90 protein-coding genes (1 of these 90 running past the window's edge) are annotated in these 115,343 nt (G+C 41.3%); 52 read left to right on the forward strand and 38 right to left on the reverse strand.

Annotated elements, in window-relative coordinates; genetic code table 11:
• The coding region (locus M2408_RS12125; protein WP_259182134.1) for a hypothetical protein at positions 1-375 on the forward strand (375 nt) is incomplete at its 5' end.
• A gap of 57 nt (positions 376-432) precedes the next feature.
• The gene (locus M2408_RS12130) at positions 433-1,035 is read left to right on the forward strand and encodes a hypothetical protein (RefSeq protein ID WP_259182136.1); all 603 of its coding nucleotides are present in this window, start codon (positions 433-435) and stop codon (positions 1,033-1,035) included.
• Positions 1,036-1,136: 101 nt separating this feature from the next.
• Here M2408_RS12130 and M2408_RS12135 read toward each other — a convergent pair whose 3' ends face one another.
• The 6 genes from M2408_RS12135 to M2408_RS12160 form a co-directional block, all read right to left on the reverse strand.
• Positions 1,137-2,300 (reverse strand): DUF5623 domain-containing protein, encoded by a 1,164-nt coding sequence (locus tag M2408_RS12135; RefSeq protein ID WP_259182138.1) that lies wholly within the window; start codon positions 2,298-2,300, stop codon positions 1,137-1,139.
• A 228-nt stretch (positions 2,301-2,528) separates the two neighbouring features.
• Entirely contained in the window at positions 2,529-2,960 is a 432-nt protein-coding gene (locus M2408_RS12140) for a hypothetical protein (RefSeq protein ID WP_259182140.1), read from the reverse strand.
• Between the two features lie 72 nt (positions 2,961-3,032).
• Positions 3,033-3,965 (reverse strand): hypothetical protein, encoded by a 933-nt coding sequence (locus M2408_RS12145; protein ID WP_259182141.1) that lies wholly within the window; start codon positions 3,963-3,965, stop codon positions 3,033-3,035.
• Between the two features lie 5 nt (positions 3,966-3,970).
• Positions 3,971-4,633 (reverse strand): hypothetical protein, encoded by a 663-nt coding sequence (locus M2408_RS12150; protein ID WP_259182142.1) that lies wholly within the window; start codon positions 4,631-4,633, stop codon positions 3,971-3,973.
• Between the two features lie 74 nt (positions 4,634-4,707).
• Positions 4,708-5,403, reverse strand: a complete 696-nt coding sequence (locus tag M2408_RS12155; protein ID WP_259182144.1) for a hypothetical protein — start codon at positions 5,401-5,403, stop codon at positions 4,708-4,710.
• A 60-nt stretch (positions 5,404-5,463) separates the two neighbouring features.
• Positions 5,464-5,826, reverse strand: a complete 363-nt coding sequence (locus M2408_RS12160) for a hypothetical protein (protein ID WP_259182145.1) — start codon at positions 5,824-5,826, stop codon at positions 5,464-5,466.
• 597 nt (positions 5,827-6,423) lie between these two features.
• Between M2408_RS12160 and M2408_RS12165 the strand changes: the two genes are divergently transcribed.
• From M2408_RS12165 to M2408_RS12180, 4 genes are read left to right on the forward strand one after another with little or no spacing between them, the layout of a single operon-like run.
• Entirely contained in the window at positions 6,424-6,792 is a 369-nt protein-coding gene (locus tag M2408_RS12165; protein WP_259182146.1) for a hypothetical protein, read from the forward strand.
• A gap of 4 nt (positions 6,793-6,796) precedes the next feature.
• On the forward strand, positions 6,797-10,114 hold the full coding sequence (locus tag M2408_RS12170; protein ID WP_259182147.1) for a SusC/RagA family TonB-linked outer membrane protein: 3,318 nt from the start codon (positions 6,797-6,799) through the stop codon (positions 10,112-10,114).
• A gap of 10 nt (positions 10,115-10,124) precedes the next feature.
• Positions 10,125-11,474 carry a RagB/SusD family nutrient uptake outer membrane protein gene (locus tag M2408_RS12175; RefSeq protein ID WP_259182149.1) on the forward strand — a complete coding sequence of 450 codons (1,350 nt, stop codon included), beginning with the start codon at positions 10,125-10,127 and terminating at the stop codon, positions 11,472-11,474.
• 39 nt (positions 11,475-11,513) lie between these two features.
• Positions 11,514-12,785 (forward strand): TlpA disulfide reductase family protein, encoded by a 1,272-nt coding sequence (locus tag M2408_RS12180; RefSeq protein ID WP_259182150.1) that lies wholly within the window; start codon positions 11,514-11,516, stop codon positions 12,783-12,785.
• A gap of 55 nt (positions 12,786-12,840) precedes the next feature.
• Here the strand turns inward: M2408_RS12180 and M2408_RS12185 are convergent, their stop codons facing one another.
• Together M2408_RS12185 and M2408_RS12190 are read right to left on the reverse strand one after the other, a co-directional pair.
• Positions 12,841-13,059, reverse strand: coding sequence for a hypothetical protein (locus M2408_RS12185; protein ID WP_259182152.1), 219 nt, complete (start codon positions 13,057-13,059; stop codon positions 12,841-12,843).
• A gap of 268 nt (positions 13,060-13,327) precedes the next feature.
• Complete coding sequence (locus tag M2408_RS12190; RefSeq protein WP_259182154.1) at positions 13,328-13,942, reverse strand: hypothetical protein; 615 nt, start codon at positions 13,940-13,942, stop codon at positions 13,328-13,330.
• 495 nt (positions 13,943-14,437) lie between these two features.
• Between M2408_RS12190 and M2408_RS12195 the strand changes: the two genes are divergently transcribed.
• The 8 genes from M2408_RS12195 (at position 14,438) to M2408_RS12230 (ending at position 20,033) form a co-directional block, all read left to right on the forward strand.
• A complete protein-coding gene (locus M2408_RS12195) occupies positions 14,438-15,187 on the forward strand; it encodes a hypothetical protein (RefSeq protein ID WP_259182155.1) in 750 nt (249 codons plus the stop codon).
• 170 nt (positions 15,188-15,357) lie between these two features.
• Positions 15,358-16,410 (forward strand): hypothetical protein, encoded by a 1,053-nt coding sequence (locus M2408_RS12200; RefSeq protein ID WP_259182157.1) that lies wholly within the window; start codon positions 15,358-15,360, stop codon positions 16,408-16,410.
• Positions 16,411-16,518: 108 nt separating this feature from the next.
• On the forward strand, positions 16,519-16,860 hold the full coding sequence (locus M2408_RS12205) for a hypothetical protein (protein WP_120258755.1): 342 nt from the start codon (positions 16,519-16,521) through the stop codon (positions 16,858-16,860).
• A gap of 498 nt (positions 16,861-17,358) precedes the next feature.
• On the forward strand, positions 17,359-18,003 hold the full coding sequence (locus tag M2408_RS12210; RefSeq protein WP_259182161.1) for a DUF6266 family protein: 645 nt from the start codon (positions 17,359-17,361) through the stop codon (positions 18,001-18,003).
• Positions 18,004-18,092: 89 nt separating this feature from the next.
• Positions 18,093-18,647, forward strand: coding sequence for a DUF6266 family protein (locus tag M2408_RS12215; protein WP_259182162.1), 555 nt, complete (start codon positions 18,093-18,095; stop codon positions 18,645-18,647).
• Positions 18,648-18,683: 36 nt separating this feature from the next.
• A complete protein-coding gene (locus M2408_RS12220) occupies positions 18,684-19,070 on the forward strand; it encodes a hypothetical protein (protein ID WP_259182163.1) in 387 nt (128 codons plus the stop codon).
• Complete coding sequence (locus tag M2408_RS12225) at positions 18,989-19,579, forward strand: CHAP domain-containing protein (protein ID WP_259182164.1); 591 nt, start codon at positions 18,989-18,991, stop codon at positions 19,577-19,579. Before M2408_RS12220 ends, M2408_RS12225 begins: the two co-directional genes overlap by 82 nt.
• Positions 19,580-19,616: 37 nt before the next feature.
• Positions 19,617-20,033, forward strand: a complete 417-nt coding sequence (locus M2408_RS12230) for a hypothetical protein (protein ID WP_259182165.1) — start codon at positions 19,617-19,619, stop codon at positions 20,031-20,033.
• An 85-nt stretch (positions 20,034-20,118) separates the two neighbouring features.
• Here the strand turns inward: M2408_RS12230 and M2408_RS12235 are convergent, their stop codons facing one another.
• The 12 genes from M2408_RS12235 to M2408_RS12290 all read right to left on the reverse strand — a co-directional run bounded on the left by M2408_RS12235 (position 20,119) and on the right by M2408_RS12290 (position 38,056).
• Complete coding sequence (locus M2408_RS12235; protein ID WP_259182166.1) at positions 20,119-21,249, reverse strand: FecR family protein; 1,131 nt, start codon at positions 21,247-21,249, stop codon at positions 20,119-20,121.
• A gap of 11 nt (positions 21,250-21,260) precedes the next feature.
• The gene (locus M2408_RS12240; RefSeq protein ID WP_259182167.1) at positions 21,261-21,890 is read right to left on the reverse strand and encodes an RNA polymerase sigma-70 factor; all 630 of its coding nucleotides are present in this window, start codon (positions 21,888-21,890) and stop codon (positions 21,261-21,263) included.
• A 64-nt stretch (positions 21,891-21,954) separates the two neighbouring features.
• Positions 21,955-23,274, reverse strand: a complete 1,320-nt coding sequence (locus M2408_RS12245) for a MutS-related protein (RefSeq protein WP_259182168.1) — start codon at positions 23,272-23,274, stop codon at positions 21,955-21,957.
• Between the two features lie 8 nt (positions 23,275-23,282).
• Positions 23,283-24,602 carry a MutS-related protein gene (locus M2408_RS12250; RefSeq protein ID WP_259182170.1) on the reverse strand — a complete coding sequence of 440 codons (1,320 nt, stop codon included), beginning with the start codon at positions 24,600-24,602 and terminating at the stop codon, positions 23,283-23,285.
• A gap of 9 nt (positions 24,603-24,611) precedes the next feature.
• Positions 24,612-26,951, reverse strand: a complete 2,340-nt coding sequence (locus M2408_RS12255) for a Gldg family protein (RefSeq protein ID WP_259182171.1) — start codon at positions 26,949-26,951, stop codon at positions 24,612-24,614.
• Between the two features lie 119 nt (positions 26,952-27,070).
• Positions 27,071-27,991, reverse strand: coding sequence for an ABC transporter ATP-binding protein (locus M2408_RS12260; protein WP_310446865.1), 921 nt, complete (start codon positions 27,989-27,991; stop codon positions 27,071-27,073).
• Between the two features lie 23 nt (positions 27,992-28,014).
• Positions 28,015-28,851 carry a hypothetical protein gene (locus M2408_RS12265; protein WP_259182172.1) on the reverse strand — a complete coding sequence of 279 codons (837 nt, stop codon included), beginning with the start codon at positions 28,849-28,851 and terminating at the stop codon, positions 28,015-28,017.
• A gap of 5 nt (positions 28,852-28,856) precedes the next feature.
• Complete coding sequence (locus M2408_RS12270) at positions 28,857-30,275, reverse strand: RagB/SusD family nutrient uptake outer membrane protein (RefSeq protein ID WP_259182174.1); 1,419 nt, start codon at positions 30,273-30,275, stop codon at positions 28,857-28,859.
• A 10-nt stretch (positions 30,276-30,285) separates the two neighbouring features.
• Complete coding sequence (locus M2408_RS12275) at positions 30,286-33,873, reverse strand: SusC/RagA family TonB-linked outer membrane protein (protein ID WP_259182175.1); 3,588 nt, start codon at positions 33,871-33,873, stop codon at positions 30,286-30,288.
• A gap of 65 nt (positions 33,874-33,938) precedes the next feature.
• A complete protein-coding gene (locus M2408_RS12280) occupies positions 33,939-35,066 on the reverse strand; it encodes a TlpA disulfide reductase family protein (RefSeq protein ID WP_259182176.1) in 1,128 nt (375 codons plus the stop codon).
• Between the two features lie 5 nt (positions 35,067-35,071).
• Entirely contained in the window at positions 35,072-37,135 is a 2,064-nt protein-coding gene (locus tag M2408_RS12285; protein ID WP_259182180.1) for a S41 family peptidase, read from the reverse strand.
• 453 nt (positions 37,136-37,588) lie between these two features.
• Entirely contained in the window at positions 37,589-38,056 is a 468-nt protein-coding gene (locus tag M2408_RS12290) for an antitoxin YezG family protein (protein WP_259182182.1), read from the reverse strand.
• A gap of 405 nt (positions 38,057-38,461) precedes the next feature.
• Here M2408_RS12290 and M2408_RS12295 point away from each other — a divergent pair, with 405 nt between their 5' ends.
• Positions 38,462-42,496, forward strand: a complete 4,035-nt coding sequence (locus M2408_RS12295; protein ID WP_259182184.1) for a two-component regulator propeller domain-containing protein — start codon at positions 38,462-38,464, stop codon at positions 42,494-42,496.
• Between the two features lie 51 nt (positions 42,497-42,547).
• Here the strand turns inward: M2408_RS12295 and M2408_RS12300 are convergent, their stop codons facing one another.
• Together M2408_RS12300 and M2408_RS12305 are read right to left on the reverse strand one after the other, a co-directional pair.
• On the reverse strand, positions 42,548-43,432 hold the full coding sequence (locus M2408_RS12300; protein WP_259182185.1) for a polysaccharide lyase: 885 nt from the start codon (positions 43,430-43,432) through the stop codon (positions 42,548-42,550).
• A 19-nt stretch (positions 43,433-43,451) separates the two neighbouring features.
• On the reverse strand, positions 43,452-44,660 hold the full coding sequence (locus M2408_RS12305; RefSeq protein ID WP_259182186.1) for a glycoside hydrolase family 88 protein: 1,209 nt from the start codon (positions 44,658-44,660) through the stop codon (positions 43,452-43,454).
• Between the two features lie 346 nt (positions 44,661-45,006).
• Between M2408_RS12305 and M2408_RS12310 the strand changes: the two genes are divergently transcribed.
• The 5 genes from M2408_RS12310 to M2408_RS12330 all read left to right on the forward strand — a co-directional run bounded on the left by M2408_RS12310 (position 45,007) and on the right by M2408_RS12330 (position 55,474).
• Complete coding sequence (locus M2408_RS12310) at positions 45,007-48,165, forward strand: TonB-dependent receptor (protein ID WP_259182188.1); 3,159 nt, start codon at positions 45,007-45,009, stop codon at positions 48,163-48,165.
• 26 nt (positions 48,166-48,191) lie between these two features.
• Positions 48,192-50,072, forward strand: coding sequence for a RagB/SusD family nutrient uptake outer membrane protein (locus M2408_RS12315; protein WP_259182189.1), 1,881 nt, complete (start codon positions 48,192-48,194; stop codon positions 50,070-50,072).
• 195 nt (positions 50,073-50,267) lie between these two features.
• The gene (locus tag M2408_RS12320) at positions 50,268-51,626 is read left to right on the forward strand and encodes a sulfatase (protein ID WP_259182191.1); all 1,359 of its coding nucleotides are present in this window, start codon (positions 50,268-50,270) and stop codon (positions 51,624-51,626) included.
• A 22-nt stretch (positions 51,627-51,648) separates the two neighbouring features.
• Positions 51,649-54,327: a DUF4962 domain-containing protein gene (locus M2408_RS12325; protein WP_259182193.1), complete on the forward strand. Its 2,679-nt coding sequence runs from the start codon at positions 51,649-51,651 to the stop codon at positions 54,325-54,327.
• A gap of 130 nt (positions 54,328-54,457) precedes the next feature.
• Positions 54,458-55,474, forward strand: a complete 1,017-nt coding sequence (locus M2408_RS12330; RefSeq protein WP_259182195.1) for a LacI family DNA-binding transcriptional regulator — start codon at positions 54,458-54,460, stop codon at positions 55,472-55,474.
• Between the two features lie 103 nt (positions 55,475-55,577).
• Here the strand turns inward: M2408_RS12330 and hepC are convergent, their stop codons facing one another.
• The 4 genes from hepC to M2408_RS12350 all read right to left on the reverse strand — a co-directional run bounded on the left by hepC (position 55,578) and on the right by M2408_RS12350 (position 61,402).
• Positions 55,578-57,566 carry a heparin-sulfate lyase HepC gene (gene hepC, locus M2408_RS12335; protein WP_259182197.1) on the reverse strand — a complete coding sequence of 663 codons (1,989 nt, stop codon included), beginning with the start codon at positions 57,564-57,566 and terminating at the stop codon, positions 55,578-55,580.
• 521 nt (positions 57,567-58,087) lie between these two features.
• Positions 58,088-58,975: an alkaline phosphatase family protein gene (locus M2408_RS12340; RefSeq protein WP_259182199.1), complete on the reverse strand. Its 888-nt coding sequence runs from the start codon at positions 58,973-58,975 to the stop codon at positions 58,088-58,090.
• A 16-nt stretch (positions 58,976-58,991) separates the two neighbouring features.
• Positions 58,992-60,308 (reverse strand): MFS transporter, encoded by a 1,317-nt coding sequence (locus M2408_RS12345; protein ID WP_259182201.1) that lies wholly within the window; start codon positions 60,306-60,308, stop codon positions 58,992-58,994.
• Positions 60,308-61,402: a zinc-binding dehydrogenase gene (locus M2408_RS12350; RefSeq protein ID WP_259182203.1), complete on the reverse strand. Its 1,095-nt coding sequence runs from the start codon at positions 61,400-61,402 to the stop codon at positions 60,308-60,310. The genes M2408_RS12345 and M2408_RS12350 overlap by 1 nt, the downstream gene beginning before the upstream one ends.
• Before the next feature lie 223 nt (positions 61,403-61,625).
• On the opposite strand from M2408_RS12350, the gene M2408_RS12355 reads away from it, so the two are divergent.
• Positions 61,626-64,856: a sugar-binding domain-containing protein gene (locus tag M2408_RS12355; protein ID WP_259182206.1), complete on the forward strand. Its 3,231-nt coding sequence runs from the start codon at positions 61,626-61,628 to the stop codon at positions 64,854-64,856.
• A gap of 443 nt (positions 64,857-65,299) precedes the next feature.
• On the opposite strand, the gene M2408_RS12360 is transcribed toward M2408_RS12355, so the two are convergent.
• From M2408_RS12360 to M2408_RS12370, 3 genes are all read right to left on the reverse strand, one after another.
• Positions 65,300-66,931, reverse strand: a complete 1,632-nt coding sequence (locus M2408_RS12360; protein WP_259182208.1) for a hypothetical protein — start codon at positions 66,929-66,931, stop codon at positions 65,300-65,302.
• A gap of 141 nt (positions 66,932-67,072) precedes the next feature.
• Positions 67,073-67,246 carry a hypothetical protein gene (locus M2408_RS12365; protein WP_259182210.1) on the reverse strand — a complete coding sequence of 58 codons (174 nt, stop codon included), beginning with the start codon at positions 67,244-67,246 and terminating at the stop codon, positions 67,073-67,075.
• A gap of 532 nt (positions 67,247-67,778) precedes the next feature.
• Positions 67,779-68,246, reverse strand: coding sequence for a PA2169 family four-helix-bundle protein (locus tag M2408_RS12370; protein ID WP_259182211.1), 468 nt, complete (start codon positions 68,244-68,246; stop codon positions 67,779-67,781).
• A 262-nt stretch (positions 68,247-68,508) separates the two neighbouring features.
• On the opposite strand from M2408_RS12370, the gene M2408_RS12375 reads away from it, so the two are divergent.
• Entirely contained in the window at positions 68,509-68,961 is a 453-nt protein-coding gene (locus M2408_RS12375) for a hypothetical protein (RefSeq protein ID WP_259182213.1), read from the forward strand.
• Positions 68,962-69,087: 126 nt separating this feature from the next.
• On the forward strand, positions 69,088-70,017 hold the full coding sequence (locus tag M2408_RS12380) for a hypothetical protein (protein WP_259182215.1): 930 nt from the start codon (positions 69,088-69,090) through the stop codon (positions 70,015-70,017).
• Positions 70,018-70,343: 326 nt separating this feature from the next.
• On the opposite strand, the gene M2408_RS12385 is transcribed toward M2408_RS12380, so the two are convergent.
• Together M2408_RS12385 and M2408_RS12390 are read right to left on the reverse strand one after the other, a co-directional pair.
• Positions 70,344-71,507: an MFS transporter gene (locus M2408_RS12385; protein ID WP_259182216.1), complete on the reverse strand. Its 1,164-nt coding sequence runs from the start codon at positions 71,505-71,507 to the stop codon at positions 70,344-70,346.
• Between the two features lie 34 nt (positions 71,508-71,541).
• On the reverse strand, positions 71,542-72,780 hold the full coding sequence (locus tag M2408_RS12390; RefSeq protein WP_259182219.1) for a serine hydrolase: 1,239 nt from the start codon (positions 72,778-72,780) through the stop codon (positions 71,542-71,544).
• A gap of 96 nt (positions 72,781-72,876) precedes the next feature.
• Here M2408_RS12390 and M2408_RS12395 point away from each other — a divergent pair, with 96 nt between their 5' ends.
• The gene (locus M2408_RS12395; RefSeq protein ID WP_259182221.1) at positions 72,877-73,254 is read left to right on the forward strand and encodes a helix-turn-helix domain-containing protein; all 378 of its coding nucleotides are present in this window, start codon (positions 72,877-72,879) and stop codon (positions 73,252-73,254) included.
• 220 nt (positions 73,255-73,474) lie between these two features.
• Here the strand turns inward: M2408_RS12395 and M2408_RS12400 are convergent, their stop codons facing one another.
• Together M2408_RS12400 and M2408_RS12405 are read right to left on the reverse strand one after the other, a co-directional pair.
• Positions 73,475-74,173: a DUF4625 domain-containing protein gene (locus tag M2408_RS12400; RefSeq protein WP_259182222.1), complete on the reverse strand. Its 699-nt coding sequence runs from the start codon at positions 74,171-74,173 to the stop codon at positions 73,475-73,477.
• Between the two features lie 11 nt (positions 74,174-74,184).
• Positions 74,185-74,979 (reverse strand): ZIP family metal transporter, encoded by a 795-nt coding sequence (locus M2408_RS12405; protein WP_259182225.1) that lies wholly within the window; start codon positions 74,977-74,979, stop codon positions 74,185-74,187.
• A 127-nt stretch (positions 74,980-75,106) separates the two neighbouring features.
• Here M2408_RS12405 and M2408_RS12410 point away from each other — a divergent pair, with 127 nt between their 5' ends.
• The 3 genes from M2408_RS12410 to M2408_RS12420 are packed head-to-tail and all read left to right on the forward strand — an operon-like array spanning position 75,107 to position 80,784.
• A complete protein-coding gene (locus M2408_RS12410) occupies positions 75,107-77,938 on the forward strand; it encodes a TonB-dependent receptor (protein WP_259182227.1) in 2,832 nt (943 codons plus the stop codon).
• Between the two features lie 16 nt (positions 77,939-77,954).
• Entirely contained in the window at positions 77,955-79,193 is a 1,239-nt protein-coding gene (locus M2408_RS12415; protein WP_259182228.1) for a DUF4876 domain-containing protein, read from the forward strand.
• 34 nt (positions 79,194-79,227) lie between these two features.
• Positions 79,228-80,784, forward strand: coding sequence for a DUF6850 family outer membrane beta-barrel protein (locus M2408_RS12420; protein WP_259182230.1), 1,557 nt, complete (start codon positions 79,228-79,230; stop codon positions 80,782-80,784).
• A gap of 147 nt (positions 80,785-80,931) precedes the next feature.
• Here M2408_RS12420 and M2408_RS12425 read toward each other — a convergent pair whose 3' ends face one another.
• The 5 genes from M2408_RS12425 to M2408_RS12445 form a co-directional block, all read right to left on the reverse strand.
• A complete protein-coding gene (locus M2408_RS12425; RefSeq protein ID WP_259182231.1) occupies positions 80,932-82,140 on the reverse strand; it encodes an APC family permease in 1,209 nt (402 codons plus the stop codon).
• Positions 82,141-83,013, reverse strand: coding sequence for a hypothetical protein (locus M2408_RS12430; RefSeq protein ID WP_259182234.1), 873 nt, complete (start codon positions 83,011-83,013; stop codon positions 82,141-82,143). It abuts the gene before it with no gap.
• 242 nt (positions 83,014-83,255) lie between these two features.
• Complete coding sequence (locus M2408_RS12435; protein ID WP_259182236.1) at positions 83,256-83,507, reverse strand: hypothetical protein; 252 nt, start codon at positions 83,505-83,507, stop codon at positions 83,256-83,258.
• Positions 83,508-83,773: 266 nt separating this feature from the next.
• Positions 83,774-85,471, reverse strand: coding sequence for a hypothetical protein (locus M2408_RS12440; RefSeq protein ID WP_259182237.1), 1,698 nt, complete (start codon positions 85,469-85,471; stop codon positions 83,774-83,776).
• A gap of 16 nt (positions 85,472-85,487) precedes the next feature.
• A complete protein-coding gene (locus M2408_RS12445; RefSeq protein ID WP_259182240.1) occupies positions 85,488-85,676 on the reverse strand; it encodes a hypothetical protein in 189 nt (62 codons plus the stop codon).
• Between the two features lie 801 nt (positions 85,677-86,477).
• Here M2408_RS12445 and M2408_RS12450 point away from each other — a divergent pair.
• The 25 genes from M2408_RS12450 to M2408_RS12570 all read left to right on the forward strand — a co-directional run.
• The gene (locus M2408_RS12450) at positions 86,478-87,065 is read left to right on the forward strand and encodes an AraC family transcriptional regulator (RefSeq protein ID WP_259182242.1); all 588 of its coding nucleotides are present in this window, start codon (positions 86,478-86,480) and stop codon (positions 87,063-87,065) included.
• Positions 87,066-87,936: 871 nt separating this feature from the next.
• Positions 87,937-89,118: an OmpA family protein gene (locus tag M2408_RS12455; RefSeq protein ID WP_259182244.1), complete on the forward strand. Its 1,182-nt coding sequence runs from the start codon at positions 87,937-87,939 to the stop codon at positions 89,116-89,118.
• 93 nt (positions 89,119-89,211) lie between these two features.
• Entirely contained in the window at positions 89,212-89,718 is a 507-nt protein-coding gene (locus M2408_RS12460) for a thioredoxin family protein (RefSeq protein WP_259182246.1), read from the forward strand.
• Between the two features lie 50 nt (positions 89,719-89,768).
• On the forward strand, positions 89,769-90,917 hold the full coding sequence (locus M2408_RS12465) for an MraY family glycosyltransferase (protein ID WP_259182248.1): 1,149 nt from the start codon (positions 89,769-89,771) through the stop codon (positions 90,915-90,917).
• A gap of 14 nt (positions 90,918-90,931) precedes the next feature.
• Complete coding sequence (locus M2408_RS12470; RefSeq protein ID WP_310446874.1) at positions 90,932-91,909, forward strand: NAD-dependent epimerase/dehydratase family protein; 978 nt, start codon at positions 90,932-90,934, stop codon at positions 91,907-91,909.
• A gap of 10 nt (positions 91,910-91,919) precedes the next feature.
• A complete protein-coding gene (locus tag M2408_RS12475) occupies positions 91,920-92,804 on the forward strand; it encodes a polysaccharide pyruvyl transferase family protein (RefSeq protein WP_259182249.1) in 885 nt (294 codons plus the stop codon).
• A 10-nt stretch (positions 92,805-92,814) separates the two neighbouring features.
• Positions 92,815-94,278: a lipopolysaccharide biosynthesis protein gene (locus M2408_RS12480; RefSeq protein ID WP_259182251.1), complete on the forward strand. Its 1,464-nt coding sequence runs from the start codon at positions 92,815-92,817 to the stop codon at positions 94,276-94,278.
• Between the two features lie 13 nt (positions 94,279-94,291).
• Positions 94,292-95,224 (forward strand): capsular polysaccharide synthesis protein, encoded by a 933-nt coding sequence (locus M2408_RS12485; protein ID WP_259182252.1) that lies wholly within the window; start codon positions 94,292-94,294, stop codon positions 95,222-95,224.
• 7 nt (positions 95,225-95,231) lie between these two features.
• Positions 95,232-96,122: a beta-1,6-N-acetylglucosaminyltransferase gene (locus M2408_RS12490; RefSeq protein WP_259182254.1), complete on the forward strand. Its 891-nt coding sequence runs from the start codon at positions 95,232-95,234 to the stop codon at positions 96,120-96,122.
• A 1-nt stretch (position 96,123) separates the two neighbouring features.
• Positions 96,124-97,005: a GT-D fold domain-containing glycosyltransferase gene (locus M2408_RS12495; protein WP_259182255.1), complete on the forward strand. Its 882-nt coding sequence runs from the start codon at positions 96,124-96,126 to the stop codon at positions 97,003-97,005.
• 16 nt (positions 97,006-97,021) lie between these two features.
• On the forward strand, positions 97,022-98,020 hold the full coding sequence (locus M2408_RS12500) for a glycosyltransferase family 2 protein (protein WP_259182257.1): 999 nt from the start codon (positions 97,022-97,024) through the stop codon (positions 98,018-98,020).
• 10 nt (positions 98,021-98,030) lie between these two features.
• Positions 98,031-99,314, forward strand: coding sequence for a hypothetical protein (locus M2408_RS12505; protein ID WP_259182259.1), 1,284 nt, complete (start codon positions 98,031-98,033; stop codon positions 99,312-99,314).
• Positions 99,280-100,419, forward strand: coding sequence for a glycosyltransferase family 4 protein (locus M2408_RS12510; protein ID WP_259182260.1), 1,140 nt, complete (start codon positions 99,280-99,282; stop codon positions 100,417-100,419). The genes M2408_RS12505 and M2408_RS12510 overlap by 35 nt, the downstream gene beginning before the upstream one ends.
• Positions 100,374-101,519 carry a glycosyltransferase family 1 protein gene (locus M2408_RS12515; RefSeq protein WP_259182261.1) on the forward strand — a complete coding sequence of 382 codons (1,146 nt, stop codon included), beginning with the start codon at positions 100,374-100,376 and terminating at the stop codon, positions 101,517-101,519. The genes M2408_RS12510 and M2408_RS12515 overlap by 46 nt, the downstream gene beginning before the upstream one ends.
• 39 nt (positions 101,520-101,558) lie before the next feature.
• The gene (locus tag M2408_RS12520; protein WP_259182263.1) at positions 101,559-102,695 is read left to right on the forward strand and encodes a glycosyltransferase; all 1,137 of its coding nucleotides are present in this window, start codon (positions 101,559-101,561) and stop codon (positions 102,693-102,695) included.
• Position 102,696: 1 nt separating this feature from the next.
• On the forward strand, positions 102,697-103,785 hold the full coding sequence (locus M2408_RS12525; protein WP_259182265.1) for a nucleotidyltransferase family protein: 1,089 nt from the start codon (positions 102,697-102,699) through the stop codon (positions 103,783-103,785).
• 74 nt (positions 103,786-103,859) lie between these two features.
• Positions 103,860-104,654: a polysaccharide biosynthesis/export family protein gene (locus M2408_RS12530; RefSeq protein WP_259182266.1), complete on the forward strand. Its 795-nt coding sequence runs from the start codon at positions 103,860-103,862 to the stop codon at positions 104,652-104,654.
• 20 nt (positions 104,655-104,674) lie between these two features.
• Entirely contained in the window at positions 104,675-107,056 is a 2,382-nt protein-coding gene (locus M2408_RS12535; RefSeq protein WP_259182267.1) for a polysaccharide biosynthesis tyrosine autokinase, read from the forward strand.
• Between the two features lie 486 nt (positions 107,057-107,542).
• Complete coding sequence (locus M2408_RS12540) at positions 107,543-107,938, forward strand: hypothetical protein (RefSeq protein WP_259182269.1); 396 nt, start codon at positions 107,543-107,545, stop codon at positions 107,936-107,938.
• An 879-nt stretch (positions 107,939-108,817) separates the two neighbouring features.
• A complete protein-coding gene (locus M2408_RS12545) occupies positions 108,818-109,393 on the forward strand; it encodes an AraC family transcriptional regulator (protein ID WP_259182270.1) in 576 nt (191 codons plus the stop codon).
• A 775-nt stretch (positions 109,394-110,168) separates the two neighbouring features.
• The gene (locus tag M2408_RS12550; protein WP_259182271.1) at positions 110,169-110,363 is read left to right on the forward strand and encodes a hypothetical protein; all 195 of its coding nucleotides are present in this window, start codon (positions 110,169-110,171) and stop codon (positions 110,361-110,363) included.
• Between the two features lie 50 nt (positions 110,364-110,413).
• The gene (locus M2408_RS12555; protein ID WP_259182273.1) at positions 110,414-112,348 is read left to right on the forward strand and encodes a fimbrillin family protein; all 1,935 of its coding nucleotides are present in this window, start codon (positions 110,414-110,416) and stop codon (positions 112,346-112,348) included.
• Between the two features lie 341 nt (positions 112,349-112,689).
• Complete coding sequence (locus tag M2408_RS12560) at positions 112,690-113,316, forward strand: RNA polymerase sigma factor (RefSeq protein ID WP_259182274.1); 627 nt, start codon at positions 112,690-112,692, stop codon at positions 113,314-113,316.
• 129 nt (positions 113,317-113,445) lie between these two features.
• Entirely contained in the window at positions 113,446-114,627 is a 1,182-nt protein-coding gene (locus M2408_RS12565; protein ID WP_259182275.1) for a FecR family protein, read from the forward strand.
• A 253-nt stretch (positions 114,628-114,880) separates the two neighbouring features.
• Positions 114,881-115,343, forward strand: the beginning of a protein-coding gene (locus tag M2408_RS12570) for a SusC/RagA family TonB-linked outer membrane protein (protein WP_259182277.1). It continues 2,972 nt past the right edge of the window; 463 of the gene's 3,435 nt are visible here — the first part of the coding sequence; the start codon lies at positions 114,881-114,883; its stop codon lies beyond the right edge, outside the window.

Below are 115,343 nucleotides of genomic sequence, written 5' to 3' on the forward strand. Positions count from 1 at the left end.
CAAAATAATACTTTGTTTAAACTGGCCCGCAATTACCGATACAAGTGGACCTATATCGCCGATACAAGTGGCCCGTTATGCACCGATATATACAGTTGCGCTATATTTAAAGATTTAAATGGAAATCCTGTCGGAGTGGTTTTGACAGATAGGGAATTTGACTTTGGTAGTACTTTGCGGTTGCCTATCGAACAGTATTGGATAGCGAGGAAAATGAAAGCAAGTAGTCTCTCCAAGGTGCGGGTATTTGTATATAATACAATTGATCATTCTTACCAGGCTATCTCGTTTTCCGATGAAAGAATTCAATATGTATTGGAGCGCTCTAGTCAAGTTATAAATAGAGTAGAAGTTGAGTTACAAGAAATTGGATAGAGTTAATGTCGAGCTACTCAGGTACGAGGGGCTCGATATTAAAATTAGGGGATAGTTATGAGAAATATAGACGATCTAATCGACATTGGTAAAACACATACTTTTAAAAATAATTCGATAATAAAATCGCATGGCGTTTATACTAAAGCTTCTGACGATTTGCTGAGTTGGATTGCAGTAGTTGAGGATTTTATAAAAGTTAATTACGGAGAAGAAAGCGCTGCATTTAAATTATATAATAGTTTTGATCGTAGAAAATTAAATGGATACGAGCAAGATTCGTTTGATAAGCAGATTGCAATTTTGCTAGGAGCATTAAAAGCATGTAAAAATATATCTCCAGCGAAAACCAAGAATATTAAAGAAGATCACCAAATAATCCAACTTATCAAAAACGCGTATTTTTGGACGGCTCTAGGGATTGCCATTGGTAGCGCATTTACACTAGGTAATTATTTTGGAACTTCTAAATTCGATGTGGAGAAATCCACATTCTATAATCAAGTGGAACGACAAAAAACAATGATAAGTAAATTGGAAAAGGACTCCCTAATTGCAGATTCAACGATCAAAATGTTGAATAAACAGGTTTTAATTCTTAAAGATAGCTTGTTACTAGATAAAGGGCCTAAAATAGGTGAAGATACCTCTTTTAGGTAATTTTTTAAAAAAAAATCTAAGTAAAATATCAATGGCTACGTTTTATGTGGTAGCCATTGATAAATGTCGAGCGAAAAATGGATTTCAAATAACGTTTATGTTTATGAAAAACCCTTTGGAGCAATCAGACCAATATTTTTTTCGGTAATTGCTCTCGGCAATCTATTTAGTACTTTTGGATTCTTATCATCGACGCCCCAACTTTTCAGAACAGAAATACATAGCTCTAAAGATTTTTTGTTATTATAATAAGGCGCAGTCCTATCGTCGAAATACCAATCAAATGGATCCGAATTAATATCAGTTTCAGGTTCAATGCTCTTAACTTCTCCTGCTGTTGTGCGTTGCCAAATTGGAGTATAATCTCTGTTTATGAGCACTTCAGTTCCATCATCCAACTCACATATACCATAAGGTAGCCAAAGTCTGAATGGTCTGAATTCAGCAATGCTAGGTTGGACCTTCATCACACTCACTTCGTGACGGCCGGCTTCAAAAGGTCCCGCATCTGAATAACCAGTTACAATTTCAGTTCTATAACTATGGTGAAATACTATTCCAACCTTTTTATTGGTTTTAAAGCGTATAAATGTTCCAGCAGCGATATTTTTATCTCTGATAACAGGTACTTTAATGTTTTGGGGCCATTTAATTAAAGCATTCATGGCCATATCAAACATATGATGTAGTCCCTCCAAAGGTTTACAATCGTGATAAGAGTTGTCAATTACTCCTCGAGCTCTTCTTAATAACGTCCTAAGTTGTGAGCGTTGGCGCAAAGAAGGTATTGTATCAAAGTTATGAGTAAAGCTTCCAAAGTATATCTCATTAAATGTTGCAGTATCGAGTTCGTGTTCATTATATTCACCCCCGAGCCAGGTATCCATTTTGATGCGAATATTTCTTATAATATTATATGCCTTTTTGTAATATGTAAGTTCACCTTGTATTTCCTTTAAAAATCGACCGACTTTAATATGATTTTTTACAGACATTTTTCGATTCGGTCGTTGACCTAGGACTTTGCTGGTAAGTACATGGTGATAATTTAAAGTAGCTGGTGTTGCAATTTCAGGTGTGCGTACGTCAGGCTTTTCAGCCCTATCATCATTTTTTTTGATTAATTGTTTCCAATTGGGATGGCCTTTTTCTTTAGCAACTTTTTCTAAAGCCTCGAAATGGCGAATACCAGCAATTTTGCTAAGCTTTTTTGCTTGTCTTTTGAGAGATGCGACTGTATAGTCGTTTGATTTTGATTTATTCATATAAAATTCCTCCTCTCGATGATGATGCAACGTCATTCGTCTACCGTCTCCATTACGAGAATGCGAGATTTTATATAGTTTATATTAGAAAAACGGTGCCGAAACAGCTTCGCTAAAACGAATGGCGAGCTTCCGCTTAAAGCTCATTACGAATTTAAAAAATATATTTTGGATTATTATTGTCTATTGGATTATTTATTTAAGAATTATACGGTATCTAAATTAAGTTTATGAAAAAAGTGATAGCTGGTTAACTTTAATTCTCTTTAAATTATCAAATTCGACAGGGTTTGTTGAAATTAAATGAGCGAGATGACCTGTATAAGGACATACTATTTTGTATGATGATTGCACCAATAATCCTTTTTTTTCAAAAGTCCGTTTATAACGACATGCAGCTTCAATCGGAATACCTAATGCTTGGCAGTATGCTTTTTTTGTAGTTGTGAGATAGCGCAGTCCAAGGAAGAACAGTTCTTCTTCCTTTAACTCTTTTTTTAAGGAATCGATATCTTTTTTAGTATACCTTTCAATTACAGTAATAATGGTATTCATTAGAGTTTTTTTATTCAGGTGTTTTTTTGATAACAATCTATAAGAAAAAATTAAATCGTTCCTATTGTTATTTTGGCTAATCTTTTTTGTTTTTCTATTTATCATTGTGCTTTTGTTTAATTAAGCACAATATGGATGGTGATTGTTGGGATTCCAGCGGGGATTTTGGGGATTGGCTTACTTGTGCATCAGTTTATATATTGCTAATTCATCATCATTTTTAAAAGAGTTCATGCATTTCATTATCCTAAAAAGAGTCTGTTCTTTTTTTAATTCACCTTCACCTAATTCATCATAGATTAATTTGATACAGACGGCAACTTTTGTTTTAGTGTTGCGTTTTAAATTTATTGTTCCCTCAGGAAATGAAATATTTTTCTCTTGCACAAAGAAACTTGTCAATAGTGCTGAGATTTTATTGAAATCATCTTCTGATCTAAAAGCATGGTGCCAACCGTCCGTTCGAGACATGGTATTAAAAGAATCACTAATAATTTTATGTGTGTTTTTTTGAGCTTCTAGTATTTTAATAGAATCTTTTACCTGCCAACCTGGACTATGCTTATTGATTTCGTTCTTACTGTTTTTATAGGACTCTTTGAAGACGTCAAAATTTCCAAAATTAGAGTCAAATGGTTCGGGTTTATCCTCCGCTTTTTGATCTTCCTTTTTGTTATCTATAATGAATTGTAGGTCATTAATAATTGCGTCAATTGTTTTTAAAATAGAAGATGGAATACATAACTCATCTTCAAAATAAAAAATCGTTCGGCTTAAGCATTCAAAGAAATATTTTCTTTCTTCATATTCATCATGGAGATTTTTGTTTAGTGCAAAGGCAGATAAATAGTCTCGAACAAATATTCTATTGTCTGAATACAAAATTATTTTATGCAAAACAAAATAGAGTTTATTAAAAAAATCAAGTGTTTCAAAATCGTATTGACGATGTCCTAGTACAGGGCTGGGCAATAACGATTCGTATATATCAAGATTAATTTCGTTATCTAAGTACCATGAAATGTCTCGAACATTCATCGTATGGACTGCTGTCAATTTTATAATTCCAGGTGACTTAGGTGTATATTTAATATACCATGATACTTCCATAAAAATTAATTATTCTGAAGTCCAGATTTATATTTTAAAAGAGTTTCATTGCAATATATTCCAAGACTTCTGAATGAGTTACTATATTCATATCTGTTAAATGTATCAGTATAATTAATATCGCTTCCCCCTAGAACCCTTTGTTCAATCTTTGTAATAAAGCCAACAGATTGGAGTCTCATAATAGTATTCAAAGGTATTTCACCTAAATATCCGTTTCTCATATAAGTAGGTAAAGGGGCCGATATAAGTAAATCATTTATAAAAATTATCTCGACTGCATCTATAATTTCTAATAATTGGTCTTTGGATAGTTTTTCTTCAATATAAGCTTTAAATAGGTTCCCAATTAATTCAGCCTTTATTTCACTGTTTAATTGATTGAGAACAATCAAGAGTTTTTCTGAGAGCACCTTGTTGTCTTTCATTAGAAATTTATTCTTTAATTCCTCTTCAATATCTTCTAATCCTGACAAGAATTTACCAATCTTTTTTAAAAGAAAATAATCACTGATTTTTTTTGAAACACCATATAGTTTAAATACAGATCCTATTATCGGAATATCTTTTATTGATTCATTATCAATAACGTTATCTAATTCCAGTTCAAGAATGTCTGTTATAAGTCCTTTAAGATTTTCATCTTTAATTATGTCTAGCAATTTCATCTTTATCTATTATGTTTATTTTATAAAACACTCATTCCAAAAGGACGATTCGAAATTGTAATTTTTGTTCAGATTTATCTAATATCCTTTTCTATCCCATGTCCTTGTATTTCAATTAGCTCTGTTAGATCTGGTGTAAATGAATTATCCTGGATATCCTTGAAATTCTTTAAGACAAATGCGCCTAAACGATCGTAGATTTTGCTTAATTTTTTTTCTATCTCTTTTATAATCTCAATAATCATTTCTTTTAGCGAATTGTTGAAGATTTTTAAATTATTTACATATATAAGATTATCATGTATCGCAAATGATTCTTCGAAAATTGAAATCGCAACCGGATTCATCTCAAATTGAGAATTTCCACCGTGCGCAACATATTGATTTCTAAATGTCATTAATTGGTAATGTAAATCTCGTTGCTCATCATTACATATTTTCAATATTTGTTTTTCCTCTAATTTGATTTTCCTACCTTCAGCAGTTGTAAAGCACTTAGCATATGTAACTGCAATAAAAAAAGATAAGCTTCTGCTTACAATGTAATTGGTTGAATTATTGTGATCTACGATATAATCAATAGTCTCAAGTATATTCTGTAAATCTTTTTGTATTAGCCTATATCCGGAAAATTGATTTGCAATTGGATTATTTTTTAGTACATAATGGGGAGCAGCTTTATCGGAAATATTTTCATAATTGATAAACTTATTATTGCACGATCTTATTCGAATAAGATACCCTTCTGTTTTATAATATAAATCGTCCATTGTAGATGGTAGAAACCAATATTTGCTATTCAATTTTTTGAGGTGGAGACCATTAATACCCTAATTTATTTTATTATATAAATCCTTCACTCTCACTCTTAATTTGTCATAAAATGCTTTTTTTTGTTGCGTCAACTTTGTTTCTAAAGCTAAACAATCGTCAATTAATTCTAATACTTCATCCTTGGTTTTAAGTACAAATAGAGACGGAAAGTTGATGTTTAATTTTTGACTTACTAACATGATTATATTCCATCCAATTATATGCTCTGCTCTTTCAATCCTACCTATCAATGTGTTGTCGGTCTCACTAATAATACCTAAATCGAGCTGAGAAAGCTTGCATTCTAGTCTCTTTAATTTGATAGTCAGTCCAAGTGAGATATTAATAATTTCTATTTCGATTTTTGAATAGTTGGTCATAAACCAAATGTTCACATATTTGGAAATTTTATTCGATACATATTTGTATTGAATAAGAGGAATTTGTATTTTTGTTCTATATTCATTCAAATTTTGAAAAGAATAGCATTTGACTAAAAGAGTCTCGATAGTGAATTCCGACAAATTACTAGTGAACGAGGCGGTGGTCTTATGCCCATGTAGATATTTTTGTACTTTTGTGCAAGCTATAGCTCATGGGCGACTATCGTAATTCCGTTTCACTAGGCCGTCGGAAGCCTGCTATACGGTTGATAGGAGCCCGCTATAGTTCTTATAGGCCTTTATGGGACTCACTTTATAAAATTTAAATTAAGTGAGCAATGAAACAAAAAAAACAAAACACAAAAAATCTTATTAAATCTCCTGAGTAGCTCAGTATGATTCAGCCAGCAATGATCTGGTCACATTAGCTATGGAATTCGAGATGCCCAATTATTTACCTAGTGATACTCATTCAAAAGAATTCTAGCTCTTCTAATTAATCAATTTTATTACAAGCGGCTAACGGCCTAAAAAATAACTGATCTACTCAGACTGGAACAGCTATGCCTAAACTCGCGATTAAAAATCTAAAAGATGAGATCTAATTACACTCACCTAATTCTATTGGATTTGGTGATTTATGAGACGCATCGAACAGGATATAATCCTGTTAAGAATGTTCAAGACTTTTGGCATAATTATCCCTTAAGCACAATTCAAGGCTATATTGTTGCATTTCAACTCTGCACGAGTGATAAGGAAAATTTGAATGGCAATTCACAATTGTCTGAATTTTCTGTTGAACTTCTGCGCACATTGATAGGTTATCTTATGATCCATACGCATCAAATGGATCTGGGTAAGGTATCAATTTCAATTGAGGTCAATAAAGAGGAGATAGCGACTTCCAAAGCTATTTCGGATTTCTTCCGGCGGGTATCACCTTCCAATACCAATTCCTAGTATTATGAAAAAATTAAAATTACAATCCAATAACAGCATATTGCTGCATATTCAGATATTAAAGATCGCGGTACTCGTAATCTTATACCTTCTAGTTTCTATGTTTAGTTTATCAGCTCAGACGCCCCGCAAGGACAGCGGGGCCGATGGGCTATATAATTTGCAAGGCACTGTGGTTTCAGCTACAGATGGAAAGCCTTTGCAGGGCGTATCGGTACGTGCCGAGGCCCAGAAGCAAAGGACATCATCCAACAAGGATGGTAGTTTTACACTTCCGGTCAAACATAGAAACGGGTTAGTAAAATTTACTTATGTGGGTTACAAGCCCCTTGAAGTCGAATACTCCCCAGGAGTATCATTAACGATAAAAATGATACCGCTAGAGAATCAATTGGAAGAGGTGGAGGTAGTCTCCACAGGTTACCAAAAGATTCCCAAGGAGAGGGCGACAGGTAGCTTCGAATTCGTTGATAGTAAACTGCTCAATCGCAAAGTATCTACCGATTTTGTGAGCAGGCTGGAGGATGTGGTGCCCAGCATCTCTTCAATGAAAGTATTTCCTGAAAATAAGGGTGTACTGCTGGGGATCAATGTGCGGGGGATGAGCACGATGAACTCCAATGTATGGCCATTGGTCGTTATTGACGGTGTCCCGTATCCCAACAACTATGACATCTTTAACGGAAACTTTATGAATATCAATCCAAATGATATTGAAAATGTCTCCATTTTAAAAGATGCTGCAGCCTCTTCGATCTGGGGAGCACAGTCGGGCAATGGGGTGATCGTGATCACGACAAAGAAAGGGGTATTTAACCAGCCATTCCAGCTTTCTTTTAATACTAGTATGACCATTGGACGGAAGCCCGACCTATATTATTATCCGCAGATGCGCTCTTCGGATTATGTCGATCTAGAGAAATACCTGTATGATCAGGGATACTGGACTTATCGTCTCGATCAGTATAGCATCGCGCAGACGCCTGTGATCCAGTTGCTGAAAAAGAACCGGGATGGTCTAATCAGTCAGCAGCAGCTGGATGCCGAACTGACAAAGTTAAAAGGTATCGATATGCGCGATGATTTCACCAAATACTATTATCGTCCTTCGTTCAATCAGCAGTATAACCTGCAATTGACAGGTGGCAACCAAAAGATAAATACGCTCTTTTCGGTTGGTTGGGATAAAAATAAGAGTAGCCTCATTACTTCTGATTATGAGCGGATGACCTTTCGGAACCGGACTGAATTTAATCCTGTCAAAAATTTAAATCTTTCGCTTGCGCTCACCTATACCGAATCAAAGCGAAAGCAGGCGATGTTGAATTCCTCAGGTTATGAAGGGGTAGGGCGAGGCTTTGGAAATTATCCCTACCTAGATCTTGCCGATGAGCAGGGCAATCCTCTTGTGGTGGATGCGGTACCCTTCAACCCAATTTTTAGGGATACTGTCGGCGGTGGGAAACTGCTCGACTGGAAGTATAGACCATTGGCAGAAATCAATGAGACCGCCGACATCCTCCGTGTCAAAGAAACTTTCTTGACCTTCGGAGCAAATTATAGGCTCAACGACAATTGGAAAGTGAACGGACTGTTGTCTTATCAATATCAGTTTGAACCCAATGATGTCTGGCGGGGGATAGGTAGCTATGAACAGCGCAGCACGCTAAACTACCATGCGACCTATGATCAGGATAATGTGACTTGGGTCGTGCCCTATGGCGATTATATGAATAAAATGGATCGCCAAAACCAGACACTCCAAGGGCGGTTGCAACTGGAATTTGATCAGCAATGGGGGGACAAACACCTTGTTTCGGCAATAGCGGGCTACGAGGTCCGTCAGGTAAAAAGTGATATGAGCATGAAAATTCTCTGGGGGGTAGATCCGAGTACGCTGTCTTTTCAGACCATGCCCTACGGTATACCTATTAAGGCTTTGAATGGAAAGGATGGTACGAAAACATTGGTGGACTTTTCAACCATGGAGGCGACCAATTACCGGTATATCTCGTATTTTGCGAATGCTTCTTATACCTATGACAACCGTTATATATTAAGCTCGAGTGTACGGAAAGATGCTTCAAACTTATTTGGTGTGAAGAGCAATGACCGGGGGCAGCCTTTTTGGTCTGTCGGCGCCGCATGGAATCTGCATAAAGAGTCATTTGTAGATACCGAGCTTATTCAGTTGTTGCGCCTGAAGGCTACGTACGGCTATAATGGTAATGTCAACAATAGCACCTCTGCCTACCCGATTATATACAAAGAAAATGCTCCGCATTATATCACTGGGCTCAACTATGCGACTATGCAGAGTCCGCCCAATCCAAACTTGAGATGGGAGCGGGTAGGAATGGTTAATTTTGGACTGGAATTTGGTCTATTGAACAACAGGATTTCAGGTTCTTTGGAATACTATCGGAAATATCCGAAGGACCTCATCACAGCCACCCAGGTAGATGCCACAACAGGCTTTGGACTTTTGAATGTCAATGGTGCGGATCTGCTCGGAAAAGGGATGGATATCAATCTGGTGACCGAAAATATTCGGTCGAAATCATTTTCATGGCGGACAAACCTTGTTTTTTCTTACAACCGCACCCGGGTGAAAAAGTCGTATATCGACAATGCACGTGGAGTGGACTATGTTACTGGCCCCTATGGGATGTCAGTCACGCCTATTGAAGGCGCTGACCTGTATAACCTGTTGACCTACAAATGGGCGGGTCTGAATCCCGAGACGGGGGCTGCGAGGGGTTATATAAATGGTGTAATATCAGAGGACTATAGCAATATTGTCTACAACACAACGGTGGATGCCTTGGAAAATCATGGTTCACTCAGACCGGTTTCTTTCGGGTCCGTGCGCAATACCTTCGCTTATAATAATCTGGAGCTGTCATTTAATGTCGCCTTTCAGCTCGGACATGTGTTTCAACGAACCAGCTTTCAGAATGAATCGTTTATTCTGGATGGAATGGGCCACAGCGACTATGCGCAGCGCTGGCAAAAGCCAGGTGATGAAGCTGCGACAGACGTGCCGGCATTCCGTTATCCAATAGCCATGAGCGAAAGCCGTTTTTATGCAAACTCTTCGGCATTAGTTAGCAAAGCGGATTTTATAAAACTACGTGATATCCAATTGTCTTATCAGTTTCGCAAACTTGGCCGTACGCCGATAAAAAACCTGCGTATATACGGCTACTTGCAAAATATTGGTATGCTCTGGAAAGCCAATAAATGGGGAATAGACCCCGAATATGGCCGTTATACACCCGAGCGATTATCCCTTGCATTGGGAGCTAGTTTTAACCTTTAATGATAAATAGATGAAACTAATAAAGCTAATTTTTCCACTTATCCTACTATTAAGTGGTTGTTCAAAATATTTGGACCTCAAACCCGACAACAGGATGGCTGTACCGCAGACACTCGCTGACTGCGAATTGCTACTGAATGATTACAGCACCATGAATACCGGATTTTCCTCGCTCGGGGAGAGTGGTACGGACGATTTTTTTATAGAATCGGGAAACTACGAAGCGCTTACAGATATGGATGAAAAGAATGCTTATATCTGGTCAAACGAGCCTGTTTCAAGTGACTTCCAATGGCAGAGCACCTATAAGGTGGTCTTTGTGAGCAATCAGATCTTAGCCGTACTGAACGATCTGCCACAAAAAACGGGCAATGATAATAAAAAGGTATTGGGAGCAGCACATTTTTACAGGGCTTTCGCTTTTCACCAGATCGCCGAAGTTTTTTGCTTGCCCTATGAAGAGTCAAAAGCTTCATCTACTCCGGGTATTCCTATACGCACTATGCCATCGCTGGAAGGTAGATCGCTGCGGTCGGATCTAAGGACTTCTTATGAGCAGATTATAGCCGATTATAAGATAGCAGCTGCAAATCTACCTGTGGCCGAAAATAAAAAAGGTAGACCTGCAAGGGCAGCGGCTTATGCTGCTCTAGCGAGGGTATATCTGGGGATGCAACGGTACGAAGAGGCTTATAAATATGCTGATTCGTGTTTGCGGCTCCAAGCTCGACTGATCGATTTCAATACTTTGAATACCAGTGATGAATTTCCGATCCAGCGGTTCAATACCGAAGTGCTCTTTCCGGCCACGACAGGCTACTCTGATCTGATGCAGTATTATTATGCACGCGTGAGCCCTGAGCTATATGAAAGCTATGCCGATGCTGATCTTCGAAAGGTACTCTTTTTTGAGCCAAGCTATTCTGATGAGAGCACCTACGGCATCACTGCATCGTATGATAACTATCCCACTGGAATATTTATAGGGCTGACCACAAGCGAGGCCTATCTGATCCGGGCAGAAGCTGCTGCACGCTTGGGGCGAAATACTGTTGCGCTGGTTGATCTGAATACATTATTGAAAAACAGGATGGAAACGGCTGCCTTTCAGCCGGTCACGGAGGACGATCCACTCGCACTGTTAAAGCTTATACTGCTGGAACGCCGGAAGGAGCTGGTCTCAAGAGGGCGGCGATGGGCGGATCTCAAACGGCTCAATCAGGATAGCCGATTTGCAAAGGAACTGACACGCAGCGTGAATGGTAAGACTTTTACCTTGAAGCCGGGTAGTTTAAACTATGCAGTCCTCATCCCACAGAAGGTCATTGACCTGACCGGAATGGAACAGAATAGACGCTAATAAATAAGTAATTAACTAAAGACATCAAAAAAAAATATCATGAACAAACTAAGAATATACACTGCTATTGTAACGGGGGTAATCTTATTCCTCTTGATAGCCTTTCAGGCAAATGGGCAAATCAAGGCATTGAAGGTGGGGGATAGGCTTCCCGCTGCAATGGAGCATCGCCTCTTAAACTATAAAAGTGCAAAGGTAAATCTTGACGAACTACAGGATAAGGTTGTTATCCTTGACTTTTTTGATACATTCTGCAGTAATTGCATTGAGGCTATGCCAAAGCTTCAAAAATTGCAGAATGAACTCGGGGATAAACTGCAGATCATTGTTGTCACCTGGCAAGATAGTGCTACGATAACTAAATTTTTTCGTACAAACCAATATTTGAAGGAGAAAAATATCAAGCTTCCTATTATTGTATCAGATACAACACTGAAGAAGTTGTTTATCCATCAGGGCTTACCTCATGTTGCCTGGTTATTTAAAAATAGGGTAGCAGCAATCACATTTTCAGAATTCTCGAAGGCTGAGCACGTGGAGCGTCTCTATCAGGATGGGAAAATCCAGCTGCCACTGAAAAATGACTTTGAAAACAATGAGCCAGAAGCCCCCGTCGTAGGGGATTCCGCTCATTCAGATCGGGGTGGTTCCGTACTGACGGGCTATAGAGACGGGGCGACGGAGCATGGCTTCCTTATCTATCGGGATACAATGGGGTATGGGACGTATGGAACATTAAAGAATATGCCCATACTGGCTGCTTATGTCTCCATGTGGACAAAGGTCAAAAAACCTAAATTTTTGTTGAACAAGGAACGTATTGTATGGGAGGTGGCGGACTCCAACAAATACAATTATCTTTCAGATAAGCTGTCGTATCGGGAATGGTTATTGGACTATGGTATATGTTATGAACGCAAAATCATGCGTAATGTGGATGATTTGGAATTTGCGAAAAGCGCACTGGAGGATATGAATCAATTACTGGGACTGGCCGTGTATTGGGATGAAAGAATAAACGACTGTCTGGAGCTAAAAAAACTGCCTGCTAACAAAATAAATCGAAAAACTGTGATGCAAAAAACGGGCGGTGGAGATACAATGATGATAGAGGGAACTGATGTGCTGACTTTTGCAGTGGATATGACAAAAAAATATCCGCCCTGCATTGATCTTGCAAAAACTGATATCAAAATGGAGATCGGCGAATTTAAAACGATGGAAGAGCTAAACCTGCAGTTAGCAAAATATGGGCTAGTCATAAGTAAAGGCAGGCGTGCGATTGAAGTGCTTGTTATCAAGGAGAAATAAATAATAGAAGGGGGATAGCATCCCGCTATCCCCCTTATCGGTTCTCTTTTGTACACTACGCTTTCAACTGCACGTTGGCTGATGAAGTCCGCGAATGCAAAGCAATAATCATTTCGTCCTTTAACGCTGGCGTTAAATTGGGCTTATTGCTCGCATTGGCAGTTGTCTGAACAGCACAAATTTGATTTGTGCCAGAACAAGACGGACTTCCCACCGCTGTATAGTCGTTAGGTTGCGTAGGATTACCGCCTGAGTTTAATGAAAACCAAGCCATATTGACCTCCGTTCTTTAACGATTAAAAAATATCATAATTTACTCCAAATTGGTCACGCCCCATTACTGGAACGGCTGTGTGCCTCTGGTCCTTGATTCAGCAAACAGCAATAAAACTTCCCAGTACCCCTGCGGGAAATACCGCAAATTTATTCCGAAACCATTTTCTGTTTTTCCCCATTTCTTAGATCTTTTAATTTTTCTTCTTTCGTTAATTCAAAGATATTGCAGGATTTTTGGCAAAACACCGCCACCTGGTGGCGGTATTTTATCTGCGACGCACATATAAACGTTTGGCCCGTTGTATAGACCGCTCGGATATTAGCAGCAAGCGTGATTGCTCAGATTGGCTGAGCGTGTTATAAAGGGAAGGAAGATGATCCCCAAAATAAAAATATCGACTCGTAATATTGGGTAGGGTACTGATCACCCGGAGATGGTCAAGCTGGTATTTTTTCTTATTGACCAGGAGATCAATCAACGTGTCGATGGCTTTTTCCTGATTGCGATAGGGGCCTATAGCTTTATAAGGAATCTTGAGGACTAATCCCGATTTTAAACAGACAATATCTCCCAATGCTGGACTTCTGCTAAAAAAATGCATCGTCGTAAAGAATCCCATATGAGGTAAGGCCACCGTCATGATGAGTCGTTCGTCCCGATCGGGACAATAACGCTCTTTTGCCAATATACCTACCAATACAATGTAGAGTGTGGATTGCATATGTGGTGTCTCCGATAGGATCTGACCTCTTGTCATCGGTATAATCTCCCCATTTTTCAATAGCCAGCGCTTATGGAAGTCTTCGAGCTCCGGATGCAATTTTGCCCAATAGGTATAAAATGTCAGGAGTGCTTCTTTTTCAGAATAGTATGTTCCCATTTAGTCAACTCGTTGTTATAATATGGCAATGGTAGGCTCAATAATAGGCCGTTTGCGCATAAGGTTTATATATGTTCTCGATATTCATCAGGAAATGAATTTCGAATAAAGTAAATTTAGGCTCTTAGATGGTTATTCTGAAGGTAATTGTTGTGCTAGGAAGTTTTTATTTGGGTAAATATTTTACCTATGATGGGCTTGTTTAAAATAATATATTTACAGCCAATTATTTGACCGATTATGATTGAAACAACAAGTAAACCCAGGTGGTATGATTATCTTATCTGCATTGTTGCCGGTATTTTTGTGATGGCTATCTGTAATTTTGTAGCCTATATCCCCGCGCTCCGGTCTTTACCCGAGCACCTTTATGATAAAATGATTGTCGATCGGATAAGCTGGTCTCTATTATCGGCGACTTTTTTCTATGGAATTTGGTTCTATTTCGTTGTTATAATCCTACAATCAAATTTTAAATATAAACCTCCTCGTGATGTGACCTTATGGGCTGTTGTACCTTACACGTTAGCCAGCTTATTTGTTGGAAATGCCATCTTTAATGAGAGACGGAGCGGGAGTGCACTGGCGGAAGCTTTAGATGAAGTGTATATTTCTAGGGTCGACCCAGAAATCATGGATTTTTATCGACAGGCTGATTTAAAATATTACTTATCCGCAATACTAATTGGCTATTTTGTATTGATCTTCTTCAAAGGATATCGAAAACGAATGCTGGCAATTTTGAGTGCCAAGTCTAAAAATCCAACTAATAAAAAAAGGTCAAAAGATGTTGAAGACAAGAAGTTAATAGATGAAGCACAAAAGCTTGCCAATACATTTGCTGATACAGACAAAATTAAATCTACTGATCCAGATAGCGAGGCCTTAGATGTGGATTTTTTCGCGTTTATATATGGGGAAGGTTTTGATTATGTCATCATTAACGAAGGTCATGTCGTCCCTTTTTTTAATAAGGACGATGAACCGCTTGACACCATCTTTGAAGGAATTTTTGTACAGATTAATAGGACGCTTTATATTCGTGCTGACCATATTATGTTATTTGACCTAGAAAAGCTCTATATTATTATATCCCCAAAGCTTGAAGAGCTGTTTGAGAAGATCACCAAAAAAAGCGTTCAAAATAAACTTTATTCTTACCGCTGTCTGCATAAGCCGAAAAGCTATTACCAGATAGAGCCTAGGTTGGTGGAAAAAATAAAAAGTAGATTCAAAATGGATTAACAAAAGATCAATATTTTACTTTTAGCTGCCTGTTGGTAAAAATTTTACCGTTAGATAAATCGTTTGGTAAAATAGTTGTATCATATAAAGTTTTATTTTTAATCAATTAAGGTTTGTGTTATATTTAAAGTTTATTATTTTAAATAATTAACTTTAGCGTTATCCAGTTTATGCAGCCTGATATTGATATACAACTTATCCTGTTTCAGATTATCGAAGAAAAAATAAAAGACCCTGATCGAACGACATCGGAAATGATGGAATTGCTTTGCATTGAAAAGCGTTCGCTGCGCAATCGACAAAGGGGTACGACGTATTTGACTGGTCCCGAATTTTATAGGCTTGCTCGCCATTTCGATGTCCGTATGTACGATATCGAACGACAATTGCAACAGCAGGCAGCAGCAGAAGCCAGACCTGAAAAATCATCGGGTTTTGCACCACAGACTGTATTGTCAATCGACTCCAGCTATATACCACTGTTGCGCCTCGAATTTACGGACCTTCTGCAATATATCGAGGCCCTCTGCGAGGAAATGGAAACCTTGGCCAGCAGGGACAGTCCCTGGATAAAAATGGTATGTTCCGAGGTGCCACTGTTTCATCTGGTGGGCTTTGAGCAACTGGCTTTTTTTAAGATCTTTATGTACTATCATCATATTGTGGATGAAAGAATCACCTTTGAAGAGTTTCTGAGAAAAGTAAAGCACTTTGACTTGTCATTACGCTTTCGTACCATATTTGAAAGCTATGCTGCTATTGGCAGTGAAGAAATATGGGATAGACATACTTTTGAAAAACTGCTCCGGCTCATTGATGAGTGTTATGTATATGGTAAGTTTGAACAGCAAGAGACTGTTGAAGGGTTGCTGACTGAGGTCGATGAGCTCGTGAAATACCTCAATCCCATCATTCTGGAAGGTAAAAAAATAAAGGGAGCATGGATCGAACTCTATGATTTTGAATCGGTCATGCGCGAGGGGATTACATTAATGGGAGTGGGAAATAAGCCTAAAAAGGCATTTTTTACCTTATTTATGCTACAAAATGTCAGTACCACCCATCCAGAAATCCTGTCCTTTCTGGAGCGGGTATTTCATGCAATTTTAAGACGGTCCAATCTGATGGTCAAAAGCTCAAGTCGGCTTAAAAGTAAATTTCTCAATTTACTTTCTGAACAGGCTATGCAATACCGAAATAAAATTCTTAAAAGTCATGAATAATGGGATGGGGTAAGTGGTGTAGGTATGAAAATCTTCAATTATTATAAACCCGATCAATTGGTTTTCCGACTGTGAAAGGGGAGGGCGATTGATCCTAAATTCCAGTCTATGAATAAATATTTACATTGTGAGGGCTGTTTTGACATTTCTGCTAAGCCAAAAGAATGTCGCCAGCCCTGTTTGCACGACGCATTCAGGTATCTTGTTGACAAGATCACCGATTCTTCCGAGCAGATCAAAGCGTTGATTCTCCGAAAACTGCCCGATCCTCCGCTGGAACTGGTGCATAGCAAAGAAGTATGCCGCTACGTAGGCATTGTTTCAAAAACACTCTACCGCTGTGAAAAACAGGGCTTGATACTTCCATTCAAAAAAGACCATACCGGCAAGTATTTTTTACATACGGATATGGTAGCCTTCAAAAAGAAATACCACCACCTCGCGGATTAATTTTCCCAAAATCCGAACACTTTTCTTCTTTCGTTTGATTTCGTTTTTTTTAGATAGCAAAGCTTTCTCCTTTCAATTTCCCGTCCCTTATTCAAGGCTTCTTCGCTACTGCTTCATACCATATTCGCATTCACTGCTATATTCCGCTACATATCCTCCACTAATTCCCTACCAAAAGAGTAGGAAAACAGTAGATAATAAGTAGAGAAACAGTTAATAAATGCCGAATCAGGTACGGATAGGGCACGACGCAGGATTGAAGCAATATCGCGGCAATAGCGGATTGGCCTGGTTACAGAGACCTTTTTGGCAGGGACAGCGAACGGACAATTGTATGCCCTGTAAATCCTAGGAAAACTAGGGCTAGGACAGCGACCGGACTATCCGATTTTCTGCCTTGAAATTGCCAATTATCGATTTTATGTTTGTTGCTGTAAAGCATGATATACCGGTAAAAATCAAGTTTTTACATGTTTTAAACTTTTAAAAAATAATAACATGGGAACAATTAGAAAAGGTGCAAATGGTGGATTCAGCGGTAAGGCTGGGTCAGTAATAGGGGCGAGCTGGAAAAGCATTGATTACATCCGTGGGCTTTCAAAAAAGAGCAACAAGCCTGCGACTGAGGAGCAACTGATTCAGCAGGCTCGGTTCTACACCATTGCCAAATTTATAATGCCTATCGCGCCCTTTGTGCAGGTAGGCTTTTCGCAGATCAATGCGAATACGATGACGCCAACAAATGCGGCGCTGCAGGCCAATATCAAGACTGCTGTGGTGGGTACATACCCCAACTTTGTGCTTGACTATGCTAAGGTACAAATTTCCCAGGGGAGTTTGCAACCCGGGGGTACAGTAAAGGCAGAGGTAGCCGCCGGAATGTTGATGATCAGCTGGACAAATAAGGCGATAGCCATTCAAAACGGGCAATTGGACGACCTTGTCTACATCTTACTATACCATCCGGAGCTGGACGAATTCCTGACAGCTCCCGAACCTCCAACTCGGGGCTTGGGGACGGTGGATATCGAGCTGCCCGAACACTTCCTCGGAAGTAAAGGGCAGCTATGGCTCTTCTTTGCGGATCGCAAGAACAAGCGAATCAGTCGGACAAACTATCTAGGTGAACTAGACCTGGTCTAGTGAGTTAACGAGATGGCCGGTGCATGGTGCCGGTCATCTTATAGTTATTGTTTACCCTCGCATAGATGTGGGAGTTAATATTAAATAAAATGAAAATACTAGCGAAACAAAAAGAAAGTAAAGCTTTTGTGGTTAATGGAACTGAAACAGTTCGGATGAAATTCACCAAAGCAAGAAAGTTCCTGAATCCGGTGAATTATATCGTGCAGATGGGCTATAAATCACGTAAAAATAGAAAGACGCCTATCGGTCGGGCGATGTCCGCAATATTACAGAGTGCCATGATCGGTACTTATCCCAATATTGAGGTAGACCCTGCCAAAGCAAAACTGAGCGCAGGCATGAAGTCCGCGTTGAAAGTATATTCATTAGAGCGAAAAGGAGCAGATATCGCGCTCAGCTGGAATCCGGTAACGGATAAAGTGAAACGCAATGAATGGGATGATGGGATCATCCTATGTGCTTACGCTATCGCGCATGAACTGGCGGCGATCAATGAAGAAGCAGCCCTGAGGTATGATGGCAAGTTGCAGCTGCGGCTGCCAGAAGGAATGGAAGAGCTGCCCGTACATCTGTACTTGATTGTACATGATAGAGACAAAGCTAATTTTTCTGATAGCCAATACTTAGGGCTATTTGCTTAGGTACTATACATTGGATTATTAAATAATTTATTACAAATGAAAACATTACAAAACGAAATGGTCACTGGTATCGAGGATATCTATTGGCCTTTAACAAGTAGGCAGCTGCTCGGAATAGTGCTGGCCAGTCTGCTCGTATTTTTTATTTCAGCAGGTCTTTTGCTTCAGGCAATAGATCCCACAGCTGGCGTACTGGATATCGGTATTCTCTCCGTGCTGTTATTTGGTATTCTAGCAGGATTGCTCGCAATTTACTGCTGTTACTGGTTGCAAGAGATTCTTTGGCAGCCTTTTAAATTCTTTAGGCAAGACCTTAGTTATCACTTTAATCAATTGACATCATGGCAACAATGTATTCTTTATTTTTCGGTGTTCTTTTTGTCGCTGTTCTCTTTCTTGGCGGTATTGGCTATCGTGCTGTAGAGCGAGAAATAGCAGAAGTTCAGCCCAGGTCTATGGCTATGGGGGCCAGACCTGGACATCGGGATCGCATGGTCGCTCTTCGCAAACGTATTGTGGATATCGCCGTAGGAGAGATCGGTGTTCACGAAGCGACAGGCAGCAATGATGGTGCTAGGGTGGAAGAATATATGGCCTATATAGGCCTTGGGAAAGGGCACGCCTGGTGTGCGGCTTTTGTCTCCTGGTGTTATGGTCAGGCGGGACTAGCGGTTCCACGCAATGCCTGGAGTCCCGCGCTCTTTCCGGTGGCCCGGCGCTATACCAGTCAGCAGATCCGGGCGGGGAGCATCCGGCCGGCGGATCTATTTGCCATCTATAACCAAAGGCTGGGACGGATCAACCATGTGGGGATCGTCCAGAGAATCAAAGGGAACTGGCTGCTGACGATTGAAGGAAACGTAGCGGATCGGGTACTGTCCAAGCGGCGGCCGCTGGCTACGGTCTATGCATTTTCAAATTGGCTGGACTGAGGGGAGGTGGTTTATGGAAATAAAAAGAACTCGTATTTTGTCTATACTCATTGGCGTGTTTACGCTAGCTTCCTGCAAAATATATGAAAACAAAAAGCGCGATAAACGAGAAGAATTTGAAATGGACTGGCAGCATAGCGAACAGCGTCAGCGGCTGTATACCTTCCGGCAGGATACGCTTTCCCGCCTGTGGTATTTTTGGACGGACAGTGCTTTTCGCTTCCATGCGGATAGCGGACTGTTCGCAAAGGCGGGGAACTTAATAACACAAGAATCGGGGAGAAGTAGGAGCAAACATATGCAAGACATGACTGAAAAAAACGAACAGGGAAAACAAAAAGGTAACAAGCAGGAACGCAGTATCAACAAGATGCTATCTGCTACGTATTTTTGGTTTGTTGGCTTTGCCCTGGTTCTGCTTCTGCTTTGGAGATGGACCAGATCTCGTCTGTAGGTATTGCGAAAGTTTGGAAGGAGACAGCTTCAATAGTTGTCTCCTTTTTTAGTATCAATAATTCATAATGGCTTTCTGCTATTACCTATTTTACCTCCATAACATGAATATCTCGCCCGATCACTTTAAAATCAACGTTTTGCACACTCGCTTGTAGGTATTTCAATACAGTCTGTATCGCTGCGGTCTGCTCGATATCGATCGTAAATCGAAGTTCCTTTAATGCTGGATCATCAAATATAAAATGATAATCGTACAGCCTTTTCAACCTCTCGGCAATCTCTTCCAGTTTCATGTCATCAAAATAGAGCACATGATCCTTCCAGGCCACCCAATCACGGATAGGATCATCGGATAGATAGAGCTTATCGGAATCAGTGTTATATTTCCCTACATTACCGGGCATTAACTGTTGCAATTGACCATTTACCTTTAGCTCCACTTTCCCCCGCACTAATGCTGTCACCACGGCGCCACCAAATGTATTCACCCCAAAGGCCGTTCCCAACACTGTGATCCCTACCTTCCCGCAATGGACCACAAAAGGTTTTTTGGGATCATGCGCCACGTCAAAATAGGCTTCACCTTCCACATATACCTCCCTTTTATCCGCAGAGAAAGGAATAGGATAGCTGAATGAAGTCCCCGAATTTACCCAGACTGTTGTCCCATCTGCCAGTTCTACTTTCGTCTGAAGGCCGTAGGGTACATCGAGCCGGTTTAAGGCAAGTTTGGCTGTCGATCTTTGGGTAGATTTTTGTCCCAGGTAGCTTATCTCGCCGTTGTTGATCAAGACTGTGTTTCCATTTTCATCCAGTTGCCGATGCTGTGCATCGATCGCGATTTTCTCGCCATCAGCTCTCTGCAATGTGATTTTTTTGGACGGATTGCCAGCCCATACCGATTGCTTTGCGGTATCCACAGATGTCGTATTCCGGTTTAGCATCCATATACCTGCTCCCAGGCAAATAAGCAGCACCGCAGCATAGGGCAAAAATTGCAAAAGCCTGTGCCGTTTTTTTCGCCGGGAAAATTCAAGTTTTCCCTCCTGTACAGGAAATTGCTCATTAGCTTGTTTTTTCCTCAATTTAAAGCGGACCTCTTCGGAGAATAAAAGCATATCCACTTCCTCCTTGGATAACTCATCCATATTTTGATGCTCCTTGGCGTTAAGCTGTTCCAACAGCTTGTCCCAATCAATATGATCATCTTTCATATCTTCTCTATTTAGATTAACAACCAACCAATAACAACCAGCAACCACTTACATTCTGATCGAAGAAAAACATAGGCCAGTTTAATATGTGTTTTCACAGTATTCACTGAAATATCCAGGTTCTTAGCGATCTGAACATAAGTTAACCCCTCCCTTTGGCTTAATAAAAAGATCTCTTTCCGTTTGTCGGGCATTTGTGCAATGGTATCCCATAGCATCTTTTCGCGTTTATCTTCAATGGCATGCCGTTCTTTTTCTGAATCCAAGGGTATCTTTACGGCTTCAGTAAAGATATATTCACTATCGTAGTTTACCTTTGTCAAGCGTTTCAAATAATTTAATGATGAATTGCGCACCGAACGATAGGCATAGGATTTCAAATTTCCATGAATTTTCAAACGGGATTTTTTTTCCCAACAATATAAAAAGAAATTCTGCACAATATCCTTGGCCGCCTCGACGTCGTCAACAACATTCATGGCAATCTGGCAAAGAAAAGAATAATGTTCATCAAAAAACTTGTTCAATAGCTGCTCCGAAAGAATTATAGGTATTTCGGAAGCATGCTGATTCTCCTTCTCTTCTAAAGAATTATACATAATTTCCATAGGTTTAACCATACCAATATACGAAGTATTCATAGAAATAAAATTAAAATCAGAATGATCTATTATATCTTTTGTCCCCTTTCTACTTAATTACTGTTTAAGTTTCCATCATCTCCAGGATACGTTCATTCCGGATGATCATCATGCCCTGCCGATCCTCGGTAATACCCTCCTCCAAACGGTAAGTATAACGTGGGATATTATTTTCCAGCACCGTTGGCATATAACGGAATTGTATATTTCCTACCGACCGGAGTGCTTCCCCCACTTCGATAATATGTGTGGAAACGACAAACAGGCAAGCCTCGTACTCGGCAAACTCGCTTGTTACGGCCAGCGTACCATCATAGGCATCCTTCACATTTGTTCCCTTAAAGAGTTCATCAAAGATCAAGAGTAGTCGGGCACCGCTTGCAGCCGCTAGAGCTGCCTCTTTAACACGCATTACCTCGGCGTAAAAATGGCTATAACCAAGTCCGATATTGTCGGCCACGTTGATCGACGAATACAACCCCTCGCGCACCGAAAATTCAAGGCTGTCCGCAGCCACCGGAAATCCCATGTGCGCCAGATAAATTCCTATTCCCAGTGATTTCATCCAGGTAGATTTGCCGGCCATATTCGCTCCGGTAAGAAACAGGACGTTGCTCGCCTCATGCAGGGACAGATCGTTTCCTATTGCGCCGGGGATACAGGGATGTTTCAGATTTTCGCAACGCAAGCGATTTTCCGTTTCCGGCAGTGCTTTGGCATAGGTGAAATTATTGGCTTCCGCAGTTTTTGCTACAGACTGGTAGACATCCACTTCATACACAAAGAGCAGCAGTGACTCCAAACTTGTCAATAGCTTTCCTTTGAGCAGGTGCTCGTAAAAGGCCAATACGCTCAGGGGTAAGGCCTGATAAATATCCATCTGCGACAGTTTGGCCAGATAGGGGTGGGCCAATAGCGCCTCGACCGCTTGGATTCTTTCTTTAAATGGACCGATAGCTCCTTTCAGCCCAAGCATTATTGCTTTTACGGTATTCAGCAGCTGAATGACAGCCTGTAGTCCCTGCACATTCTTTTTATAGCGATCGTCACGAGCCAGGCTGGCCAGTAATTTGTGCAATACAGCGGCCCCATAGACCAATGTTTTGCTACCAAAGGAACTGGTGTCGAGATACTCCTGTACGGTTGCCACCGATTGGCGGTCTAGGTCAAATGTAACATCCTGCTGCTGAAAAAACTGGAATACAGCACTCCGGTCATTGATCGACTGCATATCGGTCAGGGGATTATGAAACATCTCATCCAGCAGTTGTTCACCGCCCCTTGTCTGTACCTGATTAAATAAATTGTAGATGGTACCCGATCTAAATTTTCCCAACAGATTAAGTTCGTCGAGGGTTTGTTTATCTATTTTAAATTTATTCATCGTTCTCGTTATAGCGTTTTTTCCAATTTGGGTGTTCCCAATTTCTTCTTTCCGTTTTTTAGGATATCCAGGATACCTTCATTTTGAATAATGAGCATCCCATGCCGATCGTTTGTGACGCCCGGCTCCAAGGTATAGGTATAGACTGGCTTAGTCCCCTCCATCTGTGTGGGCAGGTACCAAAAATTGACACCATCCACCTGGCTCAATTGCTCGGCTGCCTCCACAATATGTGACGAAATAATAAACCGGCTTGTATCTTTTCGGGCAAATGCAGTGGCAACTTCTACCGTCGCTTCATGTGCATCTTTTACATTGGTGCCGCGAAACAGCTCGTCAAAAATGACGAATAGCGATCTGCCTTTGCCCAGTTCGGCTGCTATTTTCTTGACCCGCAGCACCTCTGCGTAAAAATGACTTGCACCGATACCCAAGTTATCCGGCAAGTTGATGGTGGTATATAATCCGTCCATGACCGAAATATCAATGGCTTTAGCCGCAATTGGAAAACCCATATGTGCGAGGTATACTGCCGTTCCAATGGATCTTAGAAAAGTACTTTTGCCAGCCATATTTGCACCGGTTAATAAGGCGAGGCTCATCGTACCCGCCATGGTCACATCGTTGGCTACGGGCTGCTTCAGCTCAGGATGGTAAAGCCCGTCAATTGTCAGTATACGGGTTCCCTTGGCATGTACGCTGGGGAACGTAAAATTGCGTTCCCTGGCGATGCCTGCAATCGCCAGATATACGTCAAGTAAATAGACCTGATTCAGCAAAGATTCGATCTTCGCATATATTTTGGTTCGGAAAAGCAGATCGTACGCCGCTATCGCTGAGAAAGCTACTTTCCCATCTCGGTGTTGTTTAAATACCGGCTCAAACACAGCTTCATTCAGGATAGCATAGATCGCGCTACGCTGTGTAGCATACATTGTTGCGTTGACCATCGTTTCGTTCTCCATAAAATCTCGCAGCCCATTCAAAAACTGGATAATGGCCGACACACCATTCTGGATGTCGCGCTCCCCCAATCCCTGGCTGCTGGCCCCTGTGGAAACCGTACGGTTGCGAATATATTTTTCCGCCAGATCAAACATCGCCGGATCAAAAGGAAAGGCGACCTGCTGTTGGGAAAAATAGGTGAAAATGGCCACGCGGTCCGTTATTGTTTTTTGATCCGCTGAGGGCTGCCGAAATAAATCACGCAGGAGGTTTTCACCACCACGTGTACGTGTTTTATTATAGATTTCGAAAATTCCTGACTGGTCCCTTTTTCCAAAGATCCGTAGATCTTCGAGGGTCTGTACATCTGTTTCTAGTAGCATAATCTCCGTTTATTTACGTTTACGTCTAATTAATATTACAACACCCGTGAGCAAGAGCAGTGCTGGCATAAGATATAACGACACGGCACGGATGGTCTGCGCTGTCGTGTTCGATATGGTGAAGAATATATCTATGGGCTCGGGTGGAACTACATATACCGGTAGGCGGTTATTGTCCAGCCAGCTGAACATGGCCACTGAAAACATGCCAGCGCCTTGCCTTAATTTGGATAGAAAATCTCCGTCTCCGGCGACAAGGATACGTTGCTCGGAATCACCTTTTTTGCGCGACAAACCAAGCATGGCCGTGTAACTTGCCTTTTGTGTATCACCACGGGACGGCGTAAATACAGGGGGCACCGAGTCAACAATCAGCTTATCTATTGTATTGTACGCTTTGCGCTGAGGGTCTGTTGTCAAAATCTGCAGTGGCTTGAAGTCTGTTTTCCCTGTCACGGACACCGCCACCATGCCCGGCATTGCAATGGAGCCTTGTGCTACTGGTTTTCCTATCCGCAGTCGGTCCCGCTCGATCCGATATTGGTCGCTCAGGCTAAATCCTTCTTTTGTAATCATCGGGCGTACCATATCGGGGGTTTCATTTTTCGTCACTTCAACAAGTGTTCCCGGACTAAACTGGACACCCAGATCATTAAGTAACGGATTCAATAAATCCTGTTTTCCCGGCTCGCCGACAAACATTGCTGGCCCACCGTTATTGACATACTTACGTATTTTATCCTGCTTTAATGTGCTCAAGCTTGTTTTTGGGTCTGCAACAACCAATGCCGCGATACCCTTTGGAATATCCTGATGATCCAGGTCGATGGTGTCACTGTCAAAACCCATATTGATCAAGGCCTGTCGATTGCCGATATCCCGTGAAAGGTAGTTGTACTCCCGCTCGCCGGTCTTATAGATACTGCGTTCAAGATTGCCGCTGGTAAAAAGTACCTTAGGAAGATCTTCTTGCAGCAAGCGCTTGAAAGCCGCAGCCGTATTCATCTGATCCGGCCAAAACATACCATCATCGTAGGTCCGCAGGAAGGTCTCCTTATCTTTGTATTCCAGATGCATGACAACGCGTTTATTTTCAGCTGTCAGGTCGATGCGTTTGCGGATCTCCGCGGGCGAAATAAACCGGTCCGGATTGACACGGATTATTTTCCCGACGATTTCGGCGATCTGTTTGAGCGATTTGTTAGGGTACTGTTTATACAGGCTGCTATCACCGGGCATCACATCGTAGTAATAGACATAGTCAAATTGGATATCGGGTTTAAACCGGACATAGCCTTCCCAGAGATTCATCTCATAACTTTTCCGCTGATCCGGTGTTCCACCTCTTCCGATACTATTGTCCAGCAAATTGACATATAAGGTGACCTTTAAGGGTGAGCCTTTATCAAATTTATGGAGGATATCCTGTACCTTGGGGTGAATGGTATTGACATCATTTCTTGTCACATCCCAATAAGCGATGCAAGCAGGCCTTGATGAAATATAACCCACGGTAAGAACGATCACAACGACGATTGCATATTGCGACAAGGCTTTTGCCCAGGGCCTGGATGTCGTAGCACCTTTCACCTTAAAATAGGTAAACGACACAAACATGGTGATGATCGACAGGAAGTAAATGATATCGCTGGTGGTAATGAGTCCTTTCAGCATGCGCTCCGTGCGGCCACCTATCGATAGGAAATAGGTCAGTTCACGAACAAAATCATATTCCTGCCAGAGCTGTCCTACTGCAGATAAAGCAAAGATAAGCAGGAATGTAGCCACGCCCGATACAATCTGATACGTACTGAGGCAGCTCATAAAGATCCCTATTGCCGCATAGGTGCAGATCAATAGAAAAAGGGCCAATAGCGCAGAGAGCACAATGCCGCCATCCACATGCATGATAGTGAATAAGCTGATGACCAAAAAAATGCTCAGGATCCCCAACAGGCAAACACAATAAAATACAATGGCCAGGTATTTACCAAGCACGATATGTATGGGTTTGACAGGGGAGGAATAAAGTAGCTTGATCGTTCCGTTATTTAACTCACGGCTGATAAGCCCCATGGTCAATAGGGGCAAAAAGAAGTACAAGTTGCTTATAACGACCGAAAAAAGGGAACCTTTAATCAAAATTATATTCGTCAGGGAAGCCCAAAGAAATCCTTCAAAGGCAGGATTATTCTGCAGGCTAACTTCCTGAATATTGACCATCTGGACCAGGCTATCCGTAAAGGTCAAAGCACAAAGTACCCAAAAAGCGATTCCTAAGAACCAGGCGACGGGCGAGTAAAAAAGATTACGGATTTCATTTTGCGCAATCTTGCATATAAGTTTCATATGTAAATATTTTTTTAAAGGCCATATAGAATACCCCGCTTATTTCACGCCGTGGCTGTGCTTTTCGGACAAGGGTTATTTCAATTGATAGGCGATTACTGTACATTAAATTTTCACTATTAATTTGCCTGGCTCGAGAGCTGCTTAAACACATCTTCCAGTACCCCTTTTTCCATGCTGATCTCCCTCAGCCGCCAGCCCTGTTCCACACTGGCCGCAACGAGGCGTTCGGCGATATCCTCGCCCTGTTCAAAGAAAATACGGACCTGTTTTTCGCTCAGGAAGTCTATTTTGGTGACCCCATCAACAGCTTGTAGTGCGCCGGATACCGGCGGGTTCTCCAAGTGGATCAAAAGGCTCTGCGGCTGCAGGTAATTATTAAAGGCATCCATGGTATCCGAAAAGATAACCCGCCCGCCTTCAATCATGATAACATCCCGGCACAGGGCATGGATCTCGCTCATCACGTGCGAGGAAAGCAATACCGTGCGGTCTTGTGCAATTTCACGGATCAACTTACGTACTTCGATCAGTTGATTGGGATCCAGCCCATTTGTTGGCTCATCCATCACGACCAAACTTGGTTTGTGGATAATGGATTGTGCGATGCCAACACGTTGTCTGTATCCGCCGGAAAGATTTTTGATCAAACGGTTGCTGAAATGGCTGATCTGGCATTTTTCCTTCACTTCTTCAACTGCCATGGCAATCTCACTCGATTTCATCAAACGCAATTCTGCGGTATAGCGTAGGTATTCGTCGACAGTCAAGTCGGTATATAAGGGCAGGACTTGAGGCAAAAAGCCAATCTGTTGTTTGGCACGGAGCGGGTCTGCCCGCAGGTCGATCCCGTTGATCAGCACCGTTCCCTCGGTTTGGTTCAGTGCTCCGCAGATAATATTCATGGTCGTCGACTTGCCGGCACCATTGGATCCCAGCAGTCCGACGATCCCCGTTTGGTTGATCTCTATATTGATATCACGTATGGCCCAGTTCAACGCATATTTATGTGACAAATGGCTCACTTTTAAAATACTCATATTCAGTTCTTTTTCTTTAGTAATTAATGCAGCTTGGCATCTCCAATGGCTTGCAGGTCGATTTTATAGTTGATTTTGTAGAATGAAATCAAATCATTGTACTTTCTTTGATATACGCCCGTGGGGTCAAATTGTGTATTGAAAAATTTCTCGTCTAATTCAGCTTTAGTATGGCTTGTGATACGAGATATATACTCATATAAGTCTTTATAGGGAGTAGTTGGAACCGCAAAAACCCCATACATTTTATAATTGTCTTCCCGCACATAGGAGTAGGGGATTCCTTTAATAAAATCGGGAGCAATCTGGATTTTGTTTCCTGCCCAGGCGGCAGCCCAGAAGGCACCGTGAATCGCTCCTTTGACCTGTTTTTTCTGTTGTTCTGAAAAGCCGTCCCATCGTTTATCGACATGTCCGAATGCAATGTGGCTCTGCGACCAGACTGCATCCGCCAATCCCTCCAAGGGCACCTCGGAGGAAGGTTCCAAAGGAATAATTTTCTTGCATAGCATAATTTTATAGGGAGTCATTTTTTTGAAAAGATCCTCAGCATAAAAACCAAAGAACTCATCTTTCAGAAATGTCAAGCTGGCAGCTACACGTTCTGGATCCCCTGGCGTACCCACAAAGGGAATATTTCGGGTAAAATCCCAGCGGAAATCGACGTCGTTAAATTGATATAAAATGTACGTCCCATATTTCTGATGAAAATCTACAATAAATTGGTCAAAAGCATTATGACCCTGTGGCAAGGTATAAATGGGCTGGGGGGCATCAGCTTGAACGACCTCTTTCTTGCAAGACCCTAACATCATTACAACCACAAGACTGATGAAAAGTAATCTAATTTTGTTTTGCATGACAATTAATTTTTAGGTTGACGAATTGGGGATAATGGATTTTGAATTATTTTTGGATTCAAATCAATGACCCGTAGCGGTATAGGCTGAACATAACTCGGATCGCGCTCTTGTAAGATGTAATTTTCATTTTGTGCCGTCGAGGTGAAAAATGTATGTTGAATGCGAGGCATTCCATAACGGCGTAAATCAAACCATCGCCCCCCCTCACTATAGAGCTCCCGGCGACGTTCGTCTCGTATATATTGCAAAATATCGTTGGAAATTTGTTCCAATTTCCAGGGCGTATATTTATCGGTCTGAAACCTCTTTTCACGCAAACTATTGATCAAGTTGACGCATTTTTGTCCTGCATCCGCGTTACCTTGCTTGTACAATTGAGCCAATGCTTCTGCCCGATTCAGATAAGCCTCTGAAAGACGAAAGGCCTGTGCACTTTTCAACCCAAAATCGCCGATGTGCAATTTTTTGGTTACACCATTAGCCCAATAGACGCCATGGCGAAGGTCGCCTTGGCTGTAGCTGTTCCTTAATTCCAAAGGCATGCGATAAGCGGATGTATCTTGCATGATCACGTCTCCTCTTAAACCAAATGCCCAGATCGTTTCAGGGTTACCCGCACTGATAACAGGTTTGTCCAGTGGCTTCACTTCCCCCCAATTGCGCAGGTCCATCAGCTGATAAGGTCCATTAAGTAAGGGATCGGTATGTTTAATCACCTCGTCCCATTTTTCCATATAGAGATACACACGGGAAGCCAATAAATGCGCAGCAGCACTGCCAAACCTATATTTGCTATGCACTTGCTTACTTTGATCAATAAGCGCAGTCCCTTCTTGCAGGTCCTTTTCGATCTGGGTGTATATATCCGCTACGGTATTACGTGGTTTCAAGGTGGTTTCAACTCCGCCTGACAATAATAACGGGACACCTAAATTGGTTTTGGGATCACTAAGTTTGTCGTTATAGGGCAGTCCATAGATATTGACCAGGTTGAAATAATAGAAGGCACGTAATAGCTGTGCCTGTCCGCCAACATAACTCTTAAAAGCCTCCGTTCCTGTCACTTTCGGCAAGTAATCCAACGTCGTATTACAGGCTTGAATAGCGGCATAAATAGATTTCCAGGAAGACTGATTCGTTGCAGCTCCCAACCCCGTCTCAACCATATTCGGTTGCCAGGTATATACCGCATGGGTTGAGGTCGTGGTGACATAGGCGATCATACCGATATCATCATTCATGTACATCTCCAAAGGGTTTATTGCAAATGTATTGGGGTAAGCATCGCCCAGAAGATATTCATTGAGCGTTTCGGCGGAACGTGGTATCAGCTCGGATTGTGTGGATTCCTCCAAAAACTTCGAACATGAGCTTGCCAGCATAGATACGCCGACAGCAACAAAAATTAGATAATGTTTCATGACTTAATTTTTAAAATGAAACGTTAATACTTAAATCATAAGTAGGCAATTGGGGCAACGCGCTGCTACCCACACCCAGTATTTCGGGATCCTGTCCCTTCCATTCCTTGCTTGCTATTGTAAAGACATTGCTCATACTAAAAGTCACCGAAGCTTGTGATAAATGCATCGGCTGTAATACCGAATGTGGTAAAACATAATTAAGCTGAAGCCCCCGACATTTAAGATAATCAGCCTTTGACAATTGCAGCGTTGAATAGTCATACATCATATAGCGACTCAGGCTACGGCCCCCGACCTCTATCAGCTGATCGTCCAGCCGATCGGCGAAACGCGGGATATTGGTATGCAGTTCATCGCCAGGTTTCCGCCAGCGATCCAATAGCCATCGTTGCACATTTTGATCAGGTTTAGGTGCATATTGAAAATCCTGACCATTAAACAATGCATTTCGTAATTTATGTGCGCCCAGACCAAAAGTAAAATTCATGGATAGCGACAAATTGCGATACCTGAGGTTTGTACTTAGCCCACCGGTAAACGGATAATTCTTGGTTCCGGCCTTGATCAGATAGTCATACATGCCGAGTTTTTTCGGATCCTCAACATCATCAATCACATTATACCGTGGTGTTCCATTCTCGGGATCTAGTCCTTTAAAATCGAAGACATAAAAAGTCCCAAGCGGCTGGCCGGGCAGCCTGGCTTGTCCATTTAAATGATCTGGAAGGGAATAAGTGGTGATATCACTTCCTTTTGTCAGGTTATTTTTATTTTTGGAAGTATTTCCAGAAACCGTCCAGGTCCAATCTTGTTTGCGGATCAGCCTCAAGGAGACACTCAGATCCATTCCTTTATTTGTAAGCGTCCCGCCATTGATATACATGGACGATACACCATATTCATAGGGGACATTTAAGTCGATTATCGCATCGTGGGTCTTTCTGGAATAGAATTGTGCATTAACATTAATTAATGAACGGAAAAGACCAAAATTAATGGCGAGATTATTATCTACGGAGCGTTCCCAGCGCAAATCTGGATAGGCCAGCGATCGCATGGTCAATTGATATTCATTTGCAATGGGATTCAATGGTCCCGTGTTTTGGGAGATCTCCATAATCAGATCCGGACCAACACTTGGTACCGCATTACCCCGCCAGCCGTAGGATCCACTTAAACTTAAGTTCTCGATAATCTTACTGTTTTGTAACCAAGGTTCATCTGAGACATTCCACCGGCCCGATACACTCCAGGCTGGCAAAAATCTACTATTGGTGTATTGACCAAAGCGGTTGGATGCATCTGTGCGCAAGCTACCACTAACAATATACTTCTCCTTAAAGGCATAGCTGGCCGCAACGAAACCGGAAAGAAAATTATCTATTTTGTTTTCTTTGCGCTGAAGCATCCAGGGATAATAAATAGCAAGCTGTGCAAAACCTTCACCACGATCTTTGAGGTAACCATATTGGTATTGGTTATACCCCTCTCGCTTTGTGCTATTCAGCTCTTGGCCCAAAGTAATATCCAGTTGATCACGGTCATTAAAGAGCCTGCGCTTATACGCCAATGTATTGCGCCATGAATAACCGTACAAATTTGAATTTCGATGGTCCAAAATACCGCCAAAAGGCAAGGCTGAAAATGTTTCCTCCGTTCCGCCCGGTACAACAGATCCATAATCGTACCCTCTAACCTTGGCCACATCAAAGGTGCGCTCGGTGGAATACTGCTCGGAATTTTGCATACTAAAATTCCCGCTCAATATCGAACTCAGCTGTAAGTCATTGGAGATTTTATACCCCAAATTTAACGCACTATTTAAGAATACGGTTTTTGTCATATTGCCCGACTGATCGATCTCATTTAAAGCGTTAAAATGTAATGGAGCTGTAGAAAATGGGGGTTGATTACCAAAAACAGGAATCTTGCTTTCATAAAACAGATCTGACGGGATTGTTCTGCTCGTCGTTAATGCATAGGTCATCGGGTTTATAATCTGTGAATTGTAACCGACCGCTTTCGCGTAGTCACCCATTAATTCAAAACCGATAGTTAATTTTTTATTGAGCTTTGAATTGACAGATAATGATCCCCCAAACGATTTGCGGGTATCGTTTTTGGCAGCCCCTTTGTTATCCTTATAATTGAGCGAGGAGTAAAAAGTTGTGTTGTCCGACCCTCCGGAAAGATTAACGGCATGAGACTGATTGAAACTATTACGAAACAGAAGATCGAACCAATCGGTATTTACCGTTTCCATCTGCTGCACGCGATCATGGAACACATCCTCGGTGATACGGCCATTGATCAGGTTTAAATATTCGCTTTCGTACCCCAGGTCTACCGGCATGTCCTGAAATAGCGTTCCTGCATTGATGAGTTCCCGTGAAAGCTGTACACGCTCTTTGGAATTCATCAGATTAAGGTGTTTGTAGGAAGGTTTTTGTACAAAACCCATTGATGTTGAATAGTTTAAAATACTGGGGCCGGCCTTTCCTTTTTTTGTTGTGATCAGGATAACGCCATTAGCGGCTTTTACACCATACAAAGCCGTTGCCGCCGCATCTTTTAAAAAGCTGATGCTCTCTACGTCGTTAATATTGATCCCGCCGATCGAATTTCCCATGAGGTCAGCACTCGCAAGTGTGGTCCCCGAACGAAGAAATTGATTGAGGAAATCGGGGTTTAGCCCCATCGGATTGTCGGGATTCATATCCGTTGGGTTTTCCCGGACGATTCCATTGACAACCCAAATGGGATTGGCATTTCCGATCAGGGTGGATGTTCCCCGCATACGCATGCGGGGAATGGAATTCGGGCTTCCAGACAAAGTCTCAATAGCCAGTCCCGGTACTTTACCCTGTAGCATCGACGCAATGTTGGGTACATTTGGCTCAGCCACATCCTTTCCTTTTAGCATAACAATAGAACCGGTGGACAGTTTTTTTTCGATCGTTTGATAGCCGGTCAGTACCACTTCCTCTAAAGTCGACTCCTGCTCCTCCAGCGTAACTTTCATTTCCTTAAAATTACGCACGGTCGCCTGGTAGGGCTTAAAACCCACATGGCTAAATTGGAGATGGTCGCCTTCCTTGGCATTGATTATAAAATTGCCGTTGGCATCAGACAGGGTATGTGTACCCGTTTCTTTATTCACGATCGTCACCAATGGCTTGGGCTGTCCATTGGCCAACTGTACCTTGCCCTGAGCCGCAGCAAACTGAACAAGTGTTGTACTGATGGAAAGTGTGACTCCGCCGGTTGACTGCCTGACCGGCCGAATAATGATCACATTATTTTCGATCGTATAGCCGAGTCCGGTCCCTTTCAGAATCCTGTTCAGCAGATCGGTCAGTTTTTCATTTTTGGCGACAACAGTCTGTGCGGCAACCTGGTCGACCAGTTGCCCATTATAAACAATCTGTGTAGCAGATTTTTCCTGAATGGACTTAAGGATTTTATCAAGTTTTGCCTGCTTGATCGACAGCGTCACTGTCTTGTTATTTAACGACTGCGCAAAGGCAACAGTCCCCCCCAAGGAAACCCATACCGCCGTCGTTAAAACAAAACGGAGAAAGCGATTTTTTTTCATCTGTATAAATTGGTTTTTAGTTGTGATGAAACCATCATGATTTAGGTTAGTTCATTATGTTAGGGTTAATTCTTAAGCATACTACCCAACTGTTTGCTGACTTCTTCTCCATAAAGGCCAAAGGCAATCACCTTTCCGGCAGGGTCTATTAAAAAATTTGTTGGGATAAACTGTACACTATATAGCGTGGATGTTTGCTGCTTGCTGTCGTCCAAAAGCTGCGTCCACGGCATTTTTTCATCGTCTAATGCTTTCCGCCATTTGTCTGTCTCGGTATCCATTGACACACTCAGGATCGTAAAATTTTGGGCATTGTATTTTTCATAAGCCGCCTTTAAAAATGGCATTTCCCGGCGGCAGGGAGCACACCAGCTTGCCCAAAAATCCAGTAGGACATACTTACCTTTAAAATCCGACAGTTTAACCGGTTTGCCTTGGGCATCGGTCAAGGTGAAATCAGGTGCCTGTTGATTGACCAGCGAGCTGGTCATCTTGGGTGCCTGGGCGCGCAACATGGCGGCTGCCAATTTTGATTTTTGGGCTTTTGGTCCAAGGCCTTTTAGCAACGCCTGTACTTCCTCCAAGGGTATTTTATTAAATAGAAATGCATTGATCACATAGGCACTGATCGGTTCATCGGGATTTTTGGCAATCCATTCTTTGGACGCAACCTTACTCTTTTCAATATAAGCAAGATATTGCTTTTGGAGATCTTCCAGTGCCTGCGCATCACCCACGGCCTGTGCTTGTCCCAGCTTTTGGGTAAGTTCACTGATGTGGTTTATCCCTGCACCACATTGCTGCTGCAAAAAACCATCCAGTTCCTTCCACTTGGCAACAAAGGGGCTACCTGTAAATGCTGCACCTTTAAATGAATCACCTTTTCCGGACACCTTCAGCTCACCGGCACCCATATCCATATAGAAATATTGGTCTTCTTTAGGCTGCAGGCCAACCTGAACCACGTAAAGCGAACTGGAATCGGCCTTGGCCATAAATTCAAACTTGTGGTTTTCGACACGTGTAGAATCCATCTGCTGTTTCACATAGTCGATCAGATATACCTTTTCGCCATCTTTCAATCCGGGCAACTCGGCATTTATTTTTAGCTGCTGTTGGGCCAACAGCTGTGTAGAGGATGAGGACAACAGTAGGATTGTCCACAAGAGGTTTCTTTTCGTTTTTCTGGTCATTTTTTTTAGGGTTTGGATAGATTGAGTTTATAGAGTAAATCGCAGGTCTGTGCCACATAGATATCTTTTTGCGTATCGTTCAACCAGTCGCGGTACCACTTTTCGGCAGTCACGGTCTGATTATCTTCGGGCAATAGTTCAACCTGATCTTTTTTAGCGATCGTTAGCCAGCTATTGAGCTGATCAGTCCTTAATTTCCTGCGCGTTTGTTGTGCGAGAAAAGACTTCGCGTCCAAGGGAACCGGAGCTTTGTCCTCCCTTGCGATCAATTTGGCAACACTATCAATTTTTTGGAAAATGGATGTATAGCGAAGCTGCTGTTTGAGATCTGCAACCCGTTCGGCCGACAATGTATTGGAAAATTGATACTGCGCTGTCGGAATAGGCACATTAGGCAAAGCCGAAATATAGTCTCTTTCCAGCTCACTGCTATAGGCCGTGGGGCTCGGCAATAAGATATCTGGCACAACACCGCTGCGCTGCGTGGATTGACCTGTCGCCCGATAGAACATAAAAGAAGTGAGGGTCAGCGAACCTAAACTTACTGTCGGAATATTTTTGCTGGAATCTCCCATCTTGCCTATTGGCCATTGATCCTGTGCAGTTCCCTTACCATAGGAAGTTGGCCCACCGATAACGACCCCACGTTTGTAATCTTGAATTACGGCTGCAAAAATTTCGGAAGCAGAAGCACTTCGTTCATTGATCAGGACGGCCAGTGGACCCCCAAATATCGGTTCCATATTGCTCTGCATAATCTGGATCCCGGTCTTTCCTTTAAGCTGCGCTTTAGGTCCGTCACCTAATAATGCCGCGGCAAGCACGACGACCTGATTGAGCGAACCGCCGGGATTATTGCGCAGATCAATGATCAGCTGGGTCATCCCGCGGGTCTTGAGCTGCATAATATGCTGTATCACATCATTCGCGGCATGTGCACCGTTCGGATCAGCAGCATCATCATAAAAATCAGGTAGATAGACGATGCCAACTTTTTTACTTCCTTTAACAAAAAGCGCACTTCGGGCCAATTTTGCTTCATCTTTGAGCTCCGTACGCTTGAGGCTGACAATTTTATCCTCGCCTTTTTGATTCCGTATCTGTAGCCGTACATGGGTACCTTTGTCTCCCCGAATCAAGCCTACAACGTCGTCAGCAGGCATCGCAAAAATATCCTGTAATTCCCCTTGGCCATTCTCAATACGAAGGATATGATCGCCTACTTGTAATAAACCTGTATTGCTTGCTTCGCCCCCCGGTGCGAGCGTCTCCACAAAATATTCGCCATCGGTCTCTTTCATCGAAATACCAATTCCAAAAAAGCGCTTGGAGATATTCTCTTGTTTTAATTGTGTTTGCGCCGGGATATTGTAGATCGTATGTGGATCGACCTGAAATAGAATGGCATTGATAAAATAGCTGAAGTTGACATCTGAGGCTTTTGGTTTGGTCATTCGGGCAAAAAATGCAGCCATCCATTTCCTGACAGCCATGCGGCTTTCTGCTTCTAGTGCTGCATCTTTCTTCCCTTTATTTTTTTCCTTTAATGACTGGTATTTTTTTAGGACGCTTAATTTAAGCGATTTGCGCCACCGTTCTTCCTGTTCCTGTAATGAAGACGGAAAACTGGTTTCTTCCTTCAAAACTTCTTGCTTCGAAAATGTAAAAGGTTTGGTAAGAATATCATCGCAAATGGTCTGCAATGCAACCATTCGTTTGTTGTAAAGCAGTTCCGCAGCCTCAAAAAAATCGACAGAATTATCCTTGATTGCCTCGTCCAGTGTTGTCTTATATTTCTGGAGTGATTCGATGTCCTCAGCAAGAAAAATTTTGTGGCTTCCGTCAATATAATCAAAATATTTCTGCCAGACTTTTGATGAAAACTCATCGTTCAATACTGGCGGCTGTATATGCTTTTGGTTGATGTAGTACATTGTGGTTTTGAGAATGAGCTTTTTCTGTTCATCGTCAAATAGACCGCCGCCAGCCAGAGCGTTAGTACTACAAACCCACAGGGACAATGCGACGAGAACCTTCGCTCTCAGATTACATTTAGGAATTCGAATCATGGTTAGTCATTGCTTAGTATACCTTGAACTAGACAAGGCCCTTTATATATAAGGCAATCGGAAGTTTAAATAGGGTGAATGCGATATGAATTTTTTTTTATCTTTTCTTTAAGCGATTGTTAGCTTTGAATATTTTGGTATAAGTGCTGATCGAACTTGAGAGGTTCCTGTTAGTGGTCCGCCTTCCTATTTGCGGCCAGGTAATGATCATGTTGAGGGCTAGTTTTGATTTAAATGCTCGCCAACGCGGGCTATGCGAACAATACTTATTATTCCTTGTTTATTGTTGCTTGCTGACACCCTCAGTGTCTGCTGTAGTGGGGGAAATAAAGCAAAAGAACACTAATAATAAAAAAATTAAAACCTTCCTGCCTTGAAAATGGTTGTTCAATTACCTTAGGCATTGGATTTATTGTATTTTTTATAGGCTAGGTGTTAATTCCCTAGCCTATTTTATTCTTTTGATAAACGGTAGATTTCATCGTAAAATTGTTGGTCCCATATGAATTCCATATTGAAATTCCCTTCTGAGGTTAAATGGACAGTGGCCTTATTCCATTTATTGATTCCATCTTCAGTGCTGATCCGGTGAAGCTCAAGGATATCAAATGTTAACTGGAAATCGAACTCATCAACATCAATCTGTTTTTTCTCCTTATTGGCATTCATATACTCGCCGATAAAGCTGACCATAGTCCCGAGGGTTTCAATGTTTAGCTCCGCATAAGCCCATTCTTCTCCGATAACAGCTTTTATATTATCAGCAATAGTTTGGTATATTTCGTCGGTTGTTTTCATTCCAATGATTAGTTCGTAAAACTGTTTTTGACCTAGTATAAATGTAGCAATTTTTTCCAGGTCACAGCTGTTCACTAAGCTAATTGTCGCAAGTGCTTTGCGTAGATTGATGAAAGATTGCATCCCTCATGTGATTCCGACTTCGGGCAAATCTTGACTTTAGGAGTTAGCGGGAACGACAAAGTATTTATTCTTAAAAAAAAATAAAACTATTTTGATCCTGATCGTGTTCATTGATTGGATATGTATAAAGAATAATAAGGTATACGTAGGATTAAAGGAAAGTTTTTTTAAGGTCGGACCAGCAATTGATCCGGCCTTTTTTGTTGCACAGTTTCGGAAATATTTTAATCTTTTGTTTGGTTGCTCCCTGAAAAATTTTGCCGATATTCGTAGGCGAATAAACCAGAGACTTTTATAGCTCCTAACTAGCGGTGAATCTGCTATCGGATTATAGGAGTTTTGATTTAAATAATGATACTTCCCAATCTACGATCTATGCTCATCAAAAAGTGTTTAAGACATCTAATGTGCTTATTAGCTCTATTTTTGATTATTCATGGAACCTGTGCGCAATCATCTTCGAAGTCATTTATTAATATTTCTGTTGATAAGGGGTTGTCCCAAAGTACGGTATTCTCCATTACGCAAGATGTGCTTGGATTTATTTGGGTAGGAACACAAGATGGACTTAATCGGTATGACGGTAAGACCTTCCGGGTATACAAACCGCTAAAAGACGATAAATCGAGTATCAGTTCGTATTATATATTCTCATTATTTGTAGATAAAGGCGGAAAGCTCTGGGTAGGTGGTAATGGAGGCCTGAGTTTGTATAACGCCAATACGGACAGTTTTAAGAACTATACACTCCATCCCAAACCGGGCGAATGGTATGTGACCAATATCATTCAGGATCAACAAGGGGGGATTTGGGCCTCGACCAACACGGGCGAAATTTATAAATACGATCTAAAAAATGATACTTTCAAAGAATTAAAACCCAATGTATCTGTTTATGGGGCGAAAGGAATATACAGTATTGCTGCTATAGGTGATGAACTTCTGCTCGGTACTGAAAATGGACTGTTTTTTTATGAGGTTCAAACGGGGAAGACAAGACCATTAGCGAATCCTTTCGGTAATATATGGGTCAATTATTTTTATAGCGATGGACCTTTCTTGTGGATCGGAACCGAGGGTAAGGGTCTCTTACGGCTGGATACCAGAAACTATCAATTCATAAACTATCTCCGAATTCCGATGAACGGCCGGAGTATTGCGGATAATAACATACGTGGTATAACGAAAGATGCAAACGGGAAGTTATGGATCGGAACATTTGGAGGCTTGTCCATTTTCGATGGAGTAGGAAATTTTGAAAATTATTACCATCATACCAATGCACCGATGACATTAAGTCAAAACTCGGTGCGTTGTATCTTTCGCGATAGGCAAGGAGGGATGTGGCTGGGGACCTATTATGGTGGTCTGAATTACTTTCATAACGATCACATTAATTTTAATCTGCTGTCTCAAAATACAGGTGCTGCCATGTTGAATGACAAGGTCGTCAATGTAATCGAAGAGGATAACAAGGGGAATTTCTGGATCGGAACGAATGATAAAGGTGTCGATTATTGGCAGCCGAGGGAGAATGTGATCAGGCATTTTGCCTATCAGGAGACGGGTGGTTCAATTAGTTCCAATAATATCAAAGCAATAGCATTTGGTAGCGAAGGCAAAATTCTATTGGGAACACATAATAGCGGTCTGAATATATTGGATCCGAAAACGGGCTATTGTCGGGTGTTCAGACACCTTCAGCATAATCCACGGAGTATCGCGGGGGATATGGTGTATGCACTATTGAAAGATCATAGCGGTAAAATCTGGGTCGGAACAAAGACCGGACTTGATCAATTTGATGATGTCAGTGGTGAATTCAATGCATTTAAAGCTGATAAAACTGGAGCCCAATTGAGTTCAATGGAGATTAATTTTCTGATGGAGGACAGTAAAAAACGAATTTGGATCGGTACCAATAATGGGTTGAATATATATAACCTGATTAATACTAGACTCGAGCAGGTGGAAAATAGTACCTTGAGCAATGACGTCATCAACTTTATCGCCGAAGATAAAAAAGGACGGATTTGGATCGGTACCCGGGATGGCCTAAATCTTTTTGATGAATCAAAACGCAGTTTTATCAACTATAAAGACAGACCTGATTTTACGAAAGGCACCATCAACAGCATACTTCCTGATGAAGAGGGCAACCTCTGGCTGGGACTTAGCAGTGGCCTGGTCAAATATAATACCGATTCGAAACAGCGTGTTTACTTTGATGGCTTACATACCTTACAAAATACGCAGCTTAATTTAAATGCCGCCTGTAGGGCCAAAGATGGCATGATGCTGTTTGGCGGAATTAATGGTATTAGCTATTTCTACCCTAAATCCATCAATCATGCACCTTTAAAGTTAAGAATAGTGTTTACAGGCCTGGAATTGTTTAATAAAACTATTTCGGCCGGGGATGGCAGCAATATTTTGGATCAGCAGGTTGATGCTGTCAACAGTTTGCAATTCAATCATGAACAGAAACAGTTTACAATTTTCTTCAATACGTTCAATTTTATTGCGCCCAATAGTACCAAATATAGCTATAAGCTGGATGGTTATGATCAGGAATGGCAACAAGCTGAAAATATACCTAAGGCCAGCTACGCCAATCTACCAGCTGGTAAATATGTTTTTCGTGTCAAAGCAACCGGTTCACAGGGAGAACAGAGTCCCGAACGTTCCCTGGAAATTATTATAAAACCAATCTGGTATAAAACAACCTGGTTTTACCTACTGCTTGCTGTGTCGATCGCAGCAGCAGGATATATCGTTTACCGCATCCTGATCGATCGGATACAGGCCAAGCATGAGCTTAAATTGGAACGTATACAACGAGAAAAAAACAATTATCTGAATAAGGTGAAAATGGATTTCTTTACGAATGTTTCCCACGAATTCAGAACTCCGCTTTCACTGATTATGGCGCCTTTGGAAGAAATACTGGCCCGACCGGGTTTAGACCGGAAGCTGCGGCAAAGTCACGAATTGATCATGCGCAATACGAAGCGACTTTTTGATATGGTGAATCAGTTGCTCGATTTTCGGAAAACAGAGTTGGGGACACGAAAATTACAGGTTGCCAAACTAGATTTGGTCGACTTAACAGCACATGTGAGCCATTCCTTTACACCGCTGTCAGAGAAACAGCAGATCGACTTTGCATTTATCCCGACGATTGATTCCCTGGTATGTTATATCGATCGTGTTGCTGTGGAAAGCATGCTCTATAATCTATTGTCCAATGCTTTTAAATACTCGGCTCCCGGTGATTCCATCCGTGTTGAACTGGAAGCTAATGCCAGAGAAGCCATCATCCGGGTGAAAGATACAGGGAGCGGAATGGCCCAAGAACATCTGCACAGAATATTTGAAAGCTTCTATCAGATAGATCAAAAAGAAATGAATCTGGGATCGGGCGTGGGGTTAGCTTTCACCAAAAGCCTGGTCGACTTACACCACGGTGTGATCAATGTCAGCAGCGAATTGGGACAGGGCAGTATATTTACCATAATCTTGCCCTTAGCCGATGATGTGTATGCACAGGATATACATAGCGTTGATCCGCGGGAAACAAATTGGGATCAAGAGGACAATAACTTGACGGCAGAGGAGACCCGCCAGGATCAAGAAATAGCTGCGATAACTACAGCGGAAAGGGAAAAAGAAGTTTTGATGATTGTCGATGACAATCGTGAAATTGTGACTTACCTAGCTGCGTATTTTGGAAATAATTATACAGTCATAACGGCATTTGATGGTAAAGAAGCGTTGGGATTATTGTCCGATAATCATCCCGATGCCATCATTAGTGATGTCATGATGCCTGAAATGGATGGCCTACATTTTTGCAAAAAAATTAAACAGAATATCCAGACAAGTCACATACCCATCATTCTGCTCACCGCAAAATCGGAGATTTCGCAACAGCTTAGAGGTTTTGAGATGGGAACCGACGATTATATTTTGAAACCTTTCTCCATCGCACTGCTGGACGCAAAAGTGAAAACATTGCTGCGTACACGGGACCGTCTAAGGAACTATTACAAAAATGCAAAGGAAATTGAACCGGAGAAACTAACGTTTAATCATCTGGATCAGGGATTTTTGGAAAAAACAATCGCAATCATCGAATCCAATCTGGATGAATATAATTTCTCCGTCGAAATACTTAGTCAAGAGCTAGGGATGAGTCGCACAAATCTATACTTGAAGATTAAAGCCATTACCGGAGATACAGTGACAGCAATGATTAAGCGAATACGCTTGAAGAAAGCGGTGGAATTGCTGCAGGAAAGAAAGCATAGCCTATCGGAAATTGCATACAAATGTGGATTTAATACACCATCTTATTTTTCTACAGCATTTAAACAGTTCTATGGTTGTATGCCTTCGGAGTATCTGGAAAAGCAAGGGGAAGATACACCTCCTTCCTAAAAGCAAAAGCCGTTTTGAATCATCCAAAACGGCTTTTTTAAAAGGATAGCCCTAATCTAGGCTATATATCTTTATATCATCGTGATAAATAATGCGGGTGGGAACTTCTGGAGGCGTACTGTTGGGCTGTGAAGCCGGTAGGTAAAGCCCCCATTTGAGGTAGCCCGATGGATTAGGGCCAGTTACAGCTTGATTAAATGTAGCGATATTGGCAATCTCCCATTTTAGGGTATATTCAGACTCGCCCTGCAATCGACAATAGACTTTATAATAACCGGTTGTGTCGGTAGTCATTTTTGCATCAATACGGATATCAATCCATTGGTTGATATATGGGCGAAAATCGTTTATAATCTTTGGTTCAATATTGGCATATGGGAGGCGGAAGGTGATTGTATTTCGTTTCACATTGAGATACCAGGCGGGATTTCCACCACCGTTTTGTTTGCCCTGAAAGATAATGGAACCATTTGCTGTCCAAGCGGTGGTATAAGGCACCCAATCCTTTAACAGAAAACTTGCTTCAAAACGACGTTTATCGCCATTGTAGTATTTTCCTTCGTCAAAGAGCTGCGCGGTAGCCGCTTCACTTCGCCAATGATTGTCTGAAAAGTAGCTGCTATCACCCACAACGATTTTATGTGCAATGGCATAGTTTCCTGTCCGGGCCGAGCTCACGACATATTCCGCACTATCAGCGGTAGCATGTGTGGTAGTCAGGTTGGGGATCCCTGAGTTTATAGTCCCTGATTCATAATTGACATCCACGAGGAGTGTAGCAGAATCCGCAACTGTAGTCAGGTGATTATGTGCGCTAAGTTTTGATGCCGTAGTCGGTTGATCTAGTGTGGCTACAGATTTAGAACAAGAGCCTGCAACGAGCAATAAGAGCGATATTTTGCTCAATCTGTTTAAATTTAGGAATTGGTTTTTCATGTGTTATAAAATTTAAGGTTTATTTCATGGTTAGTTTTTTTAGTTCAGCATACCGTTTCATGGCTTCTAAATAATAGTAATCGGCATAATCCAAGGGCGTATCAATTTCTGAATTGTATAGGAATGCCCCTACACTATGCTTAAGGAGGAAGAAGTGATTATCACCGGGTTTTGCGAGGTATTTGTCGGATGACAGTGTTTTTAGAAGATCTTCGGCATAGTCAACGTATTTTGCTCCATTTTTGACTTCGGTACTCAGTTCGAGCAGTCCACAGGCAACGACAGCTGCTGCTGAGGCATCACGCGGAGCTCTACCGTCCTCGTCCAGGTCATAGGCGTTGTGAACATCGAGATCCCAGGCAGGGATTTTATCGACTTTTAAGGTCGGATGATTCATAATAAAAGCAGCGATAGCTTCGGCCTGTTTTAAAAATTCGGGGTTCTTGCTAAAACGGTAACACATCGCATAGCCATACAAGCCCCAAGCTTGCCCACGGGCCCAGGATGACTCATCTGTCAATCCCTGATGAGTCTTTTTACTGATCACATTGCCCGTAGTGGCGTCGTAGTCCACAACATGGTAGCTACTGTGATTCGACCTATAATGATTTTTTAGGGTGGTGAGGGCATGCGTATCGGCGATGCTAATGTATGTAGGCTTGTGAAATTGTGCAGCCCCCCAATACAGATATTCGAGATTCATCATATTGTCTATGATAACGGGATAATGAAGCCATGCAAAGTCCCAAGAACGGATCGCTCCCACTTTGGGATTGAAGCGCGCGGCCAAATTTTTGGCACCATCTTCCAATACAGGTAGGTAGGATTTATCTTTTGTAATGCGATAGGCATTTCCATAAGAGCAATATAGCATAAAGCCAAGATCATGGGTATTGGTGATGTAGCGGATAGAATCAAGTGCTAATGTAAATCGTTTGGCTTGGTCTGCTAATTTTGGATCTTGTGTCAATTCATAACCGTACCACAATGATCCCGGGAAGAAACCAGTTGTCCAATCTTTGTAATCCGCCAAACGGACAGATCCATCCGGATTGACCGAACGTGGATTTTCTCCGGGGGTATATCTTTGGGTTGCCTTGTTCAGCTGTTGGCCAATAACATGCATAGAATGTTGAAACCAACTTGGCGTATTCGTCTGTTGCGCATAAATGGTGGTGCTGCTACTAAGCGCTAGCGTAAAAATAAAGGTGCGGAATCCTTTCATCATGATTTTTTTATAAATGTATGTCAATCGTAAAAGTACCTAGGGACAGGGATTTCGACTTTCTCATTTGTTGCGGATACTTTTAAAAATGATAAACGACTTGGTTATTTTGTGGGCTGGTCGTTCAATGCCAGTTTTTATATACGATAATAAGTCGCTTAGCTTTTGGTTTATCAAAATTGCAAGCTTTTTTATCATAATTGAAATCGGATCAGAGGCGGTATTATTAAGTTTGTCCTAGCGGAATTGCCAAAGATTTATCTACCTGCTAAATTATGATGATTAAGCTGGCAAACGACAAACTACTTATAAACACATTATTAAATTAATTAAAAACCTAATTTATAAAATGAAGCAATTTTGGTTGATTGGGGTATTCTTGTTTAGCTGTCTGGGCATCTATGCACAGCAAACAATAACCATTAAAGGAAGGGTTCAGGATGAAAATGGTAAACCTTTGGTCGGTGTTACCATTCTTGAAAAAAACTCGCGACGAAACACTGCATCGAAAGGGGATGGAAATTTTTTGATCGCTGCTCCAGCCGATGGGGTATTGGTCTTTACCTATGTTGGGTATAGAACATTAGAAAAACAAATCAATAACCAGACCAGCCTAAACATTTCCCTACAAGCCGAGGATAAAAGTCTGGATGAGGTCGTGGTGATCGGCTACGGTACTCAAAAACGAAAAGATTTGACGGGGGCTGTTTCTTCTGTGAAAGGGGAGGAGCTGGCAAAAGTACCTGTTCAAAACGTAGCCCAAGCATTGCAAGGACGCCTTTCGGGGGTTCAGGTAAGTACGAATGATGGTACTCCAGGGCAGAGTCCTTCGATAAAAATTCGTGGTGGTACCTCAATAACCCAAAGTAATGAGCCTTTATATGTGGTGGATGGAGTGCCACAAACGGATGGCTTAGCATTCTTGGATCCGATGGATATTGAGTCTATTGATGTTTTAAAAGATGCTTCTGCAACGGCAATATATGGTGCACGTGGAGCCAATGGTGTTGTTTTGGTCACGACAAAAGTTACCAAAGCCGGTAAAATGAGAATCAATTACGATGGCTATGTGGGGGTGAAGAAATTTAATGCCAATATTCCACTATTAAATTCATACGAATACCTGAAGTTGCAATGGGAACGTGCCGGAACCGACCAGGTCAAAAAAGATATATTCATCAATAGGTATGGAACGTATGATTCTCTACAATATTATTATGGAAATAAACCGGGGGTAAATTGGCAAGACGAAATCTTTGGCGGTTCTCCAGTCAGCCAGTATCATAAACTGAGCATAAACGGAGGGGGGAAAGATACCAAGTTTAATGTGTTCTATTCCCGCAACGATGACAAGGGAATTATGATCAATAGCGGTGCCTTGAAGAATATTGCTAAACTAACCCTGAATCATAAATTAGGTGATAAAGTAACACTAAATGCTATCGTAAACTATTCCAATCAGAAGGTCACGGGATTGGGGACAAATGAGGGTGGAAATACAAGATTGAGTTTTCTACAGACCGTGCTTAGATATCGACCTGTCAATGGACGCAACGATGCTGATACCGACCTGATAGATGCCGAACGCGATCCCTATGATCCAGCACCGGAGGCACCGACTTTTCAAAGTCCAATTATTGCATTGGAATCACAACGACGGGAGCAGTTGATCAAAACATTGAATGCGAGTGCCACCTTACAGTACAATCTGACCAACAAGCTGGTTTATCGCGGTTTGGTCAACTATACGGAGAGTGGCAACAAGAGCAAACAATTTACAGATTCGCGATCTGTTACCGCGATTAGGGCTGGCGGTCCTTTTGGGAGCATTAACGATATACAGACCAATCGCTTCAACTATAGCAATACATTAAGTTACAGCGACACCTATCTTGATCACCATAAACTGGATTTCACCTTAGGGCAAGAATATATTCGCAATTACATCGAAAGCTTTGGTAGTGGTGCGATCAATTTTCCGGAAGTCAATCATGGATGGAACGATCTGTCGATGGGAACGGTCGCTAATTTTCCAACTTCCCATGCCGAGGAAGATATGTTATTGTCTTTTTTTGGTAGGTTAAATTACGGATTTAAAGATAGATACTTGCTGACGGTAACCTTGCGTGCGGATGGCTCCTCCAAATTTGCGCCCGAAAGCAGATGGGGTTATTTCCCATCCGTAGCAGGTGCTTGGCGTATCGCGAACGAGGATTTTATGAAATCTATCCCCGCTGTATCGGATCTTAAGTTGCGTGTCAGCTATGGGAAATCGGGTAACAACCGCATTGCAAACTACGCTTTCTTAGGGATTTTTAATTCGGGTTTCTATCCGCTAAACCGCCAGATGACCCCGACAGCGTATCAAAGCAATTTGCCCAATCCAAAGCTTAAATGGGAAGCTAATCAGGCAACAAATATCGGATTGGATTTAGGTTTGTTCAGTCAAAGGCTGACTTTAACGACCGAATGGTACAACAACCGCTCAAAGGATCTATTGTTCAATACACGTATACCAGCGAGCTCAGGCTACATAACGCAGTTCCAAAATATTGGAACGACTTCAAGTCACGGCCTGGAATTTACCTTGAATACTGTTAATGTAAAAAACAACAATTTCAACTGGAGTACCAATGTCAACATCGCTTTTCCGAAAACAAAAGTTCTTGGATTGAGCAACGAGGAAAAATCAATGGTGACCAACAGTTATACGACTTCCAATGATTATATTCTTGAGGTAGGTAAACCGGTAGGGATCATGTATGGTTATCTTGCTGATGGCTTATATACGGTTGATGATTTCGATTTCAATGCATCAAATAATACCTATGCGCTTAAGACGGGGGTGGGGAAAGATAATGTGACGGTACAGCCCGGTTTTCAAAAATTTAAAGATATCAGTGGTCCAGATGGTAACCCTGATGGTATTATCAACGATTATGACCGAACCTACATAGGCAATGCCAATCCACGCTATACGGGTGGAATAGGAAATACATTCAGTTATAAAGGGATAGATCTCAGTGTGTTTTTGAACTTTGTTGTAGGGAACGATGTCTACAACGCGAATACCCTTGCCAATATGGTCAATAATGACTACTACAATACCTTGAGTTTTATGGCCGATCGATTTACGACAATGGATGCTGCGGGTAACAATATCATGAACGACCCCCAGCAGCTTGCGGCATTGAACCAAGGAAAAACAGTTGCTTCTTACAACGGATATTCTACAGGTAGGTTGTTCGATCGTGTTATCGAGGACGGGTCTTTTTTACGGATCAATAATATCAGTCTCGGCTATACATTGCCTAAGAAACTTCTCAGTAAAGCAAAGATTGCCAACGCACGGATCTATGTTACAGCGTACAATCTCCATGTATTTACAAAGTACTCAGGCTATGATCCGGAGGTGAGTGTTATCAACAATGCGATCACCCCAGCTGTGGATTTCAGTGCTTATCCGAAGGCTAAGTCTTTTGTTGTGGGAATCAATCTGTCTTTATAAACTGTGTATTTAAAATCATATTTGATATGAACCTTAAAATAAAATCTTCGAGAAATTTGCTGATAGCGGGTTTTTCACTGTTCACTTTGCTACCTCTGCATTCGTGCAAAAAAATATTGGATGCCGAAGCGTATTCCAGCTTTACAAGTGATAATTTCTTTTCTGACGTTAATGAGGCAAATATGGCAACATTGGGAGTCTATGAGATTATGTCATCGCTCGACGTCTATGGTTGGAACCTACCCATGGTATTTGATACGGATACCGATATTGGACAAATTTCGGGCGATACTGGCGATGCTTGGCGGGTGATACCCCATTATAAAGGTATGCCTGAGACAAATGTTTATTATACGGTATGGAGTGCCTTCTATACGGGAATCAATCGGGCCAATACGGTGATCGAAAAGATCCAGCAGATGGCTCAATTTCAAAATGGTTCGGAAGATCAAAAAGCACAGCTCAATCGCTTTTTAGGGGAAGCAAAATTTCTGAGGGGATTTTATTATTCGGAATTGCTGCGTCTTTGGGGTGATGTGCCCTTTAAGATCTCATCTTCCAAAGCAGGTGATAATCTAACGGTGGGTCTGACGGATCGATATGAGATTTATGGGCAGGTCATAAAAGATATGCAGGAAGCAGCTGAACTTCTTCCAGCTGCTATGCCGACTAATGAACGCATCAATAAATGGGCCTGCAAAGCGATGCTCGCACGGGTTGCTTTATTTGCTGGCGGTTATTCGCTCAATGTCGAAGGGACAATGAAAAGATCCGACAAGTACAAGGAGTATTATAGCTTGGCGCAACAACAGATCAATGATGTCATTGCGGCAAATGTATATAAGCTTAATCCAGATTATATACAGGTATTCAAAAACCAAAGCCAGCATAAATTGGAGTTCACAGAGAATATTTTTGAGGTAGCTTTCTCCAATCCAGCTGGAACGCGCGGTAATGGTTCATGGATTGGCTTTTGGAATGCACCAACGACTACAAAGGGTGTTTTCCAGCCCACTAATCCAAGATACATTGTCATGCGGCCATTTTATGATCTATTTCAGGACAATGATCAGCGAAAGGACTTTGTCATAGCAAAATACAATATCAATGCAGCTGGAGCACGGACTTATTTGACCGGAAATAACGAAGCCAATTGGGCAGTCGGAAAATGGAGCCGTGAATACCAGTCGAATGACGCGCTGGAAGCCAGTTTCACCTATATCAATCATGTCGTCATGCGATACTCCGATTTACTGTTGATGCGCGCGGAAGTAGAAAGTGAATTAAATGGTGGGCCTAATGCAATTGCGCTTGATGCGATCAATCAGGTCAGAAGAAGGGCTTATGGCCTGGATAATACAAGTAATGGTGTTAGTCTGACAATAACCAATGCGGGTATGGGATACTCCTCAAACCCGATAATTACATTATCTGGTGGTGGCGGTAATTTTGCAGCGGCAAGAATCACAGCCCGCAATACAGGAACGAATAGCTTAAAGACACTGGTGATGGATAACGTTGGCCAGGGCTACACATCGGTTCCATCGGTATCCCTAACGGGGGGCGGGGGGACCGGTGCTGTCATTACTGCTTCCCTATTACCAAAAGCAACATCGGAGGAAGTTTTCATTAAACCGGGATTGAATCAAGCGGCCTTTTTAAATCTTATCATGGAAGAACGGGCAAAAGAACTCTGTTTTGAAGGGATGCGACGTGCAGATTTGATTCGCTGGAATAAATTGTCCGCTGCCATTGCCGAAACCAATACCAAAGTGAAAGCGATTCGGGCGAATTATCCTTATCCTGCCTTTGATAATTTTGTGTCGGGAAAACATGAATTATACCCATTCCCGCAAAATGAAACGGATGTGAATAAAGCGATAACGCGACAAAATCCCGGTTTTTAGACGACTGTAAAGCATATACTGATGCCCAGTACCAGCTTAAGCCGGTACCTGGTATCAGTATATGCATTGGCTATTTCACAACATTTATGATTTAACAAATTGATAAGAGGAAAATAGATGAAAAATAGTAGCATAAAATTAGATGTTCAACATTTTTTTTGGAAAGATATTAGGTCTGTAAAAGGCTTGATAATCATGATAACAGGTCTGTTGATTCTGCTTTTTGCAGGGACGATCGAAGCCCAAACTCAGCAAAGACCAAATATTCTGATTATCATGACCGATCAGCAAACAGCGGATGCTATGAGTGCTGCCGGAAATCGGGATTTGCATACGCCGGCGATGGATAAGCTGGCTGCAAATGGTGTGCGTTTCAGCCGGGCGTATTGTGTCCAGCCTTTGTGTGCTCCATCGCGCACGGCGATTTTTAGTGGTCGTCGGCCTCACGAAACTGGTTTTATCGGTAACGTCCCGGAGAAAGATGGTCTTTGGCCCGATAGTCTACTCATGATGGGGAAGATATTTCAGGCCGGTGGTTATAAAACAGGCTATGTAGGAAAATGGCATCTGTCAATCCCAGTCTCAAAAATAAGTCAACATGGCTTTGAATATATTCAAAATACAGATTTTCTAGATTACAATGATGCGGCGACTCCTTCCTATTGTGCCCGCTTTATCCGTGATCATAAAAAGGATCCTTTCCTATTGGTAGCGTCTTTTTTGAATCCACATGATATCTGTGAATGGGCCAGGGATGAAGACCTGAAAATGGATGTTCTGAAAGATGCTCCGGCGCCAGAATTATGTCCTGTTTTGCCTGCAAACTGGAAGAAACCTGCCCATGAACCGGAGATGATACGGGAGCAGCAAAAATCCAATTTCCGCACCTATCCGAGTATCCAGTGGACGGAAGGTCAATGGCGTCAATACCGTTGGGCTTATAATCGATTGGTGGAAAAAGTTGACAATTATGTTGAGATGGTACTGGCTTCCCTGAAAAAGTACAACATTGAAAAAAATACCATTATTATCTTTACCTCTGACCACGGGGATGGCTATGCAGGACATAGCTGGAACCAAAAACAGGTCCTCTATGAAGAATCTATTAAAGTACCTTTTATTATTTCAAAAATAGGACAATGGAAACCCCGTGTGGATGATATCCTGATCTGTAATGGTACGGATATTATTCCGACAATATGTGGATTTACAGGTGTGAAGGCTCCTTCGTACTTAAAAGGACTGGATATCAGTAAAAGGCTGGTATCACCTACTGCAATTCTACGCGACACCCTGGTCGTGGAAACTGATTTTGCCGACAATGAAGAGCTCCTTGGAATCAGCGGAAGAGCGGTCATTACCGAAGGGTTAAAATATATTGTCTACAGTAAGGGTAAGATACGGGAGCAATTATTTGATCTTGTCAACGATCCGGGAGAAACCAACAATTTGGCCGTACTGCCGGCTAATGAATCAAAATTAAAAGCCATGCGTCAATACCTCAAAGCTTGGTGTAAGAAAAATGGCGATGCATTTGGACAACACGTATTATAAGATGGGAACACAAATCATAACTATGAAAATCTTATTATCTCTTTTATCTACCCTTGTCGTATTGAATTTGTCAGCCCAAGAGGCTGGAGTAATCAAGCTGACACAAAACAAATTGCATGCACGTGTTCGCGAGTGGCCGTATCCAGTGGGAGGAACGATTGTCTCCTCCAATGCCCCTGCGCTGATGTGGCCTGCTACAAACGGCAAAGAGATGGTACTCCCGATGGAAAGTGGAAGTGAAGTGCCTCAAGATCCAGGTATTGCTGATATACAGTATAAGGTCATTTTAGCACGGGATAGTAAATTTACTAAAAATGTCATTGCAAGTGACCCTCAGGCCTGGGCGGTTTATCCCTTACATCAGGCCTTGGCGACTGGTCGGTGGTATTGGCAGTATGCGTATAGAAAGAAAGGTAACGAAAGTTGGACTTGGTCTGCAGTATATGATTTTGTAATCGACGCCAAAACGCAAGGCCAGCAAGTATCTCCTCCAGTCAGGGAGGTCCTTGCGCGCAACGAAGCTGCCCATCCACGCTTATGGGGAATGCATGCTCGAGGTGAGGCTTTTTATAAAAATAACTTGAACAACCCCGAAGCGCATAGTTTTATTACTTATGCCAAGAAGCTGATGCTGGAACCTTTACCAGAGGAAAAACCAATGCGTATCATTGATTCTACAGGTAAGACAGCGCTCGAAAAGAAAAAGATTATCGAGGCCATGTACCATGGTTTTGGGGATGCGGTGGGAACACCGGTCAGTAATCTGTGTATTGCTTATCAGCTGACCAAAGACGAACGTTTTTTGCGCGACGCCAAGCGTCGCGCCTTGAATATCGCACAAATGGATCCCAATGGACTTGCAACAGGGGATGATTTTACAAGTGGCGCGGTATTGGAAGCGCTGGGTTGGTTTTATGATACGGGATATCATATCTTGACAGCCGAAGAGAAGACTTTATTTCAGCAAATCATCAGATTGCGTGCGAAACGTGTGTATGACCATCTACCCAATCGGTTTGAATTACATGTCAGTGATAACCATATCTGGCAAATCACGATGCGTAATTTGACTATTGCTACTGTAGCGGTGATGGGGGATGTAACGGAAGCGAAAGAATGGCTGTCGTACCTCTATGAGGTGTGGACTGCTCGTTTTCCGGTATTGGGAACAACGGATGGAGGCTGGCATGAAGGAAATGGGTATTTCAAAGTCAACTATAAATCCATCATTTATTTGAGCCAATTATTTGCCGATCTATCTGGAGTAGATTATTATCAACTTCCATGGATGAAAAATCTTCCCTATTACCTGCTGTATACCCATCCACCTGCATCGGCAACAACAGCGTATGGAGATATGTGGGAGAATACGCCTTTTATGACCAGGCAACAAGGATTATTTGCTGATGCCTTTGCTTATCGTGCCGAAAACCCTTATTTAAACTGGTATGTGGCAACGATAAAAAAAGATAATCCTGAATATTTTGCGAGGCCCTCGGACGATTATCTTTTTTATAGACTACTCAATTATAATCCCAACCGGAAGTTACCACAGCAAGCCCCAAAAGATCTCCCAAAGCTGCGAAATTTTGCTGATATCGGCGTTGCGGCGATACATGCCAATCTGGCGGATACAAAGAAGGATTTGAGCAGTTATTTGATGAGCAATCCTTTCGGCTCATCCGGTCATGGAAGTGCCTCACAAAATGCGATTACAGTCAATTTCAAAGGAAAAACAATTTTTGGTGGTTCGGGCTATTATGGCAATTTTAGCGATCAACATAATTTACTCTACTATCGTACTTCAAGAGCTTACAGTACGATATTGGTGGATAGTCTTAGCCAGAAAATTGGCGAGGAGGGGTATGGATGGATTCCGCGTACCCTAAGTGGCGAACGGATCCAATATGCATTGGGAGACGCAAGCAACGCTTATGGTCCCATTGAAAGTAGCTTTTGGCTGAATAGGTTTGACCAGCTTGGAATTGACCCTAACAACACGGGAGTATACGGTGATGTGAATGTAACAAAATATCGTCGCCATATGATACAATTGGAGGACGAAATAATAGTCCTTTATGATGAGCTTGAGGCGAAACAGCCGATAAAATGGACAACGCAATTTCACGCCCCTTATTATGAAATGAGATCCATAGCATCAACAGACAACAAAGTTCAAAACTTTGAAGTGTTGACCGAAGAGGGACATGCAATGGCTAGCGTTTTTGCTGCTGTGCCTATAGAGATGAAGATCCATAATAAGTTTTCAGAACCTGCAGTCAATTGGGCCAATGTAAAAGATGTCAATGGTAATATTAAAGAATTCAAAGATCAATGGCATTGTGGGGTCACCTCTATAGCGGTAAAAAAGATGCGCTATCTGACCGTTATACAGATTAAAGAAGGTAAACCACAGTTAATCACAGGAACAAAAAGTAATGATGGGCAAACCGTATTGCGGATTGGTAACTGGCAGATAATCGCCCAGCTTGATGGTTCTAAAAATGCAAGACTACAGATTAGAGATACTTCATCAGTTTTCGATTACGGAAGTGATGGAGCAATGGATTTTGCAGGTAAAAAATATATCCGGAAACAGTCGGGTAGCACTTTGTTAATTGACGGATTTAAAGGGAAAACTCATCAATACGAAGCTGTGGATGTATTGCCAGATGTGGTGAAATCCGATGCTTTAAAGTAGTCGTTCCCATATAGAAAATCTTCATTTTGGATATCAATTGCATAAAAGGTCCTTCCTGATTAAAATCAACGCGGTTCTAATGGAACTGACCTTTGTGCATTGGTTATTTGTGAATTAAAACGAATTCAGTATGCAACATGTTACGATAAAGGAAATTGCCAGAGCATTAAACTTGTCTTTTTCTACAGTATCGAGATCATTAAATGATAACTATCAAATCAGTGCCAAGACCAAAACATTGGTGAAAGATTATGCCGCATCGGTCAATTATACTCCCAACCTGGCTGCAAAAGCACTAAAATCGGGTGTATCCAATTCGATCGCTGTTATTGTCCCATTTTTGTCAAGCCCTTTCTTCATTGATTTTTTTGAAGAAATCACCATGTTGTTTTCAAAGACGAACTATAATGTTATTCTTTTTCAGACATTTAATAGTCCATCTAAAGAGTCAGAGGCCTTGGATATAGCCATACAAAATCGTGTGGCAGCCATTGTTATTTCACCCGTGCACGATAATTCTAACTGTTCGAAACTGGGCTATATTCAAAAACAGGTCTGCCCAGTGGTGCTTTTTGATCGAACCAATCATCAATTGGAAGCAAGCAAGATTGGCGTACAACACAAAAGGGAAATCTTCATTGCAGCTGATAAATTGTTGAAACAGGGGTGTCGGAATATTTTGTTGGTCTGTTGTAAAGGTATTGGTGATAATGATGCACGGGTTTTAGGTATAAAAAAAGCATTTTTTGGGAAAGAAAAGCTGGTCTATAACTGGTCCGTTCTTGAAATTGAATACAGTCATCCCAATGAAGATCTTAAAAAGCAACTTGGTAGGCTACTGGAAGAGCAGGAGGGAGGAAGGCAATATGATGGTATTATAGCAACGACAGATACATTAACAACAAAAGTTTTACCATTACTTTTAACATATGAGGGAATAATTGCTGAAGGTGTCCAGGTCATCGGATTTTCAAATACGGTCTATGTGAGGATCCTTAATCCTACATGGACGATATTTACACAGCCTTCACGACAAATGGCCATAAGATGTTATGAAACAATATTGGAATTGATTAGATGTAAAAAACTACATATCAACCCGGAATATAACACGGATTTTTTGGACATTATTCCTTATTCCCGCTAGTACTATTGTAGCTAGGGCAGTAATAGCGGAATCCTCTGTAGAAAAGAAACCCATATAGGTCTCTTTTTTACGGAGGATGTTAATGTGCTTTTTGCGTTAATATCTACGGATTTATATTCACTTTTAATGACTTGGCGCTGCCATTAATGCTGAGGTTAAGGTCCAAAGTACCTTTTTTATAATTATTGCCTTCGTTTTCGGATAGTGAAATTTTAGGTACCTGACTTCCTTGATAAGGATATAATATACTCACAAATGTGCTTACATCTTCTTTACTTTCTTTATCCTTTTCAAATACAAATGCAGGCCGATCAATTTCTTCCCCATAGCTATAGGACACTTTCCCCTCTTCCGGTTTGAGATTGACCTTTGGATTAAAACATTGTACAAGGAGATTATTGCCATCTGCGTAAGTCGTATGGACAGTGTTTTTTTCCTTGTTGTAATCTGCTGTACTCCCCTCTTTAAGCTGATAATGGATACCTAATTTTCCTGCTGCGCTTCCAATGGCCTTATCGATAATAATAAAGTATTTCTGGTCTACAAAAAGTACGGTGCGCTGATGGTCCAGCTGGTTATAACTTGGGTTTGTATAGGTTAATACGGTTAAGTCATCGCTTGTTATCCATTTGTTTTGTTGCGCTTTGGTGATAACCATGTTTTGATTGTCAAGCGTGAGCGTACTGTGCACACGTGTTTGTCGAAACCAGTCTCTTTTCGCCATGATTTTTGCATCTCCGCTGTAGACAAAACAGCCGGCATCTGGTGTAAAGTTGCGTCCATTGGCCCATAGCTCAAAAGTTCCATTGTCTGGCTGGGCATGAAATTCTCCTGGAGGACTTGCTTTTAGTATGAGGATGGTTGAAGCGTTTGTCCACCCGTTTCTAAATGTATAAAATCCAGCGTTACGCGAGGCGTTGGAAAGCCAATTGGGGGCTTTTCCTTCTTTAGCGTCGCTAGCAAAGTATTGGATAAAAGGGTTTTCGGGGAATAACTGGGCCCAGGATGAAAATTGTTTGAGTTTAAATTCTTTTTTTCGGATCCAAGAGTCGCCAAACATGGGTTGATTATAATTTGGAAAAGTGATGTTGATAAAGGCCATTACCATTTTTTCAATTGTATTTTTATAACTAGCGGGGAATTCATGTTCGAGACCAAAATTTTGTGCACTTCGGTAGGCTTTGGTAAATATATCGATGGACGCCGCATGATATACCGGGGAGAGCTCAAATTGAACTCCGTCGGGATAGACTTGTTTTTTTATTTCAGCATTTAGCACCTCAATACCACTTTCTCGCCAACTACTGGCATTTTTCAATTCAGGAAATGAACCGCCTGCAAAAAGGACACGTTGGGCTTCGAATAGCCGATGATTGCCCTCCTGAGCGTAATGGTTCGGTAAATAGTCGGCCTGTTGATGGTAGCTGTTTAATACACGCATAAGGAATTCAGGTGTAAAATTAGGGGATTGAATGAAGATACTGATTATCGGGACCAAGCTTTGGATACGATCAGAAACTTCCAATGGCCGCCATGCAAATCGGTCATTATCGGCTGATAGTCCCAAAGGATTCTTTTTTGCCCAATCATCAAATTGATAAATCCACTCTTTGGCATACTTTTCATCTTTGGTCTTGCGGTAGACGAGCGCCATCGGTAGCCACCATTTAACCCGATGTAACTGCCAGCGAACTTCATTGTCCTTGACTGGCCATAATTGCCAATTGATATCCTTTCCAAAATCAAAAAAACCGTAGCTTTCCTGCGTTTTAAAATGATGTTTGAGGGCATGGTCTGCCGTTTCGCGCGTTGTAGCGCTAAGTGGACCCAGTGTATCGACTGCGACCTCCATATTACTAAAATCTGGTTTGTTGATGCTGAGTTTTGTCTTGTAGTACTTTAATAGCAGGGTCGCTGCTGCATCAAATTTGTGTTGAACAACGGCATGTTTTACAGCTTCTAATCCCGGGTAATCGAGGTTGATATTTTGAAAGCTGGATTGATCTATTTTTTGCTGTGCTGTTCCCAACTCCATATAGAACATACACAAAAGGAGGCAGAAATAACTTAATTTCTTTTTAAAGATTATCATAATTTATCGGATAGTTTGGGTTTCAATTATATTATCATTGTATACGGCTGGAATTAACAGATTTCTTTTTCATATTAATTGGGGAATGTTATCGTTTTCTCTGTATTTGTTTAGCAGGTAAATTTAGCCCAAACGTTACAAAAGAGCTTTTAAATTTTGTTAGAAAACTTTTAAAATTGTTTAATGTGACCAAATGAATTGCCTTCAGAAGATATTTGTAAGCAATATTTTGTAGACAGCTAAATTCAAAATAATTTCGGAAGATTTTTTTTAATGCAATTCGTGGCAGTTAATAGTGTATTATATACTGGTCTTCCGATGAAACGCTGACATGGGAAAAAGGTGTATTAAAACAAGCAAAGCCGATGTCTCGCAAAGGCGGTAATTGTACGGTAAAATATGGAAATCAAATTAAAACGCTTAATACAAAAACCGGAAAAAGTTACAATCTACAGTTTTAGCTGATATCATCAATGTGAAAGCGCCAGTTGTGGATGCTGGCGCTTTTGAGCTGAGCTTGACTACCTAAAAATTTCTATGGGGGCGATTCCGGTCCACGATCTGGGAATTGCTTTCAGTCCAAAGAGCCTTGCCAATATCCAGGAGGTATTCCGGTTGCTGTTAAAGAACGTCGCCGTAACGCCCAGATTTTTGATTTTTTTGCCAGTAATGCCAAAGGGGACCTGCATCTCGTTCATTGTGACACCGCCATGGCCTTTAGCAATGCCGCCATGATCAGAAAGCAACAGGAAATAGGTGTCGTCATAAAGTCGCTGTTCCTTTAATTTATAAATAAAACGGCCGATTTCGCCATCGACTTCTTCGATTGCCGAAACATATTCGGGTGACATCCAGCCATGTCTGTGACCGGCATGGTCAACGTGTACACTGTACAAAAATACCAGCGTAGGATCATTCCTGTTCTCACTAATAAATTTCAGCGCTTTCGCATAGTTGTTCTGGTATTTATCGTTTTCCTCAAAGGAAACTTCATCGAGGTATTTTTTATTGATCGGATTGATGAGTTCGGCCCAGTTATAATAGAATGCAGTTTTTGAATCTGGTTTTTTATCTTTCAGTACCTTAAATATGGATGGTGTATAGCTATCAGGGTCTGTTTCGATCGCCTTGAGCGGGTGCTTTGCCAATGTCCAATTATTGGCGGTGATACCATGCTCTTCGGGTCCTTGCCCGGTAAGGTGACTTGTCCAGTTGGGTAGGGTCACAGATGGGATTACGGGTCTGCTGCTGAGTGTTATTAATCCCTTTTCAAACAATTTGTCGATATTGGGATGTTTTGACGCGTTGAACCCCTCGGTACTCAAGCCGTCTAGGGCGATGATGACAATACGCTGTGCATCTACGTGCATGCAGATAGATACAAATAGGACTAAAAGTAATGATTTCATTTTCATAGGTATGATCTTAATGTTTGTATTGGTTTTCTAAGAATTGAGAATCCGGATAATTTGAATGCGTACTGCTGAGGCTGTGATCAATTTGTTGGTTAACTGTTGGCTTTTTAATTTTGACAAAGCTTATGATTGTAGCACATATAGCGCAGATAAGGGCCACAAATAGAAATATATTGGCGGTATTGCCTGTGAAATCAATTAGCCTACCGAACAAAGGCTCGCCAATGGCAGCAAAAACATAGGCGAACATATTCATGATGCCTATGCCTGTGCCCACAAGCTTGGTCCCCAGTAGATCCGGACTTAGTGTCCAGAAGTTGGCCTGTGGTCCATAGACAAAGAAACCCGAACTAAACATCAGTATGCCGATCAAAAGATGGTTGTGAATGGGGACACAATAAATAAGAATGGCGATGATGCAGCTGATGATCATTCCTGTACAGATGGATTTACTTCTGTTTTTGTTGAAAATGAAGTCTGAGATATAGCCAAAGGAAACAGCTCCCAAAGCCATACCGATAGGGATAAGTAGTGTAAGCCACATATTGCCAGAAGATGCTTTGTAGTTGTTCCCCAAAAAATGAATAGGCACCCAGAAGATCAGCCCATAGCGTGCCATGCTCTGAAAACCGATGGCAAAGGAGGCGATCATAAAGTTGCGGTTCTGAAATACTTTTTGGTAGGATTGCTTCCAGTTTTCCTGTTTTGCTACGGATTCTCCTTCTTCATCCCCGATCATGTAGCCCTTCCTTTTGGGGTCGCTATAGGCGACTGTCAAAAAGACGAGCAATGCTGCAGCGAGCAATAGGATAGGATACCTGAAAAGACTACGCCAGCTTTGTTCCTGCTGGACGAGAATCAATGCCATAAAAAACGTCAGCACAGTAGAGCTTCCCGCTGCCATGGTATAAAAACCAAAGGCTTTGCCTCGCTCGGAGCTGTTCCACCAGTTGGAAATCAGCTTACCCCCAGATCCCCAGGCCATGGATTGAAAATAACCATTCAATGTCCAAAGAACAAGAATAACTGTATATGAACTGGCAAAACTAATAGCGAGATTACAAAGAATAGAAACACCGCCTCCTGTGATAATCATCATTTTGGGGCTCAGTCGATCGGCGAGGTTACCGTTGATCAATTGGCCAATAGCATACCCCATCAGCATCGCAAAACTGATCCAGCCTACTTGTTGGAAGCTGATGTTAAACTCTTTGGCAATGCCACTGGCAGCCCAGCCAAAATTATGGCGCCCCGTATAAAAGAACAGGTAGCAAAACATGGTAACAAACAACATCTTCCATTGATCTTTTCTGAATTTCTTTTCCATTAGATCTGTGTTATTGGCGTGTAAATAGCTAGACCTGCCCGAATCGGCTTCTGTGTAAGCGCATAATTTATTGCCGCATTGACTTCTTCGAGTGGAAATTCACGCTCGATCAGTGAAGTGAAAGGGTACTTCTGCCAGTTTTCGATAATGAAATCGACAGCATTGGAAAAATCTGTATAGTTGTAATTATGTAATCCTTTTATTGTAAGCATTTTTCGGATGGCCTTTTCGGCATCGATTCCAGTCTTGCGTTGATTAAATACTGCTCCCACTAAGATGGCGGAGCCATGGAGGGCCAAGGTTTCGATGCCCAATTCCATGGCTTCGGGCGAGCCACTCATGTCAATAAATCGATCGACCGAAATATCTTGAAGTAAAGTGCTTTCTTCCGTTTCGCTAAGATCGATGGTATGGCTGGCTCCAAAACTTTTCGCCATCGCTAAACGGGCAGGATTAATATCAGATGCAATAATATTTTTTGCACCCAATTCCCGGCACATCGCAATGCTGACCAATCCCAATAGTCCGATACCAGCAATATGAATGTTTTTCCCTGTGATTGTTCCTGCAAGTCTAAGCGCGCCGGCCGACGTTGCTACAGCACAATTGATTGTCGCTGCTACAGCCAAAGAGATATCTTTGGGCAGTATACGTAAACAAGTATGGGGACGAAGGATAATATGAGTGGCCAGCCCCCCATGCAGATTGTCCTCTTCAGTAATCTGACGGTGGCCATATTTGTAGAGCTTGTCGTTTTTTTGAGGTGTTTCGGATTGGTAAACGCCCGTGCTGGGGTCGCTGGAAAATACTGTCCAGGTGATAAGATCCCCGATATGAAGCGAGTTGCCCTGAGCATCAAGTCCGCTATGGGATGGAGAAATATCTTCGACAACTCCGACAATTTCATGCCCTAAAATAGTTGGACTAGGTTCGTTACGCAAACCGCAATAGGTATGCAGATCACTGCCGCAGAGTGTGGTGTATCGTATACGAACCAATATTTCACCGGCATTTAATTCCGGAATAGGTTGTTCGACTTTGACAAGTGCTGTATTGGCACCGCTAAAAACATAATATGTTGCTATCTTTTTCATTTATTATAAATACATATAGGTTTTGTAATACTAAACAATGTTTATATATACTGTATTTGTAAACTGTTAAATTTTTATGAAGAATTTGCGCAGTAGGGGTGGACGTTTAGTGATTAACGGCATATAGAAAAAGGTATATTTTACATGTTTTTACTATTTTTCTACATCGCGAATATGGTTAATATGAGTTCTTTTGTATCTATATTTAAGTTATCCATCAATTATGAAACGATTATCCATATGTTTTGGAGTTTTCTTTTGGATCATTTCAATTCATTTATTTGCACAGAACAAACAAAATTTAGACGGATCTTGGCGCTTCAGTCTGGACGAGGAAAATAGAGGATTAGAAGAAAAGTGGTCTGAACGGAATCTTACCCAGACGATACATTTACCGGGGACAACAGATGAAGCTAAATATGGGACAAAAACAGTCGGCTCGGACTTTGGCATATTAACCCGCGAATATAAATATTATGGACCTGCCTGGTATCAGCGCGACATTATGGTGCCCAAGGACTGGAAAGATAAGCAGCTGTTTTTAAACCTGGAACGTGTGATGTGGCAATCCATGCTTTTTGTGGACGGCAAACAGATTTCGACCAGAGACGCTTTAAATTCGCCACATCTGTATTCACTTGGGGTGCTGAGCCCAGGCAGGCACCGGCTGACCATCCGTGTCAACAACGATATGATTTATAACATTGGGGATAAAGGGCATGCGTATACGGAGTATACCCAAAGTGTCTGGAACGGTATAGTCGGTAAAATTGAACTTATTGCAAAAAATCCAGTGCATTTTTTCAATCCCCAAGTTTTCACATCAATAGCGCCAAAAGGGTTTCAGCTCAAGGATACCCTGCTGAACGTCGACGGAAAAAAAAGGACCGTCAAGCTGGCCTACACTTTGCGGGAACGCAACAGCGGCATAGAGGTATTTCAGGGGACTCGGAAGATCACTTTGCTGTCAGCGAAACAGCCAATCGAAATGACGGAAAATGTACCCGAGTCAATTCAGTTATGGGATGATATTGATCCGAATCTTTATACATTGACGGTCAGTCTGCTGGATGAGAAAGACCGACAGTTGGATGTGAAGGAGATGGAAATAGGTTTCCGTGAAATCAGTGCTTCAAGATCAAAGATTCTGGTAAACAAACGGCCTGTTTTTTTGCGTGGAAATTTGGACTGTGTACATTTCCCATTGACAGGTTACCCGTCAACGGATGTCGAAGAATGGGAACGGATTTTTCGTATTTATAAGGCATACGGATTGAACCATGTCCGTTTTCATTCCTGGTGTCCACCACAGGCGGCTTTTGTCGCAGCAGACCGGATCGGTCTTTACTTACAGCCTGAAGTGATCTGGCTGGACTGGTGGATGGCTGTTGACAATCCAGGACGCGAAGAAATGAACACCAAAGGAAGACCAAAAGGTCTTGGTCATAATGCCTCTGCCGATTCATTTGCACAAAAGGAGATTGCTACGATGTTGGCTAATTACGGAAATCATGCCTCTTTTACAACAATGGCCATCGGAAACGAATTGGGCAACTCGGACTTTCAGATCATGGAATCCTGGTTGAAGCCTTTTAAGGAAAAAGATCCGCGAAGATTATATGCGGTTTCCTCAGCGCGAAAGATAACCGAGTTGGATCAGTTTATCGTCACCCATTACATTGACAAACTTGGTGGTACGAGGGGACTACGTGGTGCTACTACGGATTGGGATTTTGAAAAGGTGTATAGTCAATCCAAAATTCCTGTTATTGCGCATGAAATTGGTCAATGGCCGGTATACCCCAGATGGGATGAAATAAAGAAATACACAGGCGTATTAAAAGCGAGAAATCTTGAACAATTTCGTGAACAAGCCCGAAAAAACAAGTTGGAATCTCAAAATGAAGCTTTTGTGCAAGCATCCGGAGCACTCAATCAGCTGATGTATAAAAATGAGATCGAGTCTTTTCTTCGTACACCTTCGGCTGCCGGAATACAGCTGTTAAGCATGCAGGACTACCAGGGGCAGGGGGAAGCACTCATTGGCTGGCTTGACGCTTTCTACGACAGCAAGGGAATTACAACTCCAGAGGAATTTAGGATGCACCATGATACCACAGTGATGTTAGTACGCCTGCCTAAATTTGTATGGCAGTCAGAAGAAACATTTCATGCTAAAGTACAGGTCGCACACTATGGTAAGACAAATATCCAGGATGGGGTTTACTGGAAGATTTACGATGAAACAGCACATGTACTTTCATCTGGGGATTTCTCAAATCAGGTATTCCGGTCGGGGAGTTCAGAGATTATAGGGACTTTTAACAGCGATTTTTCTGGGATCACAAAGGCGACGAAACTGACGGTGGAGGTTGGCCTGAAAGACCGGCCCAACAAAAATCGCTGGGAAATATGGGTATATCCTCCGTTGAAGGGGCATACGAAGAATGTTTATGTAACCGACCGCTTCGACGCGAAGGCAGAGCAAGTATTAAATGCGGGTGGCAAGGTATTGCTGGATGCCGCTGACCTCGGAAATGTGGCCACGGCAGACCTGATCAGCTTCTATCCTCTGTATTGGTCACTTACTTTTTTTCCGGGACAGGGCATCAATACCATCGGTCTTCTGCTGCGCGACAAACATCCTGCTTTTGCTGACTTTCCGACAGATGCGTCCAGCAACTGGCAATGGCAGGCAATCTATAAAGGAGCCAAGGGGTTTTACATCAATGATTTTCCGGCTGACTATAGGCCTATTGCCCAGCCGATAGATGATTTTCATCGCAATAATAAGCTGGCTTCCATTTTTGAATTAAAGGTTGGTAAAGGGAAACTGCTGGTGACGGGTTTTAACCTGCGGGATAAGAACAATCCGGTAAGCCAGCAGTTGAAAGCCAGTATTGCAAAGTATATGGATTCGGATGAGTTTGCACCTGATTATGAGCCAAAATTGGATTCTTTACGAAAGATGTTTGTCTTCATCGAGCCTCTAAAAAGTGTGGCACCGAAAGCTTTCAGTAATGCGCTGCTATATGTAGAGGCGGGTAAAAAGGCACAAGCTATGGAACAAAATGTGGCTTGGTCCAGTCTTTTGGATCTGAGTGAAGCCAATAAAGGAACGAGTTACAATGTAAAAGCAGATGGTGTCTGGAAAGATGCGATCGCCTCGGCCTGGCAGGGGAAACAAATGGAAGTGACCTTAAAAGTGCCACAGGGCATGATCGGTACGTTCTATGTCTTTTTTCACGATTGGAATAATCTGGGGCGCCAGGCGGATATTGAATTTGAAGGGAGGCAATATACTTTAGGCCGGCACGATAAGGACGGACAATGGATTAAATTGCATGTGATGCGAGAAGATTCAAATGATGGTGTATTGAAATTGAAGGTGAATACCTCAAAAGGTCCTAATACGATGATTGCAAAGATGGCTTTGACAGAGGAGCGCGATTGAGTTGGCGTCTGCACTGGAGTAAACGTACAAAAGTCAGTGAGCTATTGCGCCTATCACTATCATTGCCAAATCTTTTGCTAATTGGATTACTAGCGATTGTATTTTCTATAAGCTGGAAATTTCTAAAATCTGTTAAAACCTTTTTGTTCCGACACTGGTTATTCGATTACCGTAGGCAGTAGATTTAATTGTATTTTTTATAGGCTAGGGATTGATTCCCTAGCCTATTTTAATTTTACATACTTCCATTGGCAGACACCCGGTGTTGCTAGCTATCGAAGCCCTAAGTTCAGTTTTTTTCTGAAAAATCCTTTCTCCAAATACGACTGTGTGCGTCATAATTGTATAGATCGCCTATTTTATCCGCTTGACTTCAACTTTTTAGATCACTTATATTTGCTTTCGTGTATGTGGATAAAGGGCTAAAAAACTAACGCGCTGAACTATTTATTTTTAACACAACGAATTCTAACAGCCTCACTAGGGGCTGATGAGCTTGGCCTAAATGTCAGCGGCTTGATCTCATAATTACCTAAAGTAGTCCGTTTGTCGTCGCTATAAGGCTGCTCAAAGGCCAGGTATTTTTTTCCGGCAAGCAGGTAGGCACTTTGAGTTGTTGGCGCAAAACGATACATCCCAGCAGAGATAAAGTAGAAAGATCGGAAATATAAATACTTATCCATTTCGGGTTTTTCAGGCTGATAATCAACGCCAAAAAACAGCCCTGTCTTCAGATAACTATTATTTCCTGTATCGTATTTTGCATGGTATATTTTAGTATTACTGGACATTAAGGCAACGATTTCGTCACTGGTCGGAAGTCGCCATGAATTTAATGGTTTTACTGATGCACATGGATCCTGATTTGCTACAGCAAGTGGCTCTTGTGCATAGGATCCGTTTACACGATACATCCGCATACCTTTGACGCTATCGTCAAAATCCATATACCAAAAAGCCTCCGTCTGATCGGCTGGTGATGGCGACCAAGTATAGTAAATACTCTCATCGCTGGGAGGCGCGAATTGGTAGATCCCGTCTCTGTAAATTAGATCTCCTATACTCCAATTCGTACCGGCCAATGGTATAGAGGGATCAGCTGGTGCCTTGAAATTAATCTCCAACGCGTACTTTACACCTGGACGGAGATTCCAGCCGTCTTGTACCACATCTTTAGGGGTGCTTCCATTGACGGATACATTACTTAGTTTGACTGAGCCATTTACCGTTGCAGCAGATGCAATAAATGTTGAATCTGAATAAATAACTTTGCCGCTCTTGTTTTGGAATACAAGTGGTACAGACTCTACTTCTCCATGATAAGAGAGTGTTCTATCGGCAAGCGAGACATCAATAGATCCTTTGGCATGTGAAGGGCTTATGGTTCCTCCTCCAATACTAATTTCGCCAACCGCCGAAGCGTCCAACTTCAACGTAACTTGCGTAAAAAGATGGGCTAATGTTGCATTAAGTTCATTCTGGCCATCCTTTACCTCAAAAGGAATCTGATCGATCATCAGGTCCTGATCTGCGCTCAATTGTTCAAATTTTGCGGTATTCAATTTAGTTCCCGAATTTAAGTAGGGTAACGGGGCATTTGTACCAGAAGCATAGATGATGAAGGTATATTTACCGTTGTCTATTGTAAAATCCTTTACGCCTTCCCCCTGTTTAAATGATTTTGTCTCTAGGTATTCACCTAAAGCATCAAAAATCGCGACATAATAAGAAGTGCCTTCTTTTAGCGCTTTCTGTTCACTTGTTGCACGTACTGCCGATTTGTTATTAGAAGCTTTTGGATAAGAGGCTTGTGGTCCTACTTCTCTTAGCGTAGCGACCAGTGTGTATTGGTCATTATAAGCGATTTCTTTTGACTGTGACGCGCCGGTTATACGTCGTCCCGTCACAGCGATTTTGCTCTTGTCATCCGGCAAAGAAAATGTCTGCCCTATACTTAATCGTACTGTGGAACCATTTGCTCCGGTAATATCTGAGTGCTCTTTACTACAGGCATTGATAAGTATAACCAAAACAAATAAAAGGCTACTATAGCTATACCTTATGTTACTTTTCATATTCTTACTTTTCTTAAAAAAAATCTTAAATTCTGCTATTTTATATCCAGTTTAAACGAATTGCAGCCGTCTCCAAGAAAGCTTCACTGTTTCATTAAATGGAGTATCTTGGTATTGGATAGGCTAAATTTCCTAAAAGTGCTACCAGTCCAATTCTTTTGTCTGAGTTTCGGTTTCCCAGGATTCTGTGATTGCTGGCTGTACTGAACCTGTCGAAATACTGTACTCTAATGCAAGCTGTTGAACCTGGATACTTGGTGCTTCATAAACAGGTGTATTACAGCCAAGGATCAAGTTGTTTTCTTTCTTTTTCATTTTGTATTTATTAAATTTATGTTAAATTATTTTTAATTTTATTGTAATTTTAATGTTAATTTGATTAATAAAAACAAATTTAAAGGAAATTTTAAGAGTGATTTATCTATTTATGTTTAAACATATTTATTGTAGCTGCATTGCTACAAACAGGCCTTCTCTTTTGTAGAAAATAGAACAGAGCGTATCACTTACATGCGGATAGCGGACTGTTTGTACAGCGGGGGACTGTACTCATGCAGGAGTCGGAAGGGTGTAGCAGCAAGCAGCTACAGGAGCTGGTGGGGAAGAATGATGTGGGAAAACAATAGGAGACTAGGCATGAAAAGAGCCGTAACATCCTGTTATCTACGAAGTGCCTTTGGGCTGTTGGTTTTTTCTTGATTCTGCTTATGGGCTGGAGATTAAGCAGATTTCGTTTGTAGGTATGGAAGGATTTGCAGTATGGGCTAGAGTCTGCTGCGGCACGCAAATTAAAAACAACTACCGAAACGCAAATCGCAGCGGTAGTTGTTTTTCTAAAACTTTAAGCTTAGATTACTTTACTGTCGCGCATCATTTTGATAATATTATGTGCTTCAAGTTGTTTACTAAGTTGTGTATTGATCAGACTATGCACATGTTGTGAAAGCTCATTCGATCCTTCAGCTAGGACTGTTTGATAAGTCGATTTGAAGGCATCTTCTCCTTGTTCACAGGTTTCCAGCAAACTTTTTTCGTCGTCACCAGTGACATTTACTTTTATGCCCATCCACACCCTAAATAGCTTACCGCTAAGCATCGTACTGTCTGTCGGTTCTTTGCCTTCCAGTTCTACATATGGTGTCAGTTCGGCAATAAATTCATTTGATTGTTCAATGCAGTTCTGAAATGTCGGCAGCAATTTATCTAAACCATGGCTGGTGGCCAGATCAATTGCTTTTCGATAGCCTTCAATACGATCGTTATTAATTTTGATAATGTCATTGATAATTTCCGGATTATTGATGTTGTTTTCCATAATACTGTTATTTGTTATCATTTTTATCTATTCGAAAAACAGTCTGTAACCAACGATCGTTTGAAAAATCCAAGATTTAGGTATTTAATTCACCCCAGGTATTTATTACATTTTTTATTGTTCAGGAATAAATGCATCTTGAACCTGGATGTTAACTCCCCAGCCTATTTTATTTTAGTTTTTAAATAGATCTTGAGGCACTGCAAAAGTTAACATTTGTTCATTGTTTCAGGAAGTGAAAAATTGCAATTTTAAAAATAAAATGCCTGAAGCTATTTTACCAATTGTTTTTTTGATATCCCTCATCATCTTAAAGATGATGGCCAAGGAATATCGTTTCGCGTTAGCAGCGCGTTTTGCAATGACCATCATGTTGCTGGCGACGGGAATTGCGCATTTCGTCTATGTCAAAGGGATGCTCTTGATGATTCCGGAATATATACCTTTTAGACCTACCATTGTCTATGTTACTGGGATCGTTGAAATGATAGCGGGAATTTTACTACTGGTTCCTAGATACCAAAAAAAAGCAGGGGTTTTCCTTATCTTATTTTTCGTTTTGTTACTGCCTTTTAATATTTATGCAAGCATGCTACATGTCAATATGGAAAAGGCTAATTATGAAGGTGATGGCTTGCTCTATTTGTGGTATAGAATCCCATTACAGGTGTTTTTTATGGCATGGGTTTATTTTTCAGCATGTAGAGCCTCGTAACGCTTTACTCTTTTTCCTTGTTCACAAACAACACGAATCTTAAAAGAAATACGACGAATGTTAAATGGCTACCCATCTCAGGGATGAATATTTTTATATTTAAAAAATTCATTATTTATTTCTTTTATGAAAAAATACCTCTTACTCGTACTAGTTATGCTGGTAAATACAATAGCGATGGCGCAAAATACAGCACCCGAGAAACATTTGCACAAAGCATTTGAAGCGATAAAAAACCGTGATGCGAAGGCTTTCAAAACATTGTGGCCCGATCAACAAACATTTTCCGAAATCAGTATCAGCACTGGTGATTTTGATGCCCGTACGTCCGACCTAGTCGAGGTGTACAACGAAAGCAGATATTATAAAATGATGGGAAAAATATTGGAAGATTTTTGTGAGGTTAAGAATGGGGAAATCAACTGGCAAGATTTGTACATCCAAGAAATCAAATCAGATAACAATAAAGCCAAAAATTCTGAGGGTATTATAGAATACAGCGGTTTTATCTGGGTCAAAAGCAACAGGGACAAAGCGGAGAATTATGTGTTGCGCTATGTTGATTTAATTCAATTTAAAGAGCAGTGGTATGGTGGTCTGTTTAGAGATCTAAAAGCCTTCGATGGTAATTTTGAAGATTTTGTTATCGCAGAAGAACCGGGCGATCCTATTGCTGCTGAAGCGGCAACTGTTGCCACAGAAGCGGTAGAAGCATCGGCTGATAGCGCCGCAGCTTTAGTTGAATTACCATTGCTAGAACAAACTACCTTTTCAACCACCATTAATGGTAGAAAGATGATTCTTAATTGGAAAGTAAACGGTTGGAAAGAAGATCCTGTGTACGATCAAACCACTTATCAATATCAAAACAAAGAGGAGCAATCTTTTGCTGAAATCGTAGCACTGGAAAATGGATATTTGCTATTTATTGAACAAGATCGCAAAAACTTTTTCCGAATTAAAAATACATATGGAAGCTTAAGCGGATTTTGGTTTTCTACACAAGTAGGAAAAGAAATTCCAGTAACTTTTGCTAGTACCGAAGCCAAGAAATAGATATAAAGTGAAAACATTTGATGTTACCCCATAACAGCCGCTATTAGAAAACCTATTCGTTGCATCAGAGCTAGATTGTATGTAAATTAGCATTTACATCGCAGACTTATTGAACATTTATTAAAACTAATCTTCCCTTGATACTGTTCATTAGATGAAGATATACAAAGATTGAAGGTATACGTAGGATTAAAGGATAGTTTTTTTAAGGTCGGAGCAGCAATTGATCCGACCTTTTTTATGATTTCAGATCGCAGGATAGCAGGTGGTATTAGTTTTCTTGCCCTCTATATGCAAACAAATATCTTTATATAGGAAATACAATTCTAACATTCTTGTTGTTTTGTTATCGTTCGTTTTTCTAAAAATTGTCGTAAGGCGATCATCAAAAATGCGAGGCAACCGAAGAGCATCGTGAGCCAGGGAGAAAATTCTACGCCTTTGGAAACGATGAGCCAACCGCCTACGGTCGTTCCCAATGTTACGCCAAGGTTCCCAAAGGAGGTGGCTAGGCTGTTGGCAAATTCTAATGCTTCTGGAGCCGACGAAATCATATAGGTCGACGCATTGAGGAAGCTGGGTGAATACAGAAAACCCCATAAGGCAATCGTACAAATGGTGGCAAAGGTGTTACCTCCTGAAAAGTTTAACAAGAGCGGAATGATGAGTGTACCGGATAAAAAAAATAGTGTAGTAAACGTAATATTTCGATTAAGCATTTTCCCCGCGACCCAGTTGGCAATCACCCCAATGATACCAAATACAAACAGCATATAGCTGACCATCGTGCCATCCATCGCTTTTGCTTTATTTAAATATTCGGCAAAATAACTGTAGGTGGAAAACCAGGCAGCGATCATAAAAAAATTCATGGCTGTACTGACGAGAAAGATGGGCTTGGTCAATATTTTTAGTTGGCTCCCAAAGGATTTTTTCTCTTTTACAGGCAAGGACGGAATGGTCATGTAAATGGCGCACAGGGCAATGAGGCTGACAATGGCCTGTATGGTAAAAGAGTACTTCCAGGAAGAGAGGCTGGCGATGTATGTGGCCAAGGGAACTGTCGTAACCATAGCGATTGCTACACCACTAAATACGATGCTCATAAATTCGTTTTCTTGTTTTTTGTTGCCTTGTAAAATCGCTACGGATAAGGCGGTGGCGATATAGACTGGCTGAAGGAATGCGGGTAGCACTCTAACAATGAGCAATAGCCAAAAAGGAGGAGCGAAAGAAGAGACCAGCCCAGTGACTAGAAAGATTGTAATAGCAGTTAACATGACTTTCTTTCGGTCAAATCCCGAAGCGAGTAAGGTCATAAATGGTCCTGTCAGCGCAATGACCAGGGCAAAGGCACTCAGCAGATAACCTGCTTTGTCGATGCTGATGTGATAATGTTCGGCGACCTGTGGAAGGATACCGATAATGCCAAACTCTGTCGTTATGATAGCGAGGAAGCCCAAGGCTCCAATGTAGGCGTATTTTTTCATGTGATAAAAATTGTGGATGAGCAGCTCTTAATGGCTAAAACGAAGAATAGATGACGTTTTTGTAGCGGGTGCCAAGATCCCAATAGGATGCAGGCAAGTATTCCTGTGTAAAAACAAGACCAATTAGGTTTTCCTGTGGATCCACCCAATAATGCGTATTGAAAGCTCCGCCCCAGAAAAATGTATCCACATTGGCCGAGTGGATAAATTTATTTTCGGGTGTTACCAACCAAAATCCAAGGCCAAAATAGAAATTGGGATCGCCCTGGGTGATAGCTTCCTTTGAAAGCTGGTTGCTGGTCATCAGAGCAATGGTTTTGGCACCCAAGATCCTCTTATTTTTATAACTGCCTTTATTGAGAAGCATTTGTAAAAACTTGGCGTAATCCGCAGTAGTTGAACTCAGCCCCGCGCCTCCAGATAAGATGATTCCGCTGAGCAAAGGGTAATTTACCGCGTTATTTTCGTAGATAGGTTCGATGGTTTTCTCTAATCCATGGGTTGTTTTCTTCGATACAGAAACCAGTCGGTTGGCTTTTGTTAGGGGAATATTAAAGTGGGTGTCAGTCATCTCTAGTGGTTCAAAAATACGCTCGGTGAAGAACTCATCTAAAGAATGACCACTGATCACTTCAATAAGGTAACCAAGAACATCTGTATTTAGGCCATAAGTGAATTTATAACCTGGTTCATGTAACAAAGGCATTTTAGCCAGTTTTTCTATTTGATCTTTCAATACCGCCTTATTTCCTATACCGGATAGTACACCCGCTTTGGTATAGATGGCTTGTATGCGGGGATCATCTGTGATCATTGGATAAGCGATGCCTGAACTATGAGATAGCAGGTCGCGAATGGTAATCTCCCTGTGGGCTGCCGTTGTCGTATAACTGCTGTCGCTAGGATTGAATTTGTCGAGTACTTTCGGATCCTTAAAGGTGGGGATATACTTTGAGATCGGATCGTCCAATAAGAATTTTCCTTCTTCCCAGAGCATCATGATAGCCACACTGGTAATTGCTTTTGTTTGGGATGCAATGCGAAAGATATGGTTGGTGGTTAAAGGTGCTTTGCTTTGCAGATCCGCATAACCCAGTGCTTTATTATACACGGTATTTCCATTTTTTATAATGAGGACATTGACGCCCGCGATTTCTTTTTTTTCAAGAAGTTGGTTCGATAAATGATCTAGCCTCTCGCTCATCAACCGCGTTTGTGCGGTACTATTTAACAATACTAGGCTAGCAGCAATCGTAGATATTTGTTTGTACATGATCATATAATTTAATTGTGCAAACAAAATTATCGGGTAATATTTACTTTTGTGGGGTAGGCATCTATTTGTAGGATACTAACAAATTTGTAAGTAATGGGTAAAAGAAAGGAAAGTTCAACAAATATGTTGAATGAAAGTTTTATAGTAGCGTCTTGTGATCTCACTTATGCCGTTTGCAAAGTAGGGGGGCGCTGGAAACTACTTATTCTGTGTAAACTTGAGTACGGCGCATTGCGGTTCAGTGAACTGCGTGATCAAATAAAGGTGATTACAGAGCGTATGCTTACGCTACAATTGCGTGAATTGGAACGGGATGGCTTGGTCAAAAGAACGGTTTATGCAGAAGTACCACCTCGGGTAACATATGAGTTGACGGAAGTGGCCAAGGAACTGATTCCGATCTGGGCCCAACTTAGCCAGTGGGGAAACAAACACCGAAAACTGCTCCATGAGCATGAAGTGAGCGGATAAAAATAGGATTTGTGTCACTATTGACATTACAAAATTGCGATGAGCCAGCTACCAGCATAAAAGCATAAAAAACGCTTGAACCGGGGAGATGCAAGCGTTTTAAACTAACCAATTATAAACCTAAATTATGAGTCTAAAGTAATACACATTCTGTGCCAAATTGAACCGCATGACAAAACTACAGTCGTCGCAAAGCATCATGGAGCATCTCAGATAACACTTACTTTTGAAAGGAACCTTTCGTCTGAGCGCTTTTACCGTTCATGTCGGTGATATCCAGAATGACTTCATAATTGCCCGGGGGAAAATCCGACACATCCACATGCTCATGGAAGGTGAAGTCGATTTCACCAGCGATGTTTTTCCCCTCAAATACATATTCTTTTGCTAAGGCATTCTGTTTGATGTAAACTTTAATATGCTGCACCTTCTTGGGCGCAGAGATATGGGATTCGAGATGTAAATTATCTTTTTTAGCATTGATGCCAACGTCTAATGTAGATGCGAAAGGCCTGCTGCTATCTACGGATACATTTACTTTGATTGTTTTTTCGTCGGTTTCACCATTACTGTCAATGGCTTGTATGGTAAATCCATATTCTCCAACCGGAAGGTCCGGCGGAAGTGTAATGACCTCATTAAAACGGTATTCAGTTTCACCTTTAAATTCTTCGTTATAAATTTTTTCAAATGACCAACGACCTGCATGTGCAGAAGTCAGCTTAACTTCGACAGACTTAATCTTATTTTTAAAATAAACTGTTGATGTCCAATTGATATCTTCTCCGACAAAAACATGGGCATCGCCTTTGCTGCTGCGGATTTGGAATTGATTGATACCTTCTACCTTATTTTTACAGCTGACGATAGCGATCGTTAGGATAATGATCGTTGTGAGGAAGGATGTAATTTTTTTCATTTTGCCTTTTTTTAATGTATGTGCTGTTCAGATGTTGTATGCTCATGATCATGATCATGTCCGGCATGACTGTGGCCGCCAAATAGGAGACTGCTTAGCGAAAGTATAATACCCAGCAAGACAGCAACCATTTTCTTTTTATTGAAAACATGGTGGTCAGGGGATCCGGATTCAAACAGAATGGTGGTAGAAACGTGCAGGAATATACCGATCACCACAGCCATGATCTTGTCAAAATACAATGCTAGGTTGCCAACGGCATTTTCGCTGAGGAAACGACTGGTCAAAAAGCCCGCCGGGGTCATGATTGCAAAAGCCAAAACAGAAATAAACAAAACGGTTTTTGATGATCCAGCGGCCAACAGTAATGTGCCCAAAGCAAATGCGGCGGGAATGTGATGGATGGCAATGCCAAAAACAAGGTGACTCCGCTCGGTGCTTATCAAAGGCATACCCTCCAAAAAGGCATGCAGACATAGACTTACGAGAATAGCAATCGGGAAAGACCCGATCGCATCTTTTTCTACATGGAGATGTCCATGCTCAACTCCCTGAGAAAAATGCTCCAGTAAAAGCTGAAAAAGGAAGCCTCCAAGAATATAAAGTCCAATAGTCCCGCCACTGCTTCCTGCATGCCCATATACATCGGGTATAAGGTGAAGTACCGTCAATCCAAACAAGTAGGCGCCACTAAAAGAGAGAATCAATTTAAGAAAATTGGAATTGCCTTTCTTTAAAAATAAGACACTGAGTCCACTTAGAAAAGGAGATAAAAACAGGATAGATACAATAAGAATAATATGCATTGATGATGAAATTAAAAATGTTAGATCATTTGTTATAAGGCAAATATAGGTAAGTAAATCTATAAAAGCAATATTGTTGCATTTACAAATTTTAAATTTATATTTGTCAAAAATTAGCCGAATAAAAATGATCGTTAAAAAAACAAGGTATCTACCATGTATAGTGGGGATGCTCGCGAGTATCTTTTCTACCGAGGTGCTCGCACAGGAAAACCTTCGGATGACTGGTCGGGTCTATGGGCAGGAATCTGATACTGGCCGAAAGCCGCTGGCAAATGCAACTGTTGTGATCAAGAACATAGGACTTACGACGACGACGGATAGGGATGGCAAGTTCGATTTTTCATCCATTCCCGCTGGAAAATTACAGTTACAGGTCTCTTATGTTGGACGGGTTTCCTTGGATACCCTGGTTGCTGTCGAAAATAAGAATATTGATCTTAATCTTTTGCTCCAATTGGCGAGTTTTAGACTGCAGCAGGCGGATGTGACCGCAAAAAACGAAAGTGGCCGTAATGGAACATCCTCCCTGCTCTCCCGAAATGCGCTCAACCACCTGCAGGCAAATAGCCTGGCGGATGTTATGGCACTGCTACCTGGAGGAACCGTCACAAACCAGGATCTCACGGGTAGCAAACAGCTCAATATCCGCAATGTCGTCGGAGCGAATAGTAATGCCAATGCCTTCGGAACAGGTATTCTGATCAATGGAGCACCTTTAAACAATAATGCCAATCTGCAGACAATGGCTGCGACTGTATCTGGGAATACGGCTGCATTGGCTGGAGGAGCCAGCCCCAGTGGGGGCTTTGACACTAGGTTGGTCGCTGTGGATAATATAGAATCCATCGAGGTCATACGGGGTGTGCCTGGAGTAGAACATGGTGATATCAGCAGTGGACTGGTCATCGTCAAAACTCAAGCGGGCCAAACGCCGCTGCGCGTCAGCGCAAAAACGAATTCCAACGTCTATCAATTTTCGTTGGCAAAAGGCCTGGCGCTTGGCCAGGATGCCGGTGCCTTGAATATCGCCTTGGATTATGCCAAAAATACCGATGATCCCGTGCAATCGTACCTGTATTATCAACGATTCAATGCCAGTAGCCAATACAGCAATTCGTTTTTTAACAAAAGGTTGCGGTCCAATTCGACCTTTACATTACTGTATGGTAAAGACTCCCGTACACAAAACCCGGATGATCTGGTAACCATGAAAGCTTCCGACGGTCGTGATCTTGGCGTATCCTTCAATACGGAGGGGGATGTCTCTTTTGTGGGGAAATGGCTGAAGAGCATAAACTATGTGGCCAATGTTGCCTATACAGACAAAAAAGCCTTTGCGCAGGAGCAACAGACTTCGGCAACTGCCCCTTATTCAATGACAACGGATGATGGTGTCCGATTAACCAACAAACCAGGGGTGCCCATCTATGATGTGGATGGAAACATCCTCAACACACATGGGGACAAGAATACGGACCTTTATGCGGTCTATCTGCCAAGTACTTATCTCGGGATGTACACTATTTACGGAAAAGAATTTAGCTCCTTCCTTAAAGCCAAAGCAACTTTTTTCAATCAAATCGGGCATACTGAAAATAAGTGGTCCGTCGGTGCAGATTATAGAATCAATAAAAATTATGGTAAAGGAACGGTGTTCTCCCCAACGACACCGCCATACCGCAATCTTTCTTATGTAAATTCAACCTATCGCCCACGTACTTTTAGTGATATTCCGGCATTCAACCAGCTGGGACTTTATGCCGAAAATCAGTTTTCAGCGCGTATCGCCGACCGGCAGCTTTATCTTTCGGCGGGTGTGCGCTACGATATTTTCTCCACGGCTAAACAGGCGGTATCTCCGCGGTTCAATCTGGATTATGAATTGATCCCCGGTCATTGGAACATCCGCGGCGCATACGGAAAGCTCGCAAAAGCGCCTAGCTTGCTCTACCTATATCCACAATCTGCTTACTTTGAATACATCAACATCAATGAAATGGCAGATGCTTTCATCCCCGAGGAGGAACGTATTTTCATGACAACGACACGCACATTTGAAACAGCAAATAGCTCGCTCAAAATTACTTCAAATGAGCGGATAGAATTGGGAACAGACCTGATCTTTGGTAAAAAGAAATTTTCCATAACAGCCTTCCGTGATCATTTGAAAAATGGCTATGGCATGGGACTGACACAAAATTCTTTCCGCCCGGTAAACTATATCGAATATAGAAGGACTGGTGATGAGCGCAAACCGATTTATGAGATCGCTGAAAACAACCCTGTTCTTGCCAAATTCAATGTGCCGACAAATAATAGACAAATGATGACCAAGGGCATAGAGCTTGACCTTGCGCTCGGAAGATTTGAAAAGATCCGTACGGAGTTTGCACTGAACGGTGCCTGGATCCGCAACGAAAGCTACTCAAACGACTATCATTATTTTGATGATAACAGTACCACCGGTGGGGCCGGACGTACTCATATCGCGCTTTATGATACGAATATGAACCGTTCTTATGCACAGTCAATCACTTCGACGCTAACTGCAACACACAATATACCCAAAATAGGTTTTGTGGTCACACTGCGGACCCAGGTGATCTGGAATGAGCGCAACTGGGATAAGTTTGGTAATGATTCCATTCCGGTAAAATACATTTCTAAATTGGATGGTAAGGTATATGATTTTGATGCAACAAAACGTGCAGATCCGGAATTTAAACCTTTATTGCGCAATGTAAATCAATTGGATGCTATACCGGAATCATTCGGCCCCTTACTTTCTTTTCACATCAATGTCAGTAAGGAGATCGGCAACATGGGGCGAATCTCATTCTTTGCAAACAATATGTTCAGGCATTACCAGATTGCCGAATCGAAAAGGGTCAAAGGCTATTATTACCGCAGAAATGTTCCGTACTACTTCGGGATGGAGCTGTCGTTCAAACTATAACCACAAATTTCAAATCATGTCAATAGTTAAAGTATATATCATACTCGCGGGATTATCGCTCCTGGTTTTTGGATCTTGTAAGAAGATCAATACGGCGCTGGAGGTGGATGCCGTACAATACTACCGTATTCAGGTCAATGCAAGGTCAACAGTACCCAGCATCGAGGACCTAGATGGATTAGCCGTTAAGTTTACCAATTTTAAGGAAGGCATTGTCCGGGAAGGAAAAATAGAAAATGGACAAGCAGTAATGGATAGTCTACCTCCGGGACTGTACAGCATCAATATTGCAGGCCTAAAAAAAGATAAGCTGGATGATTCCTATTACCTGAATGCCGGAGCTGTAAATTATGCGATTGTAACGAATGATCAAACACTCGATCTGCAGGTGGGGGGGCTCAAACAGAGCCCGTTGATTTTTAGCCAGATTTATTACTGTGGATCGGCACCATTCTATTTTAGGGATCAGTTTTATGAGATCTATAATAATTCCGAAGAAATCGTTTACCTGGATGGCCTTCACTTTGCGACCCTGACACCGACTATTGCAACGACAGTACTCCCGGTATGGCCAGTGGAGGATGGGAATAAATATGTTTATGCTGACCGGGTCTGGAAAATCCCAGGTAAAGGAAAGGATTTTCCTTTGCTACCAGGAGAATCCATTGATATCGCCCAGTTTGCAGCAAACCACAAACTTGCACAATATAATCGGGCTTCACCGATAGACTGTTCAACGGCAGAATTTGAGTTTAATATGGACAACCCTAATTTTCCAAACCAGCCGGCCTTGGATATGCAGCACGTGTTTTACAATGGAAATGCTTCAAAAGGATCTGTACCACAGTACCTGACCTCGGTATTTGGAGCAGCCTATGTGATCTTTCGTGTACCGGAGGGGGGAAACTGGGATCCTGTGAATGACAATAACCTGAAAACGCGTAATCTTGGTGCCACAGGTACGCAGCTGTTTGCCAAGATACCACGTACTTACCTCTGGGATGCCGTGGAGGCAGGGCACAACGCCAATATGATCACCGCCAAAAGAGTCCCGGCAGAAGTAGATGCAGGTATGACCTATGTCGGGGCTACCTATATCGGACAGGCTGTAGCACGTAAGGTGCGAGAGCAAAAAAATAATGGTGCACCTTTTTTTATGGACACCAACAACAGTACGGATGATTTTGAACGCAATGTCATACCGCAGTTCAGAAGAAATGGCGAGAAAAAGCCCAGCTGGAGCCCTTCAAAATAGGTAAATGAATACAGTTAAATAGCAATGAATAACAATGAAATCCTCTTTAAATAATCTATATATAACCCTGATAGGTCTATTGTTGGGGTCAAATGTTTTGGCGCAGGAGCCATCGAACCCCTTGGATCCGGCAAAGGCCTTCTTAAACGAACAACGCCGGCTCTGGAAGAATCAGGGAAGTGCAGCTGCGCTGAGGTTGGATACCATCATAAGGTACTCAACATTGAATATTGGTCATTATGCTTACAGCGGCAATTATCGTCGTCCACAGCAGCCCAAGTCAGGGGATGAACAATCTCTCTCTACCTGGGGCAATATTACCCTTGGTAAGTTTTATGTAGAAGGAGGATTTGGCTATTCCCGGGAAAATTTAAGACAGGTCGGTTTTAATGCTTCCATCATCGACCCTTATCGGGGGATGCCCTATTTGGTAGCCGATACAAATGCGAGTGACTGGCGTAATCAGCATTATGCACTCGACTTCAGAATTGCCTCCCCAATATATCATAACCATTGGTCCTTGGGACTGGAAGGTCGCTATAATGCATCATCAGGTGCAAAACAGCGCGACATCCGGTCGGAAAATTATTATTACTCCCTATACCTGAGCCCAAGTCTGATGTATCACAATGGAAGACATCACCTAGGGACGAGTTTTATTTATCAGGACACAAAAGAGGAGTCTTCACAGTCTCTGGTGAATGTATATGTAAACCAACAATATTACTCCCTCTTGGGCTTGGGACATGCTGTCGCGGCGCTCGGTGGTGGGGGAGTCTATAATTACCAAAATGAATCGAGAGGACTTGGACTTCATTATGAATACAGTGGCCCCATTCGTGCACTATTCAGTGGAAGTTATAGATGGGAAGCCGAAGACGTCAACAGTTCATATAGTAACCCAATGCCGGTAGGCACCGTCTCGAGAAAAATCCTGTCTGTCAACACCGCATTCTTGAAGGAAAATGATACGCAGCTCCACCGTTTGGACGCCAATTTTTGGTCTCGCGAAATGAAGGGGATAGAGTATGTTGTAAAAAGGGTAAACCAGGAAAATCAAAATTATTGGGATATCCTGTCCAAGGATGTCAGGTCAACCTATAAAGCCCGTTCCGCTGAAGTAAACTATACCTTTCTTAAAAAAAGTAAAATTGGATATGATTGGAAATTTAATGTTGGCCTGCAATATCAACAGACGGATGACCGCTATAACATACCGGGGAGTTACAGGAAAACGGAAACACTTTTATATCAACTGACAGCGGCAAGGCAGCTGCGTTTATCGCCGCGTCTAGCGCAGGTGCTGATGCTGGGCCTCGAGGCGTCTTATCGTCATAACATCGCAGCAGATTATGTATATAAAGGTAATTTCCCGGAATACCCTATAGTAAATCAGCTGGAGATGGGGGATATAGCTTGGTTTCAGGCGAATGTACTGGCGTTGCAGGTGCCTATCCGCTATTCGCGTCGTATAAAAGAAAAGGCAAAACCATACGTTTACATCCAGACTGAGGGTAATCTGATCATGCCTTCAGGCAGCTTTTATCAGGATCGTACCGCCTACAGACTTACACTTGGTTTAAATTTCTAAAGGAGCGTGAAAACAGGGAAAGTATTCATAGGGTAGCATATAACATGCTTCGCATGATAGCGCTGAAAAATGGCGTTGTAGGAGATATGGGTAAATGTTGAATAAAAAGGGGCTGTCCAAAAAATTGTTGGACAGCCCCTTGATAGGCTAAAGGAAAGACTTTAGCGCTGAATAGAAAAGGTAAGTATTGGATAGGCCGATGACGAGGCAATAGCTTATCGCGCAGATCTTGACAAAGCGGGATAAGCTACTGGGATTTCCTAACCTCTTATCTTGGATAAAGAGCCCAAATACAACCGCGACCGAACACAAGGATAATATAACCGATGTAATTGCCAGTATGAGCTCAAAGGATGCGATCCAGATAAACAAAAGACTGATACAGGCCAGAATGACTATATGCTTTCGAGGAACCTCTTGGGGCAATAGGGATCCCTTCAGTAGCTCCTCCATTTTCATGGAAACACGTGATCCAGCCCATACCATAGCACTGATACCGGATACAAGTAATAGGGCAATAAGGTAGGAAAATAGGGCCCCGAATTTGTTGCCCAAAATATTTTTGGCAGCAACCTCACCGACTTGTACGACTCCTTGCAGCTCCTGAATTCCAGACGAAGTTAGAAACACAAAATTCAACAATAGATAGAGCAGTGTCACAATGGTTACCGATAAAAATAATGACCGGTAAAGAACAGCTTCCTGGCGGATTTCCCGAAAAATATAAATGCTGGCATTCCATCCTGAATAGGCGTAATGGACATATATAAAGGAAAGCATATAAGGTACGGAGAAGATTGTTTCCAGATCTTGTTTATGGGGAAGGGTAGCTATACCGGAACGATTTCCTATCCACAAACCACAGCAGATAAAACCCACTAAGATCAATATCTTAAAAACGGAAGAAACGGATTGCAAGATAGTGCTGGTGCCGATATTGACAGAATGAGCCATGCTAATTCCAATAACCAGGATCGAAGCTACCATTGTCTTATCAGGGGAACTGTTGGAGAACATGTAATTTGCAAATGCCAGCGCCGAGAGGGCAATGGGGGCGGCAAAACCAAAAATTAGGCTGATAATTCCTGTCAAATAGGAAGCTTTGCGACCATAAAGCTGGCTCACAAAATACGTTTCTCCTCCTGAATCCGGGAAATAGCGAATGAGCTGTCTATAGCTTACTGCTCCGCAAAATGCAGTAACTCCACCGATAAACCATAACAGCATAATCGGAAATGCGGATGTAACTCCCTTTAGCTGAAACCCCAAACTTGTAAAGACCCCTGTACCCACCATATTGGCGACAATAAGGGATATTGATCCCATGAGGCCTACTTTTTCCTGTTTTTTGATCATTTACTTTTTATGCTGTGCCTCATAAAAATCTTTGATCAGGTCGTAGGCGCGCAATGTGCTGTCCCTATTGAGATAGGCTCCGCGAATTGATTTGTAGTTTTTAAGTACTTGCTGAGCGCGCTTGTAAATAGTGGAGTCCAAGGCTGAAGTGACATGGTCTTTCGGATAGGCATACACAAAGCTGCCTGTTGCATGGCCATAGGTTGGGATTTGGAAAAACTTGCGCTCCACGTGATTCCCGGTGCTGTCGGACTGCTGAAAAGCCCTGACAAAAAAATCCACGGCGTAATCTGGGTAACCAAACAGATAACCATATCCCCGCAGTCTTTCATAACGTTTTTCGTATTCATTTACAGTAAGTAGTACTGCCGGATCCGTACCAGGAACAAAACCGTATTGTCCAAAAAATGATTTCTTGCTATTTAACACACTGTCTAAAGCGGAAATGCGTACGACAGTAACCTGTAAAATCCTGCTTTTGGCATATGCTGTCTTATAAGGAACCATCACAAATTTGAGCCCCGGAATGTCAATACTGTTGATCGCCTGTTGAATCTGGCTGATTGTATCCAAATCGCGAAACTGTTGATTTGACCTTAAAATATGCTCGTCCAATTTTCGTGTGCTATCGCTATTGCCCACTGGGAAATTGAATGCGACCACGCTACTCATGGGCTTAATAGTGCCGAGAATAGTGTATAATGCCTCACCGTCGAGCCCTACCTGTAAGATAGAATCCCTTAATCGCTCGATCGTATTTTTACTTTTTCTCGCAGACAAGCCTTTATTAGGAATAGTAGAACAGGAATTAACAAAGGCTGTGACCAAAATGCACAGTAGTAGGAGTACGAATAACCGCTGACCAAACTTCATATCGATAATATTAAGTGTTGTATTGATTGCAAATGTAATAAAATACTTAATAAAAGCAATATTGTTGCATTTGTATATTTTAAAAGTATGCAAATACATCCTAACCTGCAATCATGACTCAGGTTATTTCAATAGGAGGGTAAGGGGGGAGCTTAAATCCTTTTGAGCATAGCTATACAGCCTGTATAGCTATGCTCAAAAGGATTATTGGTTCGCCTTAAATGAGGTTGTTGTTAAGGCGATTAAAGGTCAGGGTTTGGTGTTGTATTTTCAGTTGTTTCTTTTTTTTCTTTAGGTATTTTCAATGCCTCTTTCTTTAGTTTTTGTATTTTCTTTAAGACTTTAATGATACTGGACGGTGGAACTTGGTATTTATCGACAGCTTCTTCCAATAATAAATATCCTTCCATAATGCCCGAAACAGCTAACTGAAGCCTTTCTTTAAATGGTGGTTTAGCGGGATCCGAAGGCTCCATTTGATGGTGCTTTTTCATAGTTATTAATATATGATTAAATAGTTAATAATATTGAAATAATGGCTAGTTATTTCTTTCTGCTTTTAGACTTGAATATTCCAGTTGTAGTTGAGTGAAATTTCTGCACATAGAAGTACCAGTACCGCAGACTTTGTTAAGGGTAGCAATTTAATGGACCCAAAATAAATCGGATCCCCATAATTACTTGTAATATATAGAGATCCGATTAAAGATCGTCGTTAAACTGAATGGTAGCAGGCAGTACCTGCGGAGCTATTTTAATATCAATTATTTACGATTTGCCGTACGCAACGGATATTTCGGCCTTCGGATTTGTTGAGGTTTGGATAAGTGACATTTCCCCAGGAGAATAACCAGGCAATTCTTGTGAATGATGATCTGACAGCATAAGCTGTAGTTGAATTTGCATTGTCTGATGTCCAATAATGGCATTCTCCCGAAGCGAATGCTCCTAATGCGATACCGCCCGGACTACCTGTTACCGTACCACCGGTTGTGCGGTAGCCACCAAAGGACAATACGAGGTTATTATCGTCATAGGCAGCATTTGCCGGATTATCACTATCGCGCTGCCATACATAGGCATATTGAGCGCCCCAAAATAAACCTAATACCTCTTGCTTGTCATCTGGCTGGCCGATAGACTCCCATTCTGCTTTGGTAGACATGCGCCAGGTCCCTGCAGGATAAACAGATACACAGGGATCTACATTGGACGTAGCACTATTTGGCGTAGATGATTTCCAATTCCAAAACTCCGTATCTCTGGTCGCGGACGTCGAACCTCCAGGATTGGATTTTAATCGATAACTGTCCGTATGGGAGCTGTTATAGATAAGATTCGATCGAGCCCATAGTACACCTTTGACTTTTACAGGTGATTCGATCAAGCGTATATTCAGTGCATAGGTGGAACCTATAGTAGGTGTGTAAGCTCCTGGATAAGTATATAATGGCGGTGCAAAAGTACGGACCCGTGAATCGTCCAAGTTGATTTTTAGTGTGTTAAATTTAATTTTAAAGTTGTTGGCATTGATCGCATCCGTATTTAAGGTGTAAAAATTTGCCACTTTGACCGTTCCCGCCGGATTACCACTCTCTGCGATCATCTCTGGACCCAAAACAGCTTTATTGACATCAACTACCTGGGCAAATTGACCTGTTAATACATTAAAATCGCCCATTTTTAGGACAGTTGTATTTGTACTGTTTTTGACTAACGTGACGCTTGTATTATTTTCTATTGTGCCAAATAATCCCCTTACATTTAATTTGACCTGAATTCTGGCAGTCATCCTTTTGAATATAATATCCAAATAGTTGGGGCCGTCAAGAGCGTCGAATGAACCCGAAGCATATAAAACGTCCTTATTTTCTAATCCCGCACGTGCAATAACACCGTTACTGCCCATGGTCGGAACGGTGCCGTTCTTTTCATTGAGAGAAACGGCATACCAGGTATATTTTTTATAGGCAACGAGTTGTATCTGTGGATTTGTACCAGAGGTCGCGACCTGATTGAAAATTTGCGTATTGGTGTTGTCGTATATCAAAAGACGAAATTTAACACCGATATCCATTAGAGAGGCTGTAGCAGCTCTCAATCCGCCTGTTGCGGCCTTAGCAGTCTCCGTGTCCGCGATAGTTGGAACATTATTGCTAATAGTAGGTGTTTGTAAAGCTGATCCTTGTTCAAAATCGATCAAGGCATCTACGTCGCCCAATGAAACAATTGGATGACCCAGCGTACTGGATTTTTCTTTGCCGGATGTATTTATCGATCCTTGTTTTGAAGGGTTCTCGACAATGACTTCCTCAATTCCCTTCACGCCGACATTAAGTACAGCGCCTTTTTCAGGTAACACCTGTTCGTCTTTTGAAGAACATGATGTGACGGATACAAAAATACCCCCGATCATGAATAGACAAATGAATCTTGTGGTTATATTCTTTAGTAACATATGCTTCGCTTTTTTATTATAGATCAAAGTCTTTGTTTTGGGACCCCTTATCGGTCCAGTCTTCTACCTTAGGCTGATTTGGCGTGGTTGAATCTCCGGGGTTAACAGTTCCCGTCGATGTTGCCGCAATACCCTGCTCCATTTCAAGCACAAGCATGCTGACAGTTGGGGCCTTGTAAGGAATGTGTTTTTGCGTTCTTTTCATATTTAAAAAAAATTTATAATCACCTCATTCTTTAATTAGAATAAAATATATTTATACATTGGAGAACCTTCGCCATTCAATAATTAAAAATATTAAGATGACTTTTCAAAGGCGTTTCAGCCAATATCGTTTGTAAAATCGTTTAGTAAACCTGTAAACCTAGTTCGTTGATATGAAGCAAAATTGAGCAAAACAAACCCACTGCCACTATATTGATGGATACAGCTGGCTTTCTTTTTTTTAAAAAAAATATAGTAATAGCATGGAAAACCAAAGGACAATGGGTTAAATTAAGGTAGATGATGGTATTCTTTGCTAGTTTAAATAATTGTTCCAACACAATATTTTCTTAAATGAGAAATAAAATTTCAGTTATTGGATATATTTTTAAAACCCTAATAAGTAGTTTATTACGAAAGTTTGTAGTATATGTACTACAATAACTATAATTTAATTCTTAAAAACCTATAAAGTATAAGAGTAAACTCTCCCTTGTTTGCTACAACTATGTCTTAAAAAATTGTTTTACTATACTTCTCTGATAGGATTTGAATAAATATCAGGTAGGGTTAGATGACTTAGGAAAATTGGCGGATAAAAGGGGAGGAAATACTGAATATTTGCATTTGTAGCTATTCCGTTAAATTTTGTCAGCATATCGCTACATGTCGGATTATTGAGCTCAAACAGTATTCGCTGTTATAACATTTTTATGGAAATTAGATGTTGTAAGTCTACTCGCTGTTTTTGGAGTTGATTTATTGAGATTGCGAACCTCACTTTAATAGTCAACAAATAAATATGGAAAGTAATTATCATCATCTATTTATTCTGATTAATGTAAGCCTCTTAATGATTAACATTGTATTGTTGCTTATTTCTGTTAAACAATATCTATATGAGAAATCTAAACCGGGCGAATTCATTGAACCCGAGCAATCCTTGGCTATTGAGTCCGACGGTACCCTTGCAAATAGCGATGTGCCCAATGAGTACTTGAAAGAGGATTCAAAACGCAGCGATGTGTTGATAAGCAAGATTACCGAAGATCGTTTGTTGCAGGAATTTGAGAAAGCTCAAGCAAATTTGTTTTTCCTAAAGAGAAGCGTAAGTCTAAATGATGTAGCTGATCTGCTCGGGACTAACCAGCGCTATGCATCCTTTATTATAAATAAATATTTTGGCTTGGATTTTAACAGTTACGTACAACAGGCCCGTATTAAATACCTGATCGAATGCGTAGAACATGATCCAAATTTGTTAAAGATGAAGTTCTCCGTCCTTGCAGATAAGGCCGGATTTTCAAGTATCAGTAAATTTTCTTCTGTGTTTAAGGCTGTAATAGGAATTCCCCCTTCTGCATACTTTCAGCGTTTGCGTATGAGATAGCGATACGTAAAATATTCAATTACTCTACTACCTTATTAGGATCTTCAATATCCTAATAATTTAGCGCTTTTCATGTATAACTACCAATAAAACGTTATACGAAAACGTATCATTCCCATGATTTATCGTTCTTCAGAGTGCTAATATCTCGAATACAGGTAATTGCGCATGAACTAGCCGAAATGTTGACGACATAAGACATTTAACTTTGGATTGAGACTATCTTCTACTGTGATATTTTGTAACCCCTATTTTCTATAATTAACATGCACCCCTATGCGCTAGAAAGGCTTGTTTTTTGGCTAATGCTGTTAGATAAACTGATATTTTCTACAGTGCTACTTGATATCCTTTTTTACAATGTGTATAAATATGCATGCACTAGAAAGGTTTGTTTTTTTTTGGGGGGTAATACTTTGGGATAGAATATATTATGGTCATTCAACAGGTCAGGAAAAAATGTATTGAGCAATCCTCATAAAGAATATTTACTGTTTGTCAATTGGTGGGTAAATGGGGTGACGGTTGATAATTGGCTAATCTGTAGCTACTGTACTACAGGTGTTTACTATTCGGTTTTATCAAGGAGAGAGCTTTGTTTTCATTACCTGAAATTCACTGTCTATTTACAGAAAATTATGGTTTTTAACAGGTACTTAAAGTTATAGAAAAGCTTTATTTCTTTTCATTAGGAACAATATTACCAAGTCAGATGGGGCTAGGGTACATTTTTTTTTGAAAATGGAAAGTCTGGTTTGGTCATGGTTATATTGAGCGGAAAGTTTGTTTTATTCAATTTTGTTTCGAATAAAATAGCAAGTGTACTAAACAAATATTTTTGACCGAAATGACTTTGAAAAAGACAATTTTAATGATGTTAGCTGTTGCAGGAGCGAAAGTTTCGCTGGCACAGCAACTGGAAGTAAAGCGGGATACCGTAGTTACTGTATCAGATGATAGATACGAGGTAAAGACCAATGGGTTTTGGGACAATTGGTTTGTAAATGTAGGTGCGGGAGCACAGATCTACTTTGGCGATCATAATAAGCAGATGAAATTATCTGAACGTCTGACGCCCAATTTTGAATTCAATCTGGGAAAATGGTTTAGCCCTGGAATCGGTGTACGTGCCGGAGTGAACGGATTTAAAATAAAAGGTGTTACACAAAACGGAAGCCATTCAACTGGTGAAAGATATGAAGGTAAACCTTGGGAAGGTTATTGGTTGTATAACCAGGAATTCAATTATTTCCATATCCATGGAGATGTGTTATTCAACTTGTCGAATATTTTCGGTGGCTACAAAGAAGATCGCTTTTATACAATTAGCCCTTATGCTGGATTAGGCTGGATGGTCACAAACGATGCGCCTTCCCAAAAGGAGGTAAGTGCTAATATCGGTATTTTCAATAGTTTTCGTTTGACCAACGCCTTGGATCTGACCCTTGATATTCGTGGGGCTATGGTCAACGATCGATTCGATGGTGAGACTGGAAACCGAAGTCAGGATGGTATTTTGAGCGGACTCGTGGGATTGAGCTATAAGTTCAAAAAACGTGGCTGGGAGAAACCGAGTACGGTGGTTATCAGCTATAGTGACGAGGTATTAAATAGTCTCCGTGATAAAGTAAACAAGCTTTCACAGGACAATGAAGCGCTGAAAGCACAGCTTGCTGCTGCGGGTGACAAAACTATTACGAATATCAAGGTCGAGGAAAAAATCCTGGCTGCTCCGATATTGGTAACATTCCCAATCAACAAAAGTGTTGTCAGTAATGAAGCTCGCGTCAATCTTGGATTCTTTGCCAAGGTAATTAAGACGGGAAATAAAAATGTGGTATACAAAGTAACCGGATATGCCGACAAGGGAACCGGAACTACCGAAATCAATGATCGTCTTAGCCGTGATCGTGCTAAGGCAATTTATAATGTATTGGTACAAGAGTTTGATGTGAACCCAGCGCAATTGGAGGTAGCTCATGAGGGCGGGGTAGCTAATATGTACTATGATGATCCTCGTTTAAGCCGTGCGGTAATTACCATCGCGAAATAAAGGGGATAAAGTATTGTTTTTTAAGGTTATGTACGGCTTTTCTAAATGGTTAAGCCGTGCATTTCTTAACACCATTAAGACAAGTCGTTTATTATGAAGCCGTTTCGAAAATACCTATGGAATATTCTTGCATTAGTCTTTTTTTCATGTCAAGGTGAAGCTAGCTATGATGCCCCGCAGAAAGTGTCAATTGAGCCTGCGCTATCCGATTATGAATTTATTGATATTGCAGGAGCAAGACATCTGCTGAATGATGTCAAGGCTGAAAATAAACTGCTAATCTTTTACGACCCAGAAGGACTACAAAGCCAGCAGCAAATAGCTGAAATGAAAAAAAGTACACAACTGGCAGATTTGATAAAAGAGGAAAGACTACGTGTGGTGGCTATTTGTCCTGTAGGTGATCTAAACGATTGGAATACCTATAAAAACACAATTCCGGCACAGTGGATCAATGGATTCGATATTAAAGGTGAGGCTTCGAAAAAAGAATTCTTTGCCATCAAATCGTATCCGACCCTGCTGCTCATAAATGAGAACAATGAACTGCTGAAGAGGGACGCTGATTTTCAAAGTCTTTTATTGGCTTTGGATAAATAAATATCGAATACATCCGTCAAGAATCATACCCATTAATAGAATAGATCAAGATGAATAGTTTGGAAATAATGAAGTGGTGTACTGTCATGGTACCTTTTCTATGCGCCATGCTTTTAAGCTGGGGAATGATGCCTTATATCTTATTGATTTCTTATAAAAAGCGGTTATTTGATCCAGTGGATGCACGCAAATTGCATCAGCATATTATCCCTCGTCTAGGCGGAGTGGCGTTTGCGCCTATCCAATGTTGCATATTGGTGATTGCATTGGTCTGCATTTATAAACTGAATATTGGAGAATTGGATCTGCAAGTGGCTTCTTGGATTATTCTGCCAAGTATGGCACTGATGGTCTGTGGCCTAGTTATTCTATTTATGATCGGTATCGGTGACGACCTGATCGGTGTCAGCTATAAATGGAAATTTGTTGCACAAATCATGGTCGGATGCCTCCTGCCATTAAGTGGTGTATGGATAAATGATCTTTATGGATTGGGATTTATCATCGGTCTCCCGGCATGGATCGGAATGCCTTTGACAGTTTTTGTTGTCGTATTGATCATCAATGCAATTAACCTGATCGATGGTCTGGATGGACTCTGCTCTGGTGTAGTTTCTATTGGCTTATTGGTGTTGGGTGGCCTATTTGCATCTTATGGTGCTTGGTTACATGCGATTTTTGCTTTTATCACAATCGGGGTGCTCATCCCATTTTTTTACTTCAATGTATTCGGTACATCACGTCGGCGAAGAAGGATATTTATGGGCGACACGGGCAGCATGACCCTTGGTTTTTCGATGGCATTTTTAGTGGTCAGTTTTGCCATGAACAACCATTTTATAAAGCCTTTTGCGGATGGAGCGATTGTCGTGGCCTTTTCCACCCTGATCATCCCAATAATGGATGTCGCCCGGGTAATGTTTGTCCGTTGGAGAACAGGAAGGCCGATTTTCAAACCTGATCGCAATCATTTGCACCACAAATTGTTGCGTGCTGGTTTGAGCCGTCATAGTGCCCTGATCTTTATCCTTGTCATTACACTTCTCTTTTGTCTATTTAATATCGTGACTGTACGCTATATCAGCAACAACATTGTCGTTCTGATGGATCTCTTATTTTGGATCGCTTTCCATTGGCTATTCAATAGGTTGGAAAAAAGACAAATGATAATCAAACTACAATTATTTATCAATCTATAAAAAGTTAAATCAATATGAAAATCGCAATTATCGGAGGATCTGGTTTCGTTGGTACAAAACTTATCGATCTGCTTATCCAAGTATCGGGTAATGAAATATGTAATATTGATAAATCAGCCAGCGTTAAACACCCTTCTCTCACACAGATAGGGGATGTATTGGACAAAACTGGATTAACTGCAATGCTGGCCGGAGTAGACGCCGTGATTTTGCTTGCTGCAGAACATCGGGATGATGTCAGTCCGGTATCAAAATATTATGATGTCAATGTCAAGGGGATGCAAAATACCCTTGATGCAATGGAAGCAAATGGCATAAAAAGGATCATTTTTACGAGTTCAGTTGCAGTCTATGGGCTAGATAAAGAAAATCCCAATGAAGATACGCCGACTGATCCTTTTAACCATTATGGAAAAAGTAAACTAAAAGCTGAAATGGTCCTACAAGAATGGTATAAGGAGCATTTGGATTGGAACGTGAATATTATCCGGCCTACGGTCATTTTTGGGGAAGGGAACCGAGGTAATGTGTACAATTTATTACATCAGATCGCTTCGGGTAAATTTATTATGATTGGCCCGGGAACCAACCAGAAGTCAATGTCCTATATTGGTAATATCATTGCATTTATCAACTATTTGGTCATGGTAAAGACGGCGGGTTATAACGTTTATAACTACGTTGACAAGCCAGATCTTTCAACCAATGATCTGGTGCAATATACCGGAAGGATATTGGGAAAAAAAATACCGACTGTGCGCGTTCCCTATTGGTTGGGAATGTTAGGTGGTTACGGTTTTGATGTGCTGGCTTTTATAATGCGCCGCAAACTATCGATTAGTTCTGTCCGTGTCAAAAAATTCTGTGCAGTAACACAGTATGATGCGACCAAGGCCATGAATTCGGGATTTACACCACCCTACGACCTGCAATATGGTTTAAAACAGGTTTTGAAAACAGAATTTTCAGTATCAAATGGAAATTCTGTATAAAACTCTTTGAATGAAAAAAATAAATGTGATATACTGGTCCGGGGAGAATTTTGGAGATGCGTTGAGCCCAAGACTAATTGAAGAGCTGACGGGACTGCCCACGCAGTATAAAAGCTGGCAGCCTTCATATGCCGCGAGATTAAAGAACCTGATCGGAAAGATTGTCCGGTTACGTTTTGCAGAGTTGGGCACTATTCTGTGGCCCCAAGAGAAATCGATAATTGCTGTGGGATCAGTGATCCGTTGGGGAAATTCAAGATCCCAGGTCTGGGGATCTGGCTTCATGAATTCCGATGAGCCTTTTGGCGGCGGAGAAATTTATGCTGTGCGCGGCAAATTGACAAGTCAGAAGCTCCTTCGGATGGGATACCCTAAGTGTGAAATATTGGGTGATCCTGCACTATTGCTCCCATTATGGATACCTGCAAGGAAGGTGAAAAAACACAAGCTCGGCATCATACCACATTGGAAAGAGGTTGAAGCATTTCAGGATAAACTGGGTGATAACTTTAATATTATCGATCTACGTACCCATGATGTAGAACGTATCGTACGTGCTATTTGCGATTGTGAATATATTTTATCAACTTCATTACATGGACTTATTGTAGCACATGCTTATGGTATACCAGCGTTGTGGATAAAAGAAGGATACATTGATACAGATGGGTTCAAATTTCGGGATTATTTTAGCTCTGTAGATATTCCATTTTACGAGGGTTTTGAGAATCTAGAAGAGATTTTTGCTAGCGAAAGTGCTTGGATGTCATTGTTTGAAGTGAACAGTGACAAGGCCAATAGTCGAGTCGATCTGAAAAGGGTACAGCGTCGTCTACTTAAGGCCTTTCCTTTTTCCCTGCGGTCCAAGTATCAGAGCTTAATTACATACGACTAACAGCATAACCATGGATTTAAAGAAGCAGGTCACACAGGGGGCATTTTGGGTATTCTTAGACCAATTTGGCGTACAACTAGTCTCATTTTTGGTGAGCTTGGTTTTGGCGCGCCTATTGATGCCTGCGGATTTTGGTACCATAGCGCTTTTCAATGTAGTTATTAATATTTCGTCTGTACTGATCAATGGAGGCTTGAGTAGTAGCTTAGTCAGGACACAGGCTGTAGACAACCGCGATTTGTCGACTGTGTTTTGGTTCAATATTGTCATGACCCTACTGCTTTATCTGGTTATATTTGTGGCATCTCCCTGGATCGCTCGATTTTATACGATGCCTATTTTGTCTCCGATCATTCGCGTGTATAGTATTGTATTAATCATTGATAGTTTCGTTCACGTACAGGCTGTACTTTTTGATAAAAAACTGGATTTTAAAACGACGTTTAAAGTACGATTACCATCGATTGTCGTGGGTGGATTATGTGGTGTGGGCTTCGCCCTAGCGGGATTTGGCGTGTGGTCACTGGTTTATTCGGCATTGATTCAAAATGCACTTTATACCCTGCAATATTGGTTTTACAGTGACTGGAGACCAACATTTGAATTCGACCGTGAAAAGTTTAGGTATCATTTTGCTTTTGGATTCAGGCTTACACTTTCGGCACTGCTCAATGTTCTCTTTAATAATATCTACTCGATCGTGATCGGGAAACGTTTTGCCGAAACAACACTCGGCTATTATAATCGTGCCGAATCTTTAAAAAACCTGCCCATAAATAATGTTTCTACCGCACTGAATAAGGTGACTTATCCATTGTTTGCGAAATTTAGTGATGATGATGAGAAACTGCGTAATGCCTATCGCCGGGTACTTAAGCTTGTTATTTTTATCGTTGCGCCACTCATATGTATCATGATGATTGCCGCAGAGCCAATCGTTGGTTTGTTATTGGGTGAAAAGTGGTTGCCCGTTGTCCCGTACTTCCAGATCCTGGCATTGGGTGCTCTTTTCCAGCCGATACATAACTATAATTTAAATATTTTGCAGGTAAAAGGGCGTGCTGATCTTTACCTCAGGCTAGAAGTTATCAAAAAGCTACTGGTCATTGTCGCCGTAGTGCTGGGACTTAGGTTTGGTATTTATGGGTTGCTGTGGGGGCAAGTAGCTGTTTCGGTCGCATCCCTGTTTATCAATACGTTTTATACCGCTAAATTTCTGAAGTATGCAATGCTGCAGCAACTTGCTGACCTTATGCCCAGTATCCTGATAGCCTGTAGTATTGCCGCATTAATCTGGTGGGGGAGTGGTTTGATATTACTCGACTTACAAATATGGGCAAAAGCTCTTGTCCTTGTTGCAAGTTATGTATTGTCATTCTGGTGGTTCTGTAGCCTGATCCAGTTGGAAGAATATAAGTCCATTAAGGATCTTGTAAAGAATAATTGGCGAAAAAAAAATGGTGTAATCAATTGAAAGTAAGTGTCACATGTCTATTTTAACTAAAACCTGGAGTATTATTCGTCAGCGCATGATTTGGCAAAGGCATCAGCGGGTTGCATCCCTATGGAACAGGTTGATTGTACAGGATCATGCTGGTCTGCTTAGCCATTATCCGCTGCAGCCAAAGGTAGATTTGCCGCCAAATGGTGTCATCTGGCAGTTTTGGGGGCAGGGGCTAACAGCCGATAGGTTACCCGCTATTGTCAAACTATGCTTTCAGTCGGTCGACGACTTCAAAGGTGATTATACAGTCATTCGGGTCGATGATAATACCGTGAGCCAATATGTAGACCTTCCGGATTTTATACTTGAAAAAAAGGCAGCAGGAATAATCAGCCCTACTTTTTTTTCTGATATACTACGACTGGCCCTGCTGAAGACGTATGGCGGTGTTTGGCTTGATGCGACAATTTTGTTGACGGATAATCTTCCTACGGCCTTTAGAGAACAGGATTTTTTTGTTTATCAACGGGACGCAGCAGAAAAATATACCAATTACTGGAAGAATACCTATGCTTTTTACTGGGGCTGGGACAAGCGGCATAAAGTGAAGATGCTTAACAGTATTATTTTCGCTAAAAAGCACGATCCATTGTTGTCTTGTATGACGGACTTACTATTTAATTATTGGAAGACAGCGAATAAAGCAATTAACTATTTTATTTTCCAGATCCTCCATGAACAATTAATGGTTTCGGGGGTTGGATATGATAGAGGTCAGATCGTCAGCGATGTTACGCCGCATTTATTACAGACAAAACTTGCAGGGGGCAATTATCCAATCAGCTATAGTGAAATTTTTGAACGTACAAGTATGCATAAGATGACCTATTTTCAGGAGGATACAGTGGAATATTTGGAAGGGGTTTTGCGGGAAAATTTGACTGCATTTAACAATAAACAAGGTAATCTTAAATAGTGAGGATATGGTAAAACATGCATTTTTGATTTTAGCGCATAATGAATTCTCTGTCTTGGAGAAGCTTCTTTATTGCCTAGATGATGAACGTAACGATATCTATATTCATTTTGATAAAAAATTGGATCAAATGCCCGATTTTCAGGTGCAAAGGGCTAGGCTTGTTGTGCTGTCAGATCGTGTCGATGTACGTTGGGGGGATGTTTCGATGATCCAGGCAGAATATAATTTGTTTGAGACAGCAGCTGCGCAACAAGCATATGCTTATTATCATGTCCTATCGGGAGTTGATCTACCACTTAAACATCAGGATGATGTGCATGCGTTCTTCCATAAACACCAAGGTCGCGAGTTTATCGGCATTTCTAAAGCAGCAACCGAAAGGGAGATTGACCGAAAAGTCCGACGTACTCATCTATACCCTCGACAGTTCAGATCCGGAAAAGGGATTGTTGCAATCTGGCGTAAAACAGTACGTGCATTGTTTTTGCGCATTCAATTTCTTTTGAATATAAAACGAAATGCTGATTTGGTCTTTAAAAAGGGACCACAGTGGATCAGTGTGACAGATGATTTTGTAAGGTATATTTTGCCGAAAAAGGAAGCCGTATTAAAGACATACCAGAAGACCTTTTGTAGTGATGAGATCTTTATACAGACCCTTTGTTGGAATTCCTGTTTTAGACCCAGGTTGTTTAATAGCAGCGATGAAATGCGAGGTTGTCAACGTATCATCGGCTGGAAGGATGGCGAATTGATCGCATGGACAGACGACGATTTTGACAAACTAACTGCCTCGGATATGTTATTTGCCAGGAAGTTCAGTTCCAGTGACAAAGCGCTCCTTGAACGCGTGGTCAACCACGCCAATATTAAACCAATTCATAACGCTATCTAATATGATCAATGTAATTCGACGCTTGTATCTGAATGTCAGGTATATCTTCTTCAAGACCATATTACCCTTTCCGAAGATTTATTCCAATGTTGAAACATTGGAGAAATTAATTTCTTCAAATGTTTCGATGGCACGATTTGGAGACGGTGAATTCCATATGATCAATCAGACAGAGAATCTGGGGTTTCAAACTGTTGATGATCAGCTTTCACAGCGCTTACGTGAAATTCTCGGAAGCGATACCGAAGGATGTCTGATCTGTGTGCCCTATGGGCTGCGTTCGGTGCAACATTTGAATCCAAGGGGACGCTTCTTTTGGAAACAGTTTATCGTTTTTCATTATCGAAAATATATACCCTATTTCAATTTCGCCAAGCCTTATTACGACGCTTGTGTAACAAGACCCTATATCGATTGGCTCGACAAATCAAAGAGTGCCAATTTTTTTGAACAGCTCAAGCAGCTGTGGCAGGGCAGACGGATCTTACTTGTTGAAGGACAAATGAGTCGCCTGGGGGTGGGCAATGATTTATTTGGTAACGCGACGGTTGTAGACCGAATCATAACATTATCACAAAACGCATTTTCGGTATATGATCGATTATTAGCTGAGACAATACGTTTCGCAGCTAACTATGATCTCGTGCTGGTAGCGCTTGGGCCAACAGCAACTGTGCTGGCTTATGATCTCTCTCTGGCCGGGATCCAAGCATTGGATATCGGACATGTGGATATTGAATATGAGTGGTTCTTGAAAAAGGCCACGCAGAAAATAGCGATTGAAGGCAAATATGTAAATGAAGTCGCCGGTGAGACGGCGGAACTGACGTCGGATGATCAACGATACAAACAGCAGATTATAAGCGAAATTTTTACTTCTTAAAGCATTTATTGATACGATGAACAGTCTACCATTGGTTTCCATTATTGTACCGGTCTATAATGCAGCGAATGCACTCGATCGAACATTGAGTTCCCTGCAGGCACAGACCTATCAATCTATTGAGCTGATTTTCGTAAATGATGCGAGTACAGACGATAGTTTAAGCATGCTGCTAAAGTTTACAGATGTTATCTTGAAAGACTCCTGCTTAAAGACAATGGTGATCTCACACCCGGAAAATAGGGGTGTTGCCAATGCGCGGAATACAGCATTGAATCATGCTACAGGTGAATTTATTATGTACGTGGATGCCGACGATACCATTCAACCTGAAGCTGTTGCTTGTTGCGTGAAAGAAGCGCTGCAGTCTGGGGCTGAGGTGGTTTATTTTCATTGGTGGTTGAGCTTTCATAAAAATGGTAGAAAAATGACACAACCTGCTTGTAGTACTCCTTTGGAGGCGATTCAGGCAATGATGGCTGGCAAAATGCGCTGGAATCTCTGGTTGTTTATGGTACGCCGTTCACTTTATGATGAGCATCTAATCAGATTTATTCCTGATGCCAATATGGGTGAAGATCTAACGGTCATGATGAAGCTTATGGTACAAGCACAGAAAATCGTACTCTTGGATAAGGTATTCTATCATTATAGACAGGATAATACGGCCTCCATTAGCAAAACATTTTCAGAAAAACACAAACAGGAGGTCGAAATGAACATCAAAGAAACCGAAATCTACTTAAAGGCGAGCGCTTATGCTGATAAAATTGGGTCAGGAATGGATTTTTTGAAGTTGAATATCAAATTGCCACTGTTGGTAACAGGACATAAAGCGGATTATATCCTTTGGACAAATTGGTTTAAGTCGTCAAACCAATATATCCTTAAAAATGTATCGGTTTCATTGCGTACTCGGATACTGCAATGGCTTGCCTGGAAAAAACAATTTTGGGCGATTAGGCTTTATAATGTAATTGTATTACGAATGATTTATGGATTAATCTACAAATAAGATGATTCGAGTGCTTTTAATTTTTTGTGCCTTGGTGGTCGTTAGCTGTTATTTTTTCTCGTTCGGCTTTACGTTTTTGCCGCCCAGTGTTAACACCAAAATTATTTTGGCGGGCGTGGGATGCCTGTTACTATTTGGACAGATGGTACTGACACAGCGTATTGAGATCAGTAAACAGCTATTTACTGCATCGGTCTTGGCCATTGTTTTTTCATTGGTTTGTTTTATCGCTACGGATGTCAACCGTACGGATGACTTTGCTTATGCGACCTATTTTATGAGCTTTGCGATCTGGCTTCTGGCGGCATATACCGTCGCCTTTGTGATCTATAAAATACATGGATTTATTGACTTCCATCTCTTGACATTTTACCTGGCGGCAGCATGTTTGCTACAATGTGTGCTCGCTTTTTGGATCGATAGCTCACCTGCAGTGCAGTCGCTGGTCGATCGTTATATCGAACAGGGGCAGTCTTTTGCACAGGAAGTAGACCGACTTTATGGAATTGGAGCATCATTGGATAATGCCGGGGTTCGTTTCTCTATTGTACTCATTATGCTGTCAACATTGTTTACAAGAGATCTGTTCGAAAAACGCCATATACCGCTTATTGTCATTTTAGTAACAACTTTCTTTGCCATCTTTGTTTTGGGTAACGTTATTTCCCGGACTACCTCCATTGGGGGAGCTTTGGGATTTGCTTACATACTCCTCTCAACAGGATTATTCAGCCGTATTATTCGCATCGAATTTGTCAGATTCTTCTCCGTCGTATTGATATTACTCTTCTTAGCAACCTTGATGGCGATATATTTCTATGAGAGCAATGCAATTTTTAAGGGATACATGCAGTTTGCTTTTGAAGGGTTCTTCAATTTTTATAAAACCGGCGAATGGCGCACAGATTCGACCGATAAACTGGCAATGAACATGTGGGTGTGGCCCACTGATACCAAGACCTGGCTAATTGGTACAGGACTTTTTGACGGCTGGATTTTCAATACGGATATCGGCTACTGCCGTTTTGTATTGTATTGTGGGATCTTGGGATTTAGTGTTTTTGTGCTGTTTTTTGTGTTCAATGCGATTGCTTTTATGAAAAAGTACAGCAAGCATAAATTATTATTTCTCATGTTATTGGCCTTCTCTTTCGCGATCTGGTTTAAAGTATCAACCGATATCTTTTTGATTTATGCCCTGTTTTATTGTGTTGAAGGACTACAGGGAGCTTTGTTTACCACCAAATTTCATACGGAAAATGAAAATCGTCTATTCTATCTTGGGAACGTATAATGCCGGTGGCATGGAACGGGTGCTTGCAAATAAAGCCAATTATCTTGCTGCAAAGGGGCATGAACTGGTCATTATTACCACAGACCAGAAGGGACGTGGACCGAACTTTCCGTTACATCCTGCGATCCGACAAATTGATCTTGGTATCAATTATACGGATGATCAGCATCTTGGGTTGTTGCGCAAAATTTGGTCATTTAAAAAAAGACAGCGTCTTCACTATAAGAAGCTCCAGAAGATCTTATTTGAGCTGAACGCGGATATCGCTATCTCCATGTTTGACCACGATGCGGCTCTTCTCCATCAGATCAAAGACGGGAGCAAGAAGCTGCTGGAGATCCACTTTTCAAGGTTTAAAAGATTACAATATGATCGGAACGGACTATGGAAAGTACTGAATAAATGGCGTATGTATCAAGATCTCGCTATTGCAAAAAAATACGATCGATTTGTCGTATTGACCAACGAAGATTTAGCCTATTGGAAAGGCCTCAAAAATATTGTGGTCATTCCAAATGCACATACTTTCTTACCTACCGATCCTGCTCTGTTGTCAGCTAAGCATGCACTTGCAGTCGGTCGGTTTGATTATCAAAAAGGATTTGACCAGCTCATCAAGGCCTGGAAAAGAATTAATGCAGTATGTCCGGAATGGACACTGGATATCTATGGCGAGGGACCATTAAAGAAAGAATTAACGGATCAAATTAATCAATTGGACCTGAGTGGACGGGTGATCCTCCATGCCCCGGTAAAAAATATCATGGACGTATACCTTGAGAGTGCCATCGTGGTCATGACATCGCGTTATGAAGGATTACCTATGGCCCTGCTTGAAGCACAGGCTTGTGGTATTCCTATGGTATCATTTGCTTGCAAGTGTGGACCAAGAGATATCATCCGACAGGATAAGAATGGTTTTTTAATTGCCGAAGGTGATCTGGACGATTTTGTTGAAAAAGTATGCCTATTAATGAAGGATCAACAATTAAGAAGTACAATGGGAAATAGGGCAAGGGAAATGTCCGAAAACTTTAGTGAAGAACGCGTTATGCGTCAATGGCTTGTGCTCTTCGAGTCGTTGAGAAAGGAGGAGAAGGTCTAATGAAAACGATCGTCATTTCAGCTGTTAACCTAGTAGAGGCGGGCACATTAACGATACTGAAAGATAGTCTAAGCTATTTATCTGCGCTGGCACAGCAAGGAGAGTATCGGATCGTGGCAGTGGTGTACAAGAAATCGCTTGTGGATTTTCCGAATATAGAATATATTGAGACACAATGGCCTAAAAAACGCTGGATCAACCGACTTTGGTATGAATATGTTTCGATGCGGTCGATATCGAAGAAAATAGGACCAGTATACCTTTGGTTTTCACTGCATGATACAACCCCCGCTGTTGTCGCCGAACGAAGGGCGGTGTATTGTCACAATGCATTCCCTTTTTATCGCTGGAAAATGCATGATCTGCTATTTTCACCAAAAATAGTATTGTTTGCTTTATTCAGTAAATATATCTACAGACCCAATATCCATGCGAATAAGTATATCGTTGTGCAACAGGAATGGTTTAGGAAGGGGTTGCATGACATGTTTGGGATTAATAAGAATAAAATTATTGTAACCCCGCCGGCACATCCCCGATTGATTTCTCCAAGTGGAGTAGATAGCAAAAATAGTTGGTATTCTTTCGTGTTTGCGAGTTCACCCAATAGTCACAAAAATTTTGAGGTCATCTGTAAGGCAGCAGAGATGCTGCAAAAGGAAGGAATCGTGGATTTTAAGGTTCATCTTACTGTAAAGGGCAATGAAAACAGGTATGCTAAATGGCTGCATAAGAATTGGGGGCATTTGCCGACAGTCGATTTTATGGGCTTTGTCACTAGGCAGGTACTTGAGGAATATTATTGCGCGAGTGACTGTTTGATTTACCCTTCCAGAGTAGAATCCTGGGGTTTGCCGATATCGGAATTTGCGCAATATGAAAAGCCCATGTTGCTAGCGGATCTACCCTACGCCCATGATACGGCGGCAGGAAGTAAAGCAATATCTTTTTTTGACACGGATGATGCCAAGGCACTTGCCCTGCAAATGAAAGCATTGATAAAAGGGGACCATTCATTTTTGAAGGAGGTCAGGAAGGAACCATTACAGGAACCATTTTCCTTAAGCTGGGAAGATTTGTTCAATAAATTATTACGCTGATTTTTCAAACTGACAAATTGATTTATAAACATACAACTGATGAAAGTATTACAACTCGGTAAATTTTATCCCATTCGGGGTGGCGTAGAAAAGGTAATGTATGATCTTATGCTCGGACTTTCTGATGCGGGCGTACATTGCGACATGTTATGCGCCGCTACAGAAGGGCATCCTGCGGCTGTAATTCATGTAAATTCAAATGCGACACTCTTTGTGATAGATACAGCAATAAAATTGGCAGGTACGATGCTAGCTCCGGGAATGATCTTTAAGTTGCGTGCAATTGCTGGAGACTACAATGTGATCCATATCCATCATCCGGATCCAATGGCAACATTGGCCTTGTATCTTTCAGGATATAAAGGTAAGGTCATTCTACACTGGCATTCAGATATTATCAAACAAAAAGCGTTGCTCAAATTGTATAAGCCACTGCAGAGCTGGCTGATAAAACGAGCCAACAAAATCGTGGGAACAACACCTGTCTATGTGCAAGAATCTTCATTCTTACAGCATGTACAGCATAAAATTGATAACCTTCCCATCGGTGTGAATGCTATTGTTGCTAAACCAATGGAAGTCGAAGCAATCAGAAACCGCTATTCCAGCAAAATTATAGTTTTCTCGCTTGGAAGGCTTGTAGAATATAAAGGATACGAATTTCTGATCCGTGCGGCACAACAATTGGACGACAGGTTTCATATTGTTATTGGGGGAAAAGGACCGCTTGAAGATCAGCTTTTACAACTTATTGCTGATCTGCAACTGCAGGAGAAAGTGAGTATGATTGGTTTTGTTGATGATGAAATGCTTGCGAATTATTTTGCTGCTGCAGACATTTTTTGCTTGAGTTCGATCTGGAAAACAGAGGCTTTCGCCATTGTGCAAATCGAGGCGATGTCCTGTGGCAAACCCGTGGTATCGACCAAGATACCTGGCTCAGGGGTAAGCTGGGTAAATCAACATGAAATCTCGGGCTTGGTCGTTGAACCTGGAGACGCTGAGGCACTTGCACTTGCAATTGGCCGGATCGGATCCGATAACATGCTCTACCAAAACTATGCTGCAGGAAGTCTAAATCGTTTTCAAGACTATTTTACGCGGGATAAAATGATAGAAAAATGCATGCTTATTTATAAACAGGCGCTGGCGACTAACATTCTTTTGGCGAATTGATATGGATAATACGAACATTGAAAAGGCATTCTTCTACCTATTGAAGACAGGGCTCTGGGGCGAGGGAAAACGCAACGAAGCGTTTTTTTCCTTGTCGGATGACGAATGGTCTTCGCTGTACAAACGAGCAAGAGAACAAACCGTTGAGGCAATCCTATACGATGGTATCCTGCGTTTGAGACCGGAAAATTTGCCACCTAGACTATTGCAGATAAAGTGGTCAGTACAGGTGGATCGGATTGAGCGCCGTAACCAGCTAGCGAACAAGCATATCGCTGAGCAATATGAATTTTTTATAGGACACGGCCTGCAACCCCTTTTATTGAAAGGACAAGGACTTGCGGCAACTTATGCTAATCCATCACACCGTGTTTGTGGAGATATTGATTGGTATTTTGAGCGTAAGGAAGAGCTGGCATTAGCTCGTCTTCAATTGACAAAACTAGGTGTTCCCAAATTGCTAGAGGGGAGCCAAGTCTACCTTTGGAAAGAGAGTGAACTGGATCTTCATGATCGACTATTTGATCTGTATAATCCATTTTCGAAAAAAATACTGAAGCAGCTGAGAAAAGATTTTCCGGATACAACTGCAGCAATAGACGGAAAGCAGATCCCAATATTGGCTCCTCAAGTTCAGGTATTGCAGGTTGCGGCACATATTCTTAAACATTCACTTGCCTTTGGTGTTGGTCTGCGCCAATTCTGCGATTTGGCTTCTTTGTATAACAAATATTCAGCGGAGCTGGAAGGGGAAAGATTAAATCAAATTTATAATCGACTAGGACTGAGCCGATGGTTTACTGCGGTACACCAGCTACTTGTAGACAATATTGGTCTTCCCAAAGAAATGCTCCCTTTTCCTGTCTCCAAGACGCCTTCTTCCTTAGCGATTATAGATGAAGTTTGGACGGTTGGCAATTTTGGATTTCATGATACATCCAATATGGAAAAGATAGAGGGCGACTATATGCTGCGAAAAAACCGGACTGCTACTTTGACAAAACGTTTGCTGAAATATTTTCCCTATGTACCTAAGGAAGCATTTTGGTTTCCATTTATACATTTTTTTAATGGCGTAAAAGATAGATAATGTATGAGCTAGTGAGCTCGTATAACAAAGCGATATAATATCAGATGTACTAAAATAAAATTATTGATAAAAATATGAAAAAACTCACTTTATGGATTGTTTTACTTGGTTTGGCCCTCTTTAGTTCGTGTGCGGCCCCCAAGAAAATTGTATATGTCAATGACATGGTTCCAAATATAGACTATCGTATGCTTGATGTCCCGATGTTGAAATTGCAAAAAAGCGACCGGCTCAGCATCAAAATCAGTGCAAAAAACCCTGAACTTGCGGCCCCTTTTAATGTGATTGGCGGAAGTTACAGTTTGGGCGAAAAGGAAAATGGCGTGAGTAGCAATGCTGCTGGACAGGAAAGCCAAAGCTATTTGATCGATCAGCAAGGAAATATCACCTTCCCAATTTTGGGTAATTTCCATTTGGAAGGATTAACACTAGAGCAGGTACGTGACCTATTGTCCAAGCGTCTGTCAGATGGCGGGTTTATCAAAGACGCGATTGTCAAAGTTGAGCTTTTGAATCTGAAGGTCAACGTGATGGGGGAAGTGAATCGAGTGGGTATTATTGATGTTCCTGATGCTCGTCTTAATCTACTGGAGGCTATTTCGAAAGCTGGTGGATTGACGCGTAATGCTGCTTCAGACCGCGTAACGGTCATACGTGAGGAGAATGGCGTACGCAAAAAGCTGATCAACAATATCGGGTCTCAAGATATATTCGATTCACCGGCTTATTACCTACAGCAAAATGATATCGTCTATGTAGAGCCGATTGCTGCAGAGAGCACGGCGAAGGAAGATCGGACCTGGCGATTTGCCGCCATAGCGACAGGTGTGGTTACTGTCCTTTTAACCGCATTGAATCTGTTAAAATAACGTGATAAAATAACTAAGAGATGAAAGCAACAGAATATACCACAATACAAAAAGACAGATCTATAAATATATTGGATGTGTTAAAGCATTTGCTCTACCATTGGAAATGGTTTGCTTTATCCATTCTTTTATTTGGTGCGTATTACTATTATCAATATGCAAAATCCCCCTTCATCTTTCGAAGTGCAGAAACGATCATCATCAAAACACCGATGAATACCCCGAGAACGGCGCGGATTTCAAGAACGAACGAGGCCTATAACTCAATCAGTGTGGCGAGTGAAATTCTGCAGCTAAAATCCAAAGAGCTGATGCGGCAAACCGTTAAACGGATCGGGGCAGAAATGAGCTACTCAATCGTAGAAGGGTTAAGACAGAAAGAACTCTACAAGAATAGTCCCGTACTCATTACTGTGCCGCAAGTGAGAGAAGAAGCATCGTTCTCGTTTACAGTAACCTTATTGGGAAAAAATGAAGTGTTATTATCCAATTGGAGTGTAGGAAATAAAGCTTTGGAGATTAAAACTGTCTTGGGTAAGACAGTTAAGACGCCCATAGGACAGCTTGTTGTCCAACCAAATAAGGATATTACAGATTCGTATCTTGATCAGGAGATCAAGGTAAGCAAATATGCACTAGAGGATATGGTAGACTACTTTGTTTCGACCCTATCCATCACACAGATGGAGGAGGATGCCTCGTTACTTCAGTTGGTGTGTGAGGATACCAATCCCAGACGTGCAACGGACCTGATCGGAGAGATGGTGGTCGTATATAATGAGATCGCACTGCAGGATAAAAATCAGATTGGTATAAACACAGCCGATTTTATCAGAGAGCGCCTGTCCATCATCGAACAGGAGCTTGGTGCGGTGGAATCGAATATCCAGGATCTGCGGATACAAAACCAGGGAATGGACGCTGCAACAGTGGGCCAAGCCTATTTTGCAGATACACGTACCTACCAAGCCGAACGGACAAAGGTAGAGACCGATATGAATCTGGCGCAAATGATGCGTAATTATCTGGCAGATAAAGCGAAAAGGACTGATTTGATACCCAACAATACAGGCTTGGTAGACGCAAGTGTAGAGGCTCAGATCAGCGACTATAATGCGACGCTACTACGGCGTAATCGCCTGATCGAAGGGAGCAGTGAGGCCAACCCTGTTGTTCAAGATCTGGATAAAGGCCTTAATGCAATACGTAATAATATTGCCCGTGCGGTAGATAATGCAATTGGTGGGCTTCATATCAAGGCCAATAACATGAAACGCGAAGAATACCAGGCTCGAGGGAAAGCTTTACAGGTCCCGCAAAAACAACGGGTGATGTTGTCCGTTGAGCGGCAGCAAAAAGTTAAGGAAGAACTCTATCTGTATCTTTTGAACAAGCGTGAAGAAAATGCAATAAATCAGGCAATGACCGAAGATAACATTCGGATTATTGATCCAGCAACAGCATCGTTTCAGCCAATCGGCCCTAGTAAAATACGCAAATTAGGCTTGGGGATAGGAATTGGCTTTATCTTGCCAGCCATTATTATTTTAACCCTATCGATACTTGACACTGGAGTCAGACGCCGTCAGGATATTGAAGATGCTATCACGGTGCCGCTATTGGGTGAGATACCTTTCATCAGAACGAGACGATCGGCACAGGATAATATATTGGTAAGTAGTGTCGGTAGGGATCCATTGACGGAGGCATTTCGTATCCTCCGCACAAACATCAGTTTTATGTCCAGGGAGGGCAAGCATCCTAAAGTAATTACGCTCACATCTTTTATCCCAGGTGTTGGGAAGACATTTACTTCATTAAATCTGTCCAATACCCTGTCGTTTTTGGATAAAAAAGTTGTTGTTATCGATCTGGATCTGCGCAAGGGAACGCTAAGTAAGCGTATTGGCATCAAGGAGGGCAAAGGCGTGAGTCATTACCTCTCCGATATTAATCTTACTATAGAAGACATAATTCACAAAAATTTGCGCGGTGGAAATGTTGATTATATTTCCATTGGTACAGAAGCACCAAATCCTGTTGAATTATTATTGAGCAAAAGACTTGATCAAATGATTGCTGAGCTAAGTAATCAATATGATTATATTATTATTGATGGGGTGCCGATGGGGATAGTTGCAGATGCTACAGTTGTAGACCGTATTTCAGATTTGACATTATTTGTTGTACGGGCGGGGAAAATGGATAAACGTCAATTACCAGAAATACAGAAAATTTATGAAGAAAAGAGACTTTCAAATCTTGCAGTGATCCTCAATGGAATTGAAATGGGGCAATCGCGCTATGGTTATGGCTATGGTTACGGCTACGGTTATAACGCCGACGAAGGGCGAGGTTTTTGGAAAAGATTTGCCCGAAAGTTTCGTAATCTGTTTAGATGATAAAAAACGTATAGAATATAACATGATTTTTGATTTACATTTCGAGAATTTTTGCGCTTACAGTTGGGTGTTTCTTGAAAATGTTTTTTTAGTCGATGAAAATATGATCAGTGTATAGTTAGAATTATAGCTGATGAATCATATTTATTAAAGTTTTCTTTTATCGTAATGTCCGTTAACTGAAAGTTTTGATAGATGGTAGTTTGAAATCAATAAAATTCTCGTAAAATTTGTTTAGTTGTTCTGGCAAGTTCATTGACTACAATCTTGATAATGGACGTATGGAAGGAATCATAGAATCTAAATAAGTAGACAGTCCAGAATTACCACATGATCTTTCATGTTTTTATATGGATAAATAAGGCCGTGATCGACTACACTGTCAGATCACGGCCTTTCATTAGAAAAACTAACCACTTAAACGTATAGATTAGATAGTTGTAGATAAGTATTATAATAAGTTTTTAACCTAGTGTCAACTTGTATATGAAAGAGAAAAAGACGCTTATGTTGCATGTCGCCAGACAGGTATTAATGGGCAAGTTAACTATTGAGGAAGCAATGGAGCAGAGTCAGGTCAAAGATAGAAGAACAATAGTCAGTTGGGCGAAGCGTGCTATTAAAGCAGACAACATTGAGAAAGAGCAAAACAAGGATATAAAATTAAAAAATACGAGTGAAGAGGATGTAAGGCCTTCAGTCGAAGAAAAAATTATACGGCTTGAATCAGAATTGGCTAATTTTAAAAATAGAAACATGGAATTATTACGTTTCCAAAATGTATTAACCAATAAAATAAATGATCTTGAAATCCTCATCAATTATGCAGAAAGGACCTACAAAATTGATATTATGCGCATAAAAAGAAAGAAGAATAATTAATCCCCGATATCTTTGCATATTTCGATAAAAAACTGGTAATCAGTTTTAATCATTAAAAGGTTAAAATCAATATCGCCATTTTTTTATAAGCCCACCATCTTAAAATAAGGGCTGGCTCTTAGTAAGAATACAAACAAAACGCTGATTTTCTTGTTATTTGAAAAATAGTTAATGGAAAAGTTATTTTGTTTTGATAATAACTTTTTCTAAGTTTAATACATCTATCTGTGAAACTATAAAATGAATAGCCGATTCAACATGAGTTACACAAGTTTTTACAAACTACTAACCTCATGCATCACTATGGAATGCATAAAAAGATGATTGAATCGACTTCCTCTGGATATGGTTTTATATAACTGTATAGATGATTAATCTAGCGAATAAAGTGGGTATTTGTAGTGATGTATCTACAGAAAAAGAATCATTGCTTTTAGAGGTGCTGAATTAGTTTGCCACTATGTGAAAGAAAGTTGTTAATATCGGTAAAACCGATTTTTATAGATGCGGAAAATCTTGGTGAAATATTCATTTGTTAAGTATTCAAAATGTATGTTTTATGCTGTACACGCATTCTGAGTATTTTTTTACGGAAAATGGAAAGCTTGGTCAATTGTCCTAAATAGTCAATGCGGACTTTGTTTTGTTGAATTTTGGATAACGGTTCAGCGCTTGAAGGAATAGTGATAGAAGATAGCGATGTGATCATAGAGAGGAGGCTACTTTGAAAAAAAAGTAAACACCCGGAGATATTTTTATTTCTAAAAACTAGTCAACTAGCCATTTGATTCAATGATTTAATATTTAATAGGAATGGCTTGGTTCGAAATCTATGAAATAACCGCTTGTAGTAAAAAATAGTTATTGTAAAGCGAATTAATGAAATTTATGGAAGGCAATTACAACAGTCTAATTCTCATCTTAAATATTACCATTTGTGTAATTAATGTGCTTTTGTTAGTAATAACCTACAAACAGCGGCAAATAAAAAAAGAGCAAAAGAATATATTGCCATTAAATCCTGTTATTAAAGAGAATGAAGAATTTGACGAAATTATTCCTGATAAAATTGAAATCGAACAAGCTAAAAAAGGCGAAGTTTTAATAAGCAAAATTACTGCAGATCGTTTAATAGAAGAATTTAACAAGGCACAAATTAATAAGTTTTTCTTAAAAAAGGGGGTGAGTTTGGGTGATTTGGCTGATTTACTTAATACCAATCAACGATATGCCTCTTACATTGTCAATATGGTTACGGGTCAGGATTTTAACAATTATGTCCAACAAGCCCGTATCGCTTATTTGATTGAAAGAGTTGAACGTGACCCGGACTTACTCAACGTTAAATTTTCTATTCTTGCTGAGAGCGCAGGCTTTTCCAGTATAAGCAAGTTCTCTTCAGTATTTAAGTCTGTAATGGGAGTCCCCCCATCTGAGTATTTCCAGAAAAAATAGATTGATATTATTTATGGTAAAATGAATTCATTTTGCAATCAATATTACCTGAATGTATCCTCAAGATTTTAATAGCCTATTGGCTTAGAAATCCATTTACCTCATTTGCCCCATTTTAAATTTTACAATTTCTCTGTTAAAACAGCAGGACTTTTCTTTTTGAGCTAACCGTTCAATCATGAGATTATTTCAACTTATAGTGGAGAAATCTTAGTGGTTGTGATTTGGTTTATTAGATTGCTAATAGATATATCGGCATAAAAATGTGCTGTTCTGCGTTGATAAATGTTTCACTTTCTAGAAAATATCTCACTAGTCAGTTATTATTTTTCGAAAAATTATTATTGCTTACAAAAAAAATAGCCTGAATAGATTCAAATGAGGGCCCTTTGCGTTGTTTAAAAGTGTTTTGTCGATCTATCGTGTTTAAACCCAGTAAATTTCAGTTATCGGCAATTTGAAATACTGAAATTTCTGTCAAAATTTGTCGAACCAAACTGTAGGAATTGGGAAGGTCACTATGGAATAAAGGAAAAGGTCTAAACCACCATTGTAATTCATTAGCGCAATAAGTTAAAAATTGGGGATAGCAATAAGATTGTAATGGGCAACTTACGATTGGGGAAGCATTTGATGACTAAAATGGATTGAATAATCTTGATTATTATCCAAAAACTGGAAATGTTGGCAATAACGAGAAAAGACCTTCTATTGGGAATATTTATTGTGGCACACAGAAAAATTGAAATTACACGATTTGATATTTAAATATTTTATGAAAAGAAAGCTTAAGAAAAAGCGATTGAATTATGTTCGACCACAAGTTGCATTGGAGGACATTGAAATGGAACAGGGGATAGCAGCGGCGTCGGCCACGGCGACTTTTGTTGGCCCTAGTAATCAAGAAAACACACCACAAGTGGAAGCCTGGCAAGCAGGCCAGTTAACAGGGGATGTATTTGACTGGTAGGATTTCCATGGAAAGTATTGATATTAATTGATTTATAATTTTAATTTTTTATGTTTAAAAATATATACGCATCTACATTAGCGTTAGTGGGGATGATATTGATCCAAAGTTGTTCAAAGGAGAAAAATGAACTTGGTACAGCTACGGAATCACAAGTTAGCTTTATGGTAGATTCAGAAACGGGATTTGATGTTTCAGGAAATGTACAAAGCAAAGCGTCCAACATTGAACCTGGTCTTCAATGGTCGAATGTTCTCGATGAGCGAATTGTCGATTCACGGCAAAATGTAATTTACAATATCAAACAAGAGGTCTTGAATGAAACTAAGCCTATTACAAAAGCAGTCGCTCCAGTTTATCCGGACAATTATGCCCCAGCGGGATTTCCGGCGGGAAGAGCCTTGACGAAAGATGTGACTTTCAGGATATTATTATATAATAATAGTGGTAGCTATGTTAGTTCTGTGGATGGTGTTGTTGGTAGTAGTACACTCCCGCAACTACCAGTGGTGAAGGGGAACGTGTATAGATGGTACGCCTATTCCTATTATGGTACTGATCCATTGCCGGCTATTGCCAGTAATGAACTCCAAAATCCAAAATTTCCAGTTGAAAACGAAGATTTTTTATTTGCTAGCGGTACTTTTACAGCTGCGACCGGCCCCGGAATACTTGACAATAAAATAACCGTGAAATTTAAACATGCGATGACCATGATTGAGGTTGGTGTACATACAGGCGGCTTCAATGCGAAGAATTATCTTGCTCAATACTTACAATCGGGTTCGAATAGACCTTCTATCCAAGCTGCATCTAATATTTTACAAGGTGGAAAATTTGATTTAAAGGCAGGAAGTTTTGATGCTGTTTCGACCTACACAATTACAAATGCAGTGGATATTAATCGTAGAGCCAATTATGCAACTTCACTTAATTATCCCAATACATCCTACCATGGATTTTTTTTCACAGTCCCGGGCAGCAACACTACCAATAACTTTAAATTTAACATTTCCAGTTATATGATGCTTGACTATTCAAGCGCATCGGATCCTTTAACTGCAAAAATTCTAAACAAAAGCGATCTAATTTTTACCATTGACAAAACAGTAGGCAAATTTAATCGTATTACTATTATGCCAATGGATGCTGGAATTATTGTACCTGGAAGCCCCGCATTGAATTGGGCTCGGGGTGATATTTACTATGATGCTGTCAGTGGAAGGTTTAATGATGCTGAAGGTTATACAAGATTTCAACATAGACCGCGTAATGCAAGTACCTATTTTTATCCAAGTACTTATAGTCCAAATGGTGTTTCCTCACCTTCTTCAGAAAATTATGGCTCGACTTACTATGTTACTAATTTCCAATATCCAGTTGGGTCGGGATCTACAGCATTAGGCAATCCTTGTAATGAAGTCAGACCAAATTTAACCTGGCCAGATAATGGTTCCAATACGACATTAAATTCTTCATGGACGCTTCCAACAGTCGCACAAGGTATGACTTTAGCAACATTAATAAATAATTTTCCTGAGCGAATTAGTTATAATTATAATTCTGCGACGAGATCCATCGTCGTAAATATTGTTCCTAACGGAGGAACTGTTTCAGATGATTGGTCACAGGTAATTACTTTTGAGTTGAAAGGGTATGCACAGCCGCTTGGGGTGACTGTCAATAATAATTACCAGATGCAAACAACAAGTATTCCTTATAAAACAAATGGAGTACTTGGTGGCTATGGATATTTTTGGCTGGCTCCAGGAGGTTCATATACTAATTCGAGTGGACAAACAGTCAATGGCTATCATTCGTATTTAAAACTTGAATTTAACACTGTTCAAAACAAGATTGTTGCATCGGTACACTCTGATTATCAGGGTGAATTGTTGAGTGGTATAAAGCCATTTGATGTTGGAATTACGCCGAGGACTGCGATGCCTATTCGTTGCGTCAGAGCAAGATTATACGGAAACTAGAATTTACATCGCACAAACCCATTGATCATTTATTGAAACTATTTTCTCTTTAGTATTGTTCATTCACTGAATGATATACAAAGATTGAAGGTATACGTAGGATTAAAGGACAGTTTTTTTTAAGGTCGGAACAGCAATTGATCCGGCCTTTTTTTATAATTTCAGGGTCGGGGATATCAGGTGGGCAGTATACCGACGCTAAGTTTTTTGCCCTGCTGTGTTAGCGCACCTGTATGGGAAGGTTGAATTTAGCTCGACGGTTTAAGATCTGGGCAACGGCTTTGTGCTTTAACTTGTTATTACTAACTTTAGGGCAGGCAACCTCAACTTGATAGTTTTACTTGAAAAACATAGCTTATACAACGGAATCGGAGATGCTGCTTCGCCTGAAAGCAGGTGATGAACTGGCATTGGAGGAGCTGATGAGCCGATACAAAGGCCCGCTGGCTTTGTCCATGTCGCGTTTGATCAAGTCCCGGGAGGATATCGAAGAGCTCCTGCAGGAACTATTTTTGCGGGTCTGGAAAAATAGGGATAACCTGGACCCCGAACGTTACCTGGCTTATCTGTACAAGATAGCCGAAAATTTGGTCTACGACCGGCTGCGCAAAGCCGCACGTGAAAAACGGCTGTCTGTTGATTATTTCAGCCATATTATAGAAGCGTATTCCCATATCGAAGAGGGGATCTTTGACAAAGAGCTGCTGGCGGTGCTACAACGTGGTATCCAGCAATTGCCCGAGCAACGTCGAAGGGTTTTTGAACTCTGCAAAATAGAAGGAAAGAGCTATGAGGAGGTAAGCCAGCTTTTATCCATTTCGGTCGCTACAGTAAATTCCCATATCACCAACGCGAATGCTTCTATCAAGGCTTATTTCAGACAGCATCCTGAATTAGCGTCGATGGTATTGCTGGTATTTTTATTTGCGAATATCGCTCCGGATACACTCAAAACACCCCTATTTTAAGTTTCTTTTCAAAAGGCTTCACAGGACAACGGGCCATACCTCAGGGTCGTGCTATAAATTTTTTTACTTTTTTTTCAGATTGCTTCATTGGTTTCTTTATTTCGTTCGTATTACTAAATAAAAAGAGCTATGCAAACTTCCCGTTTTTCAGAATTGTTTGAAGGTTATCTGGCGAATACATTGACTCCAAAGGAAATGCTGGAGCTGGAGCGATTGATCGCGGATGAACAAAACGATGCGCAGCTGCGCCAGCTGATCGGACGGGAATTTAAAAGCGATCCTGTTACCGGAGAGCAGCTGGATGCCGAAGATAATTGGTTGCAGGGGTTGGAGCAACAGGTCTTGCAGACAATTCAACAGCCGAAATCTGCGAAAATAATAAGCTTTCACAGCAAGTGGATCCGGCTTGTTGGCGCGATTGTCCTATTGGCAGGACTGGGCCTTACAATACATTATCTGATCAATCAGGATGTAAGCGCACCGAAACAGGCTACTGTTTTACCGGGTGGAAATAAAGCAACGATCAAACTGGACGATGGTACACAGGTGGACCTGAGTGAAAGTCAGTCTGAGATTGTTCTGGGGCAGAAACTGGCTTATGCAGATGGATCATTGGTCCAAGGGTTAGCTGCCGAGAATGTGAGCCAGCAAAATATGGTCATTGATGTCCCGAAAGGGGGGACGTATAAAATTGCACTTCCCGACGGAACGAAAGTCTGGCTCAATGCGGATTCACGTCTGCGCTATATCGTTGATCGGACTGCTGAAACCCGGATTCTGGAGCTGGAAGGGGAGGCTTATTTTGAAGTTGCACACCGATATAGGTCAAAAGGTAGGGAAAAAATACTACAGCCTTTTGTCGTGCGTACCCCGGGCCAGACCATCAAAGTGCTGGGCACCTCATTTAACGTCACAGCTTACAGCGGTGAGCCGGATCGGACGACCTTGGTCGAGGGCAAGGTGGAGCTGTCGCTGCCGGATGGATCCAACAAACAATACCTTAAACCAAATCAGCAAGCCACTATCCGCGGTAGAACGATCACGATCGCAGATGTCGAAAGTTTGGGTTATATCTCCTGGAAAGAGGGCACATTCAATTTTTCGGATGAATCGCTGGAAATCATCTTAAACCAGGTGGCGCGCTGGTATGATATTGATGTTGAATTCGAAGAGGCCAACTTAAAGAAATTGAAATTTGAAGGCATAATACCCCGCTATGAGAACCTGGAAACGTTGTTGAAAACCTTGGAAAAGACAGGTGATGTCAGATTTGAGCGCAAGGGCAAATTGCTGCATGTCAGGAAAAAATAAACTATAATAAAAAGACAACGATAATAAGAAACCTGAAAACCAGATTGCCTATGAAATAAAACGATGGAAGAAAATGATAAGATGGCGAACCGGGCAATAATCAGGGGCGTTTGCGGCGCCCCCGATCAATACTGTCAGTCGTGATCAAAACTATCTTGAACAACACATTTTAATACCTAACTAACCAACGCAAATGTATAAAATAAACAAGAAAGATGTACATTGGTTACCTAACCTGACCAAAACGTGTATTATGAAAATATCAATTACCGCTATTATTTGCAGTTTATTTTTTGTGCACATAAGCGCCAAGACGGCGGCGCAGATGGTGACGCTCAGGCACACAAAAATTACGCTCAAGGAAGCCTTTCGAGAGGTCAACAAACAGACCGGCTACCACTACATCTGGTCCGCACAGAAAGTAGAAAGCAACAGGAACATAACCGTCAATATTAAAAATAAGCCACTCCAAGAGGCTATACAGTCCATCATACAGGGGTTGCCGCTGAGCTATGAGCTTGAGGGCAAGCTGATCATTATCAAGGAGCGGCCAGCCTCCGCCGAAAGAAAGACAATCGTTGAGCAGGATGAAATGAGCGTTCGGGGGCGGGTGACTGATTCACTGAATAATGGTCTTTTGGGCGTGACCGTTAAAGTGCTTTCGGCGGATCTGAAAATAGTGAAATACGCCAGCAGCAACGGAAGCGGAGATATTT

The organism is Sphingobacterium sp. BIGb0165, assembly GCF_024810095.1.
GTDB classification, from domain to species: Bacteria; Bacteroidota; Bacteroidia; order Sphingobacteriales; family Sphingobacteriaceae; genus Sphingobacterium; species Sphingobacterium detergens.

What these genes read in the sequence shown, in the direction of transcription:
- M2408_RS12130 (WP_259182136.1), top strand. Translation starts at nt 433, where the DNA reads ATGAGAAATATAGACGATCTAATCGACATTGGTAAAACACATACTTTT.
- M2408_RS12135 (WP_259182138.1), bottom strand. Translation starts at nt 2,300, where the DNA reads ATGAATAAATCAAAATCAAACGACTATACAGTCGCATCTCTCAAAAGA.
- M2408_RS12140 (WP_259182140.1), bottom strand. Translation starts at nt 2,960, where the DNA reads ATGATAAATAGAAAAACAAAAAAGATTAGCCAAAATAACAATAGGAAC.
- M2408_RS12145 (WP_259182141.1), bottom strand. Translation starts at nt 3,965, where the DNA reads ATGGAAGTATCATGGTATATTAAATATACACCTAAGTCACCTGGAATT.
- M2408_RS12150 (WP_259182142.1), bottom strand. Translation starts at nt 4,633, where the DNA reads ATGAAATTGCTAGACATAATTAAAGATGAAAATCTTAAAGGACTTATA.
- M2408_RS12155 (WP_259182144.1), bottom strand. Translation starts at nt 5,403, where the DNA reads ATGGACGATTTATATTATAAAACAGAAGGGTATCTTATTCGAATAAGA.
- M2408_RS12160 (WP_259182145.1), bottom strand. Translation starts at nt 5,826, where the DNA reads ATGACCAACTATTCAAAAATCGAAATAGAAATTATTAATATCTCACTT.
- M2408_RS12165 (WP_259182146.1), top strand. Translation starts at nt 6,424, where the DNA reads ATGAGATCTAATTACACTCACCTAATTCTATTGGATTTGGTGATTTAT.
- M2408_RS12170 (WP_259182147.1), top strand. Translation starts at nt 6,797, where the DNA reads ATGAAAAAATTAAAATTACAATCCAATAACAGCATATTGCTGCATATT.
- M2408_RS12175 (WP_259182149.1), top strand. Translation starts at nt 10,125, where the DNA reads ATGAAACTAATAAAGCTAATTTTTCCACTTATCCTACTATTAAGTGGT.
- M2408_RS12180 (WP_259182150.1), top strand. Translation starts at nt 11,514, where the DNA reads ATGAACAAACTAAGAATATACACTGCTATTGTAACGGGGGTAATCTTA.
- M2408_RS12185 (WP_259182152.1), bottom strand. Translation starts at nt 13,059, where the DNA reads ATGGCTTGGTTTTCATTAAACTCAGGCGGTAATCCTACGCAACCTAAC.
- M2408_RS12190 (WP_259182154.1), bottom strand. Translation starts at nt 13,942, where the DNA reads ATGGGAACATACTATTCTGAAAAAGAAGCACTCCTGACATTTTATACC.
- M2408_RS12200 (WP_259182157.1), top strand. Translation starts at nt 15,358, where the DNA reads ATGCAGCCTGATATTGATATACAACTTATCCTGTTTCAGATTATCGAA.
- M2408_RS12205 (WP_120258755.1), top strand. Translation starts at nt 16,519, where the DNA reads ATGAATAAATATTTACATTGTGAGGGCTGTTTTGACATTTCTGCTAAG.
- M2408_RS12210 (WP_259182161.1), top strand. Translation starts at nt 17,359, where the DNA reads ATGGGAACAATTAGAAAAGGTGCAAATGGTGGATTCAGCGGTAAGGCT.
- M2408_RS12215 (WP_259182162.1), top strand. Translation starts at nt 18,093, where the DNA reads ATGAAAATACTAGCGAAACAAAAAGAAAGTAAAGCTTTTGTGGTTAAT.
- M2408_RS12220 (WP_259182163.1), top strand. Translation starts at nt 18,684, where the DNA reads ATGAAAACATTACAAAACGAAATGGTCACTGGTATCGAGGATATCTAT.
- M2408_RS12225 (WP_259182164.1), top strand. Translation starts at nt 18,989, where the DNA reads ATGGCAACAATGTATTCTTTATTTTTCGGTGTTCTTTTTGTCGCTGTT.
- M2408_RS12235 (WP_259182166.1), bottom strand. Translation starts at nt 21,249, where the DNA reads ATGAAAGATGATCATATTGATTGGGACAAGCTGTTGGAACAGCTTAAC.
- M2408_RS12240 (WP_259182167.1), bottom strand. Translation starts at nt 21,890, where the DNA reads ATGAATACTTCGTATATTGGTATGGTTAAACCTATGGAAATTATGTAT.
- M2408_RS12245 (WP_259182168.1), bottom strand. Translation starts at nt 23,274, where the DNA reads ATGAATAAATTTAAAATAGATAAACAAACCCTCGACGAACTTAATCTG.
- M2408_RS12250 (WP_259182170.1), bottom strand. Translation starts at nt 24,602, where the DNA reads ATGCTACTAGAAACAGATGTACAGACCCTCGAAGATCTACGGATCTTT.
- M2408_RS12255 (WP_259182171.1), bottom strand. Translation starts at nt 26,951, where the DNA reads ATGAAACTTATATGCAAGATTGCGCAAAATGAAATCCGTAATCTTTTT.
- M2408_RS12260 (WP_310446865.1), bottom strand. Translation starts at nt 27,991, where the DNA reads ATGAGTATTTTAAAAGTGAGCCATTTGTCACATAAATATGCGTTGAAC.
- M2408_RS12265 (WP_259182172.1), bottom strand. Translation starts at nt 28,851, where the DNA reads ATGCAAAACAAAATTAGATTACTTTTCATCAGTCTTGTGGTTGTAATG.
- M2408_RS12270 (WP_259182174.1), bottom strand. Translation starts at nt 30,275, where the DNA reads ATGAAACATTATCTAATTTTTGTTGCTGTCGGCGTATCTATGCTGGCA.
- M2408_RS12275 (WP_259182175.1), bottom strand. Translation starts at nt 33,873, where the DNA reads ATGAAAAAAAATCGCTTTCTCCGTTTTGTTTTAACGACGGCGGTATGG.
- M2408_RS12280 (WP_259182176.1), bottom strand. Translation starts at nt 35,066, where the DNA reads ATGACCAGAAAAACGAAAAGAAACCTCTTGTGGACAATCCTACTGTTG.
- M2408_RS12285 (WP_259182180.1), bottom strand. Translation starts at nt 37,135, where the DNA reads ATGATTCGAATTCCTAAATGTAATCTGAGAGCGAAGGTTCTCGTCGCA.
- M2408_RS12290 (WP_259182182.1), bottom strand. Translation starts at nt 38,056, where the DNA reads ATGCAATCTTTCATCAATCTACGCAAAGCACTTGCGACAATTAGCTTA.
- M2408_RS12295 (WP_259182184.1), top strand. Translation starts at nt 38,462, where the DNA reads ATGTGCTTATTAGCTCTATTTTTGATTATTCATGGAACCTGTGCGCAA.
- M2408_RS12300 (WP_259182185.1), bottom strand. Translation starts at nt 43,432, where the DNA reads ATGAAAAACCAATTCCTAAATTTAAACAGATTGAGCAAAATATCGCTC.
- M2408_RS12305 (WP_259182186.1), bottom strand. Translation starts at nt 44,660, where the DNA reads ATGATGAAAGGATTCCGCACCTTTATTTTTACGCTAGCGCTTAGTAGC.
- M2408_RS12310 (WP_259182188.1), top strand. Translation starts at nt 45,007, where the DNA reads ATGAAGCAATTTTGGTTGATTGGGGTATTCTTGTTTAGCTGTCTGGGC.
- M2408_RS12315 (WP_259182189.1), top strand. Translation starts at nt 48,192, where the DNA reads ATGAACCTTAAAATAAAATCTTCGAGAAATTTGCTGATAGCGGGTTTT.
- M2408_RS12320 (WP_259182191.1), top strand. Translation starts at nt 50,268, where the DNA reads ATGATAACAGGTCTGTTGATTCTGCTTTTTGCAGGGACGATCGAAGCC.
- M2408_RS12325 (WP_259182193.1), top strand. Translation starts at nt 51,649, where the DNA reads ATGAAAATCTTATTATCTCTTTTATCTACCCTTGTCGTATTGAATTTG.
- M2408_RS12330 (WP_259182195.1), top strand. Translation starts at nt 54,458, where the DNA reads ATGCAACATGTTACGATAAAGGAAATTGCCAGAGCATTAAACTTGTCT.
- hepC (WP_259182197.1), bottom strand. Translation starts at nt 57,566, where the DNA reads ATGATAATCTTTAAAAAGAAATTAAGTTATTTCTGCCTCCTTTTGTGT.
- M2408_RS12340 (WP_259182199.1), bottom strand. Translation starts at nt 58,975, where the DNA reads ATGAAATCATTACTTTTAGTCCTATTTGTATCTATCTGCATGCACGTA.
- M2408_RS12345 (WP_259182201.1), bottom strand. Translation starts at nt 60,308, where the DNA reads ATGGAAAAGAAATTCAGAAAAGATCAATGGAAGATGTTGTTTGTTACC.
- M2408_RS12350 (WP_259182203.1), bottom strand. Translation starts at nt 61,402, where the DNA reads ATGAAAAAGATAGCAACATATTATGTTTTTAGCGGTGCCAATACAGCA.
- M2408_RS12355 (WP_259182206.1), top strand. Translation starts at nt 61,626, where the DNA reads ATGAAACGATTATCCATATGTTTTGGAGTTTTCTTTTGGATCATTTCA.
- M2408_RS12360 (WP_259182208.1), bottom strand. Translation starts at nt 66,931, where the DNA reads ATGAAAAGTAACATAAGGTATAGCTATAGTAGCCTTTTATTTGTTTTG.
- M2408_RS12365 (WP_259182210.1), bottom strand. Translation starts at nt 67,246, where the DNA reads ATGAAAAAGAAAGAAAACAACTTGATCCTTGGCTGTAATACACCTGTT.
- M2408_RS12370 (WP_259182211.1), bottom strand. Translation starts at nt 68,246, where the DNA reads ATGGAAAACAACATCAATAATCCGGAAATTATCAATGACATTATCAAA.
- M2408_RS12375 (WP_259182213.1), top strand. Translation starts at nt 68,509, where the DNA reads ATGCCTGAAGCTATTTTACCAATTGTTTTTTTGATATCCCTCATCATC.
- M2408_RS12380 (WP_259182215.1), top strand. Translation starts at nt 69,088, where the DNA reads ATGAAAAAATACCTCTTACTCGTACTAGTTATGCTGGTAAATACAATA.
- M2408_RS12385 (WP_259182216.1), bottom strand. Translation starts at nt 71,507, where the DNA reads ATGAAAAAATACGCCTACATTGGAGCCTTGGGCTTCCTCGCTATCATA.
- M2408_RS12390 (WP_259182219.1), bottom strand. Translation starts at nt 72,780, where the DNA reads ATGTACAAACAAATATCTACGATTGCTGCTAGCCTAGTATTGTTAAAT.
- M2408_RS12395 (WP_259182221.1), top strand. Translation starts at nt 72,877, where the DNA reads ATGGGTAAAAGAAAGGAAAGTTCAACAAATATGTTGAATGAAAGTTTT.
- M2408_RS12400 (WP_259182222.1), bottom strand. Translation starts at nt 74,173, where the DNA reads ATGAAAAAAATTACATCCTTCCTCACAACGATCATTATCCTAACGATC.
- M2408_RS12405 (WP_259182225.1), bottom strand. Translation starts at nt 74,979, where the DNA reads ATGCATATTATTCTTATTGTATCTATCCTGTTTTTATCTCCTTTTCTA.
- M2408_RS12410 (WP_259182227.1), top strand. Translation starts at nt 75,107, where the DNA reads ATGATCGTTAAAAAAACAAGGTATCTACCATGTATAGTGGGGATGCTC.
- M2408_RS12415 (WP_259182228.1), top strand. Translation starts at nt 77,955, where the DNA reads ATGTCAATAGTTAAAGTATATATCATACTCGCGGGATTATCGCTCCTG.
- M2408_RS12420 (WP_259182230.1), top strand. Translation starts at nt 79,228, where the DNA reads ATGAAATCCTCTTTAAATAATCTATATATAACCCTGATAGGTCTATTG.
- M2408_RS12425 (WP_259182231.1), bottom strand. Translation starts at nt 82,140, where the DNA reads ATGATCAAAAAACAGGAAAAAGTAGGCCTCATGGGATCAATATCCCTT.
- M2408_RS12430 (WP_259182234.1), bottom strand. Translation starts at nt 83,013, where the DNA reads ATGAAGTTTGGTCAGCGGTTATTCGTACTCCTACTACTGTGCATTTTG.
- M2408_RS12435 (WP_259182236.1), bottom strand. Translation starts at nt 83,507, where the DNA reads ATGAAAAAGCACCATCAAATGGAGCCTTCGGATCCCGCTAAACCACCA.
- M2408_RS12440 (WP_259182237.1), bottom strand. Translation starts at nt 85,471, where the DNA reads ATGTTACTAAAGAATATAACCACAAGATTCATTTGTCTATTCATGATC.
- M2408_RS12445 (WP_259182240.1), bottom strand. Translation starts at nt 85,676, where the DNA reads ATGAAAAGAACGCAAAAACACATTCCTTACAAGGCCCCAACTGTCAGC.
- M2408_RS12450 (WP_259182242.1), top strand. Translation starts at nt 86,478, where the DNA reads ATGGAAAGTAATTATCATCATCTATTTATTCTGATTAATGTAAGCCTC.
- M2408_RS12455 (WP_259182244.1), top strand. Translation starts at nt 87,937, where the DNA reads ATGATGTTAGCTGTTGCAGGAGCGAAAGTTTCGCTGGCACAGCAACTG.
- M2408_RS12460 (WP_259182246.1), top strand. Translation starts at nt 89,212, where the DNA reads ATGAAGCCGTTTCGAAAATACCTATGGAATATTCTTGCATTAGTCTTT.
- M2408_RS12465 (WP_259182248.1), top strand. Translation starts at nt 89,769, where the DNA reads ATGAATAGTTTGGAAATAATGAAGTGGTGTACTGTCATGGTACCTTTT.
- M2408_RS12470 (WP_310446874.1), top strand. Translation starts at nt 90,932, where the DNA reads ATGAAAATCGCAATTATCGGAGGATCTGGTTTCGTTGGTACAAAACTT.
- M2408_RS12475 (WP_259182249.1), top strand. Translation starts at nt 91,920, where the DNA reads ATGAAAAAAATAAATGTGATATACTGGTCCGGGGAGAATTTTGGAGAT.
- M2408_RS12480 (WP_259182251.1), top strand. Translation starts at nt 92,815, where the DNA reads ATGGATTTAAAGAAGCAGGTCACACAGGGGGCATTTTGGGTATTCTTA.
- M2408_RS12485 (WP_259182252.1), top strand. Translation starts at nt 94,292, where the DNA reads ATGTCTATTTTAACTAAAACCTGGAGTATTATTCGTCAGCGCATGATT.
- M2408_RS12490 (WP_259182254.1), top strand. Translation starts at nt 95,232, where the DNA reads ATGGTAAAACATGCATTTTTGATTTTAGCGCATAATGAATTCTCTGTC.
- M2408_RS12495 (WP_259182255.1), top strand. Translation starts at nt 96,124, where the DNA reads ATGATCAATGTAATTCGACGCTTGTATCTGAATGTCAGGTATATCTTC.
- M2408_RS12500 (WP_259182257.1), top strand. Translation starts at nt 97,022, where the DNA reads ATGAACAGTCTACCATTGGTTTCCATTATTGTACCGGTCTATAATGCA.
- M2408_RS12510 (WP_259182260.1), top strand. Translation starts at nt 99,280, where the DNA reads ATGAAAATCGTCTATTCTATCTTGGGAACGTATAATGCCGGTGGCATG.
- M2408_RS12515 (WP_259182261.1), top strand. Translation starts at nt 100,374, where the DNA reads ATGGCTTGTGCTCTTCGAGTCGTTGAGAAAGGAGGAGAAGGTCTAATG.
- M2408_RS12520 (WP_259182263.1), top strand. Translation starts at nt 101,559, where the DNA reads ATGAAAGTATTACAACTCGGTAAATTTTATCCCATTCGGGGTGGCGTA.
- M2408_RS12525 (WP_259182265.1), top strand. Translation starts at nt 102,697, where the DNA reads ATGGATAATACGAACATTGAAAAGGCATTCTTCTACCTATTGAAGACA.
- M2408_RS12530 (WP_259182266.1), top strand. Translation starts at nt 103,860, where the DNA reads ATGAAAAAACTCACTTTATGGATTGTTTTACTTGGTTTGGCCCTCTTT.
- M2408_RS12535 (WP_259182267.1), top strand. Translation starts at nt 104,675, where the DNA reads ATGAAAGCAACAGAATATACCACAATACAAAAAGACAGATCTATAAAT.
- M2408_RS12540 (WP_259182269.1), top strand. Translation starts at nt 107,543, where the DNA reads ATGAAAGAGAAAAAGACGCTTATGTTGCATGTCGCCAGACAGGTATTA.
- M2408_RS12545 (WP_259182270.1), top strand. Translation starts at nt 108,818, where the DNA reads ATGAAATTTATGGAAGGCAATTACAACAGTCTAATTCTCATCTTAAAT.
- M2408_RS12550 (WP_259182271.1), top strand. Translation starts at nt 110,169, where the DNA reads ATGAAAAGAAAGCTTAAGAAAAAGCGATTGAATTATGTTCGACCACAA.
- M2408_RS12555 (WP_259182273.1), top strand. Translation starts at nt 110,414, where the DNA reads ATGTTTAAAAATATATACGCATCTACATTAGCGTTAGTGGGGATGATA.
- M2408_RS12565 (WP_259182275.1), top strand. Translation starts at nt 113,446, where the DNA reads ATGCAAACTTCCCGTTTTTCAGAATTGTTTGAAGGTTATCTGGCGAAT.